We start from the raw sequence: 112,038 nt of genomic DNA on the forward strand, positions 1-112,038 counted from the left end.
GGTGGCACGGAGCTCCCAGTACGGCAGGGTGGCGGGGGTCAGGTCGATGACGGCCTGCGGGACCAGGCGGTTGTCGGCCATCGCGCGGAGGTACTCGCGGCGGGAGTGGATGTTGCACTCGAAGTGGGCGTTGATCTGCGAGACCCACTTGGAGGGCTGGCCGTAGACCGGGTTCCAGCAGCCGGTGATGGTCACGTAGCGGCCGTTCCGGGCGAGCACCCGGGCGTGCTCGGCGAACAGGTCGTCGAGGTCCACGTACATGCTGGACTCGTTGTTCCAGGAGGCGGCGGCCTGGCCGGTCTCGAACGGCATCTGGAGCATGTTGGCGACCCGGGAGCGGACGGCGTGGTCGATGCCGAGGTCGCGGGCGCGCTGGTTGCCGAAGTCGGCCTGCTTGGCGGAGAGGGTGACGCCCTCGACGGTGCAGTTGAAGCGCTGATGGGCCATCACCATCGAGCCGCCGCGCCCGCAACCCGCGTCGACCAGGGTGTCGTCGGCCCGGATCGGGCCGAGGTGGTCGAGCAGCACGTCGGTCTGGGCGGACTCCAGCCGGTGCAGCTCGGCGACCACCTTGTCCTCGCGCTCGGCGTCGGAGGCGGCGTCGATGGCGCTCCGGTCGACCTCGCCGATGCCGTAGTGGTGGTGGTAGAGGCCGTCGACGTCGCCGAGCCGCAGGTTGACCGGGCGGGCCTCGTGATCCCAGTACCGGGCGATGTCGCCCTGGTAGCTGGACGCGGGAGCGGGGATGGCGGCGCCGGGAACGGTGGTGGTCATGGGTTCTCCTCTTGGGTTACCAGAAGTCGGGCAGGGTGTAGCGGTAGGAGTTGGTGCGGTGCCAGTGGTGGTTGCCGTCGACCCAGGCCGCCACGCCGCGCAGGAAGCGGAGCAGGGTCGGGACGGGGCAGGCGGCGGCGAGGGCGGCGGACTCCGCCTCGAAGGCGTGCATCAGGTCGTTGTGGATCCGGACGGCCTTGAGGTACGCCTCGCGGTCGTCGAGGTCCTCCTGCCGCGCCACCACCACCGGTAGGTTCAGGTGCAGGCCGGGGCTGTCGAGTTCCTTGGTGTACGAGTAGAGGTCGTTCATCACCGTGGTCGCGTTGGACGCCAGGGCGATCACCCGTTGCAGGGCCGGCAGCGCGTGCAGGTCGGCGGCCAGCTCGTAACCCCCGACCGTGTCGGTGATGGTCGGGCAGGGCCGGAAGTTGTTGAACTGGCGCATCGTCAGGTACTCCCACACCTGCGGGACGTACTCGGCCTGCGCCCAGGCGGCCTCGGCGAGGTAGCCCAGGTGCAACCGGGCCATGTCGTGGCGGTAGCGGTCGGCCTGGGACGGGCCGGCGCCCTCGACGAAGTACCGCATCGCGGAGCGGTAGGCCCGCCGGGGGGCGTCGGCCCGCAGGGACTCCTCCCAGGCGGGCTGGTACTCGGAGGTGGTGTGGACGTCGTCGAGGGCGGTGTGCGCGAGCAACAGGCGCCCGCCGAGGCCGACCGGGGAACCGCCGTGGTCCTCGCAGTAGGTGTCGTCGAGGACGTTCTCGGCGGCCATCAGCCGGGTGGCGAGCATCAGGTGGTCGACGGTGGGCGCGTCGGGGTGACAGGCCGTCATGTAGCTGCCGAGCGCGAAGCCGTCGAACTGGTCCTCCCACTCCGGGGGGAACAGCTGGACCTCGTCCACGGCCCACGCCTTGATCCGTCGGCTGACCTCCTCGACCCGGGCGGGGTCGGGCTCGGTGACGGGGTGGTGGTAGAGACCGGGGACCGGGTCGCCGGGCGCCGGGGGGCCCGACCGGGTCGGCTCCGCAGTTGCCGGGGCGGGCAGCACCGGCGGTGGCGTCAGGAAGAGGCTCTGGGTGCCCAGGCCGCTGGGCCCGCGCAGGAGGCGCCGGAGGTCGGTGGGGTCGATCATGCCGCTGCTCCGATCTGGCAGTTCTCCAGCAGCCCGAGCGCGTCGGGGACCAGTACGGCGGCGGAGAAGTAGGCGGTGACCAGGTAGCGCATGACGGCCTGCTGGTTCGTCCCCATGAAGCGGACGTTCAGCCCGGACTCCACCTCTTCGGGCAGCTCCTGCGGCCGGAGGCCGATGACGCCCTGCGACTGCTCGCCGAACCGCATCGCCATGACGGTGGAGGTGTGGGTGTCGGAGACCGGGATCTTGGAGCAGGGGTAGATCGGCACGCCCCGCCAGGCCAGGACCTGGCGGCCGTCGACCTCGGCCGGATCGGGGTACAGGCCACGGCTGTTGCACTCGGCGAAGAACGCGGCGATCACCTTGGGATGGGCGAAGAACGCGTGGGTGGACCGGCGCATGGCGAGCAGCCGGTCGAGGTCGTCGGGGGTGGGCGGGCCGCTCCGGGTGGAGATCCGCTGCTCGTAGGCGGCGTTGTGGAGCAGGCCGAACTCCCGGTTGTTGACGATCTCGTACTCCTGCCGCTCGCGCAGCTCCGCCACGGTCAGCCGGAGCTGCTGCTGCAGCTGGTCCATCGGGTCGTTGTAGAGGTCGGCGACCCGGGTGTGGACCTGGAGCACGGTCTGAGCGAGCGACAGCTCGTACTCGCGGGGGGCGAGTTCGTAGTCGACGAAGGTGGTGGGCAGGACCGGCTCGCCCCGGTGGCCGGCGCTCACCGCGACCTCGGCCTCGCCCTTGCGGTTGACGGCGCGCCGCGCGCGGGCCCGGAAGGCGGCGACGTGCTCCTGGAGCGACGGGGTGCGGTCGAGCAGCTCCCGGTACCGGGCCCAGGGCAGGGCGAGCACGGTGCCGTCGGTGGCGGCCCGGAGGGTGGCCGACCAGGCCGGGTCGGAGGTGAGGTGCGCCTCGTCGCCCAGGTGGGCGCCGTCGGTGAGCACGCCCAGCAGCTGGGGCTCGCCGTACTTGCCGGCCACGATCCGTTCGAGCCGCCCGTGGGCGATCAGGAAGACCTCGTCGACCGGCTGCCCCTGCTCGGCGAGCAGGTCGCCGGACCTGACCTGCCGGGGCTCGAACCCGGCGGCGAGCTCGGCGAGGACATCCTGGTCGGGATAGTCGCGGAGCAGGGGGAGGGCGTCCAGCGAGGCGGGGACGACCCGGACCCGGTCGGCGCCCTCCTGGACGAAGAGCACCCGCCCGGCGCCGGTCCGCAGGGTCAGCCGCCGGTTGACCCGGTAGGTGCCGGCGGCGACGTCCACCCAGGGCATCGCCCGCAGCAGGTGGCGGGAGGTGATGCCCTGCATCTGGGGTTCGGACTTGGTGGTGGTGGCCAGTGTCCTGGCCGCCCGGGTGGACAGACTCGACTGCGGGACGGGTGGCGCGTCCAGGTCAGGCATGACTACTCCTCGAGGAATGGCGCCCGCGGGGCCTGCCGGGGCGCGAGTTCACCGCAAAGGCGCGCAGGACGGATCGGCCGGGCTCGACGGGGCGGGGCGTCGGTCGCTTCTTCGCGCGGGTCGTGCGTCAGTGCGGCGGGGCGGCCGGTCTCCGGAGTCTTCGGGAGGGCCTGCACCGGGTGCCGGGGCACGGTGGTGCGGCGATCGGCGCGACAGTCACTGACGGATCCCCCCGGATCGATTCACGGCTTCCGGGGATCATGGTTCCGGAGTCGGGCCTGGTGCCGGGGCAAAGGACCGCAAGCGACCGAATGTGACCGTTCCGCTTCGTAGCGTGCCGGAGTCGGGTCGTCGGGCTCGCCGGTCGGGGTGCGGCTCCGGGGCGTCCGGCAGCCGGACGTGTGCACGGCGAGTTACGGGCGGATGGCGGTGCCCGGTGGCGTCCGAGAGCCGGGCGCCCCGGGGCTGCCGGGGTGAGCGGGGTCGGCGCGGGGTGGCCGGGGTCGCCGGTGACGCCCGGTCAGGGGTGGGCTGACCAGCGGGGACGCGGCGGGTCTGCGTTCGGTGGCCGGTCGGGGCGGCGGGGCCGGGGCGGGCCGGATGTCGAGTTGGCCGTCGGAAGAACGGGGGATGGGGGTGATGTGACGGCCCGTGAACTTTGGGACGAGGTTTCGTGGTTGTTATTCGATATGACTAATATCCATCCGTCAACGTTCTTATCGGACAAGGTCGGTCCTCCGCGACCACCGCCGTCTCCAAGGAGAATGCCCTGCGCGCGCGTGCGTCTCGGCGGATCGCCTCAACGAATCAGGGGGCGGCGGCCGAGTCGTCGCCCCCCAAGGCAGCCCGACGGGGTGGCCGGTCCGGCCGCCGCCGGTCCCGGCTGTCCCTGAGGTCCGCACTGCTGACCCTGGCCATCGTCCCCGGTCTCGCGTTGGCCGCCCTCTGGGCGGTGACGACGGGAGAGACCTTCGTCAACTTCCAGCGGATGGCCGCCCAGGGGCAGTTGGCCCAGCAGGCCGGCCAGCCGTCCAACATCGTGTACTACAACCTGCAGGAGGAGCGCCGGCTCAGCGCCGAGTCGATCGCCAGGCCGGGCAGCGTCGCCGACCAGCTGCGCGAGCAGCGGCGGAAGACCGACGAGGCGATCACCACCTTCCAGAAGCTCTCCGACATCGCCACCGACGACGCCCCCGCCGAGGTGCGCGACGCGGTGGTCCAGGCCCGGCAGGCGATGGGGCAGCTGGACTCGCAGCGGGCCGCCGTGGACGAGGGCGGCTCGGCCGACCGGCAGGCGACCGTCTACCGCTACTACACCGACCTGATCGCGGTCGACCTGCGGCTGTTCGGCGCCCTCAGCCACGTCGACGACGGCAAGGTGACCACCATCTCCCAGCCGCTGGTCGCGCTGTTCTGGACCAAGGAGATGATCTCCCGCTCGGACGCGCTGCTGGCCCGGGGCTGGCCGGCCGGCCGGCTCTCGGTGCAGGACTACCAGCAGGTCCAGCAGGCGGTGAACGAGCAGCCGTTCCGCTACGGCACCGAGGTGGTCCCCTATCTGAAGCCGTCCGAGACGGCGATGTGGCAGGAGATCGTCAACAGCCCGGCCTGGCAGGCCAAGACCGAGGTCGAGCAGTCCCTGCTGAGGCCCACCGCCGCCGACGGGGCCGGCAACGTGCCGCTGGCCGCCAACCAGCAGAAGTGGCGTCAGGCGATGGACCAGCTGACGCCCAAGCTGGTGGCCCTGATGGAGAGCCGGACCAGCGGCGTGGTCGAGGTGGGCCTCGGCTCCATCACGCACCTGCTGCTGACCGTGGTGCTGACCAGCGTGATCGGGCTGTTCGCGGTCATCGCGGTCATCGTCACCACCTGGCGGCTGACCCGCTCGATGCGTCGGCGGATCACCGAACTCCAGGAGCAGGCCGAGCAGTTGGAGCGCAGCCTGCCCGAGGTGGTGGAGCGGCTGGCCCGCGGCGAGCAGATCGACGTGGCGGCCGAGGCGGCCGCCATCGAGCAGGAGTCGCAGGGCAACGGGGACGAGCTGGCCCGGCTCGGCGAGGCGCTCAACCTGGCCCGCGCCAGCGCGATCGCGGCCGCCGTCCGGCAGGCCGACCAGCACCGCGGCTTCGAGAAGCTGCTGCAGCGGATCGCCCGTCGCACCCAGCTGCTGATCGGTCAGCAGCTGCGCAAGTTGGACGAGCTGGAGCGGCGGCACGAGGACCCCGAGGTGCTGGAGGGCCTGTTCGACCTCGACCACCTCACCGCCCGACTGCGGCGCTACGAGGAGAACCTGGTGATCCTGGCCGGCGGCACCCCGCACCGGCGCTGGCGGAAGCCGGTGCCGCTGCTGGACGTGCTGCGCGCCGCCCAGGGCGAGGTGCAGGACTACACCCGGGTGGTGCTCGACCTGGACGGCAGCCCCTGGCTGGCCGAGCGGGCGGTCGGCCCGGTCGCCCACGTGGTCGCCGAACTGGTCGAGAACGCACTGAGCTTCTCGCCGCCGCCCACCCCGGTGGAGGTCCGGGCCGGCGCGGTCGGCCGGGGCCTGGCGATCGAGGTGGAGGACCGCGGGCTCGGCATGGACGACGAGCAGCTGGCCGCCGCCAACGACCTGATGAGCCGTCCGCCCCGGCTGGACGTGCTGGCCAGGACCGAGGACATCCGGCTGGGCTTCCACGTGATCGCCCGGCTGGCCTCCCAGCACGGCCTGCGGGTCGAGTTCCGGCAGTCCGCCTTCGGCGGCACCCGGGCGATCCTGCTGCTCCCGGACACCCTGCTGGTCGGGGCGCCCGGTCTGCACCCGGTGCCGGACGAGGTGTCCGCCGAGGTGCTGCCGACCCGCTCCCGGGGCGAGGCGCTGGCCCGGGCGACCGCTCCGGAGCTGCCCCCGGCCGGGCCGGTCGGCCCGGACCCGTACCGCCCGGTGGCCGAACTGCCGTACGGCGGGCCGGAGCAGCGGACGGACGGGCCGTACCGGCCTGAGCTGTACGGCGATCCCTTCCCGCAGCCGGACCCGTTCCCGGCGGGCGGCCGCTTCCCGGTCGCCGACCCGTTCCCGGCCCCCGCCCCGTTCCCGCCGGTGGAGCACGGCTACAGCGGCCTGCCGTACCAGCAGCCCCCGGCGCCCGGTGCGCCGGAGGCCGAGCCGCCGCTGCCGCGCCGGGTCCGCCAGGCCAGCCTGGTGGACGAGCTGCGGCTGGCCCCCGAGGAGCCGAACACCCGTCCGAAGCCGCCCCGTTGGGACGAGAACCCGCTGCTCCGACCGGCCCCCCGACGGGCCGGAGCAGCGATCGGAGCGTTCCAGCGGCGTTCCAGGGCCGCCCGGGAGAACCCGGCGGCGCCGCTCGACCATCCCGGGCAGGACCTGCCCACCCCTACGACGGAAGACCGGTCATGACGCGCACCACCGCCACCCACCAGGACCTCGACTGGCTGCTCGACGGCCTCGTGGACTCGGTGCCAGGGACCAGAAACGCCGTGTTGCTCTCCGACGACGGCCTGGTGGTCAGTCACTCCCGGACCATCGACCGCGCGGACGCCGAGCGGCTGGCCGCCGTGGCCACCGGCCAGCAGAGCCTGGCCCGCGGCGTCGGCCAGCTCTTCGACGGCGGCCCGGTGCACCAGGTCATCGTGGAGCTGGCCGAGCTGTGGCTGTTCATCATCACGGCCGGCCAGGGCACCCACCTGGCGGTGACCGCCTCCCAGGAGGTGGACGCCGAGCTGATGTCGCTGGCCATGCACAAGCTGGTGCAGCAGGTCGGCCAGAAGCTCAGCACGCCGGCGCGTGGCGACTTCGACGCGTTCGGGTCCCGTGGCGGTGGTCGGGGGTGACCTCGGCGCCGCGCTGGTACCAGGACCCGGCGGCCGAGGCCGAGGAGGACGCGGCGGACTCGATGGTCCGCCCGTACACCGTGACCCGGGGCCGGGTGGCCCCGGAGCGGGACGACTTCAGTCTGATCACGGTGCTGACCACGGTCCGGGAGCAGAACGACGAGTTCGGCACCCCGGTCCGGCCGTCGACGCGCGGGCTGCAGCCCGAGCACCGGGTGGTGCTGGAGCGCTGCCGGCGCTCCGCCGCGCTGGCCGAGGTGGCCGCCGAGCTGCGTCTGCCGGTCTCGCTGGCCAAGATCCTGGTCGCCGACCTGGTCGCCCAGGGGCTGCTGCTGGCCCGGGCGCCGCTGGCGGTCGCGGTCGGCGGCCGGGCCGACCTCGGGCTGCTCACCGCCGTCCGCGAGGGCCTGCGACGGCTCTGACCCTCTTTCACCTCCCGCCCCACCGACCGGCCGCCGGCCCCCGCCGCGCGGCGGTCCGAGACACCCCTGTGAGTGAGATGACAGACAGCCAGCCGGCCCAGGCCGCCGTGAAGATCCTGATCGCGGGCGGTTTCGGCGTCGGCAAGACCACCATGGTCGGCGCGGTCAGCGAGGTCGCCCCGCTGCGCACCGAGGAGTACCTGACCAGGGCCGGGGAGGGGGTGGACGACCTCTCCGGCGTCAGCCAGAAGGACACCACCACGGTGGCCCTGGACTTCGGCCGGATCACGGTCAGCCCCGAGCTGGTGGTCTACCTGTTCGGCACGCCGGGCCAGGAGCGGTTCTGGTTCATGTGGAACGACCTGGTCAACGGGGCGCTCGGCGGTGTGGTGATCGCCGACACCCGGCGGCTGGAGAGCAGCTTCGCCTCGATCGACTTCTTCGAGAGCCGGGGCATCCCGTTCGTGGTGGCGATGAACTGCTTCCACGGCCACAACACCCGGTCCGCGCAGGAGATCAGGGCCGCGCTCGACCTCGACCCGGAGATCCCGCTGCTGATCGGCGACGTCCGCGAGCGGGCGTTCGGCCGGGACGCGCTGCTGGCCCTGGTCGACCACCTGATGACCCGGCCGGAGCCCGCCCCCGTCGGCTGACCGGGGCCCCGCCCCGTACGACCCCGCCCGGCCCGCAGTCGCGTGGCCGGGCCCGCTACCTCCCCCGGAGAGACCTGACATGGCAACACCCCTGCGCGTCCTGATCCACGGCGGCGGAATCGGCGGCCTCACGCTGGCCACCGCGCTGGCCCGGAGCGGCCACCTGGTCCGGGTCGCCGAGCTGCGCGGCGAGCTGGACGCCCTCGGCGTCGGCATCATCCAGCCCTCCAACGCCCTGCACGTGATGGGCGAGATCGGCGTGCTCGCCGACTGCCTGGCGGCGGGCTTCGAGTGGGACACCCTGACCATCAGCGACCCGGTCGGCAACACCCTGGCCAAGATCCCGCAGCCCCGGATGGCCGACGCGCCGGCCTGCAACGGCATCCCGCGTCCGGCGCTGGCCCGGGTGCTCGGCGCGGCCGCCGCCGCGGCCGGGGCGGAGATCGTCTTCGGTACCACTATCTCCGAACTGGCCGACGACGGCGACGGGGTGGAGGTCACGCTGTCCGACGGCAGCACCGGCCGCTGGGACCTGGTGGTCGGCTTCGACGGCATCGGCTCCCCGCTCCGGCAGCGGCTGTACGGCGAGCGCTTCGCCCCCGAGTACACCGGTTTCGCCAACTGGCGGGTCACCGTGCCCCGGCAGAGCGAGGTGCGGGGCGTGGTGATGAGCACCGGCGACCGGGCCGCCAAGGCGCTGCTGACCCCGATCACCGAGGAACTGATGTACCTGGGCGCGGTGTTCGCCGAGGCCGAGGACTTCCGGCCGGACCCGGAGCGGGCGCACGAGCAGCTGGCCGAGCGGCTGGCCGCCTTCGGCGGGCCGGTCGCCGAGGCGCTCACCCAGGTCACCGACCCGGCCGCGGTGGTCTACTCGCGGATCTCCCAGGTGACGGTCGAGGAGCCCTGGCACGTGGGCCGGGTGGTGCTGGCCGGCGACGCGGCGCACGCCTCCACCCCGCACATCGCCCAGGGCGCGGCGATGGCCGTCGAGGACGCCCTGGTGCTGGCCCGGTCGCTGGACGAGGCCGAGGGCGACGTCCCGGCCGCGCTGGCCGTCTGGGAGGCCCGCCGCCGGCCGCGCGCGATGTGGGTGCAGAACATCTCGCGGGCGGTGCTCAAGCAGGAGACCGGCACCCCGACCACGCCGGAGGAGGACGAGCTGCTGAAGGTCGGCATCCCCGGCGCCGCGCACGTCCTGGTCAAGCCCTACTGACACGACGGCCCGGCCGGTCTGTCGCGGTGACGGTACCCGTGACAGGCCGGCGGGCCGAGGGACGCGGCAGGCCGGGCGGGCGGCGAACCGTGCCTGCCCGGCCACCCGGCGGATGACCGCAGGGGCAGCATGCCGGGGCGGTCCCGGGCACCGACGACGGCCCGGGGACGGCGCACCGGGGGACTGTGACATCGACGTTGCGTCCGTGGGCGGCTGGATGAACGTCTGCCCTCGCGAGGTGCACAGCATGCGAACGGCAGTGGCGGGCCAGGGGTCGGGAGTGTCGTCCGGCCGGGCCCCGGACCGAAGTTGGCGGACTGTTCAGCAGGCGATGACCTGCTGGTTCCCGTGCTGCACCGGGGTTCCGCTGCACTGATCACCGACCGTGGGTGCTCCGGTCGGCCGGCCGTCCACGCCTCGGGCACTGGTCCATTGGTCTATACCAATTGCGCTAGGGTGACCCCAGTCTGCTGTCAGAGACGCGGCTGTGGGGGCCTCATGACTGTGCATCACCTTCCTCAACCTCCTTCCGATCAGGAGCTCTACTGGTACTTCGGGCCACAGCGCCGCTGGGTGCTGATCTGCACCTCGCTCGCCTTCGTCTTCACCGCGGCGACCATGCTCACCTTCTCGCTGCGCACCCCGGCCCTCTGGGCCTTCCTGGCCGTCCTCGGCCTCAACCTGTTCGCCCTCGGGCTCTCCTCGGTCAACAGCCTGCGCCAGCGCCGGCTGACCAGGCAGTCCCACGAGGTGCTGGTGAGCGCCTGGAACCCGGCCCAACTGCCCACCGTGGACCTCTACCTGCCGACCTGCGGGGAGCCGCTGGACGTGCTGGAGAACGCCTACCGGGCGGTCGCCGCGGTCGACTGGCCGGACGCGCTGACCGTCTGGGTGCTGGACGACGGCGACCGGACCGAAGTGGCGTCCCTGGCAGCCGAGTTCGGCTACGAGTACGTGGTCCGGCCGAACCGCGGCCAGCTCAAGAAGGCCGGCAACCTGAACCACGCGCTCACCCTGAGCGGCGCGAAGTACATCGCCATCCTGGACGCCGACTTCGCGCCCCGGCCGGACTTCCTGCGCCACCTGGTGCCGTACTTCGCCGACCCCAGGATCGGCATCGTGCAGAGCCCGCAGTGCTTCGACACCGACGAGACGATGGGCTGGATCCAGCGCGCCGCCGGATCGGCGCAGGAGTGGTTCTTCCGCTGGATCCAGCCGTCCCGGGACGCCAGTGACGCCGCCATCTGCTGCGGCAGCAACGCCGTCTACCGGCGGACCGCGATCGACGCGGCCGACGGCTTCGCCAAGCTGGAGCACAGCGAGGACCTGTTCACCGGACTCGCCCTGTACGCCCAGGGGTTCCGCACCCTGTACGTCCCGGTGCTGGTCGCCAAGGGCACCTCGCCGGACAACCTGGCCTCCTTCGTCAACCAGCAGTACCGCTGGGCGATGGGGAACCTGCACCTGCTCAGCACGCCCGAGCTGAAGCGGATCCGCGCGCCGTGGCGGATGCGGCTGTGCTTCTACGAGGGCGTCGTCGGCTACCTGACCACCGCGGTGAACATCTTCGCGGCACCGCTGCCGCCACTGGTGATGATGTTCTGGTACCCGGACCAGATCCGGCCCTGGCACGTGCTGCCGCTGCTCGCGCCGCTCTGGCTCTGGCACGTGCTGCTGCCCCGGATCAGCCGGACCCGCTGGCGGGTCGAGGTGATCCGCTCCAACGTCCTGATGAGCGTGGCCGCAGGAGCCGCCTTCTGGCACACCCTGCGCGGTCGCAGCGCGGCCTGGGTGCCCACCGGCGCCGGCCGGGCGAAGCCGGGCGGGCTGGCCCGCCAGGTGGTTGTGGTGTCGCTGGTCTGGCTCTGCGCCTCGGTCGGCGCGGCCGCGGTCGGGCTGGCGCTGGCCGTCGCCCGGAACGGCGTCGCGCCCAACTGGGGCCTCGGCCTCTACCTCGCGGTGCAGGCCCAGATCGGCATCCCGCTGATCCGCGACCTGATCGGCGAGCTGCGGCCCGCCGACCAGGACCGGGTCGAGGCCAGGAACGCCGCCCGGGCCGCGAGCCGAATGCTGCCGCGCCGCTGGCCCGAGGCCATCGCCGCCACCGCCGTCCTCGTGCTCACCGCTCTGCTCGCCTCCGGCTGGGTCAGCCCGATGCTGCCCTGGCTGGGCTGAAAGGTCGTCACACCGATGTCCTCGACCGTGGTACCGGACCTTCGTCCGGAGACCTTCACCATTCCCGGTCCACCGTCCCGACCGGCCGCCGCCCCGAAGCGGCAGCCAGGACCCAAGGGATTCCGCCCCGACATCGAGGGCCTGCGCGCCGTGGCGGTGCTCGCGGTGCTCGCCTTCCACGCCTCCGTCCCCGGCCTGGCCGGCGGGTTCGTCGGGGTGGACGTCTTCTTCGTCATCTCCGGCTACCTGATCACCAGTCTGCTGGTGCGCGAGGCGATCACCACCGGCCGGATCCGGCTGGGGGAGTTCTTCTCCCGCCGGGCCCGCCGACTGCTGCCCTCGGCCGCCCTGGTGCTCGGCGCGGTCGCGCTGGCGGGTGCCTGGCTGACCGTCCCGCTGCGCCGCACCGACCTCGAGTTCGACGTGCTGGCCGCCGCCCTGTCGGTCGGCAACTGGCGCTTCGTCGCCCAGCAGACCGACTACCTGGCGGCCGGGCGGGAGCACAGCCCGCTGCTGCACTTCTGGTCGCTCGCGGTCGAGGAGCAGTTCTACCTCGGCTGGGCGCCACTGCTCGCCGCGATCGTGTTCTTCGCCGCCCGGGCCGCCCGGCGCGGCCGGGCGGTGCGCTCGACGGTGGCGCTGCTGGCCGGGGTGATGACGGTCGGCTCCTTCGGCCTCTCGCTGTACTGGACGCACAGCTCGGTCTCGCTGGCCTACCTCGGGACGCCGTCCCGGATCTGGCAGTTCGGGATCGGGGCGCTGCTCGCGCTGCTGCCCTGGCACAAGCTGCCGGGACCGCGTCCGCTCCGGGTGGTCTGCGGCTGGGCCGGACTGCTGGCGATCGGCTGGACCGCCGTGGCCTACGACGCGACCACCCCCTACCCCGGGTACGCGGCGCTGGTGCCGACCCTGGCCACCGCCGCCGTGATCCTGGCGGGCACCCCCGACCGGAGCGGCGTCACCCCGGTGCCCGCCACCCGGTACGGGGTGGACCGGCTGCTGTCGGCCCGGCTGCCGCGGGCGATCGGCCGGCTCTCGTACAACCTCTACCTCTGGCACTGGCCGGTGCTGGTGCTGGTCGAGGCCAGGTTCGGGGCGCTCGACTGGCCGGTGAAGGTGGCCCTGACGGCCGCCGCCGCGCTGCCCGCGATGGCCGCGCTGCACTGGATCGAGCAGCCGCTCCGGCGCAGTCACATCCTCTCCGAACTCCCCAGGCGCGGCCTGTCGTTGGGCCTGGCCGCAGTGGTCGTCCCGGTGGTGCTGGCGCTGGTGGTCGGCACCGGGACGCTCCGGCTGCTCGGCCCCGCCGCACCGGTGGACACCCTCGGCCTGCCGCCCGGCGCGGCCGACGGGACCTCGCTGCTGGCGAAGACCGGCGCACCGCTGAAGGGCGGTCCGGTGGTCCCGGACGCGGCCCAGGCGCGCAAGGACTTCCCGCCGGACGGCGAGTGCGAGGTCGCCCCGACCGCCGTCAGCAGCCCGGCCTGCCTGTTCGGCGTGACCACCAGCCCGGACCGGATCGTGCTGCTCGGCGACTCGCACGCCGGTCAGTGGTTCTCCCCGCTGCTGGCCATCGCGGCCGAACGGCAGTGGGCGCTGGAGGAGTTGGTCAAGCAGGGCTGCCCGTTGCCGGAACTCACGGTCACCAACCCGCAGTTGGGTCGGACCTACCGGGAGTGCGACAGCTGGCGGGCGGCCGCGCTGACCCGGCTGGAGCAGGGGCCCAAGCCCCGGCTGATCGTGGTCTCCTCGCTCAACCGCTACACCGACGACCAGCAACTGCTGCTGACCGCCTGGGAGAAGACCCTCACACCGCTGCGCGCGCTGGGCGTGCCGATCGTCTACCTGCAGGACACCCCGGTGCCCGGCACGGACATCCCGGCCTGCGTCTCCGGGCACACCGAGGACCCGGCCGCCTGCTCGTTCGGCCGTGACCAGTCCCAGTGGCCCGACCCGCTGGCCCAGGCGATCGCGGCGGGCCGGCTGCCGGGCGTGCAGTCGGTGGAGGTGAACTCGGTCATCTGCCCCGGCAAGGAGCGCAGTTGCCCCGCCGTGCTGGAGCGGATCCTGCTCTACCGGGACGACGCGCACCTGACCAACGTCGCGGCGGTCGTGCTGACGCCCCGGCTGGAGCGGCTGCTGACCGAGTCCGGGGCACTGCCCGCCCGCAGCACCCCCGGCACCGACGGCTGGACCCAGCTGCTCCGGGACGACTTCGACGGCCCGGCCGGCAGCCGTCCGTCGGCCGCCAACTGGCAGTACGACCTCGGCACTTGCTACCCCGGCTGCCCGGCCGCGCAGTGGGGCACGGGCGAGATCGAGACGATGACGGACTCCACCGCCAACGTCCGGCTGGACGGCAAGGGCGCGCTGGAGATCGTGCCCACGCTGGAGAACGGCCGGTGGAGCTCGGGCCGGATCGAGTCCCGCCGGTCCGACCTGGCACCGCCGCCCGGCGGGGTGATGCGGATCGAGGCCTCGATCGCGCTGCCCGACGTCACCGGACCGGCCGCGGCCGGGTACTGGCCCGCGTTCTGGACCCTCGGGGCCGGGCTGCGGGATGGCTACACCGGCTGGCCCGCGGTCGGTGAGCTGGACGTGATGGAGCACGTCAACGGCCGGGACACGGTGTTCGGCACGATGCACTGCGGCATCCTGGACGGCGGCCCCTGCCAGGAGCCGAAGGGCCTCGGCTCGGGCGACCAGTCGTGCGGCGACTGCCGGAAGTCCTTCCACACCTACGCGGTCGAGGTCGACTTCACCGCCGGTGCGGAGCAGGTCCGCTGGTACCTGGACGGCCGGCAGTTCCACCGGGTGACGGCGGCTCAGCTGGACCCGGCGACCTGGGACAAGGCGGTGCACCACGGCCTGTTCCTGATCCTGAACGTGGCGGTGGGCGGCAACCTGCCGACCGTGCTCGGCGGGGCGGTCACCCCGGCCACCGAGCCGGGGCACCCGATGCGGGTGCAGTACGTGGCGGTCTCCACCAAGGCGGCGGCCCGCTCCTGACCGGGCGCTTCGAAGGGCGGTGACCACCACGACGGTGGCCGCCGCCCTTCGGCGTGCGCGGGGTCAGCGCCGCAGCCGGTCGGCCAGCTCGGTGGTCAGGGCCTCGATCAGGGCGGGCCGGGGGCCCGGGCGGGTGGCGCAGTACCAGGTCCTGACGGTGGGTTCGACGCCGATCCGGACCAGGGCGAGCCGGTGCGAGCCGACGTACGGGGCGGCCACCCACTGCGGCAGGACGGTGACGCCCTGACCGCTGGCGACCATCTCGATCAGCAGGTCGGTGATCACCGGCATGGTGGTGATCCGGGCCGGCCGGGCGCCGTGCGGCACCGGGAGCGGCGTGCTGGGGACCCGGCCCGGGTCGTAGAGGTCGTACAGCACCAGGTGGGCGTCGTCGAAGTCCCGGGCCGTCAGGTACGGGAGGGCGGCCCAGGGGTGGCCGGCCGGGACCACCGCGACCATCTCGTCGTCGAACAGCGCGGTCAGCCGCAGCCGGTCCATCTGCGGGTCGGGCTTGGTGATCAACGCGACGTCGAGGCGGTCCTCCAGCAGCGCGGTGATCAGGGTGTCGGCGGGCAGCGACTCGATCCGCACCTCGGCGCCCGGGCACCGGGTGCGGAAGCCCTGGATCACCGGCGGCAGCCACTGGAAGGTGGTGCTGCACTGCACCGCCAGCCGGACCCGGCGGTCCCGGCCGTCCCGCAGCTCCCGGACGTCCCGGGTGGCGGCGTCGAGCTCGGCCAGGATCTGCCGGGCCGCCAGTAGCATCCGCTGACCGGCCGCGTTCGGCACCAGCCCGCGCCCCTGACGGTCGAACAGCTGGGAGCCGAGCCGGCCCTCCAGCCGGGTCAGCCGCTGGCTGAGCGCGGGCTGACTGACGTACAGCAGCTCGGCGGCGGCGGTCAGGGTGCCGGTGGTGGCCACGGTGTCGAGGAGTTCGAGGTCCCGCAGGTCGACGTCCATAATCACAGGTTATCGCTTGTTCCAGAATCGGTCGTGGAGTTATCGGGCCGCTCTTCGTACGGTTCTCGTATCACCCCAGCAGAACTGACGGAGGATCAACCATGTCCGGCAACAACACCGTCGTGGTCACCGGCTCGTCCAGCGGCATCGGTCTCGACATCGCCCGGCTCTTCCTGGCGGACGGGGCCAACGTGGTCCTGAACGGGCGGGACCCGGAGCGGCTGGCCAAGGCGGCCGCGCAGCTCGGCGCGGCGGAGCGGGTGGCCACCGTGAGCGGCGGGATCGGCGACGCGGCGACCGGCGAGGCGCTGGTGCGGACGGCGGTCGAGCGGTTCGGCCGGGTGGACGTGCTGGTCAACAACGCCGGGACGTTCGCGGCGAAGCCGTTCACCGAGGTCACCGAGGAGGAGCTGGACGGCTTCCTGGGCGGCAACCTCAAGGGCACCTACCTGACCACCCAGGCGGTGGTCAGGCAGCTGCGCCGACAGGGCGGTGGCGGCAGCGTGGTCAACATCGGCACCGTGCTGGTCGAGCACGCGCTGGCGGGCTTCCCGTGCTCGGCCCCGATCGTCAGCAAGGCCGGGGTGCACGCCCTGACGGTGAGCCTGGCCGCCGAGCTGGCCGCCGACGGCATCCGGGTCAACCTGGTCGCGCCCGGCATCGTCCGGACCCCGCTGCACGAGGGCGGCGAGGTGGACGACCTGGGCGGTCTGGCCCTGCTGAACCGGGTCGGCGAGGTCGGTGAGATCGCCGAGGCGGTCCGCTACCTGGCCACGGCGGGCTTCGTCACGGGGCACGTGCTGCGGGTGGACGGCGGCTTCGTGACCGGCCGGTCCTGACGGCCGGTCACGCCGGGGCGGGTCGGCCGTCCGCCGGTCAGTCCGCCTGCGGCGCCTCCTCCTGGACCACCGTCACGGCCGGTCCGTAGGCGGCGAGGAGTTCGGCCCGCACCGCGTTCGCCCGAGCCGAGCCCACCCTGATCCCGCTGCCGTCCGCCATCGTCGAGACGCTGGTGATCGTGCCGTCCAGGGACCGCCAGGGCAGGTCGGCCCTGATCCGCGCGGCGATCGGCTTCAGCTGGGCGGCGCTGTACTTCGCGTCGACGAACCGCAGGGTGAGCCCGGGGCGTTGGGCCTGCTGCCGGGCGGCGGTGTCGAAGTCGGAGCCCGGTACCCGGTACACGTAGAGGGTGTGCTCGGCGGAGTCGACGCAGACGCCGGCGAACTGCTCCGGGTAGTCGCGCGGGCCGAGTGCCGACACCGTCCCGGCCGCCGTCTGGACGACGGGGTCGTTGGCGGGCCCGGACGGACCCGGATCGGTCGGCGACTCCGAGGCGGGGGAACTCCCCGGGCACGCGAACGGGTCGGCCGGGGGTGCGGGGGCGGACGGCGCCCCGGACGAGGCGGCGGGGGAGGGCGAGGACGGGGACGCCACCGGTGAGGCCCCCGACACGGGACGCGGGGTGCCGGCCGACCGGAGCTGGAGCCCGAGCGAGAGACTGCCGGCCACCGCCAGGACCACCGCGGCCGTCTGCAGCCCTCGCCGCCGCCGCACCCGCCGCCGCCCGGCGGCCCGGAGCTCGGCCAGCGGCACCCCTGCGGGCAGCGCCGGCCCGGCCTGCGCGTCGGCCACCGCGGACAGCCGCTCGGACAGCGACCGGCCGAGCCGCTCGTCGTGCCGGTCCTGGTCAAATCCCATGGCGTTCCTCCTGCTGAGCGGGCGCCAGCTCGCGCCTGAGGGTCTTCATGGCCCGGGCCAGGTGGGTCTTGGCGGTCTCGGGCGAGCAGCCCAGTTCCCGTGCCACCTGGGCCATCGGGAGGTCGGTGTAGTACCGCAGCACCACCACCGCCCGCTGCCGGGGCGGCAGCGCCCGGAGCACCCGGGTCAACCGTTCGTCCGGGTCGGCCGGTTCGGCCGCCGGGAGGTCCGGGAGCCGGGGCGCCGGGATCTCGTGCCGGCTGCGCCGCCAGCGTGAGACGTGGGTCCGCACCATGGTCCGGCGGACGAACGCCTCGGTCGCCGCCACGTCCCGGATCGAGTGCCGCCGGACGTACACCCGGGCCAGCGTGTCGTGCAGCAGGTCCCGGGCGTCGTGCGGGTTCCCGGCGAGCAGGCACGCGCCACGGAGCAGCGCCTGGTACCGCGCCCCGACGAACTCGTCGAACGGATCACCATCCATCGTCATGCTCCTCTGACGCGGCGGAGCCCCGGATCGGGTGACATCCGGGAGAGAAAAATGGGACCGGCCCCGTCGGGGTCGGTCCCATCCTCCGCGAGGACGGCTCCTAGTGGAGCGGCTTGTCCAGTACCGCCTTGGTGTGGCTGAAGGTGTCGATCGAGTACTCGCCGTGGTAGCGGCCCATGCCGCTCTCGCCGACGCCGCCGAAGGGGAGTTCGGGGACGGCCAGGTGGGAGACCGGCAGGCCGAACACCAGGGCGCCGGAGGAGGTTTCGTCGCTGAGCCGCTGCTTGGTGCGCTCGGATTCGGTGAAGGCGTAGAGCGCGAGCGGCTTGTCCCGCCCGTTGACGAAGGCGATCGCCGCGTCCAGGTCGGGGACCGCGAGCACCGGCAGGACCGGGCCGAAGATCTCGGCCTGCATCACCGGTGCCTCGGGGGAGACGTCGGCCAGCACGGTCGGCGCCAGGTACCGGGTGTCGCGGTGGTGGGTGCCGCCAGTGACGGTGCGGCCGTCGCCGAGCAGGGCGGTCAGCCGGTCGAAGTGCCGGGAGTTGACGATCCGTCCGTACTCCGGGTCGGCCGACGGGTCGTCGCCGTAGGTCTCCCGCACCGCCGTGGCGAGCTCGGACTCCAGCGCGGCGGCGGTGCCGCCGACGGCGAGCACGTAGTCCGGGGCGACGCAGGTCTGACCGGCGTTCAGGAACTTGCCCCGGACCAGGCGTCGGGCGGTGACGGCGAGGTCGGCGTCGGTGTCGATGATCACCGGGCTCTTGCCGCCGAGCTCCAGGGTGACCGGGGTGAGGTGCTTGGCGGCGGCGGCCATCACGATCCGGCCGACGGCGCCGTTGCCGGTGTAGAAGATGTGGTCGAAGCGCTGCTCCAGCAGGGCGGTGGTCTCCGGCACCGCGCCCTCGACCACCGCGACGGCCTCCGGGTCGAGGTAGCGCGGCAGCAGCCGGGCGATCGCGGCCGAGGTGGCGGGGGCCAGCTCGCTCGGCTTCAGCAGCACGGTGTTGCCGGCCGCCAGCGCGCCCACCAGCGGGGCGAGCGCGAGCTGCAGCGGGTAGTTCCAGGGGGCGATCACCAGCACCACGCCGAGCGGCTCCCGGATCACCTTGGCCTCGGCCGGCTGGAACACGGCGGGCACGGCGGCGGCCTTCGGCTCCAGCCAGTGCGTCAGGTTCCGTACCGTGTGGTCGAGTTCGTGCAGGGTGAAGCCGATCTCGGTGCGGTACGCCTCGGCCGGGCCCTTGCCCAGGTCGGCGTGCAGGGCCTGCTGGAACGCCTCGCTCTGCTCGGTGAGCAGGGCGCGCAGCGCGGCGAGCTGGCCGAGCCGCCAGTCGACCGGCCTGGTCCGGCCGGTGGCGAAGGTGGCGCGCAGACCGGCCACCACGGTGGCGGCGGAGGGTGTGGTCATGGTGTTCGGGCTCCGGGAGGTCGGTGGATGCCGGGGCGGGCGGTGCGGCCCGCCCCGGCCGTCGGAGGGTCTCAGGCGACGGTGACGACGATCTTGCCGCGGGTGTGGCCCTCGGCGTTCAGGCGCTGGGCGTCGGCGGTCCGCTCCAGCGGGAAGGTGGCGGCCACCTCGACGGTCAGCAGGCCCTGGTCGGCGAGCTCGGCCAGTGCGGTGAGGTCGGCGGTGTCGGGGCGGACGAAGACGTACTTGCCGCCGAGGGCGAGCACGGCGCCGTCGGCGATCGAGGCCAGCCGGCCGCCCTCGGCGAGCAGGCCGGGGGAGACCTGGAGGGCGTCGCCGCCGACCAGGTCGAGCACGGCGTCCACGCCGTCGGGGGCGAGCGCGCGGACCCGGTCGGTCAGGCCCTCGCCGTAGGCGACCGGCTCGGCGCCCAGGCCGCGCAGGAAGTCGTGGTTGCGCTCGCTCGCGGTGCCGATCACCCGGGCGCCGAGCGCGGTGGCGACCTGGACCGCCAGCGAGCCGACGCCGCCGGCCGCCGCGTGCACCAGCACCGTCTCGCCGGGCTTGACCTCCAGCGCCTTGGTGAGCGCCTGGTAGGCGGTCAGCCCGGCCAGCGGCAGGCCGGCGGCGGCCTCGAAGGAGAGCGCGGCGGGCTTGTGCGCCAGGGTGCGGACCGGCGCCGCGACGTACTCGGCGAAGGTGCCCCGGCCGACCAGGTCCTCCCGGACGTAGCCGATCACCTCGTCACCGGGGGTGAACTCGGTGACGCTCACGCCGACCTGCTCCACCACGCCGGAGACGTCCCAGCCCGGGATGACCGGGAAGACCACGTCCAGTGCGCTGTCCAGGTAGCCGGCCTGGATCTTCCAGTCCACCGGGTTGACCGAGGCGGCCCGGACCTTGACCAGGACCGAGTCCGGGCCGAGCTTGGGCTGCGGGACCTCGCCGAACTCCAGGACGTCGGGGCTGCCGTAGGTGCGGTACGTGATGGCCTTCATGGTGGTGCTCCAGAGCAGAAAGATTTGATGAAGTAGATGGTTGAACTCATCAAGCAATAAATCGAAGGTAGACCTCGATGATTGAGGATGTCAAGTAATCGGGCCTAGACTGGAGCCATGAACCCGACCACCCCCACCACCGCGCCCGGCCCCGAGCTGCTCATGGAGCAGCTCGCGCACGCCGCCGCCTGCTACTACCGCAGCTTCGCCGTGGTGGCCGGCGGCCAGGGCCTCACCCTGATCCAGGGCAAGCTGCTCAGCCTGCTCGGGCGGCCGATGCCGATGCGGGCGCTGGCCGAGCTGCTCGGCTGCGACGCCTCCAACGTCACCGGCCTGGTCGACCGGCTGGAGGCACGCGGCCTGCTCCGCCGGGAGCCCGACCCGGCCGACCGCCGGGTCAAGACCGTGCTGCTGACCCCGGAAGGGGAGGCCGCCGTCCGGCGGATCAGGGCCGAGATCACCACCGGCCTGCCCGGCCTGGCGCAGCTCGACGACACCGGGCGCCGCAGTCTCTCCGAGCTGCTCGCCCGGGCCTTCCCACCGGGGCCCGGCGCCTGAGCGGCCGTCAGCTCCGGTCCGGGCCGACCAGCATGAAGAGGTGCTGGTCGGCCTCGGGCAGGCTCAGCACGGTGTACTCGAAGGTCCCGGGATCCTCGGCCGGGGCCGGGACGGACAGCCGCCCCCGGCGCGGCGGCCCGGCCCGGTGCTGCGCCCAGAGGGCGGCGAACGCCGGGCTCCAGCGCTCCAGTTGACCCACCAGGGCGGCCAGTGGCCGGTCGGCCGGACGGTCCGCGTGGTGCGCCCGCAGGCCCGCGACCAGGTCGGCCCCGATCCAGCCGTCCGGCGCGAGGTTGTCCGGGGCGGCCGCCGCGTACGGGCAGCAGAACACCTGCCAGAGCAGGTTGCGCTCGTGGACCGGCCGGGCCATCGGGGTGGCCAGCAGGGCGTCGGCGCGCGGGTTGCAGGCGAGCAGGTCGAAGCGCGGGCCGGTGACGAAGGCGGGCACCTCGGTCAGGGTGCCGAGCAGGGCCAGGGTGGCGGCGGGGACGGCCGCCGGCTCCGGTGCGTCCGGCGCGGGTGGCCGCTGGCGGTGCGCCAGCCGGTGCAGGTACGCCCGCTCGGGGGCGGCCAGCATCAGCGCCTCGGCCAGTCCGTCCAGCACCGGCCCGGTCGGCACCCGCTGGCGGCCCTGTTCGAGCCGGGCGTAGTAGTCGGCGGAGATGCCCGCCCGCACCGCCACCTCCTCCCGGCGCAGTCCGGGCGTACGGCGGCGCGTACCGGCCGTCCCGGCCTGGACGGGGGCGAGTCGGCGGCGGGCGCGCAGGAACGCGCCCAGCGGGGTCTCGGGCATCCGCCCACGCTGCCACAGCGGCCGGGGGTTGACCAGGACCTGGCTGTCCCTGGTTGCGCGGTACCCGGATACACCGGCCGCTGGTACCGGTGGGCGATGGGCCGCAGGCTCGCCGCATGGGACTTCTCGACGACAAGGTCACGATCGTCACCGGCGCGGGCCGGGGTATCGGCGCGGCCGCCGCCCGGCTGTTCGCCGCCGAGGGTGCGCTGCTGGTGCTGACCGCCCGGACCGGTCACCAGGTGGAGGCGCTGGCCGCCGAGCTGCGCGCGGACGGCGCGGCGGCGGTGGCCGTCGCGGCCGACATCAGTACGGCGGAGGGGGCCGAGCGCTCCGTCCAGGTCGCACTGGAGACGTACGGGCGGCTGGACGCCGCCTTCGGCAACGCCGGCTCGGGCCCGGTGCCGGCCCCGCTCGCCGAGCGGACCGAGGCGGACTGGGACGCGGTGCACGCGGTGAACCTGCGCGGCAGCTGGCTCGGCCTGCGGGCCCAGCTGCGGGCCCTGGTGGCGGGCGGCCGGGGCGGTTCGATCGTGCTGAACAGCGGGGTCGGTGCCCTGGTGGGCGGCTTCGGGGACGGCACCCAGCAGGCGGCCAAGCACGGCCTCTCCGGCCTGGTGCTGGCGGCCACCGCCGACTACGCCCGGTACGGCATCAGGGTCAACGCGGTCGCCCCCGGCGTGGTGCGGACCCCGGGCACCGAACCGTTCTTCGCGGCCGGCCCCGGCTTCGAGGCCCTGGTCTCCCGGGTCACCCCGCTGGCCCGGGTGGCCGTCCCGGTCGAGGTGGCCCAGGCGGCGGCCTGGCTGCTCAGCGACCGGGCCTCGTACGTGGCCGGGGTCACGCTGCCGGTGGACGGCGGGATCACGGCCACCCGGAGCTTCTCCTGACCGGACTTCCGGCGCCCTGCGCCGGATCGTGACCGGGCGTGTCGCCGATGGAACGGGGGGCGACACGCCCGCCCGGCTGTGGCATGGGTCACACCGGGCGAACCGGGCTGACGGACCGTCAGATCATCTGACGGTCCGTCAACTCCGGTCGTTTCACCTGTTGGTCACCCCTGACGGATCGTCAGTTGTCCGACGAATTGGGCCAGTCGGGTGAGTTGGGGCCCCGTCCGAGTGCCCCCGGGCCGGGCTACCATCGGTTGGGTTGTCCGCTTCGGCCTGGAGCGCGGCGTCCGATCGGGGCGTGCGGCGCAGTCCCCCCAGGGCCTGGCATCGGTCATGGACGGGGGAGACGGACAAGGGGCACGCAGCTGTGACGACACAGATCACCACCCGGCAGGACCAGGAACGGCAGGACGAGGCCGCAGGCCCGCTCGCGCTGTTCTCGGCCGGCCCGGCCCCGGCCACCCGCACCCTGCTGGACGTGCTGGAGACCACCGCCCGGGCACACCCCCAGGAGCCCGCCCTCGACGACGGCCACAGCACGCTGAGCTACCGGGCGCTGGCCGCCGAGGTGGAGACGGTGCGCCGCCGGCTGGCGGCCGCCGGGGTCGGCGCCGGGGACCGGGTCGGCGTCCGGGTGCCCTCGGGGAGCAACGACCTCTACATCTGCATCCTGGGCGTGCTCGCGGCCGGCGCCGCGTACGTCCCGGTGGATGCCGAGGACCCGGACGAGCGGGCCGAGCTGGTCTTCGGCGAGGCCGCCGTGGCCGCCGTCCTGGGCGCCGGTCGCGCGCTGACCGTGACCGGCCGGCCGACCACCGGCCGCCCCGGCGTCCGGCCCGCCCCCGCCGACGACGCCTGGATCATCTTCACCTCCGGCTCCACCGGCAAGCCCAAGGGCGTCGCCGTCACGCACGCCAACGCCGCCGCCTTCGTGGACGCCGAGGCCGCGATGTTCCTCCAGGAGGAGCCGATCGGCCCCGGCGACCGGGTGATGGCCGGTCTCTCGGTCGCCTTCGACGCCTCCTGCGAGGAGATGTGGCTGGCCTGGCGCTACGGCGCCTGCCTGGTGCCCGTCCCGCGCTCGCAGGTGCGCGGCGGGGCCGATCTGGGCCCCTGGCTGGCCGAGCAGGAGATCACCGTGGTCTCCACCGTGCCCACGCTGGCCGCGCTCTGGCCCGCCGAGGCGCTGATCGAGGTCCGGCTGCTGATCTTCGGCGGCGAGGCCTGCCCGCCCGAGCTGGTCCAGCGCCTGGTCACCGAGGGCCGCGAGGTGTGGAACACCTACGGCCCCACCGAGGCCACCGTGGTCGCCTGCGGCGCGCTGCTCACCGGCGAGGGCCCGGTCAGGATCGGCCTGCCGCTGGACGGCTGGGAGCTGGCCGTGGTGGACGAGGCCGGCCGGCCCGTCCCGATGGGCGGCACCGGCCAGCTGGTGATCGGCGGCGTCGGCCTGGCCCGCTACCTCGACCCGGCGAAGGACGCCGAGAAGTACGCCCCGCTGGAGTCGCTCGGCTGGGCCCGCGCCTACCGCAGCGGCGACCTGGTGCAGGCCGACCCGGCCGGCCTGGTCTTCCTCGGCCGGGGCGACGAGCAGATCAAGCTTGGCGGCCGCCGGATCGAGCTCGGCGAAGTGGACGCCGCCCTCCAGGCGCTGCCCGGGGTGGCCGGCGCGGCCGCCGCCGTCCGGACCGCCAAGAGCGGCAACCAGCTGCTGGTCGGCTACCTGGTCACCCAGGACGGCTGGGACCAGGCCGCCGCCGTCGAGCAACTGCGGGCCGAACTCCCGGCCGCCCTGGTGCCGCTGCTCGCCCCGGTGGAGAGCCTGCCGACCCGGACCTCCGGCAAGGTGGACCGCGACGCGCTGCCCTGGCCGCTGGCCGGGCTGACCACCGGCGGGCCCGGTGAGCAGCTGTACGGCACCGAAGCCTGGCTGGCCGAGCAGTGGAGCGAGATCCTCGGGGTCCAGGTCTCCGGCGCCCAGGACGACTTCTTCGCGATCGGCGGCGGCAGCCTGGCCGCCGCCCGGCTGACCACGCTGCTGCGCAGCCGCTACCCGGCCGCCGCCGTGCTCGACATCTACCAGCAGCCCACCCTGCGCAAGCTGGCCCGGCACCTGGAGCGCTCCGCCCAGGGCGACGGCTCGGCCCGCACCATCGCGCAGGTGCCGACCCGGGCCAAGGTGGTGCAGACGCTGTTGCTGCTGCCGCTGTTCACCCTGGTCGGCCTGCGCTGGACGGTCGGCCTGCTGGCCCTGGGCAACGCGCTGTCCTGGTTCGGCGACTACCCGTGGGCGCCCACCGCCTCCTGGTGGCTGGTCGGCGCGGGCGCGCTGCTGCTGTTCAGCCCGCCGGGACGGCTGGCGATCGCGGCCGGCGGTGCCCGGCTGCTGCTGCGCGGTCTGCGCCCCGGCAGCTACCCGCGCGGTGGCGGCCTGCACCTGCGGCTGTGGACCGCCGAGCGGCTGGCCGAGGTCTCCGGCGCCACCGAGCTGTCCGGTGCCTGGCTGGTCCGCTACGGCCGCGCGCTCGGCGCCCGGATCGGCCCCGAGGTCGACCTGCACTCGCTGCCGCCGGTGACCGGCCTGCTCCGGCTCGGCCGGGGCTGCGCGATCGAGGCCGAGGTCGACCTGTCCGGCTACTGGCTGGACGGCGACCGGCTGGAGATCGGCCAGGTCCGGGTCGGCTCCGGCGCGGTGATCGGCACCCGCAGCACCCTGCTGCCCGGCGCCCGGGTCGGCAAGCGGGCCCAGGTCGCGCCCGGCTCCGGCGTCACCGGCCAGATCCCCACCGGCCAGCGCTGGGCCGGCGCGCCCGCCGCCAAGCTCGGCAAGGCCGAGCGCAGCTGGCCCAAGCAGCGCCCGCCGCGCCGGGCCCGCTGGGCCGCGCTGTACGGCGCCAGCGGCCTCGGCCTGAGCCTGCTGCCGGTGCTCTCGGCACTCGCCGCGCTGCTCGTGGTCAGCCGCTTCGTGCACCCCGGCGACGGCCTCGGCGCCGCACTGACCGGCGCCCTGCTCGCGCTGGTCCCGGCCACCCTGGCCTACGGCCTGGTGTACGCGACCCTGCTGCTGGTCGCCGTCCGGCTGCTGAGCCTGGGTCTGCGGACGGGCAGTCACCCGCTGCACGGCCGGATCGGCTGGCAGGCCTGGACGGTCAGTCAGCTGATGGACCTGGCCCGGGGCACGCTCTTCCCGCTCTACGCGGGCCTGATCACCCCGTACTGGCTGCGGGCGCTCGGCATGAAGATCGGCAGCCGGGCCGAGGTCTCCACGGTGCTCGCGCTGCCCAGCCTGACCACGGTCGGGGACGGCGCCTTCCTGGCCGACGACACCCTGATCGCCCCGTACGAACTGGGCGGCGGCTGGCTGCGGCTCGGGGAGGCGGAGATCGGCGAGCGGGCCTTCCTCGGCAACTCGGGGATGACCGCGCTCGGCCGGGCGGTGCCCGACCGGGGCCTGGTGGGCGTGCTGTCGGCGACGCCGAAGAAGGCCAAGAAGGGCAGCTCCTACCTCGGCATGCCGCCGATGCGGCTGCCCCGTTCGGCCGACACCGCCGACCAGAGCCTGACCTACGACCCGCCGGCCCGGCTGCTCTGGGCCCGGGGCCTGGTGGAGATCTGCCGGCTGGTGCCGGTGTTCGCCTCCGCCGCGCTGGGCCTGCTGACCCTGGGCGTGCTGGCCCAGCTGGCGGCCACCGGCTCGGTGCTGCTCGCCGCGCTGCTCTCCGGTCTGGTGCTGCTGGCCGCCGGGCTGGCCGCCTGCCTGGTCTCGGTGGCCGCCAAGTGGCTGCTGGTGGGCCGGTTCCGGGCGGTCGAGCACCCGCTGTGGAGCGGCTTCGTCTGGCGCAACGAACTGGCCGACACCTTCGTCGAGGTGCTCGCGGTGCCCTGGCTGGTCGGTGCGGTGCCCGGCACACCGGTGCTCAACCTCTGGCTGCGCTCGCTCGGCGCGAAGGTCGGCCGGGGCGTCTGGTGCGAGACCTACTGGCTGCCCGAGGCGGACCTGGTCACGCTCGGGGACGGGGTCACCGTGAACCGGGGCTGCGTGCTGCAGACCCACCTCTTCCACGACCGGATCATGCGGATGGATACTGTGATCCTTCACGAGGGAGCCACCCTCGGCCCGGGCGGCATCGTGCTGCCCGGCAGCACCGTCGGCGCGCGCAGCACGCTGGGGCCCGCCTCGCTGGTGATGCGGGCGGAGTCCGTCCCGGCCGACACCCGCTGGCTGGGCAACCCGATCGAATCCTGGCAGTCCTGACGGACCGGCAGCACAGACGCAGGAGCGTACGACCCGTGAGTCCCAAGCAGGTGCCGCCCTCCGGCGTCGACCCCTACTTCCCGACCCACGGGGACGCCCGCTACCGGGTGCACCGCTACGAACTCGCGCTGGACTACCGGCCAGGGCCGAACCGCCTCGGTGGCTCGGCCCGGCTCAGCGCGGTGGCGGGCGGCGCGGCACTGGCCGAGTTCGCGCTCGACCTCGCGGAGTTCCGGATCGGCCGGGTGCTGGTGGACGGCAAGGCCGCGCACTACACCCACCGGGCGGGCAAGCTGCGGATCCGGCCGGCCAAGGCGCTCGCCGCCGGGGCCGCGTTCACCGTCGAGGTGCACTACACCGGCAACCCGAAGCCGGTCCGCAGCCAGTGGGGCGGCCTGGGCTGGGAGGAGCTGACGGACGGTGCCCTGGTGGCCAGTCAGCCGATCGGCGCCTCCTCCTGGTACCCGTGCAACGACCGCCCGGCGGACAAGGCGAGCTACCAGATCTCGATCACCACCCCGTCCCCGTACACCGTGGTGGCCAGCGGCCGGCTGCTCACCCGGACCACCCGGTCCTCCAGCACCACCTGGGTGTACGAGCAGTCCGCCCCCACCGCCAGCTACCTGGTGACGGTCTCGATCGGCCAGTACGAGACGGTCCGGCTGATCGAGGGCTCCCCGACGCCCTCGCCGAACCGGACGGTGCCGCAGACCGCCTACCTGCCGGCCCGGCTGCTGCCCGAGTTCACCATCGACTTCGCCCGGCAGGCCCGGATGATGCACCACTTCGAGGAGCTGTTCGGCCCGTACCCGTTCGGCGAGTACGCGGTGGTGGTGGCCGACGAGGAGCTGGACGTGCCGGTGGAGGCGCAGGGCCTGGCCACATTCGGCACCAACCACCTGGACGGCAGCCGGACCTCCGAGCGGCTGGTCGCGCACGAGCTGGCCCACCAGTGGTTCGGCAACAGCGTGACGATCGCCGACTGGCGGCACATCTGGCTGAACGAGGGCTTCGCCAAGTACGCCGAGTGGCTCTGGTCCGAGCACGCGGGCGGCCGCAGCGCGGTCGAGCACGCCGCCGCCGCGCACGCCCTGCTGGCGGGGCTGCCGCAGGACCTGCGGCTCGGCGACCCGGGCCGGAAGCTGATGTTCGACGACCGGCTCTACCAGCGCGGCGGGCTCACCGTGCACGCGCTGCGCTGCGAGCTGGGCGACGAGGCGTTCTTCCGGCTGGTGAAGGACTGGGCGGTGAGACACCGTCACGGGGTGGTCGGCACGGCCGACTTCACCGCGCACGCCGACCGCTACGCGACCGCGCCGCTGGACGGGCTGTTCCAGGACTGGCTGAACGACCCGCTGCTGCCGCCGCTCCCGGTCGGCGCACGCTAGAGCCCCGGGGCGGTGGTACCGCCCCGGGGCCCGTTGGGCTCAGCGCACCGCGTACGCGTCGGCGACGGTCTGGGTGACCGACACCCCGTCGGCCGCCGTCAGGGTGACCCGGAGGGCGACCTTGGTGCCGGCCGCCGCGCCGGTGTGGTCGACGGTGGCGGTCCACTGCCCGTGACTGCGGGTCAGGGCACCGGGCGTCCACGTGGTGCCGCCGTCGTAGGAGTACGACAGGGCGGCGGACTTGAGCGCCCCCGGGGTGTACCCCGCCTGGCCGGTGGCGGCGAGGCCGATCCGCAGCCGGCCGGCGGCCACCGTGTTGTCCGCGTCCACCGGGAGGTCGTAGGACGGGAAGAGCAGCGGCAGCGCCTGCGAGTAGACCGCCGGGTCGCCGTGCGAGCGGAACGAGAACTCGGTCCGCACCGCGCTGGAGCGCTGCCAGACGTCCTGGTGGTAGAACCGCTGCTGGGTGAGCCTCAGCAGGTACTGGGCGTCGCCGGCGGGCAGGTCCCAGACGTTGAACGGGCCGAACCAGGACTCGCCGAGCGACGTGCCGTCGGCCAGCAGCTCGACACCCGCACCGTCGCCGAAGTTCGACATGGTGCCGGTGTGGTCCGGGTCGGCGTCGCTCCACAGCGAGCGGGAGAAGTCCACCCCGATCCGGTCCGCCTGCCGCTCGCCGACCAGCCGGGCGGCCCCGTCGGTGCCGGTGCCGCCGGTCGGGCGCAGCACGCCCCGGTACCACTCCTCGCTGCGGCTCTCGCCCTTGCGGTAGGAGCGGTTGACGTCGGTGAGGTACTCGGCGAACGGCCAGCTGCTCTGCACCGCGTGGGCCCACTGCCCGTCGTCGGCGGTGTAGTACGCGGTCCTGGTCAGCGGCGCGGCGACCAGGCCCTGGAAGGCCGGGATCTGCGCGTACGGGTTCCACGGCCGCACCGCGTCGGCGTACTCGAACATGTGGGTCGCCGCGCCGAGCGAGTGCCAGGTCTCGGTGACGGTGGCGAGATCGCGGTCGCGGACGGTGTGCTGCTGGCTCGCCCGGACCTGCCGGTCGTCGTGGAAGGCCAGGTTGTAGACGTACGGGCTGTCGGGGGTGGAGGTCCAGGCCAGGGTCACGCCGCCCTTGCCGGCACCGAGCCGGGCGGTCAGCGCGGCGGCCTGGTCGGCGGTGATCTGGAAGACCGGGGCGTGCATGCTGATGTCGTTCTTCCGGAACGAGCCGGGGGTCGGACGGTACGTCAGCACCGCGACGGCGCCGGCCGCCTGCGCGTTGGCGCTCACCTCGTTGGCGTCGGTGCCGTCGTCCGGCACCAGCACCAGCCGTCCGGTGGCGCCGGCCGCCGCGAGGTCGGCGGCGGAGGCGCTGCGGGCGGCCACCAGTTTCGCCGAGCCGGTGCCGGGCAGGCGGGCCTCGGCGGCGTACGGCAGGTAGTTCGGCTCCAGGGTCACCCCGGCGCCGGTGAACACCACCGGTGCGGCGCCCATCCGCAGGTAGCTGCCGGCCTCGAAGCCGCCGGTGCTCGCCTTGCCGGAGCCCCAGCTGTACAGCTCGACCGGGGCGTTGCCGATCCGGGCGCCGATCGCGTCCACCCACTTCTCGCCCCACCAGCGGGAGAGTTCGAGGGTGGCGTCCAGGGTGCGCAGCTGGCGGTCGCCGCGGACCTCGACCCGGTCCGCCTTGCGGGCGTCCAGGGTGAGCACGGTGTCCTTGGTCAGCTTGAACTCGGGCATCGCCACCGCGGTCACCGAGCGCGGGGCCGCCTCGCCGGTGGCGTCCCGGTGGTCGGGGGTGACCACGAAGCCGGTGAGCGAGAAGACGCCGGGGCGCAGCCGCAGGGTGAGCTCGCCGTTGGCGTCGGGGGCGACCCGCTGCCCGGTGGACTGGCTGATGTCGATCAGGTCGACCGAGGTCCCGGTGTCGGCGGTGGCCGGCCGGCCGTCCCGGTCGGTCAGCTTCACCCGGACGGCCAGCGTCTCGGGCTCGACGTACGCGTTGAACGGGGTGGAGACGGTGCGTCCGGCCTCGTCGGTGGCCAGCACCCGGCCGGTGACGTCGCCGTACTGACCACCCGTCAGCCGGGCGGTCGGGTCCAGGGTGAGCGGCACCTGCACGGTGGCGCCCGCCGGGACGGTCACGCTGTCCCGGCCGAGCCGGACGATCTTCGAGCCGATCGCCGAGTCGTCGTCACCGTCGGTGCGCTGCACGGTCAGCCGCAGCTTCACCGGCGCGCTGCCGGTGTTGGTGTAGGGGAGCTGGACGGTGCGGGTGTCGGACTTCACCTGCGGCCAGGCGAACTGCCCGAAGCCGACGGCGGGGGAGCCCAGCACGGTCTGCTGGACGGCCTGGCCGACCCGCAGCCGGCCGCCGCCGATCTGCTGCACGTCGCCCGCGAGGGTCGGGTCGGCGGAGGAGACCAGCGCGGCCTTGAGCCGGTCGGCCGTCCAGTCGGGGTGGCGCTGCTTGAGCAGCGCGGCGGCCCCGGCCACCAGCGGGGTGGCCATCGAGGTGCCGGACATCGCGGTGTAGGCGTACACGCCCCGGCCGCCGGCGGCGGCCGCGGTGACGTCCACGCCGGGGGCGGCGATCTCGGGCTTGAGGGTGTGCACGCCGGTGACCGAACCCCGGCTGGAGAACGAGGCGGTGCGGTCGGCCGAGTCGACGGCGCCGACGGTCAGCACGTCCGGCGCGCAGCCGGGCGAGGAGACCGACTGGTACTGGCCGAGGTTGCCCGCCGCGACCACGAACAGGGTCTTCGAGCTCTTCGCCAGGCTCTGCGCGGCCACCGACATCGGGTCGGTGCAGTCGGTGGGTTCGGAGCTGCCGAGCGACATCGAGGCTACGTCGGCGCCGGAGTCGACGGCCCACTGCATGCCCGCGATGATCTGGGAGTCGGTGCCGGAGCCGGAGTCGTCCAGCACCTTGCCGACCAGCAGCTTTGCCCCGGTGGCGACGCCGCGCTGGGCGCCCTTGCCGGCGGCGCCGGTACCGGCGATCTCGGAGGCGACGAAGGTGCCGTGGCCGACCGCGTCGTGCACGTCCGCGTCGGGGGTCTCGGCGGTGAAGTTCCGGGCGTCCAGTACCTGTCCGGCCAGGTCGGGGTGGTCGGCGTCGATGCCGGTGTCCAGCACCGCGACCTTGACGCCCTGGCCGCCGAGGCCGAGCGCCCAGGCGGCGGGGGCGCCGATCTGCTTCGTCTCGGACTCCAGGCTGGCCTTGACCTTCTGGTCCAGCCAGAGCTTGGCCAGCCCGTCCCGGCCCTTGCCGTCGGGGCCCACCAGACTGTCCCAGGTCCCGTTCGCCGCACCCTTGTCGGCGCGGTACGCGACGCCGTGCACGGCCTTCAGCGACTTCACCCCGGTGGACCGGCTGCGGGCCGGGGCGCTGCTGTCGGCGGTCTGCTGGTCGCGGTAGACCGCGATCACCGGCAGCGCCTTGGTGCCCTGGTCGTCGTAGCCCTGGCGGACCAGGGCGCTGATGTTGAACAGCGCCCTGTCGACAGAGCCGGCCGCCAGCGCGGCGGCGGCCCGCTGCGGGAAGACGTACTGGTCGCCGTTGACCTGGCGGGTGAAGTGGACGGGTATCCGGCCCTGTTCGTCGGGCTGGAGCGAGACCCGGGAGCGGCCGGCCGCGTCGGTGGTCAGGTCGACCTTCTCGCCGGTGATCAGGGTGACGGTGTGCCGGGTGGCCGGTGCGCTCGCGCCGGTGAGGCCGGAGCCGGTCGCGGCGGCGGCCGGTGGAGCGGTCAGCGCGGTGCCACCGAGCAGACCGGCGACCGCAACTGCCAGCGCCCGGCGGGCGCGGGTCGGCAATGCCATGGACACTCCTCGGGGAGTCGGGGGATATGGCCGGTGAGCCTGGCAGAAAGCGGCTCTGACCGGTCATGATGTGCCTGGCGGATCACCGCCTGGGCAGGTACCCGCCAAGAAGCGCCGGCTGACGCCGGGTCATGGGGAGGGGCAGGTCGATGCTGGCCGCGATAGGGCTGGACGAGCGGGCCGAGCGGCTCTACAGCCGGCTGGTGGTGCACGGCCCGGCCACCGCCGAGGAGTTGGCGGTCCGGTGCGGAACCGGGGTGACCGAGGCGGAGCTGGCGCTGGTGCTGCTGCAGACCCGGGGGCTGATCGCCCCGGAGGCGGACGGCTCGGCCCGGTACGCGGCCGCGCCGCCGTCGGTGGCGCTGGAGGCGCTGCTCACCGGCCAGCGGCACGCGCTGCGCGAGGCGGAGCTGTCCGCCGCCTCGCTGGCCGAGGCGTACCGGGTGGCCGCCGCCGACCAGAGCCACCGGGACCTGGTCGAGGTGGTGACCGGCCACGCGGCGGTCGGCCACCGGGTGGCCCAGCTCCAACTGGGCGCCACCACCGAGCTGCTGGCCCTGGTGACCGGTCGGCACCAGGTGGTCAGGGCGGACGCCACCGGGGCCGAGACGGACGCGGTCACCCGGGGCGTCGCCTACCGGGTGGTGCTGGAGCGGCCGGCCCTGGACACCCCGGAGTCGGTGACGGCGCTGTTCGAGGCGCTGGACCGGGACCAGCAGGTCCGGGTGGTGGACCGGGTGCCGGGCAAGCTGATCGTGGCCGACCGGGCCCGGGCCCTGGTGCCGCTCTCCGAGGCCAGGGACGGCGCCGAGCCGGTGGTGCTCTCGGTGCGGGCCCCCGCCCTGGTCCAGCTGATGGTGACGCTGTTCGAGCAGACCTGGGAGTGGGCCCACCCGCTCGGCCGGGACCAGAACGGCGCCCTGCTGGTCGAGTCCGCGCCGGGCGGCGGCCCGGACGAACTCGACCGCCGCGTCCTGTCGTTGCTGCTGATCGGGGCGACCGACCAGGCCGTGGCCAAACAGCTCGGCCTGGGCCTGCGCACCGTCCAGCGCCGGATCAGCCGGCTGATGGCGCTGGCCCGCGCCGACACCCGGATCCAGCTCGGCTGGCAGGCCCACCGCCGGGGCTGGGTCGCGGACTGACCCGGCGGTGGGCTGTGGTTCCTAGCGGTGGCGGAACATGATCCGGCCCCGGGTCAGGTCGTACGGGCTGAGCTCCACCAGCACCTTGTCGTACGGCAGGATCTTGATGTGGTGCCGGCGGATCTTCCCGCTGATGTGGGCGAGCACGTGGTGCCCGTTCTGGAGCTCCACCTTGAAGGTGGCGTTGCGCAGGCACTCGACGACGGTGCCGTCGATCTCGATCCCCTTGGAAACTCTGGGCATGTGTTCTCCTCGACTTCGACTTCGTTCGGATGTGTTCGGACGTGTACTGAGCTGCTGGGTCGTCAGCGGCGGACGAGTTCCAGGTTGGTGCTGGTCAGGCGGGCGCCGATCCCCTCGAAGAGCTGCCGGGCGGCGTGGTTGGACTCGCTGACCTCGGCGGTCGCCGCGGCGACCCCGGCGCGGTGCAGGGCGTCCAGCGTGTCGGCCAGCAGGGCCCGTGCGACGCCCTGCCGCTGCCGGTCGGCCAGGACGGCGAGCAGGCCGATCCGGGGCTGCCGGGGAACCGGTGCCAGCCGGAGCATGCCCACGTACCGGCCGTCCTGCACGGCCACCGCGTACTTCGAGGGATCCGGTACGGTGACCCCGTCCGGGAGCGGGATGACCTCGGCCGGCATCGTCTGCCAACCGACCCCGGCCCCGACCTCGGCGCGGATCGCCCGGTCCAGCGCGCGGAGCGGGTCCGCCACCGCCCGACCGGCCGGCAGGACGGTCACGCCCGGCGGCGGCCGCAGGGCGTCGAGCCCCGTGACGCCCGGGTCGGTGGGCACGGTGTACTGCCACTCGCGGCGGTGGGTGGTGAAGCCGACCCGCTGCCAAGCGGCCTGCGAGTCGGGATCGTTCTGGTCGGCCAGGGTGTACAGCGGGGTCGGCAGCCGGTCCGCCAGGGTCTCGGCGAGCCGGTCGAAGACCGGGCCGTCCCAGGCGTCGACGCTGACGAAGGTGCGCCCGTCGGGCCGACGCCAGGCGTCGCCCCGGCCGACCACCCGGTCGTCCCGCACGGCGTGCCACTGGTGTTCGTCGACCTGGAGGACCGTCACGGGGTGCCCGGTCGGGCCGGGGGAGGGGTGTGTGGTGTTCATGGCTGTCTGCCTCTCGGGAGTGCTGTGTGCTCAGGCACTCCCGGCGACACCTGTGTCAGTCGCCCAACCGCGAAGAAATGGGGGAGCACCCATGGGTTACTGCGAACACGGGTCTCACCTCCTGGTTGCGGCTTCTCGGCTGCCCGGACGGTATCAGCTGCCCGCCGCCGTGCCCAATCCGTTTTTGCCGTGCGGTCGGCCCCGATCGGGTGACCCGCACGGCTTGATCCGCTCGGGTCGGGCTCACTAGCCTTCCGGTATGGCCGAGTTGACCGAGCAGGACCAGCAGACCCCGGGCCGCTCCGGCGCCTCCGCGACCGTGGAGGTCGAGGCCCACCAGGTGGGTCGGGTGCGCACCGAGTACGCGCCGGACCACGACGGCGACCCCGATCCCGGCGAGATCGTCTGGACCTGGGTGCCCTACGAGGAGCGGGACGGCCGGGGCAAGGACCGCCCGGTGCTGGTGGTGGCCAGGGAGCCGGGCGGCACGCTGCTCGCGGTGATGCTCTCCAGCAAGGGGCACGACCGGGACGCGGACTGGGTGCCGATCGGCGCGGGCCCCTGGGACCGCTCGGGGCGCGACTCCTGGGTGGCGTTGGACCGGGTGATGCGGGTGCACGACCGGGGCATGCGCCGGGAGGCGTGCGCGCTCGACCGGGCCAGGTTCGACCTGGTGGTCGACGCGTTGCGCCGCCGCTACCGCTGGAGTTGACGGCGGGGCGGGTGCCGGGCGCGAGGTGAGGCGTTCGGCCGGTGTACTGCGGGCAGACATGACAAGTCCGCCGGGACGTACCCCGCACACGCTTCCCTGGGGTCGCCCACTGCCCGCCCCTCACCCGCAGAGGTCAACTCACCCATGGCTGAACTCAACCGTCGCCGTTTCCTCCAGCTGGCGGGTGGCGCGTCCGCGCTCACCCTGCTCTCCGAGAGCATCGCCCGGGCCGCCGCCATCCCGGCCCAGGGCAGCACCGGCACCATCCAGGACGTCGAGCACATCGTCGTGCTGATGCAGGAGAACCGCTCCTTCGACCACTACTTCGGTGCGATGAAGGGCGTCCGCGGCTTCGGCGACCCCCGCCCGGTCACCCTGCCGAGCGGCAAGTCGGTCTGGAACCAGGCGAGCGGCGGCAAGGTCACCCTGCCGTTCCGGCCGCCGGGCGACGACCTCGGCATGGAGTTCCTGCAGGGCCTGAACCACGACTGGGCGGGCGGCCAACAGGCGTTCAACAAGGGCAAGTACGACCAGTGGGTGCCCGCGAAGACCGCCACCACGATGGCGTACCTGACCCGGGACGACATCCCGTTCCACTACGCGCTGGCCGACTCCTTCACGGTCTGCGACGCGTACCACTGCTCGTTCATCGGCTCGACCGACCCGAACCGCTACTACCTCTGGTCGGGCCACACCGGGAACGACGGCAAGGGCGGCGGCCCGGTGCTCAACAACGCCGAGGCCGGGTACGGCTGGACCACCTACCCGGAGCGGCTGGAGGCGGCCGGGGTCTCCTGGAAGATCTACCAGGACATCGGCGACGGTCTGAACGCGGCCGGCTCCTGGGGCTGGATCAACGACGCCTACCGGGGCAACTACGGCGACAACTCGCTGCTGTACTTCAACAGTTACCGCAACGCCCAGCCGGGCAACCCGCTGTTCGACAAGGCCCGGACGGGTACGGACGCCAAGGCGGGCGAGGGGTACTTCGACCGGCTGCGTGCGGACGTGCAGGGCGGACGACTGCCCAAGGTGTCCTGGATAGCCGCGCCGGAGGCGTTCTCCGAGCACGCCAACTGGCCGTCCAACTACGGCGCCTGGTACATCGCGCAGGTGCTGGACGCGCTGACCTCCGACCCGGACGTCTGGGCGAAGACCGCGCTGTTCATCACCTACGACGAGAACGACGGCTTCTTCGACCACGTGGTGCCGCCGTACGCGCCGTCCGGCAGCAGCCAGGGCCTGTCCACCGTCTCCACCGCGCTGGACCACTTCGGCGGCAAGACCGGCTACGTGGCCGGTCCGTACGGGCTCGGGCCCCGGGTGCCGATGCTGGTCGTCTCGCCCTGGAGCACCGGTGGGTACAGCTGCTCGGAGACCTTCGACCACACCTCGGTGATCCGGTTCATCGAGCGGCGCTTCGGGGTGACCGAGCCGAACATCTCGCCGTGGCGGCGGGCGGTCTGCGGTGACCTGACGGCGGCCTTCGACTTCACCCGCACCTCGGCCGCCCCGGTCGCGCTGCCGTCCACCGCCGGGTACTACCCGCCCGACCGTGACCGGCACCCCGACTTCAAGGCCCCGGCCCCGGCGGTCGGCACGATGCCGAAGCAGGAGCCGGGCAGCAGGCCGACCCGACCGCTCAAGTACGCGCCGTACGTGGACGGTTCGGCGGACACCAGCGGCGGCAAGTACCGGCTGACCTTCAGCGGCGGGGCGGCGGCCGGCGCCAACTTCTACGTCACCTCGGCCAACCGGACCGACGCGCCGTGGAGTTACACCACCGAGGCGGGCAAGTCGATCGCCGACACCTGGAACACCCAGTACTCCGGTGGCGTCACCGACCTGACGGTGCACGGCCCGAACGGCTTCCTCCGCCGGTTCCGCAACCCCGGCAGGACGGCGGGCCCCGAGGTGACGGCCCGCCACAACGCGGCCACCGGCAACCTCGACCTGACCCTCACCAACGCCGCCACCGCCGACGTCCGGCTCACCGTCAGCAACGCCTACGGCGGCACCCCGCAGACCTTCACGGTCCGCAAGGGCGCCACCGTCGCCGTCCCGGTGAACCTGAGCGGCTGCCGCAACTGGTACGACGTCACGGTCACCGCCGCCGGCACGGCCGACTTCGTCCGCCGACTGGCGGGGCACGTCGAGACCGGGGTCGCAGGGCTCTCCGACCCGGGCATCATCACCGCCTGACCCGGCTCCGCCGCGCGCCCGCCGTCCCGCTTCCCCCGGGACGGCGGGCGTGGTCCGCCCGACCGGTTCTTGCCCGGCGGGGCGGATTCGGGTGGAATGGCCGGTGTGGATCATGTCTCAGCACCCGGTGCCCTGACCGACGAGCAGGTGGCGGGCTACCTGGCCCGGATCGGCCTGCCGCGACCCGAACGCCCGGACCGGGAGGCGTTGGCCGCGCTCCAGCGGGCGCACCTGGGTGCCGTCCCGTTCGAGAACCTCAGTGTGCGGCTGGGGGAGCCGATCGTGCTGGAGCCCGGGGCGCTGGTGGAGAAGATCGTCGGGCGGCAGCGGGGCGGGTTCTGCTACGAACTCAACGGCGCCTTCGCGGAGTTGCTGCGAGCTCTCGGCTTCCGGGTCACCCTGCTGGCGGCCCGGGTGTTCGGGAAGGAGCGGGTCGGCCCACCGTTCGACCACATGGCGCTGCGGGTGGTGGCGGACGGCGAGGCGTGGCTGGTGGACGTGGGCTTCGGCCGGTTCAGCGAGCTGCCGTTGCGGTGGGACGAACGCGGCGAGCAGGCCGATCCCGGCGGGGTGTTCACGCTGGTGCCGCGCGGTGACGAGCTCGACGTGCGGCAGGACGGTGACCCGCAGTACCGGCTGGACCAACGAGCTTACGAACTGGCCGACTTCGTGCCGACCTGCTGGTGGCAGGCCACCTCGCCGGACTCGCACTTCCGGCGGGCGGCCACCTGCTCACGGCTGACGGCGGACGGCCGGATCACGATCAGCGGTACCCGCCTGATCCGGACCGCCGCCGACGGCTCGCGGACCGAGCAGGAGCTCGGCGAGGCCGGCACGCCGGCCGCGTACCGGACGCACTTCGGCATCATCCTGGACCGCCTGCCCTAGTCGACGGTCAGGTCGAGGCCGAGCGCGTCCCGGAAGGCCGTCCGGCCGGCCGGGGTGACCGTCAACGCGCGGCCGGAGCCGATCCGTTCGACCCAGCGGCGGTCCAGGGCGCTGGTACAGAGGGCGGCGCCCGCCGCACCCGCCAGGTGGTGGCGGCGTTCGGTCCAGTCCAGGCAGGTGCGCAGCAGCGGGCGGGAGCCGCGCGGGGCCGAGAGGTCGACGCCCAGCTCGGCGAACCAGCGGCGGCCCGGGTCGGTCAGCGCGAGCCCGGCCTCCTCGGTGACCAGGCCGCGGGCCAGGGCGGCGGCCGCGACCCGCACGCCGAGTTGCCCGGCGAGGTGGTCGTAGCAGGTACGGGCCCGGGCCTCGGCGCCGCGCCGGGTGGACTCGCGCAGGGTGGCCGGCGCGGCGGCGTCGGGGCTGAAGGCGGCCAGATTCTCGATCAGTTGGGCGGCCGCCGGGCCGGACAGCCGGACGTACCGGTGGCGGCCCTGGCGCTCCTCGACCAGCAGGCCGCCGGCGATCAGGCGGGACAGCTGCTCGCTCGCGGTCGAGGCGGAGACGCCCGCGTGCCGGGCCAGCTCCCCGGCGGTCCAGGCCCGCCCGTCGAACAGGGCGAGGCAGAAGGCGGCCCGGGTGCGGTCCGCGAGCAGGGCGGCGGTCTCGGCGAGCGACATGCCCCCATCATGCCCCGGGCACGGTTCGGCGGCGGCCGAAGTGTCCCGGGCCTAGCCTGCGAGCCATGAACACCACCGAGCACCGCTTCGACCGGTACACCGACGTCCGGGCCGCGCTGGCCGATCCGCACCTGGTCCCGCTGCCCGCCGAACCGGGCCCGGTCGGCACCATGGCCTGGCTGCGCGCGACGGTGGCCAGGTTCGGCAGCGGCCCCGAGCACGCCCGCCGACGGGCGCTGGTGGAGGCCGAGTTGGCGCGGCTGGACCCGGCGGAGCTGCGGCGCTCGGCCGCCGCCGGGCTGGACGGCGACGCCCGGGTGCGCGCGGTCCGGGCGCTGGCGGAGGTGCTGGGTTTGGCCGAGCCGGACGCCGTGGCGGCGGCGGTCGGCGCAGCGGCGGGGACGTACTTCGGCGGCACCGACCCGGCCGCCGACGCGGCGGTGGCCTGGCTGCTGCCCCGGGTCGGCGGCGCGGACCAGGAGGCGGCCGCCCAGCGGATCGGCCTGCTGCTGCAAGCCTTCGAGGCGACCGGCACGCTGGTCGACAACGCCCGGACGGCACCGGCCGGTTCGGCGGTGCGGGCGCGGCTGACCGAGACGCTGCGGTACGACCCGGCGGTCCGGGTGATGCGGCGGGTGGCGGCCCGGCCGACCGAGGTGGCCGGGGTGCCGATCGCCGAGGGCGACCTGGTGCTGCTCGATCTGGCCGCCGCCAACCGCGACCCCGAGGTCTTCGCCGAGCCGGACCGGTTCGACCCGCTCCGGTCGGGGCCGCCCGCCCTCACCTTCGGCAGCGAGCCCCGGCGCTGCCCCGGCCGGGAGCACGCGCTCGCGCTGGCCGCCGGCATCCTGGCCCCGGACCGGGCGGTCGAGCCGCCGAGCGCGTTCGCCGCGCTGCACCGGGCGGGGGCACCGCTGCTGCTGCCGAACGCCTGGGACCACGCCTCGGCGGCGCTGTTCGCGGCGCAGGGCTTCCCCGCGATCGGTACCACCAGCCTCGGGGTGGCGGCGGCGAGCGGGCTCCCGGACGGCGCCGGGGCGACCCGGGCCGAGACGCTGCGGCTGACCCGTCGGCTGGGCGGTGGGGCGTTCCTGCTGTCGGTGGACGTCGAGGGCGGTTTCAGCGAGGACCCGGACGAGGTGGCGGAGTTGGCCCGGGAGCTGGCCGCCGCCGGAGCGGTGGGCATCAACCTGGAGGACGGCCGGGCGGACGGCACGCTCGCCCCCGTCGGCCTGCACGCGGCCAAGATCGCGGCGGTGAGGGCCGCGGTGCCGGGGCTGTTCGTCAACGCCAGGACCGACACCCACTGGCTGGGCGGGCGGCAGGCCGAGACCGCACTCCGGCTGGACGCCTACCAACAGGCCGGTGCGGACGGTGTGTTCGTGCCGGGGCTGACCGACCCGGCGGAGATCGCGGCGGTGCTGGCGCGGCTCGACGTTCCGCTGAACGTGCTCCACTCGCCGACCGGCCCGACCCTGCCGCAGCTCGCCGACCTGGGCGTGAGCCGGGTCAGCCTGGGGTCGCTGCTGTACCGGGCGGCGCTGGGCGCGGCCCTCGGGGCACTGGAGGACATCCGGTCCGGCCGGCCGGTCCGGGGTGAGGTGCCCTCGTACGACCGGGTGGCCGGGCTGGCCGAGCTCGCCTGACGTCCCCCGGACGAGGCGCGGCCGCCGCCCCGGTCGGGACGGCGGCCGGTTCGCCCGGAGTGCCCGCGGGTCAGCTGACGGGCCGTCCGATCCGACGGACGGTCCAGGTGACCAGTGCGGCGGTGAGCAGCAGCAGGATGGCGGCCTCGACCAGCTGGATCGGCACCAGGTGCGAGACGGGGTGGTACTGGCCCCACCAGCCCACCACGCTCTCGCAGTCGGCGGTGTCGTGGCAGAAGAAGCTCACCTTGCTGCCGTCCGGGAGCACCCGGCCGTGCTCGACCAGCCAGGCGTTGGCGGGTTGCATGAACTGGTTGCCGATGCGGTCGATCGGCTGGACACCGCTCAGCACCGGGTACAGCGTCGGTCGGAGCAGTCGCATCACCCCCATGGCGACCAGGCCGAGCAGGCCGGTGAGCAGGATGGCGGATACGGTCCGGCGGCGCCAGAGGCCGATCGCCACGCCCAGGGCGAAGCCGAACAGCGACCAGCTGACCGGCATCAGGCCCAGCACCGGGTAGGTGAACCCCTGGAACGGCGGGTCGAACACCTGCGGCGAGTGGAGCATGTCGGTCCGCCACACCCAGCTGGACAGGACCGCCAGCACGCTGCTGGTCAGCGCGACGGCCGCCATCGGCACGGCGATCCGGGCGACCAGCCAGCGGGTCGGGGTGACCGACTGGGCCCAGACCAGGCGGTGCGTGCCGCGCTCGAACTCCTGGGCGAGCAGGGGGGCGCCGAGCAGCATCCCGATCAGCACGGGCAGGAAGGTGACGACCGGCTGGAACACGTCGAGGTACAGGGCGGCGAAGATCTCCATCCGGTGGGCCGCGGTGTAGCAGTTGGTCCCGTTCCAGGACCCGGCGAGGGTGCAGTTCGCCGAGCGCAGGGTGTCCGCCGGGTCGGTGACGGCCAGGTGCACGGTGAGCAGCAGGACCGTCAGGAGCAGCAGACCGACCGTCAGGGCGAGGACCGCCGGCCTGCTCTGCCGCCAGGCCAGCCAGACCGGGCCGGTCGGGCGCCAGGTGGATCGGGTGCGGCCGGTTCCGGTGCCGGTTCCGTCGAGGACAGTTGTGCTCATGCGGCGGCCTTGCTGTGCGTGGTGGTGTCGGCGTCGGTGGAGGGGGAGCGCAGATAGCCGAGCAGCAGGTCCTCCAGGCTCGGCCGGTCGCTCTCCCAGGCGTCGGTGACGGGGGCGCCGGTGCGGACCAGGGCGGTGGTCCGGCGGCCGGTGGAGCGGCTCTCCACCACGGTGTGGCCCGCCAGTTGGGCCAGGTCGCCGCCGCCGGTCAGCAGCCGGTGGTCGTCCAGGAGCTCGTCCGGGTCGCCCGCCAGCACGACCCGCCCCGACCGGACCAGCAGCAGGTGGTCGATCACCCCGTCCAGCTCGGCCAGCACGTGCGAGGAGAGCACCACGGTGGTGCCGTGCTCGGCCGCCGCCGCCATCAGGGCGCCCATCAGCTGGTGCCGGGCGAGCGGGTCGAGATCGGCCATCGGCTCGTCCAGCAACAGGAGTTCGGGCCGTTTGCCGAGCGCAAGGGCGAGCGCGACCCGGGTGCGCTGGCCGCCGGAGAGCGAGCCGATCCGCGCCTTGCCGCGCAACTCGCCCTGGTCGACGATCCGTTGGGCGAGGTCCTGGTCCCAGCGGGGATTGAGCTCACGGCCCAGCCGCAGGGTCTCGGCGACCGTGAAGCCCGGGTAGAGCGGCCGGTCCTGGGCCACGAAGCCGATCCGGGGGCGGAGTTCCGGCGTGTCCCCGGCCTCGCCCAGCACCCGCAGCTCGCCCTCGGTGGGGGTGAGCAGGCGGGCGCCGAGCGCGAGCAGGGTGCTCTTGCCCGCGCCGTTCGGCCCCACCACTCCGCAGACCCGTCCGACGGGGAGCTCGAAGTCGCAGTTCCGCAGGGCCCAACCGTCCCGGCGGCGCAGGCCCAGGCCCACTGCCGCCAGGGCCAGGCCCCCGTGGGCCGACTGACTGTCCGTCGGGTGGTTCACCCGGTCCTCCCGTTGTCGTCGTTCGGTACTGCTGCCGGGGTCACCCCGGTGTCGAACCGTTGCTCCAGTACGGAGGTCATCAGCGCGGCGATGTCCTCGCGCTCCAGGCCGGCGGCCCTGGCCTCGTCCACCCAGCCGACCAGCCCGGCGCGCAGCGGTCCGTCGGCCGCCGCCTCCGGCCGGGCCAGCGAGCGCCGGACGAAGGTGCCGAGCCCCGGCCGGGGCTCTACCAGCCCTTCGCGTTCCAGCTCGCGGTAGGCCTTGAGCACGGTGTTCGGATTGATCGCGGTCAGCTCGACCACCTCGCGGGCGGTCGGCAGCTTGTCCCCCGGCTGCAGCTGGCCCAGGCGGAGGGCCTGTTTGGTCTGCTGGACGATCTGCTGGTAGGTGGAGACGCCGCTGCGTCGCTCGATGCGGTACTCGATCAAGCGCCATCAGCCTTTCACTAGTGAAGTAGTGGAATAGTGGCGGACCGGTCCGCCGTGGTCAAGTCGGAGAGGGAGGGGGTCAGCCCCGGTGCAGCAGGACCAGCCCGTCCCGGTCCACCAGCCGGTGGTAGCCGCGCTGTTCGTACGTGGCGAGCATCCGGGTGGTGTCGGTGATCGCGCACGGGGCCTTGACGCTCGGGTCGGTCAGGTCGGCCACCACCCAGTCCGGCGCCGGGTCGTCGTCCCGGCAGACCAGGGTCACCGTGGCCCGGGCGGTCAGCTGCGCCGCCAGCCGGTTCGAGGCGGACACCCGGGCGCCGTCCGGTATCCGGTCCAGGACCGAGCGGATCGCCACCAGCCGGGGCGAGGTGCGCCAGGTCTCGGGCATCACGACCTCGTGCAGCGGATAGAGCGGCAGGGTGACGGCGGTGACCAGGGCGCTGACCGTGAGGGCACGTCGGGTGCGCTGCGGTCCGGCCCGGCGCAGGGCGTCCACCAGGGCGGCGGCCAGCAGCGGCATCAGGACCGCGCTGTAGTGGTAACTGACACCCCAGTAGTGGGAGTTGGCCGAGGCCAGCCGCCAGCCGAGGGTGGGCAGGCAGAGCAGTGCGAGCGGCGACCGCAGGCCGAGGAACCCGGCGGTGGCCGCGAGCAGGAGGAGCAGCAGCCACTTCACCGGCGGCCAGCCGAGGTGCAGCGCGGTCGACCAGAGCGGCCGGTCCCGGCCGGCGTCCGAGAGCTGGTGCCAGTAGTCGAAGCCGCCCTGCGGGTTGAAGGCCGGCAGCACCACCAGCACGGTCAGCAGCACGGCGACCACCCCGCCGACGGCGACCGCGATCCCCGGCCGGGCACTGCGGCCGGCCCGGCGGGCCTGGACCGCCACCAGTGCCCCGACGGCCGCCACGGTCAGCCCGAGATCCTCCTTGACCAGCACCAGTGGCAGCGTCCAGAGCAGCGCGGCCGCCCGGCGGCCCTGGCCGAGGGCGGTCGCCGCGAAGGCCAACAGCGGGACGGCGAAGGCTATTTCGTGGAAGTCGTCGGCGGCCGCGTTGACGATGCCCCAGGACGCCCCGACCCCGCACCCGATCACCAGCGCGGCCCGCCCGCCGCCGACCCGGTGCGCCCAGCGGGACGACGGCGAGGGCCATCAGCAGTGCCTGGGCGACCAGCAGGGTGACGGGGGTCGGGAACTCCCGGTAGGCCGGGGCGAGCACCGCGAGCAACGGGTGGAAGTGGTCACCGAGCAGGTGGTAGCCGGGCCCCTTGAGCGGCACGACGGGAGCCTGGCCGTGGGCGTACGCGCGGACGGCCTGCTCGAAGATGCCCAGGTCGTACGCCTGGGTGAGGCCACGGCGGTGGCGGTTGACGGCGACGCAGCTGTAGGCAGTGGCGAAGGCCGCCGCCAGCGTCCAGGCCAGCGCGGTCGGGCGGCGGAGAAGTGATGCTGGGCGCACGGCAGTAGTACCCTTTCACTATTGGAATAGTGAAAGGGTGGAGGAAGGGCCGAGTGATCGTCAAACCCCGGGCCCGGCGCGGTCCCAGCCGACCTGCGCCGACAGCACGGCGGCCTCGGCGCGCAGCAGCGCGGCCCGTTCGGCCGGGCCGGTGCGGTCGTACCCGGCGGCGGCGGCCTCGCGGTCGGCGATCTCGGCCCGGACGATCTGCTCGATCCGAGCCTCCGTCAGCACCCGGCGCTCGGCCTCGGCGGCGCCCAGGCCGACCGCGATCCGCTCGATCGCCAACGACGACCCGCTCGCGCCGGCCGGGACGTCGACCGCCTCGGCGTTCTCGATCGCGGCGAGGGCCGACCGGAGCGCGCTGGTCGCCACCTTGTCGCGGGCCTTCATCGCCGCCGGGAGCGCGGCCCGCAGTCGCTCGCGCAGCGGGGCGGCCGGGACAGGGGCAGGGGTGGGGAGGTCGGTCGGCATGGCCCGACCGTACGGACCCCGCCGGGCCCGGGCAACCGACTTCCCCGGGGGGTGGTGGCGGCGTCGGCGCAGGTCGGTGGTGCGGGCCGGGGAGGTGGCGTCGTCGGGCGCGGTGCGGGCTTCCTCTAGAGTGCTTCCGTCCCCCCTGTGCACGCGTGGGGCCCCGGCCCGGCGGCGCGTGCCGACCCCGCCCGTGCGGGCCCGACCGAGGAGCTACCGTGACCGACCTGGCGTCCACTTCCCTGCAGCAGGAGATCGCCCGGGATCTCCAGGTGAGCGAGTCCTTCGACGCGCAGCAGGAGATCGAGCGCCGGGTGGCCTTCCTGGCCGGGCAGTTGACCTCCTCCGGGCTGCGGTCGCTGGTGCTGGGCATCAGCGGCGGCGTCGACTCCACCACGGCGGGCCGGCTGTGCCAGCTGGCCGTCGAGCGGGTCCGGGCGGCCGGCCAGGAGGCGACCTTCTACGCGATGCGGCTGCCGTACGGCGCCCAGGCCGACGAGCAGGACGCCCAGCTGGCGCTGGAGTTCATCCGGCCCGACCAGGTCCTCACCGTCGACGTGAAGCCGGCCTGCGACGCCGCGCTGGACGCCGCCCTGGCCGGTGGCGTGGTGTTCCGGGACGCGCACCACCAGGACTTCGTGCACGGCAACATCAAGGCCAGGCAGCGGATGGTGGCGCAGTACGTGGTGGCGGGCGCCCGGGACGGCCTGGTGGTCGGCACCGACCACGCCGCCGAGGCGGTCTCCGGCTTCTTCACCAAGTTCGGCGACGGCGCGGCCGACGTGGTGCCGCTCACCGGTCTGACCAAGCGTCGGGTGCGGGCCGTGGCGGACGTGCTCGGCGCGCCTGCCACGCTGGTCCGGAAGGTCCCGACCGCCGACCTGGAGACCCTGAACCCGGGCCGCCCGGACGAGGAGGCGCTCGGCGTGACGTACGACGACATCGACGACTTCCTGGAGGGCAGGCCGGTCGACGAGGCGGCCGCCGGGGTCATCGTCCGGCGGTACCGCCTCACCGAGCACAAGCGTCAGCTGCCGATCGCCCCCTGAGCCCGGGGGCGCGGTCCGGTCAGCGGTAGTAGCCCTCGACCACGGCCCGGACCTCGTCCAGCAGGGCGGGGCCGTCCTGCTGGACGGGCGGGCGGCCGCTGCCGGGCCTGATGTCGAGGAGCTGGGCGCCGGACAGGGCGAACACCACCCGCCGTAGTCCGGCCTGCTGGATGACGGCCCCGCACATCCCGCACGGCTCGCAGCTGGTGTACATGGTGGTCTCCGCCGCCGTGGCCGGGTCCAGCTCGCGCGCGGCCCACCGGGCCAGTTTGAGCTCCGGGTGGGCGGTGATGTCGCGGTCGGTGCGGGTGGTGTTGCGCGCCTCGGCCAGCACGGTGCCGTCCGGGGCCGCCAGCAGTGACCCGAACGGCGGGTCACCGCCCTCGCGGGCCTCGGCCGCGAGGGCGATGGCCCGGCGGAGCAGGGTGTGGTCGTCAGTGGTCATCGGGAGCTCCGGTCTTCAGAGGTGTGGGCGGCCACCGTGGCCAGGGCCTGCCAGGCCGGCTGCGGGTGGCGGGTCGCGTGCGGGTCGCCGGGGTAGGGGTCGAGGACGACGGTCTCGGCGCCGAGCAGGCGCAGCCGGTCGAGGTCGGCCATGACCTGCTCGACGGTGCCCTCGCCCGCGAGCCGCTCCGGCCCGGTGACGGGTGCCGGGGTGAGCCGCAGCGCGATCCGGGGTGCGAAGGCGGGCACCGGCCGGTGCTCCGCCTCAGCCGTCGTCCGCAGCCGGACGGCCGCCTCGCTCAGCCACGGCAGGGTGCAGCGGAGCGGGTGCCAGGCGTCCCCGAGCCGGACGGCCCGGCGCAGCCCCGCGTCGCTGTTGCCGCCGACCCAGAGCGGGATCCGCCGCTCCCCGTAGGCGGCGGTGTCGGCCCAGGCGGCCCGGAGCTCCCGCAGGTGATCGTCCGTCAGGCGGCCGCGCCGCTCGAACGGGACGCCCAGCGCGGCGAACTCCTGCCGGGCCCAGCCGACTCCCACCCCGAGCACCAGCCGCCCGTCGCTGAACGCGTCCAGGTTGGCCGCCATCCGGGCGGTGAGCAGCGGGTGCCGGTACGGCGCGATGAGCACCGTGGTGCCGAGCCGGATCCGGGTGGTGAGGCCGGCCAGCCAGGAGAGCGTGGTGAACGGCTCGTAGAAGGGGGCCGGATAGCGCTCGGCGACGTCGGGGGTGACGGCGACGTGGTCCGACACCATCAGCAGGTCGAAGCCCAGGCCCTCCACCGTACGGGCCCAGTCGCGCAGCATGCCCGGGTCGGTGCCCGGGCCGAAATTGGGGACGTTCACGCCGATCTTCACAGCGTCGAGCCTAGCCAGCACGGGTCGGTGGCCAGAAGGGATTCCGCCCTGTTCAGCGGCGGTCCGACCGTGGATTCACCGGTAATCTGACCGGATGACCGAGAGTCTCGACGCGACCGACTGGGCGATCCTGACGGAAGTGCAGCAGGACGGCCGGATCGCCTTCACCGAGCTGGCCCGGCGGGTGAACCTGAGCCCGTCGGCCACCACCGAGCGGGTCCGCCGGCTGGAGGCGGCCCGGGTGATCACCGGTTACCGGGCGGAGGTCGACCTGGAGCGGACCGGGCACCCGGTGCTCGCGGTGATCCGGCTGAAGTACCCGGGCACCCGGCACGAGCCGCTGCGCCGGCTGCTCGGCGAGCGCCCGGAGATCCTGGAGTGCCTGCGCACCACCGGCGACGACTGCTACGTCCTGAAGGTGGCGGCCACCTCGATGTCCCACCTGGAGGAGCTCGTGGACGCGCTGGCCCAGTTCGGCAGCACCACCACCAACCTGGTGCTCAGCCGGACCCTGCCGTACCGCGGTCCGAGCGAGCCCCGGACGTCCTGGGGCTCGCCTCCTCGGTGAGGCCGGCGGCGGCCTTGAGGCGGTCGGGGTGGTGCGGGTCGGTGACCACCCGGAGGGCGGCGAACGGGGCGGTCAGGCCGAGCAGGCGCGGTACCTGGCGCAGTGTCAGGCGGTCGCCCGGGGCGAGCAGCCCGTCCAGGACGGCTTCGACCAGCACGTGGTTGAGGTGCACCAGGGCCTCGGCCAGCGTGCAGCCCTCGGTGGCCAGGTACAGGTCGCGGTGCCGGCCGGTCGGGGCGCCCGGGAGCTTGATCAGGGTGTCGGGGCGGGCCGGCAGGGCGGCCGGGGCGTCGAACAGCTTGAGCAGACGGCGGAGCGTGCCGACGCTCGGGCCGGGCGCCGGAGCGGTCCAGGCGGCGGTGGCGCCGGGGGTCACGTGGGCGAACCGGAAGCGCTCGCCTAGGTTGGCGGGGTTGCCCGCGAGGAAGAGGGTGCGGGTGAACGAACGACGCCAGCGGGCACCGTCGGCGGGGTCGATGCCGAAGGCGAACTCGCAGGTGGCGCGGGTCCATTCGGCCAGTTCGAGGTGGCGGATCACCGCCACCACCAGGGTCTCGCCGGTCGCTGCGGCGACGGACCGCTGGGCGTCCAGCAGACCGGCCAGGGTGCCGAGGTCGAAGTCCTCGGCCAGCTCGGGCCGGGCGGTCCGGACCCGCAGGCCCGCCCGGTCGAGCAACTGCTCCTGCAACGGGCTCACACGAACACCTCCGTGAGCAGCTCCCGGCTGGGCGCGGCGGCGCGCTTGCCGAGCAGCGAGCTGGTCAGCCGGTACGGGTCGATGTAGGTGTGGTCGCGACGGTGCCGGCCGAGCAGCCCGGCCAGCGCCGCCGGGTCGGCCTCGGCGCCGAACCCACCGCTGGACAGCAGCCGCCCGGCCCGGGTCAGACACTGGCGGAGCAGCTCGGGGCGGAAGGACTGCCCCTGCCCCGGCCCGAGCACGGCGATGAAGTAGAGCCGCATGCCGAGCCGGACGGTGGGCCCGTCGTGCTCCGCCAGCGCGGCGGCGAGCAGCGGGCCGGCGTGCTGGTGACCCCAGCCGCCGTGCCGGGCCGAGCGGATCGAGCCGTCGATCGGGACCCGGCCGACCGGCACCCGCCGGACGGTCGGCCCGAGGTCGGACAGCACCCGCTCCAGCAGCTGGTAGTCCGGGTCCAGCTCCGGGTCGTAGAGCAGCACGATCTCGTCGAACTCGGCGGCCAGCGGCACGAGTTCGCGCAGCGCGCAGGCGAGGTAGTTGGGCCGCCCGTCGGCGGTGACGATCTGCCGCAGCGGGAGCCCGTGCCGGGTCAGGTCGAGGTGTACCGGGCCGTCCAGCCGCCGGTGGTCCAGGCACAGGCCCCGGGCGGTCAACCCGGCCAGCATCTCCTCCAGCCCGTGGCCGGGCGGCTGGTGGGCGCGCAGGCCGGGGTCGTACAGGCCGAGCGCCCGGTACTGCCCGGCCCACAGGTCGAGGATGCGCGCACTGGCGGGGTGCACCCAGCCCTGGTCCACCGCGTCGGCGTACGGCCGGAGGGCCCGGGCGGAGGCCCGCTCACCGGCGGCGCGGAACGCCACGTAGTGGTCGCCGATCTGCTGTTCGGTGAGGTCCTGGTAGTCGGTGTCGCCCTGCGTCCGGTCGAGGAACTCCCAGAAGCCCAGGGTCTGTTCGGTGGGGTGGTAGGTGGTGTGGCTGTAGCGGTAGTGCACCTCCGCGAGCGGGCGGGTGGCCCGGTACATCACGTCCGTCCAGAGCAGTCCCTTGAGGTGACTGGGGGTCAGTGGCTTGGACGGGGTGATGGTGATCGGCGCCAGCAGCACCCGGCGGGGGCCGGCGGGGCCGGTCGCGGCCGGGGCGGTGGTGGGGCGGGGCGCGGCGAGGAGGTCGACGGTCACGGCCGCACCCCCCTCGCCGGGCCGGCCGGCCGGATCACGACGGTCGGCATGTCAGTTCCGCCTCCCGTGGACGAAGAACACCCGCCGCACGCCGCGCTCCCCGCGCGGCGGGACCGGGTCGGGCCAGCGGCCGAAGTCGGCGCCGGGCTCGCCGGGTTGGACCGCCTCGGCGGTGTACCCGAAGGAGCCGAACAGCGCCTCCGGCTCGTCGCTGCCGAACAGCCACGGGCAGCCCCAGTCCGCGAACACCGCGAGCAGCGCGGTCATCTGCGGTGCGGTCAGGGCGTCGGTGTTGACCAGGTCGGCGGCGATCCGGCTGCCGGGCGCGGAGATCGCGGCCACCCGGCGGAGGATGCGGTGGGTGTCGGCCTCGGGGAGGTAGTAGAGCAGCCCTTCGAGCAGCCAGGTGGACGGGACGGACGGGTCGTAGCCGGCCGCCAGCAGCCGGTCCTCCCAGTCGGGCGCGGTCAGGTCGACGGCCAGTGAACGGTGGTCGACCCGGGGGGCCGTCCCGGCGAGCTGCTGCTCCTTGTAGGCCAGCACGGCCGGCCGGTCCAGCTCGAACCAGCGCACCCGGGACGGCCAGTCGAAGCGCCAGGCCCGGGAGTCCATCCCGGCCGGTGCCAGCACGATCTGGGTGGTCGCCGGGTCGGCGGCCGCCGCCTGGAGGTAGTCGTCGAAGAACCGGGTGCGGATCGCGTTGTAGTCGGGCGTGCTCGGCACCGTCCGCGCACCGGCGGCCGGGAAGGTGGCGGCCCGGACCTCGGCCAGCAGCCCGAGGCCGGTCTCGCCCGCGAGGGCGGCGGCGTACGGGTCCTGGTAGAGGTGGTCGGCGCGCCCGCTCTCGATCGCCCGGAGGGCGGCGGTGAGCAGCGAGGTGCGCTCCACCGCGTCCAGGGCGGCGATGCCCGGTGCCGTGCGCTCCGGTGCCGTGCTGCTCGGTGACGTGGTGTCGGGCCGGGCGGCGTGCGGTGCGGTGGTCATGCGGGCTTCCCTTCGGTGGCCGGGCGGCCGGTGAGTCGGTGCCATTGCTCGGGGTCCTGCCGGAACAGCCGGTCCTTCACCTGGGTCGGCCGGATCCCGGTGCCGACGGTGTGCTGCCAGTCCCGCAGGAAGGCGTCCGGGTCGAGCCGCAGCACGGTCGGGTCGCCCAGCCGCCCGCCGGCCCTGGCGGCGCGGTAGTCGGCGGACTCGGCGTGCAGGCCCTGGTCCAGCAGGGTGGCGAACCTGCCGGTCTCCTCGGTGCTCCACGGGGTGCGCGGTGCGATCGCGAACTCGTAGGCGGGGGAAGGGTCCTGGGTCCTGACCCGGCAGGCGACGTTGCGCAGCTCCAGACCGGTGCGGTCGAGCGCGCCGGCCAGCGCCCGGGTGACCTGGCCGTCCCGGAGGCGCTCGCCGGCCACGTTCGAGCGGGTGCTGCGGCCGGTGTACTCGACCCGGGGCACCCCGTCGATCCGGTCGACCACCCGGACCACGTCGCCGACCGAGTAGCGGTACAGGCCGCCGACGTGGCTGAAGACCACGTGGTAGTCCCGGCCCACCTCCAGCTCCTGCGGGTCGAGGGTCGCGACGTCCGGTCCGAGGTCCTGGTCGGCGTCGACGAACTCGTGCACGGCGGCGGTCACCACCAGGCTGCCCGCGCTGCCGTGCCGGTCCAGGGCCACCCCAGTCGGCCCCTCGGAGGCGGCCACCGGCGCGGGCAGCGCGGTCACCCCGGCGCCGAACTCCTCGCGCAGCCTGGGCAGGTAGAGCGAGGCGAGCCCGGTGGTCCAGCAGAACAGCGCCCGCAGGTGCGGCCAGACGTCGGCCGGGCGGACGGTGCCGCGCCGGGCGGCCAGCCGCTCCAGCTCGGCGGCCCGGCGCGGGTTGGGCGTCCGGTGCGGCACGCCGCCGAGGGTGCCGTCGGCGACCTCCCGGACGATCCGGGGCCACCACAGGTTCAGCTGGTGGGGCAGGGCCGCGATCATCGCCGGGTTGATCCCGATCACGCAGCGCACGTCGCTCTCCACCGCGAGCCGCAGCCGCAGGTACATCCGCTCCAGGTGCGCCCCGGGCTCGACGTGCACCGGCAGGGTGGCCCAGGGGGCGCCGGTGCCGGGCTCCGCCGACAGCGGCTCGCCGAACCTGGCCCCGAAGTCGACCTGGCTGGCGCCGACATGGGGCCGGCCGTCGCCGGTGGTGGGCGGGGCGGAGAGCGGGTCGTGCTTCAGGTTGAGCACCGCGTCGGGCCGGTCCAGCACGTCGGGGAAGTGTTCGAGCAGCGGGGCCCAGGCGGCGTAGTAGAACGGGAAGAAGGTGGTCCGCATGAACCGCGGGGTGACCGGGATCTTCTTGTGCGCGCCGGTGGTGCCGCTGCTGGTGAAGTAGACGGCGGGCTGGTCGGCGGTCAGCAGGTTCGGCTCGCCGGCGGCGGCCCGTTCGATCCACGGGCCGAGCGTGCCGTAGTCCTGCACCGGGACGGCCTTGCGGAAGTCGTCCAGGGTGCGGATCCGGTCGAACCCGTGCTGCTTCCCGTACCGGGTACCGGAGTTGAACTCCAGCAGGTCGGCCAGCACCCGGCGGCGGTGGCCGTCGGCGTCGCCGAGCGCGGCGCGCAGCCGGGCCCGCTCCAGGAAGACGCGTTGACGGTAGCGGAGCAGGCGGTCCGGGTCCTGCCAGGCCTCAGCCGAGTTCATCTGCGAGCACCTTTCGTATCGACTCCGCGGTCCGGTCCGGGTCGTCCTGCTGCTCGACCACGGTGACCGGGAGGTGGGAGATCTCGTCGTGCATCGTCTTGCCGAGGTCGCTCTGGTAGCGGCGGAAGCCGTCCCAGCTGGGCCGGTCGCCGTAGTACTCCAGGCAGTTGAGCCCGGCGCCGGCCTTGCTGCGGCGCCAGGCGACCTCGGGCCGGACGTCGAGGTAGAGCACCCGGCGGGGCTGCGGGAAGGACCGCCACCAGCCGAGCAGCGGGCTGTCCGCGGCGCCGGCCAGCCGGGCCTTGGCGAGCAGCTTGTAGTAGTAGGAGTCCACCACGGTCGGCGTGGCCGGGTCCTCGGCCAGCCGGTCGCGCAGGTGCACGGCGGCGGTCTGCAGCATGGTGACCAGGAAGTCCGGGGACCAGGCCGCGGACCGTCCGGCCACCTCGCGGACCACGTCCCGCCGCAGCCGGGCGAGCAGCGCGTGCTCCGGGGCGAGCCGGTCGTCGTCGACCGAGAGGGTCCGCCAGGGCTGCCCGGATCTGCCGAGCCGGGAGAGCGCCGAGGACTTGCCTGCGTAGTCGGGGCCGACCAGGACGCAGAAGGCCGGGCTGGTTCCGGGCATGGCTCGGCGCTCCTTCACAGGGCGTGGGGGGACTGCGGGGTGAGGACTCGGCCGGGACGACGTGATCGAGGGGTGGGCTCCGGCCGTCGTTGCCGCGTGGTGATAGTCGACCATGCCAAGTGGCACACGATCAGGTCAACCAAAGGTGCCCCCTCACCGGTCGGCCCGGTGACCCCTGGGGTGCGGGTAGGGGTTGCGCACGGGCCCGGCGGCGGTTCGGTCCGGCGCGGCTGACGGCCCGTCCGCTCCGGCGCCCGGTGCACCTGGCCGACCGTCAGGCGGCGACCGCCGCGCGCAGGCGGGCCACCACCACGGCGGTGGCCTCCCGGGTGACCGGGTCGGGGTCGTCCAGGCGCTCGGTCAGCAGCTCGACCGCCGCCGCCACCACCGCCGCCGGGAGCACCACGTCACGCAGCCCGAGCATCTGGGCGGCCGCCCGCTGCCCGGCGCTGCCGTGGCCCTGGGACGGGAAGGTCATCGGGGCGCTCCTGGGACCACGCTCGCTGCTCACTGCTGCTGTACCTCCGTGCCGACTCGGCGCGGGGAACCGGTGCCCGCACTACCAGCACAACCGATCCCCGGGCCACGGGTTACGCCGGAGGACGGGCGAGTCGGCCCCCGGTGGGGACCGACCCGCCGGGTGTCAGCCGCGCGGGACGGCGATCGCGTCGTAGTCGGTGCCGGGCAGCGGCTCGGTGTCGAAGCGGGCGTTCGGCAGGTAGAGCCGGTTGCCGTGGGCCGCGACGGTGGTCGGGATCCGGAACCTCGGGTCGGTGATCCGGCGGGTCACCCGGCCGCTGCGGCCGGCCGGGTCGAGCCGCAGCACCGCGATCTCGTTGAACAGGTTGCGCACCGCGAAGAGCTCGCGGCCCTGCCGGAGCAGGCCGTCGCCCCGGGTCAGGCTCTCGCCGCCGAGGTCCGCCTTCCGGGCCACCCCGCTGCGCGGGTCGACCCGGTGGAGACTGCCGGTGGTCATGTTGACGACCAGCAGGGCGCGGCCGTCCGGCGTCGTCTCGATGCCGTTGGCGCCGAAGGAGCCCGGCTCCTGGTCGAACTCGCCGGTGAGCGGCAGGTGCCCGACCTGGTCCGGCCGGGGCAGCCGCCCGCCCGGGCCGAGCGGCAGGACGTGCAGCACCGGCCGGGCGGAGTCGGTGAACCAGGCCGCCTCGGGGGTGAGCACCACGTCGTTGACGAAGGTGTCCTCCCCGGTGACGAACCGGTACGAAGCGAGCACCGCGCCGGTCCTGGTGTCGAGCACCCGGGCGTCGCCACCCCCGCCACCGGCGACGAACAGCCGGTCCCGGCCGTCCACCTTCAGGCCGACCGAAGGGGTGCCGGCGGCGGGCCCGGCGCTGAAGGCCGTGCCCCGGCCGGTGGCCAGCTCGACCCGGTGGATCGCGCCGTCCGCGAGCGAGCCGAAGTAGGCCCGGCCCCGGGAGTCGATGGCGATGCCCTCGGGCTGGAAGCCGTCCGGCAGCGCGAAGCGGTCCGGCCAGTGGGCGCCGGAGCGGTCGGCCGCCTGCGCCGTGGAGCCCGGCAGAACCGAGCCGAGCAGGGCCGAGCCGCCGACGGCGGCGCCCAGCCCCAGCAGGTTGCGGCGTGAGATGTTTTCGGACATGCGGAGTTGTCCTTCCCCCGTGAAGTGATGGCGCCACTCCAGCACAGCGGGTGGTGGTCCGTACCTCTGTTCCATCGCTCTGCACAATCGGTGCAGGTGCGTCCGGATCGGGTCGCGGCGAGCATGGGGGCAGCGTGCCGTTCCGACGGACCGTCCGCAGCAGGGGAGATCCGAGATGTCCGAGCCCGCCGCCCGACCCGGGCGCTGCCTGGTGACCGGTGCCACCGGCTACCTCGGCGGCCGGCTGGTGCCCGAGCTGCTCGCCGCCGGGTACCGGGTGCGCTGTCTGGTCCGCGACCCCGGGCGGCTGCGCGACCACCCGTGGCGGGCCGAGGTCGAGGTGGTGGCCGGTGACGTGACCCGGCCGGAGAGCCTGCGGGGGGCGTTCGACGGCGTCCGGGTGGCCTACTACCTGGTGCACTCGCTCGGCACCGGGCCGGATTTCGAGGCGACCGACCGGGCGGCCGCGCTGGCCTTCGCCGGCGCCGCCGAGGCGGCGGGGGTGCGGCGGATCGTCTACCTGGGCGGGTTGGTGCCCGCCGGGGTGCCGAGCGCGGAGCTCTCGCCGCACCTGCGGTCCCGGGCCGAGGTGGGCGAGCTGTTGCGGGCCGGCGGGGTGGACACCGCCGAGCTGCGGGCGGCGGTGATCCTCGGCTCGGGCTCGGCCTCCTTCGAGATGCTCCGGTACCTGACCGAGCGGCTCCCGGCCATGGTGACCCCGAACTGGGTCGGCACCCGGATCCAGCCGATCGCGGTCCGGGACGTGCTGCGCTACCTGGTCGGCGCCGCCGAACTGCCCGCCGGCGTGAACCGGACCTTCGACCTCGGCGGCCCCGACGTGCTGACGTACCGCCAGATGATGGTGCGGTACGCCCGGGTGGCCGGGCTGCCCCGCCGGGTGATCGTGCCGGTGCCGGTGCTGACGCCCCGGCTCTCCAGCCACTGGGTCGGCCTGGTCACCCCGGTGCCCGGTGCGCTGGCCCGGCCGCTGGTCGAGTCGCTCCGGCACGAGGTGGTCTGCGGCGAGCACGACATCGCCGGGTACGTGCCGGACCCGCCGGACGGGCTGATCGGCTTCGACCGGGCGGTCCGGCTGGCGCTGCGCCGGATCAGGGACGACGAGGTGGCCACCCGGTGGTCCTCCGCCTCGCTCCCCGGTGCCCCGAGCGACCCGCTGCCCACCGACCCGGACTGGGCCGGCGGCAGCCTCTACCAGGACGTCAGGGAGCGGACGGTGGACGCCTCGCCGGCCGCGCTCTGGCGGGTGGTCGAGGGCATCGGCGGCGCGAACGGCTGGTACTCCTTCCCGCTCGCCTGGGCGCTGCGCGGCCGGCTGGACCGGCTGGTCGGCGGGGTCGGCTTGCGCCGGGGCCGCCGTGACCCCGGGCGGTTGCGGGTGGGCGACTCGCTGGACTTCTGGCGGGTGGAGGAGATCGAACCCGGCCGGCTGCTGCGCCTGCGGGCCGAGATGCGGCTGCCGGGACCGGCCTGGCTGGAGCTCTCGGTGGACCCGGCCCCGGACGGCGGGGCGGTCTACCGCCAGCGCGCGCTGTTCCAGCCGCACGGACTGGCCGGGCACGCGTACTGGTGGTCGGTGGCCCCCTTCCACGCCGTGGTCTTCGGCGGGATGGCCCGCAACATCACCGAGCGGGCCCGCACCGACGGCTGACGCGGGGTCAGCGGGGCCCCTGGTCAGGGATCGGCAGCCGCTCGGTACAGTCGGCGAAACGTTTCGGATCAAGGGGGAGAGATGACCGAGGAGAACGGGTCCGAGCGCCGGATCGCCGCCGTCCGGCAGGTGATCGAGGACGCCGGGACACACCAGAACGACCCGGCGCACTTCATCCCGCTGCACACCGCCGAGACCAGCGTCGTGAACTTCGGCGGCCGCCGGGTGCAGGGCCGGGAGACCCTCCGGGAGGCGATGACGGCCGCCCTGGCCTCGCCGCCGGCCGATGTGCTGACCCGGGTCGAGATCGAGGAGATCCGGTTCCTGCGGCCCGACGTGGCGCTGGTCGCCTGCGTCAAGCAGGTCTTCGACGGGCGGGCCGCCGGGCAGGCGGGCGCGTTGCCGGCCTCCTCCGGGCGGCTGATGTACGTGCTCACCGAAGAGGCGGACGGCTGGCGGATCGCCTCCGCGCAGACCACGCCGATCCTCGGCTGACCCCCACGGTTCCGAGCCGGAGACCGGGAAGCGCAGCGGCGGTCACCGGGTTGGCACCGTCGAACGTGGTTTCACTGTCGGGTACTGAGCGCGCCCGGCACCCTCACAGCGGCACTCGGTACGGAGAAGGAAACATGAGCACGCATTTCGATCTCGTCGTCCTCGGGGCGGGCCCCGGCGGTTACGTCGCGGCGATCCGGGCCGCCCAGCTCGGGCAGAGCGTGGCGGTCGTCGAGGAGAAGTACTGGGGCGGGGTCTGCCTGAACGTCGGCTGCATCCCCTCCAAGGCGCTGCTGCGCAACGCCGAGCTGGCGCACGTCTTCCAGCACGAGGCCGAGACCTTCGGGATCAAGGTCGAGGGCACGGTGACCTTCGACTACGGCGCCGCGTACCGCCGCAGCCGCAAGGTGGCCGACGGCCGGGCGGCCGGCGTGCACTACCTGATGAAGAAGAACGGCATCACCGAACTGAACGGCCGGGGCACCTTCCTGGACGACCACACGCTGTCGGTCGCGCTGACCGCCGGCGGCACCGAGACGGTGACCTTCGACCACTGCGTGATCGCCGCCGGGGCCACCACCCGGCTGCTGCCCGGCACCTCGCTGAGCGAGCGGGTGGTGACGTACGAGGAGCAGATCCTCAGCGACACGCTGCCGGAGAGCATCATCATCGCGGGCGCCGGTGCGATCGGCGTCGAGTTCGCGTACGTGCTGCACAACTTCGGCGTCAAGGTGACCGTCGTCGAGTTCCAGGACCGGCCGGTGCCGCTGGAGGACGTCGAGGTCTCCGCCGAACTGGCCAGGCGGTACCGCCGGCTGGGCATCCAGATCCTCACCTCCACCCGGGTGGACGGGATCGACGACGGCGACCCGGCGGGCAAGGTCAGGGTGACCGTCACGCGGAACGGGCAGCAGGAGGTGCTGGAGGCCGACAAGGTGCTCCAGGCGATCGGCTTCGCGCCCCGGGTGACCGGCTACGGCCTGGAGCGCACCGGGGTCGCGCTGACCGAGCGCGGGGCGATCGCGGTGGACGCCAGGGGCCGCACCAACGTGCCGCACATCTTCGCGATCGGCGACGTGACGGCCAAGCTGATGCTGGCTCACGCGGCCGAGGCGATGGGCGTGGTGGCGGCCGAGACCATCGCCGGTGCGGAGACCATGGAGCTGGACTTCGTGATGATCCCGCGCGCCACCTTCTGCCAGCCGCAGATCGCCAGCTTCGGCTGGACCGAGGCGCAGGCGCGCGAGCAGGGCTTCGACGTCAAGGTGGCGAAGTTCCCGTTCACCGCGAACGGCAAGGCGCACGGCCTGGGCGAGGCGGTCGGCTTCGTGAAGGTGATCAGCGACGGCCGGCACGGCGAACTGCTCGGCGCCCACCTGATCGGCCCCGAGGTCACCGAGCTGCTGCCGCAGCTGACGCTGGCCCAGCAGTGGGACCTGACGGTCCATGAGCTGGCGCGCAACGTGCACGCCCACCCGACGCTGGGCGAGGCGGTGAAGGAGGCGGTGCACGGCCTGGCCGGGCACATGATCAACTTCTGAGCCGCCCCGGGGTGGGCCGCCGTCGCGGCCCGCCCCGGCGACGTGCGTCATCGGACGGCGTAACCGTCGCATGATCGACTCGTTGGATGATGTGCGGCTCCGACCCGCCGCGACCGTCCCGGGGAGGCGTCCTGATGGTGCGACAGCTGCTCGGCACGTCGTCCCGTCACGAGGCGGCGCTGGTCCGGCACTACCCGAGGCTGGTCGGCCTGGCGTACCTGATCCTGCCGGTGGACCGGAAGCGGCACAGCCGGGTGCTCGCCGCCCACGCCACCGTCCAGCGGGCCCTGCCCGCCGGACTGCCCCGGCCCCGGGCGGCGGGGGACGGGAGCGGCGGGCAGGCGTACGAGGAGCTCCGGCTCCGGGTGCTGCGTGCCGCGCTGGCCCCGGTGCGGGGCCGACGGCCCGGGTTCGGCCCGCTGGTCTGGGGGCTCCGGCTGTTCACACCGAGCGGCGACCAGGAGGAACTGGCCCTGGACCGGGAGCTGGCCGGGCTGGCCCCGGCCGCCCGGGCGGCGTTCGCGCTCCGCACGGTGGAGGGCCTGACGGCCGGTCAGGCCGCCGAGCTGCTCGGCCGCGTGGAGGTGGCGGACCCGGCCGCCGCCGTCCGGGCCGCCGAGCCGGTGCTGGCACTGGCCGCCGCGACCGGCCGGGGTGCCGGGCTGTGGCCCGCCGTCGACGCCTGCCACGTCCGGGTCCAGCCGACCGACCTGCTGCGCCGGCGCCGGACCACGGCGGGCACCCTGGTGCTCGCCGGGCTGGGGATCGCGGCCCTGCTCACCCCGGCCCTGGCGGCCGGCCCGGTGCCGCCCGCCCCGGTCGCCCCCACGGCGGCGGCGCCCCGGCCCGGGCCGCGCACCGAGGCTCCGGACCGCTGGCGCAGCACCGCCCGGGTCGACTTCACCGCCTGGCCCGCCCGGGGCGACCGCCGCGCCGACGCCGCCCTGCTCGACCGGGCGCTGGCCGCCTGGGCCGGAGCCGGACCGGCCACCGAGGTCGAGGCGGGTACGGTGGCCGGTCCCCCGGTGGAGCAGCGGCCCCGGCTGCTGTTCGCCGGTGCCGTGGACGGCGTCCCGGTGGTGGTGCTGTACGACGGGCTGCGGATCGCCCGGTACACCGAGGGCCCGGGCGGTGGTCTGCTGCTCGGCGGCGCCGAGGACTCGGACGTGACCAGCGCGGCCGCCGTGGTGCTGCGCCGTTCCGGCGGGACGGTGCGCTACCTGCTCGCCCCGTGGATCGACACCGCCGAGACCCGCCGCCTGGACCGGCCGGACGCCCCCGCGAACCCGCTGGCCCGGCAGGACGGGGTGACCGACCCGGTGCCGGTCGGCGGCGGCGCGGGCTGTCCGGGTGACGTGCTGCTGCAACTGCGCTCCACCCCGGTGGTGGCGGAGAAGCACGCCTTCCTGCTCGCGGACGTGGGCGGGCTGCGCCCGGCCCGGCTCAGCTGGACCCCGCCGCCCGAGCAGGGCCCGGCCCGGTCGCCCCGGGAGGCGGTGAGCCCCGAGGCGCTGCGGGCCTGGGCCAGGGCCGCCTGCACCGTCCCGGACGCCTCGCCGGGGGTGCGACAGCTCAACCTGTGGGCCTTCGCCACCCAGCAACTGCCGGGCGGCGCGGGCCCGGTGAGCTGGTTCTGCCTGCGCAGCGACCGCTGGGGCGGCGAGGGCAGCGCCGCCACCGCCGTCCTGCTGCCCGGCCCGGCCGGTGCCGTCCGGACCGGCCGGGCCGACGGCCGGGCCTGCAGCCGGTACGAGCAGGACACCGTGGCCTGGGTCTGGTGGCGGTCCCCGCAGGGCGCCGAATTCCTGCTGGCGGCGGTCAGCCGCCGGGTGACCAGGCTCCAACTGCGCGGCCCGGACTGGTCGGTGGACCAGGCGGTGCCCGGCCGCACGCTCGCCGTTCAGCGTCCGGCCCGGAGCGCGGCCACCGTCGAGGCGGTCCAGGAGAACGGGACCAGGCTGCACCCCTTGGGCTGACCAGGCGAGTTGGGTACGGTATGGCCGTGCCGTTCACCTTCAGTCACCCCGCTGCCATCCTGCCTCTGCTGTCCCAGGGGCGGGGCCGAGGTCGACTGATCGCCTCCGGGCTGGTGGCCGGATCGGTCACGCCCGACCTGCCGTACTTCCTCGCCTCGCTCGCCCCCGGCCTGTACCGCTTCGGCGAGCAGACCCACGCCTGGTGGGGCGTGCCCACCCTGGACGTGCTGCTGGCCGCACTGCTGGTGCTGCTCTGGCACGGTCTGCTGCGGGCGCCGCTGGTCGCGCTGCTGCCGGTGCGCTGGGCCTGGGCGGCCGACCGGCTGACCGCCGCGCAGCGTCCCCGGGCCGAACTGCCCCGGCAGACCGGCTGGTTGCTGCTGTCGGGCGCGATCGGTGCGGCCACCCACGTGGGCTGGGACGCCTTCACCCACCACGACCGGGCGGGCGTGCGGCTGCTGCCGTTCCTGGCGGAGTGGCGGGTGGCCGGGCAGCCGCTGTTCACGGTGCTGCAGTACGGCTCCTCGGCCGTCGCGCTGGCCGGGCTGGGCTGGTACCTGGTGCGCGAGTTGCGGCTGATCGACACCGAGCGGGTGGCCCCGCTGCCCGCCCCGGCGTACAGCACGGCGACCCGGCTGGCGGTGCTCGGCGTGGTGACCGCCGGGGCGGTGGTCGGCGCGGCGCTGCGGATCGAGCGCTGGCACCACGCCTACCCCGGCTCCTCGGGCTGGGACCTGATCCCGACCACCGCCTTCGGGGTGGTGGCCGGGGTCGGGGCCGCGCTGGTGGCGCACGCCCTGGTGGCGCGGGCGGTGGCAGCCCGGGTGCGGACCTGGTGACCGCCGGGGCCGCTCGGGCCGGCCGGACGGTGCCGAGTCGGCCGAAGTGACAGATCGTCAGGCGGATATCGGTTCGTGTTGACCTGGATTCCGTGGCTAGGTTAGCCTTGCCTAACTATGAATCGAACGGTTGGCCGGGAGACCCGGGTCGGGACCTGCCCTCGGGCCGGACGGGAGGCGGTCCGGATGACCGGGCTGCTCGGCCTGACGACCTATCTGATGTCCAGTGCCGGCCGGAACGCCCGGGCCAGCCTGGCCGCCAGCGTGGCCCGGCGGGGCCTGCGGCTCTGGCACGTGGCCGTGCTGGAGGCCCTGGTCGCGGCGGGCTCGCTGGCCAAGGGCGAACTCGCCGCCCGGCTGGACATCAACCCCAGCGACATCGTCAAGGTGGTGGACGACCTGAGCGGCCAGGGCTACCTGGCCTGCACCCGGTCCGCCCGCGACCGGCGCCGGATCGACGTCTCGGTCACCCCCGCCGGCCGGGCCCTGCTGGCCGAGCTGTCCGAGGAGCTGGCGGCGGTCGAGGCGGACGTGCTGGCGCCGCTGAGTGACGGCGAACGGGCCCAGCTCGCCGAACTGCTGGGGCGGTTGACCGCTTCCTGACGAGCGGGCTCTCGACCGTCGTCGCGGAGCCCGGGCCCGGCCCGGGGGCGACCGCCGATGTTCTTCTGGCGGACATCCTCGGGCCGCTCGCAACCCGTTGGATGGAGCCGACGGTGAGCCGGTCGGTCCAGGTCGACATTGGGGGAGCTTTGAGCGGTCGCGCTGGCTTGCTGGAGCGGTTTCGCGGCAGCATCGTGGTGGTGAAGTTCGGTGGGAACGCCATGGTGGACGGTGGGTTGAAGGCGGCTTTCGCGGCTGATGTGGTCGAGTTGCGGCGGGCTGGTGTGTGTCCGGTGGTGGTGCATGGTGGTGGTCCGCAGATCAGTGCCCAGTTGGGCCGGTTGGGGTTGGAGTCGTCGTTCGCGGCGGGTCTGCGGGTGACCACGCCGGAGGTGATGGATGTGGTGCGGATGGTGCTGGCGGGTCAGGTGCAGCGTGAGCTGGTGGGTCTGGTCAATGCTTTCGGTCCGTTCGCGGTGGGGATGACGGGTGAGGATGCGCGCACCATGACGGCGGTGAAGCGGTATGCGGTGGTGGAGGGTCGTCGGGTGGACATCGGTCTGGTGGGTGATGTGGTCGGTGTCGAGGCGGGTGTGGTGCGGGCGTTGATCGCGGACGGGCGGATTCCGGTGATCTCCTCGATCGCGCGGGGTGTGGACGGTCAGGTGTACAACGTGAACGCGGACACGGCGGCTGCGGCGCTGGCGATCGAGTTGGGGGCGGCCCGGTTGCTGGTGCTGACCGATGTCGAGGGTCTGTATGCCGACTGGCCGGACTCCGGTTCTCTGATCGACCGTCTGACGGCAAGTGAACTCGATGCTCTGCTGCCGGTGTTGACGAGCGGGATGCTGCCGAAGATGGAGGGCTGCCTGCGGGCCGTCCGGGCGGGTGTCGGCAGCGCCCGGGTGCTGGACGGCCGGGTCCGACACGCCCTGCTCCACTCGTTCACCGCCGACCCCGGCGGGACGCTGGTGGTGCCGGACGCGGAGCTGGGCGCGCTCGCGCTACAGGTCTAGGCAGGGTTCAGGGTGCAGGGGTGGCTGAGGAAGCTGCCCAGCAGGCCGGTGGCGTCGCCGTTCTTGAAGGTGCGGGCGGCGCCGGTCAACCGGCCCTGGTCGAGGCGGAGTTCGAGGCCGAGTTCCGGTCCGGCGAGCCGGGCGTCGGCGGTCGGGAGCTGGAGCGGGAAGGTGGCCCGCAGGTCGTACGCCCGGGTCGCCGTGACCGGGGCGGTGGCCCGTTCGCCGCTGCTCAGGCGGAGTTCCGCCGTGTGGTCGGCCAGGAGCTCCAGGGTCAGCGGGAGTTGACCCTCGGGCGTGCTGACGGTGCCGGTCCAGCGGCCCGGCGGGAGGGCCGTCGGGCGGGCGGGGTCGTCGATCACCGGGGCGATCAGGTCACCGGTGAACTCTGGGACCAGGGCGGTCAGGATGTGCTGGACGACCGCGTCGCGGGCCGCCTTGGCGGTGGAGTTGGTCAGCACCGCCACCGAGAGCCGCTGCCCGGGGACGGTGGCGAGCATCGCCGCCACGCCGCCCATGCCGCCGCCGTGGCTCTGCACCACCGGACCGTCGCCGTTCGACACCACCCAGCCGAGGCCGTACCCCAGGCGGGTGTTGAGCGGCAGGGCCGCCCGCACGGCCGCCGCCGTCTCCGGCTTCAGCAGGCCCGGGTAGCCCTGGGCGAACCGCACCAGGTCGGTGGCGGTCGCCCAACCCTCGGTCGCGCCGGGGTGGTTGGTGGCGCAGCGCGCGGGATAGGCCCGGCCGTCGACGGTGTACTTCACCGCGACCGGGGCGGGCCCGGGATACGACGGTCCGAGGTGCCAGTCGGTCAGCCCGAGCGGCCCGCTCACCCGCTCCCGGACGAACTCCGCGAGCGATCGGCCGGTGACGGTCTCCAGCAGCTGCCCGAGCGCCCGGTAGCCGAGGTTGGCGTACTCGAAGGCCCCGCCGGGCTCGCGGAACGGCACGGCGTACGGCTCGGCGTCGATCGGGGGTTCGCCGTCGCCGTAGTGGAAGTCGTAGTGCGCCCCGAAGCCGCCCCGGTGCTGGAGCAGCTGACGCACCGTCGGTGCGGCCGGGCGGCGACCGTCGGGCACGGGTCCGTCGAGGTCCAGCAGCCCGCCGTCGGCGGCCAGGCAGACGGCGACGGCGGTGACCGCCTTGGTGACCGAGGCCAGCGCGTACGCGGTGCCGGGCGTCGCGGGAACCCCGGCAGCGACGTCCGCCAGTCCGTACGCCTCGGCGAGCACGACCTCGCCCCGCTCGGCCACCGCCACGGAGACCGAGGGGCAGTCGTGTTCGCGCAGTGCCTCGGCGCAGTACTCCGCCAGTCCGTCGAGCATGGGGCCGCCTTGTCCGCGCCGGATACGCCGTCAGGACCCAACCCTAGTGTCGTGCCCGGGGTGGTGGCTCAGCGGACGCCCGCCGCCGACAGGTACTCCGGAAGGAGGGGGCCGAGCAGGCGGTCGAGGTCGGCGGCGAGCAGGGCGCGGGCCGGCGCGGGAACGGCCAGCAGCGGGTGGTGGCCGGCCGCGATGCTCAGCCACTGTTCCAGGACGTCGCCGACCCGGGGTGGTTCGTCGCCGGGAGCGCGGAAGGGCCGGGCGGCGGTGGTCCGGCCGGGTGCGGCGGCCAGGCGGACCAGCCAGCCCTCCGGGGCGTCGGTGCGGTCGGCCCGGGCGATCGTGACGCCGTCGCGGTCGGCGAGGCGCCGGAGGAGTTCGGAGTGGCGGAACACGCCACCAGCCTGGCACCGGTCCGGCGGGGTGTCGACGGGCCCGGGTCAGAGGCCGAAGCGGCGGGTGGCCTCCTGTTCCTGGGCCAGGCGGCGGAGGTTGAGCAGGACCGGTTCGAACAGGACCGCCGAGGCGATGGCGGACTCGATCTGTTCGACGGCGGTGTGCAGCCGCTCCATCCGGTCGAGGTCGTGGACGGCGGTTCGTTCCATCTGCTCCGCGTACGGGACGAGGTCGTCCGCGTCGAGCGGGAAGCCGGCCCGGTGGAGCGAGGCCACCGAGGCGATCAGCTCGCGGTAGACGGGGGAGAGCGGGCCGAGATCGGCGGCGTCGGCCCAGCCGAGCCGGGTGAGCATCCGGTTGACCTCGCGGGTGGCGTCGACCACGGCCGGGTCCGCCGGCTCCGGCTCGGCGGCCCGGGGGAGGGACCAGAGCGCGGCGCCCAGCCGGATGGTGCGGCTCAGCGACTCGTCGTCGACCTGGGCCAGCACCTCGCGGACGGTGGCCACCGGGATCCGGCCGACCTGGACCATCGCCCGGACCAGCCGCAGCCGGCGCAGGTGCGCGTCGTCGTAGTCGGCCTGGGTGGCGTTCACCCGGTGCCCGGGCGCCAGCAGGCCCTCACGCAGGTAGTACTTGATCGTGGCGATCGAGACCTGGCTCTGCTCGCTCAGATCGGCCAGTCGCATCCCTTGTGCCCTTCCCTTGAACGGTGCCACCATCCCAGGTGTTGAATAGTCAGACTATCCAACCATGGGCGACTGAAACGGCGTCGCCCGGGTCACCAGGGGGGTGCCGTGTTCGCCAAGCCAAATCCCGGCCGTACCACTGCCGCCGCCGAGGGGGAGGTCGTCCTCTTCCTGCTCGGCATGCGGATCAACCACTTCTGGGCGGTGCACCGCTGGCTGCCCGTCGCGGTCTCGATGCCCGTGCTGCTGCGTGAGCTCTCCCGGGACAAGGAGAGCGGGCTGCTGGGCAGTCAACTGCTCAGCGGGTCGCCGCGCACCTACTACGTGGTCCAGTACTGGGAGTCGAAGGAGAAGCTGCTCGCCTACGCAGCCGCTCCCGAGCGGCTGCACCGCAAGGCCTGGGCGATGATCAACCGGTACGAGCAGACGTCCCGTCAGCACGTGGGGATCTGGCACGAGACGTACATCGTGCAGCCCGGCTCGTACGAGTCGATCTACGGGGACATGCCGCCGTACGGCCTGGCGGCCGCCACCGGGGTGCTGCCGATCGAGCGGCGCGGGGCCAGTGCCCGCGAGCGGCTGGCCAGGGCGGCGCGGAAGCGGGAGGAGTGAGCGAGCCTCAGGTCCGGAGGTAGACCCGGGAGTTGCGGGCCGGGTCGAGGGCGGCGGCCCAGGCGGGCGGGGCCAGCCGGGTCGGGATCTCGGTGAAGCCGTGGTGCAGGAACAGCCGGGCGGAGCCGGTGGTGGCGGTGTAGACGGGACGGCCGTCGGCCCGGCGGAGCACGGCGCCGAGCAGTTCGGAGCCCAGCCCGCCGCCCTGGCCGGCCCGGTGCACGCAGAAGTTGTAGAGCGCGGTGGCCCCGCCCGGCAGCGTGCGCAGCGCGACGCACCCCGCCAACCCGGCCGCCCCGGGGGAGACCAGGAAGTCGGCCGCCGCCGAACGGTAGTCGGCCAGGCTGCGAAGGCGCAGCGCCCCGGAGCGGACGAACGGGGCGGAGAGCGCGAACAGAGCCCGGGCGTCGTCGCCGGCCGCCGAGCGGATGGCACCTGCGGTGAGGGTGCCGGCCATCGGAAGGGGTGACATCCTGGCTCCTGTCATTAGGTTAGCCTAACCATATCTAAAGACTTCTGTGGTTGGACCGCCCGGAGGGAACGGCCCGGCGACACGCCCACGGTCGGCGCTCTCGGGTGGCTCCGGACGGCTTGGCGGCGATAGTGGGCCCCGCCGTTCACCTCCACCGGGGAGTCGCCGTGAAGTTCCGTCTTGCCCGCTGTGCCGCCGTCACCGGACTCTGCCTGCTCAGCCTCGGCAGTCCGATGGCCGGTCGGAGTACGGCGGCGGTCCGGGCGGTGACGGTGAGCGCGTGCGACCCCGACACCACCAGGCCCGGTGCCGTCCGCAGCGTCGACGTCGACGACGCCTGGCTCGCCGACGGCCGGATCGCGGCGGTGATGAACAACCCGGGCGCGGTCAACCCGGGCATCGGTGCCCCGCCACCGACCCCGGGGGCCTTCGGCGGCACGCCGCTGTGCGTGGTCGGGCCGGTGACCGACGGCACCCCGTTGCCGGCCCGGTGGATCTTCTGCCTGGACTACGGTGTGCCCGCCTGCGGTGAGGCGCCGCTGCGCGACTCCGGCCGTCAGGGCGGCCGCACCCCGCTGAGCGCGCTGCAGCGGGCCAGGATCGCGTATGTGCTGGGGCCGTTGGCGGACTACTCGACCTCCACCACCCGCAGCCTGATGGCCCAGTACATCTGGTGCGTGACCGAGAACAGCGCCCCCGGCGGCCCGCTGCCCGACCCCCGGCCGGGCGCGGTCTGCCCGGACTGGACGGCCGTCGACGGCACGCTCGCTCCCGAGCCCGCGCTCACCGTCACCCCCGTTCCCGCCGAGGCCGAGCCGGGCTCGCAGGTCCGGTTCACGGTCGACAGCACCGCCCCGGCACTGACCGTCGAGCGCACCGGACTGGACGGCCTGGAGCTCTGCCCCGGCCAGGGCGGGGCTACCCTGGCCGCCGATCTGCTGACGCTCGCCCCCGGCAGCTCCACCGTCGCCCTGTGTGCGGTCCGGAACACCGCCGGGCCGGGTCTGCTGAAGCTCGGCTCGGCCCAACCGGTCGAGCGCACCGAGTCGTTCATGGTGAGCAGCGGCACCGACGACAACTGCCAGGGCTTCGTGGACTCCCGCCGGACCAGCCGGACCCTGACCGCCACGGCCGACGCCACCTGGGCGGCCCGCGAGGTCACCGCCGTGACCTCGCCGTCGTCGCCGCGACCGGAGGCCGCTCCGCCGACCACCGACGCGTCGGCATCCGCGACGGCTCCGGCATCCGTGACCGCCCCGGCCGAGTCGCCGGAGCGACCCCAGGAACAGTCCGGGGAGCCCGGCAGGCCCGAACTCGCCGACACCGGAACGGCCGTGGCGCCGTGGGGAGCCGCCGCCGCGCTCGCACTGGTGACCGTCGGCGTCGCCGTTCGTCGGCGGCGTTCCTGAGACCGACCACCATCTGCCGGTCGGTCTACGGTCGGGTCGCCCGCTCCAGCTCCAGCAGCACCGAGTGGTACGGGCGGCCGGTGGCGTGCTCCAGGCCGAGCTCGCACATCCGGTTCGCCGAGAGGTGGGCCGAGAACTCACGGGCCGTCACCTCGGCGGCCTCCCTGGCGGTGGCCGACTCGGTCAGCTCCCGGTGCAGCATGCCCCGGTCGCCCGCGAAGGCGCAGCAGCCCGCGTCGTCCGGGACGACCACCTCGTCCGCGCAGGCCGCCGCGACCGCGCGGAGCTGCTCCTCGTCGCCGAGGTGGCGCATCGAGCAGGTCGGGTGCAGCACGGCCGAGCCGACCGTGCGCAGCACCGTCAGATCCGGCAGCAGCCCGGCCGCCCAGACCACCGAGTCCAGCACCGTGAGCCCGGCGTGCAGTTCGCGGTTGGGCGCGGTGAGGTACGGGACCACCTCGTGCGCGAGGCCGAGCGTGCAGGAGGAGGCGTCCACCACCAGCGGGAGCCGGCCGCCGCCGGTCCAGCCCCAGGCGGCCTCGACGATCCGGTTGGCCATCACGGCGTTGCCCCGGTCGTAGCCCTTGGAGTGCCAGATGGTGGCGCAGCACGTCCCGGTCAGGTCGGACGGGATCCAGACCGGCTTCCCGGCCCGGGCCGAGACCGCCACCAGCGCCTCGGGCAGGGTGGGCCCCTGATGGCCGGCCGGTTCGCCGAAGATCCGGTTCACGCAGGCGGGGTAGTAGACGGCGGCGGCGCCGGGGCGGGTGGTGGCGGGCATGGTGCGCTCGGCGGCGCCCGGGATCTCCGGCAGCCAGGCCGGCACCAGGTCGGGGCGGATCACCCGGCGGGCGGCGCCGGTCACCGACTCCAGCAGCCGGTCGCCGGTCCGCAGCCGGTCACCGATCCGTTCGGCCGCCCCGACGGCGAGCCGGGCGGAGCGCTCCACCGCCGAGAAGTGCTCGGCGAACAGTGCGGCGGTGCGCTCCTCGCGCGGCGAGTGCCGCTGGTGCCGGAACTGCTTCATCAGCGCGCCGGTGTCGATGCCGACCGGACAGGCCAGCTTGCAGGTGGAGTCGCCCGCGCAGGTGTCGACCGCGTCGTAGCCGTACGCGGCCAGCAGCTCGGCCCCGACCGGGGAGTCGGCCGGCTGGCGCATCAACTCGCGGCGCAGCACGATCCGTTGGCGCGGCGTGGTGGTCAGGTCGCCGCTCGGGCAGGTCGGCTCGCAGAAGCCGCACTCGATGCACGGGTCGGCGATCTGCTCCACCCGGGGGATGGTCTTCAGGCCGCGCAGGTGGGCCGCCGGGTCGCGGTCCAGCACCACCCGGGGTGCCAGGATCCCGTGCGGGTCGATCAGTTGCTTGAGCCGCCACATCAACTCGGTCGCCTGCGAACCCCATTCGAGCTCCAGGAACGGTGCGATGTTCCGGCCGGTGGCGTGCTCGGCCTTCAGTGAGCCGTCGAACCGGTGCACGGTCAGCTCGCAGAACGCGGTCATGAAGGCGGCGTACCGGTCCAGGTCGCCCTGGTCGGCCGGGTCGAAGGCGAGCAGGAAGTGCAGGTTGCCGTGCGCGGCGTGGCCGGCCACCGCGGCGTCGAAGCCGTGCTCGGCCTGCAGCGCGAGCAGCTCCTCGCAGGCGTCCGCCAGCCGGGACGGCGGGACGGCGAAGTCCTCGGTGATCAGCGTGGTGCCGGGCGGCCGGGCCGAGCCGATCGCGGTGACGAACGCCTTCCTGGCCTTCCAGTAGCCGCCGACGGTGGCCGGGTCGCGGGTGAAGGCGTTGGTCACCGAGGCGGCCGGGGTGATCAGCGGCAGCCCGGCGAGCAGCCCGGTGGCCAGCTGCTCGGCCGCCGCCAGCGCCGCCTCGTCCGGGGCGCGGAACTCCACCAGCAGGGCGGCGGTCTCCTTCGGCAGCCCGGCCCAGTCGGCCGGTACGCCCGGCACCGCCGCCGAGGCCCGCAGGGTGTTGCCGTCCATCAACTCCACGGCCAGCGCGCCGGCTTCGTTGAACGCCGGGACGGCGGCGGCCGCCGCGCGCAGCGAGGGGAAGAACAGCAGCGCGGCGGAGACCAGCCGGTGCAGCGGGAGGGTGTCGAAGACCGTCTCGGTGATGAACCCGAAGGTCCCCTCCGAGCCGACCATCAGCCCGCGCAGGATCGCGGCCGGGGTCGCGGCGTCCAGGAAGGCGTCCAGCCGGTAGCCGTTGGTGTTCTTGATCTCGTACTTGGCCCGGATCCGCCGCACCAGCGCGGGGTCGGCCTCGATCTCCGCCTTGAGGGCGGACAGACCGGCGCAGAGCACGGGTTCACGCTCCGTCAGCAGGGCGTCGGCGTCCGGGGCGGCGGTGTCCAGCACGGTACCCGAGGGCAGCACCACGGTGAGCGAGGCGAGCGTGCGGTAGGAGTTGCGGGTGGTCCCGGCGGTCATCCCGGAGGAGTTGTTCGCCACCACCCCGCCCAGCGTGCAGGCGATCGCACTGGCCGGGTCGGGGCCGAGCACCCGGCCGTGCCGGGCCAGTGTGGCGTTGGCCCGGGCCACCGTGGTGCCGGGGCGGATCCGGGCCCGCTCGCCCTCCACCGCGATCCCGGCCCAGTGCCGCCGGACGTCCAGCAGGATGTCCTCGCCCTGCGCCTGCCCGTTCAGGCTGGTGCCCGCTGCCCGGAGGACCACGTGCCGTCCGTGCCGGTGGGCGTAGCCGAACACCGCCGACACGTCCGCCACCGACTCGGCGACCACCACCACCTGCGGCACGAACCGGTACGGGCTGGCGTCCGAGGCGTACCGCACCAGGTCGGAGACCTTGCTCAGCACCTTGCCCGGGCCGAGCAGCGCGGTCAGCCCGTCGCGCAGCCCGGCCGGGGTGCCGGTGGACCGGGCCGCCTCGACCCGGTCGTGGGCGGGCGCCGCCAGGGTGGCGGGCCGCAGGGTCTCCGGGTCCGGCTCCAGCAGCGGCATGGCGGCGACCTCTCCTCGACTCCGGCGGGTCGGCTCCGCCGGGCAGCCTCCAGCTATACCGGACCGGCCGCGGTCCGCCCAGGACCCCGGCCCGTCTCGGCCGCCGGCGTCGGGGGCAGCAGCATCGCGTCGTACTCGGGGGACTCGGGGGCGTGCCTGATTCGCCCGCCGATCACCCGGTACCCCCACCTCGGGTAGGCGCTGCGGGCGGGCTCGTTGTCGAAGATGCAGGTCAGCACCGTCCAGGTCTCGTCCCGGCCGGCCACCATCTCGTCGTGCAGCCGTCGGCCGACCCCGTGCCCGGTGTGCTCGGGCAGCACCATCAGCTCCCGGAGCCAGAACACCCGGCCGGCCTCGGCGGCGGCCCGGGCGGCGGGCGGCCTGGCCTCGCCGAGGCTGCGCCACCAGGCCCGGTCGGCGGGCAGGGTGGCCCCGTGCACCAGGCCCAGCAGCTCGCCGGACCGGCGGGCGGTGACGGTCTCGAAACCCGTCATCTCCAGGGCGCCGTGCAGGCGTTCGGCGAACGAGTCGACCGAGAAGAACGGGTCCCCGGCGTACGGCGGGACGTCGTAGACCACCCGGTAGAGCGCCACCAGGTCGTCGAACACCTCCTTCGCCGCCGGGCCCGGGTAGCGGGTCAGCTCGAGGTCGGTCACGGGAGTCTCTCCTCGGGGTCGGACGGGTCTGCGGGCCGGTCAGGCCGTGTGCGCGGTCAACTGCTCGGCGGTGTGCCGGACTTCGGGGATCAGGTGGTGCGGTCCGAGGCCGTCCCGGACCAGCTCCAGCTGGCGGCGGTTCCTGGTGGAGGTCATCCCGCCCTGGATCAGCCGCAGCGACTCCTGGGCGGCGGCCACCGTACGGTCCAGGTCGCGGTCGCGCAGGGCCGCGTAGGACAGCCGGGCCAGGCACATCCCCCGGTTCCTGGAGTGCTCGATGTCCTGGAGCTCGGCGGAGCGCTCCAGCAGCCGGACCGAGCGCTTGAACTGGCCGAGGTCCAGCCGGCACATGCCCTCCAGGCAGGTCAGCTCGGCCTCGTTGAGGAAGGCCACCCAGTCCGGGTCGCGGTCGCCGGTGCCCTGGGCGAACAGCTGCCAGGCCCGCTTGACCGCCGTCGAGCAGGCCAGTTCGTTGCCCATCCGGGCGTAGCCCTGGGCCGCCCGGACCGCGAGCAGGGCGGACACCCGGGGCGGTGCCTGCCAGCGGGCGGCGTGGCCCTGGGCGACCCGGGCGAACCGGACCGCCTCCCTGGGCTTGCCCAGGTCGACGCTCTGCCGGGCCATGTTGGACAGCGTCCGGGTGGCCAGCACGTCGTTGCCCGCCAGCATGGCGGTGTTGAGGGCCTCGGAGAAGTACACCCTGGCCTCGGCCTGCTGGTCCGCGTCGTAGCAGAACCAGCCGAGCGAGGTGGTCAGTTCACCGGCCAGGCCCTGGAGCTCCAGGCCGACCTCGTCCGGGTAGCTGCCCTGGTCGATCAGGTGGTGCACCCAGGACAGGTGCGAGCGCGCCGAGCGCCACAGCCGGTCGCCGCCGAACCGCTGGTCGATCGCGTCCAGGTCCAGTGCGGTGGCCCGCAGACCCTCGATCTCCTCGTGGCCGACCCGGAGTCGGCGGCGACCGGAGTCGCCCGGGGCGAGCCAGGGCAGCCCGAGGGCGGCGGCGCCGGTGGCGAGTGCTTCGCGACGGTTCACAGGCGGGATCATGGCCGGTTCGGCGGCCGCCGGTCCACTCGGCCCGGCGCAGCGGCCGCCCGGCGGGCGGAATCCCAGGTACTCCGGGCCCCGGTCGAAGGCGGCCCGCAGGGCGGTGGCGTAGTCGGGCCGGGGCCAGGGCGGCGCCGGGGTCTCCCAGCGCCGGTACGTCCGGACGCTGACCGTGAAGGTGGTGTCCCGCAGCTCGGTGCGGCCGGCGCAGCTGATGCCCTCGGCCGCCCGTTCCTGGGAGAACCAGCCCTTGGACACCCGGGCGGCGTAGAGGTGTTCGTTGCCGGGCGCGCTCATGCATGACCCCCTGACGGTTCGTTACCGCGCCCACGCTAGGGGGATCACCGGGCGCGCCGCCCGGTTCCGCCGGAAAAGTCCACCTCGCAGGTGACCCGACCGGCCGTCCGATGGCCGCTGGATGGCCGCTCGGCGTCCTGGCCGGGCCGGTCCCGGGACGGAACCCTGAGCGGAGCACGCGCGAGACCCGCCGTCGATCCCGAGCCCCCGGAGCGAGACACATGATGGCCAGCACGCAGGCGGGGCGACAGCTCCGCGAGTGGGAGACGGTCTGGGCGGCCGCGCCGGCCTCGGTCGGCCCGGCCCGCCGTCAGGTCCGCGCCGTCCTGGCCGAACGGGGTTGGCCGGCCGACCGTCTGGACGATCTGCTGCTGATCTGCTCGGAGTTGGTGACCAACGCCGTCCGGCACGCCGGCGACCCCGGTGGGGAGGTGCGGATCCGGCTGCTGGAGACCGGGGACGCCTGCCGGATCGAGGTCACGGACACCCGGCCCGACCTCCCGCTGCCCGGTCTGCCGACGGTCCGGGACGAGGGCGGCCGGGGCCTGCTGCTGGTCCGCTCGCTGGCCGCCGACTTCGGTGTCGCCGGGCACCCGGGCCGGGGCAAGACGGTGTGGGCCGTGGTCCGCCGGAACCGGTGCCGGGCCCGGCCCTAGGCCCGCAGGTGCGCCAGCACGGACGCCATCGCCCGCTCCACCGCCAGGACCGACTCCGGGGTGTGGTCCAGGACTTCGAAGCCGTGCCGGCCGTTCGGCACGGACCTCGGCGCCCGCCGCCGTCAGATGCTCCGTCACGTCCTGCCACACCAGGCCGCCGGTGAAGCTCTCCGCCACCAGAATGAACGCCGTCATGACTGTCTCCTCGTACCGTTCGGTCCGCGCCCCGGGTCGGCTGCGCTGCTCCGCACGGTAGGAGCTCCCCCTGAGGGAGATTCAAGGGATGACATCCTGGGGGCATGTGGAGCATCGGAGAACTCGCCGAGCGCGCGGGGGCCACGGTCAAGACCGTTCGCTACTACTCGGACCAGGGGCTGCTGCCCGAGGCCGCGCGCAGCAGCGGCGGCCACCGCAGGTACGGGCCGGAGGCGCTGGACCGGCTCGGGCTGATCCGCTCGCTGCGCACCCTGGACCTGCCGGTCGCCGAGGTGACCCGGGTGCTGGAGCGGGAGGAGGTGCTGGAGGACGTGATCGCCGGGCAGCTCCGCGAGCTCGGCTCGCAGCTGACCGCGCTGCGCTGGCGGGAGGCCGCGCTCCAGCTGCTCCGGGACTGCGCCGGCGAGGAGCGGGCCGACCGGCTGCGGCTGATCGGTGCGATCGGCACCTCGCCGAACACCGAGGTGCTGGCCAGGTTCTGGCGCCGGCTGCTGCCGCTGCGGCTGCCGGCCGGGCTGGTCTCCTCGATCCTCGACGAGGCGGTCCCGCAGCCGCCGGCCGATCCGACCCCGGACCAGGTGCTGGCCTTCGCCCGGCTGCACGCGCTCGCCGACGAGTTCTGCCGGAACGACTGCCGCCCGGCGCCGCTGGCCGAGGAGGGCTACCGCCCGGCGGTGTTCTACCAGGGGCTCGGCGAGGCGTACGCGCTGGCCCGGACGGACCTGCTGGCGTTCCGGCCGCCGGGGGACGAGGCGCTGGACTGCTTCGTCGCAGCCCACGCCGACTCGCGCGGGCTGCGCGACACCCCCGCCTTCCGCCGGGAGCTCAGCGCCGGACTGGCGCAGGGCGCCGACCCGGTGATGGTCCGTTACTGGAAGCTGACCGCCGAGGTGTCCCGCGCACCGGAGCCGACCATGGGCGCCACCCACCACTGGCTGCAGACCGCCCTCGACCAGCGGCTCGGGCCGACCGGGGACGCCTGATCGCAGCAGTAGCGGTGGTCGGCTGTCAGTGCCCGGTGCCAGGCTCGGAACTGCTCGGCCGACCGGCTGGGCGACTGGCGGCACCGTACGGAAGAGAGCCCTGCTCCCATGGCAAAGATGATCTTCGTCAACCTCCCGGTCAAGAACCTCGACAAGTCGATCGAGTTCTTCGAGGCGGTCGGGTACTCGTTCAACCCGCAGTTCACCGACGAGACCGCCTCCTGCATGGTGATCAGCGACACCATCTTCGCGATGCTGCTCACCGAAGCCCGGTTCGCCGACTTCACCAAGAAGCCGATCGCCGACGCGACCGCCAGCACCGAGGTGATCACGGCGCTCAGCGCGGACAGCCGGGCCGAGGTGGACGAGCTGGTCGACAAGGCGATCGCGGCCGGCGCCGGGGCCGTCAACGACCCGATGGACCTGGGCTTCATGTACAGCCGCAGCTTCCAGGACCTGGACGGCCACCAGTGGGAGTACGTCTGGATGGACCAGGCGGCGATGGCGGAGCAGGCGCAGTCCTGACGGTCGCCGTCACCCGTCCTGCCGCCTGCGGTGGCGTCAGGTTCCGGTCCGGCCAAGGGTGGGGGTACCTGTACGCCGACTCGGGAGGCCCGGGAGCTTGTCCGCGACCGCAGTAGCCGACACATCCAAGGCGCCGCCCACCCTGAGCCGCCGTCAGACCAACGTGGTCTTCGCCACCATCGTGCTCGGCATGCTGATGGCCGCGCTGGACCAGACGATCGTCTCCACCGCGCTGCCGACCATCGTGGCCGACCTGGGCGGCGGCGGGCACATGGCCTGGGTGGTGACGGCCTACCTGCTGGCCGAGACGGTGGCCACCGTGCTGGTCGGCAAGTTCGGCGACCTGTTCGGCCGGAAGATCGTCTTCCAGCTGAGCGCGGTGATCTTCATCGTCGGCTCGGTCGTCTCCGGCGCCGCGAACGGGATGATGCTGCTGATCATCGGCCGCGCGGTGCAGGGCATCGGCGGCGGCGGGCTGATGGTCACCGCGATGGCCCTGATCGCGGACGTCATCCCGCTCCGCGAGCGGGGCAAGTACCAGGGCGCGCTCGGCGCGGTCTTCGGCGTCACCACGGTGGTCGGCCCGACCCTGGGCGGGCTGTTCACCGACCACGCGTCCTGGCGCTGGTGCTTCTACGTCAACGTGCCGATCGCGATCGTGATGGTGGCGATGGCGGCCTCGACCATCCCCGCCGTCAAGGCCGCCGTCCGGCCGGTGATCGACTACGCCGGCATCGTGCTGGTGGCGCTCGGTGCCTCCGGGCTGGTGCTCGGCCTGGAGTGGGGCGGCAACGAGTACGCCTGGGGCTCGCCGGTGATCATCGGGCTGTTCGTCGGCTCGGTGCTGCTGCTGGTGGGCTTCGTGGTGGTGGAGCTCCGGGCCAAGGAGCCGATGCTCCCGATGCACCTGTTCCGGAACTCGGTCTTCACGGTCTGCTCGATCCTCAGCTTCATCGTCGGCTTCGCGATGCTCGGCGCGATGACCTACCTGCCCACCTACCTGCAGTTCGTGGACGGGGTGTCGGCCACCATGTCCGGGGTGCGGACGCTGCCGATGGTGGTCGGGCTGCTCGGCACCTCGATGCTGTCCGGCATCGTGGTCAGCCGCACCGGCCGGTACCGGATCTTCCCGATCCTGGGCACCGGCGTGATGGCGGTCGGGCTCTGGCTGATGTCCACCATGGGCCCGGACACCGGTGTCTGGCTGGAGTCGCTGTACATGTTCGTGTTCGGCCTGGGCATCGGGCTGGCCATGCAGGTGCTCACCATCGCGGTGCAGAACACCGTGCCGTACCACGAACTGGGCACCGCCACCTCGGGCGTGACCTTCTTCCGGACGCTCGGCAGCTCGTTCGGCACCGCCGTGTTCGGCACCCTGTTCAGCAACCAGCTGACGCCCAGTCTGGCCAAGGCGGCGGCCGAGCAGCCGAGCGTGCCGCCCGGCGCGGCGGCCAGCCCGGCCGGGCTCGACGCGCTGACGCCCGATCAGGCCGCGCCGTTCATCACCGCGTACGCCGACACCGTCAACTACGTGTTCCAGTGGGTGGTCCCGGTGGCCGTGGTCGGCTTCCTGGTGGCCTGGTTCCTCAAGGAGGTGCCGCTGCGGGACAGTGCCCGGGCGGCCGCCTCCGACCTCGGTGAGGGCTTCGGCGCCCCGGACACCGCCGACGCGGACAAGCAGCTGGAGCGGGCGCTGGCGAACCTGCTGCGCAAGGCCAAGGGCCGGCCGGGGGTGGGCCGGCAGATCCTGGCCGACTCCGGCAGCGGCCTGCCGCCCGCCTCGGCCTGGGCGCTCGGCCAGATCTACTGGCGCGGCCGGTTCGCGGGCGGTGCGGACGTGGCGTCCATCGCCGTCGCCCACCACCTGCCGGGGGAGGTGCTGGAGCCGGCCTTCGACCGGGTGGTGCAGAGCGGCCACGCCACCACGGCGGACGGCCGGTTCGACCTCACCCCGGCCGGCCAGGCCGAGGTGGACCGGCTCTCCGAGGCCTGGCGACGCTGGCTCGGCCACCACCTGGACGACTGGGACGTCACCGACCCGGCCGACCGGGCCAGCCTGGACCGGGCGGTCGAGTCGATCGCCGCCCGGCTGTTCGAGGAGGAGCAGGAGCACGCCTCGGTCTGACCCCTGGGCCGGGGCCGCTCACTCGTAGCGGTACAGCAGCGCCTCGCGCTCGTTCTGCTCGATCATCTCGATGGTCAGCGAGGGGTCGCGCAGGTGGGAGAGGGTCACCTCGGCCGAGCTGGGGGCCGCGTCCGGGGCGAGCCACTGCTCGGGCTTCCAGGCCGCGCCGCGCAGGAACGCCTTCGGGCAGTGGCCGTAGACCTCCTCGACGCCGACGATCACCGCGCTGCGCGGCGGTTTGCCGACGGCGGTGAGCTGGGCGAGCAGCTGCGGGTCGGCGGAGACGCAGGCCCGGCCGTTGACCCGCAGGGTGCTGTCCCGGCCGGGGATCACGAAGAGCAGGCCGGCCCGCCCGGTGGCGATGATGTTGTGCAGGCTGTCCAGCCGCTTGTTGCCGGTGGCGTCGGGGATGGCCAGGGTGTGGTCGTCGAGCACCGAGACGAAGCCGGGCGGCCCGCCGCGCGGGGTGACGTCGCAGCTCCCGTCCGGCCCGGTGCTGGCCAGCAGGACCAGTGAGGAGCAGCCGATCAGGCGCCGGGCTGCCTCGTGCAGGTGGTCCACCTGCTTGCGCCGGGCGTGCTCGCCCGGCTGCTCGTACAGCTCGCGCAGCCGGTCGGGGTCGGTCAGGGCGTCGGTCCGCAGCGCCTCGAAGGCGGTTGGTGTGGTCACGTACCGGCACGCTAGCCGAAGATCCCGCCGGCCTGAAGGGCAGGCCCTAGGACGACGGCCAGCGCGGGCCGGTCTCGGGGTCGGTCGCCCAGACGTACTGGGTGTCCGGGGTGACGGTCATGCCGTAGTCGTAGACGCCGGGTCTCCCGTGCTGCTCCCAGGCGGTCCGGGCGGCCGTCAGTTCCCGGCCGAGCCGGCGTGGCCCGCCCTGGCTCAGCGTCCCGTCGGGGGTGACGGTGGCCCAGGAGTCGCGGTTGTCGTGCAGCCGCACCGTGACGCCGTCGGGGGCGGTGCCGATCCGGACGTCGGGGAGGGCCACCCGGAGGGCGAACAGCAGGTGCCAGTCGGTGCGCAGCGGTTCGACCTGCCGGAGCGGTTCGGGCTCGGCCGCCGACCGCCCGCCGGCCCGGATCTCCTCGAAGTCGCGTTCGGTGTGCGCCGGTTCGGCCCGGGAGGCCATGAACTTGGCCAGGCCCTGCATCCAGCCGGTGGCGGATCGGTGGTCCGCCGCGACCGTCAGCGCGACGTGGCCCAGCCGTCCCCAGGGGGTGACGATCCGGCCGCCGGGGCGGCACTGGGCGACCCAGGCCCAGGGCACCCGGTCCACCGCGTAGGTGGCGATCACCCGGTCGAAGGGGGCGGCGTCCGGCGCGCCCGCGGTGCCGTCACCGACCCGGACCTCCACCTGAGCCGCCGTCAGCCGTCTTCGGGCGGCCGCCGCGATGGCGTCGTCCCACTCGATGCTGACCACCCGCCCAGGGCCGACCCGTTCGGTGGTCAGGGCGGCGTTCCAGCCGGTGCCGGTGCCCAGCTCCAGCACCCGGTGGCCCGGTGCCAGCAGGGCGGAGTCCAGCATGTCGACCACCACCGCCTGGCAGGACAGGCTGGAGCTCGGCAGCCCGGCGGTCACCTGGGTCACCGCCGCCGCGTTCGGGTCGCCGTAGACCAGTTCGGCCCAGCCCCGGCGGTCCGCCGTCCCGTCCACCGGCCGGTACGCCCGTCCGTCCCACCGGTACAGCACCGTCGGGGCGAATCCCTCGCGCGGTACGGCAGCCACCGCCGCCCGCAGCCAGGGCGACCGCTCGGGCCAGGCGCCGGCCCGCTCCATCTGTGCGTCGAGCGAAGCCTGCGCCTCGCCAGGAACGACCGAAACCACGAGTTCCCGACCCTACTTCTTGTGCTTGCCGTCACCGGGCGGCGGCAGCGGTACCTGACCGTCCGAATTACCGGGCGGCGGTGTGCCCTCACCCGGGTCGGCCGGTGGCTTCTCGTGCTTCCCGTCACCCATGGTGCCCCCCAACCGATCGCCAACCGCCTTGTGCGGTTGGAGTGTTCATGATGCACCGGGCGGCCGGGCCCCGGTAGGGCGCATTCGGGTGGTGCGCCCGGAGCGTGGTTGACCCCCCACCTGAAGGAGTGAAAGCCCGGCCTCATTCCCCCCACCGGAGCAGGGTCGGCGGGAGCGGCGCCCGGCCGGCCGGTGCGGCCGCGGTGACCGGCCGCCGACCTTGAGAGCGCAGGGTGGCGCTGATAGTTTCCCGGCAAAGAAAGGGCCGAAAGCCGATGAAGCCGATCGACGACCGGGTCAGCGAGCTGGGCGAGGGGCCGGTCTGGGACGTCCGGACCGAGAGCCTGCGCTGGGTGGACATCCCCGGTGGGTTGGTGCACGACTCCGACGGCAGTTCGCAGCAGCTGACCGCGCCGGTGACCGCCGTACTGCCCACCACCACCGGCTGGGCGACCGTCCGGCAGGACCGGGTGGAGCAGGACGGCCACGCCGTCCCGGTGCCGCTCGGTGCGGCCGACCGGTGCAACGACGCCAAGACCGACCCGGCCGGCCGGATCTGGGTCGGGACCATGGCCAGGGGTGAAGTCACCCGCCGGGCGGGCCTGTTCAGGATCGACGGCGAGCGCGTCAGCGAGCAGGTGGCCGGCGCCTCGATCTCCAACGGCCTGGGCTGGAGCCCGGACGGCCGGCTGATGTACTGGGCCGACACCCCGACCGGCCGGATCGACGTGTTCGACTTCGACCCGGCCGACGGCAGCATCCGTGGCCGGCGCCGGTTCGCGGTCACCGAGCTGCCGGACGGGCTGACGGTGGACGCCGAGGGCGCGGTCTGGGTGGCCCGCTGGGGCAGCGGTGTACTCCACCGCTACACCCCCGACGGCACGCTGGACACCGTGCTGCCGGTGGGCGTCTCGCACCCGACCAGCTGCGCGTTCGGCGGCCCGGACCTGCGCACCCTGTACGTCACCACCGCCCGGAAGCCGACGGCGGACGGTCAGTTCTCCCGCCACGGCGGTCAGTTGCACGCCACCCGGCTGCCGGTGCCGGGTCTGCCGGCCACCCCGGCGGTATTCCCGGCAGCGACGACCTGACGGAGTGAACCAGGACACAGCGAGCACCCCTCCCGGCCCCCTTGCGTGCCGTGGCAGAATGACGGCAGTAGTAGTAGTGACGTTCAGCGCACTCCGGGGTCGGTGAAAATCCGAACCGGCGGTTACAGTCCGCGACCCGTCCGCAGCCAGCGGGCGGTTGACCAGGTGAAATTCCTGGACCGACGGTTAAAGTCCGGATGGGAGGCGTGCGCGGGCGAGTGGTTTCTCAGCGGTGCCACGGCTCTCCCCGAAGAGCCGTGAGTCGGGCGAGAGCTCTCTTTCGTGAGGGCTCCTCCTGGGCATCCGTCTGGTCGCCGTTCGTCGTGTCAGCTCCCATGCCGCCCCGGAGTCCGCGCTCTCAGCGCGAGGAGAACCCGGGTGTTCACCGGCATCATCGAAGAGCTCGGCGAGGTCGTCTCCATCGAGGAGATCGGCGACTCGTCGCGGATCCGCCTGCGTGGCCCCGTGGTCTGTTCCGACGCCGGCCACGGCGACTCCATCGCGGTCAACGGCGTCTGCCTGACCGTCGTCGACACCCCTGACCAACTGGCCTCCGCCACCGGCGAGTTCAGCGCCGACGTGATGGCCGAGACGCTGCACAGGTCCAGCCTGGGCGTGCTCGCCCCCGGCTCCCGGGTCAACCTGGAGCGGGCGATGGCGCTCGGCGCCCGGCTCGGCGGCCACCTGGTCCAGGGCCATGTGGACGCCACCGGGAAGCTGCTCTCCCGCGAGCCCGGCGACCTGGACGCGGACGGCCTGCCGCGCTGGGAGGTGCTGCGCTTCTCGCTCCCGCAGTCCATCACCCGGTACCTGGTGGAGAAGGGCTCGATCACGGTGGACGGCGTCAGCCTCACGGTGGTCGACGCCGCGATCGACAGCTTCAGCGTCAGCCTCATCCCGGCCACGCTGGCCCTCACCACCCTCGGCACCAAGACGATCGGCGACCCGGTCAACCTCGAGGTGGACGTGCTGGCCAAGTACGTCGAGCGGCTGCTCGACACCCGCACCCTGCCCGACACCCTCGGCAAGGACCTCTCGTGAACTGGCTCAACGAGACCGCGTTCTCGATATTCGGCCAGGCGGTCAAGTGGACCGACATGGTGGGCAACCTGCTCGGCCTGGCCGCGCTCGCGCTCGGCTGGCGCCGCTCGACGTGGAGCTGGCCGGTCCAGCTGCTGTCCGCCGTGGTGCTGATCGGCGCCTACCTGTCGGCCCACCTGACCGGGCTGATCGGCAAGCAGGGCATCGTGATCGTCGCCGCCGTCTGGGGCTGGACCCAGTGGCAGCGCGGCCGGCGCTCCACCGGTGAGATCGAGGTCCGGTTCGCCACCGCCCGGGAGCGGGCCGCGCTGATCGGCGGCACCGCGCTGGCCACCGTCGCGGTGGCCGGGATCTTCCTGGCCTACCCCTCGCTCTCCTGGAGCCCGTGGGCCGACGCCTACATCTTCGTCGGCACGCTGGCGGCGATGGTGGCCCAGGCCAGGGGCTGGGTCGAGTTCTGGTTCGCCTGGATCGCCGTCGACCTGGTCGGCGTCCCGCTCGCCTTCGCCGGCGGCTACACCTTCTCCGGTCTCACCTACGCCATCTACTTCGTGCTGGTGCTGCTCGGCCTGCGCGCCTGGTGGCTGCGCACCCGCACCCCTCGTCCCGCCAAGGCGGCCGTCCTGCAGGGAGTTTCGGCATGACCATCCAGCCCGAATCCGACATCCGTCAGCTGATCGACGACGCCTTCGCGCTCGACCCGGTCGAGCGGGCGATCGCCGACATCGCGCTCGGCCGCCCGGTCATCGTGGTGGACGACGAGGACCGCGAGAACGAGGGCGACATCATCTTCGCCGCCTCGGCCGCCACCCCGGAGCTGATGGCCTTCACCATCCGTTACACCTCCGGCGTGATCTGCGTGCCGATGACCGGCGAGGAGCTGGACCGGCTCAAGCTGCCCCCGATGACCGCCGTCAACGAGGACCGCAAGGGCACCGCCTACGCCGTCTCGGTGGACGCCAAGGACGGCGTGGACACCGGCATCTCGGCCGCCGACCGGGCCCGCACGGTCAAGCTGCTGGCCACCGCGGCCACCGAGCCGGGCGACCTGACCCGCCCCGGCCACGTCTTCCCGCTCCGCGCGGTGGAGGGCGGCGTGCTGGTCCGCCCCGGCCACACCGAGGCCGCCGTCGACCTGGCCCGGCTGGCCGGGCTGCCCGCGGCCGGCGCGATCGCCGAGGTGGTCAACGACGACGGCTCGATGGCCCGGCTGCCCGAGCTGGTCGCGTTCGCCCGCGAGCACCGGCTGGCGATCATCTCGATCGAGGACCTGATCGCCTACCGGCGCCGCACCGAGCTGCACGTGACCCGCGCCGCCGTCACCCGACTCCCCACCGTGCACGGCGAGTTCACCGCCGTCGGGTACCGGGGCACGCTGGACGGGGTGGAGCACCTCGCGCTGGTCGCGGGCGGCCTCGGCGCGGACGGCAAGCTGCCGTCCGGTGCGGACGTGCTGGTCCGGCTGCACTCCGAGTGCCTGACCGGCGACGTGTTCGGCTCGCAGCGCTGCGACTGCGGCCCGCAGCTGCAGACCGCGCTGGCCCAGGTCGCCGCGGCCGGCCGGGGCGTGGTGCTCTACCTGCGCGGCCACGAGGGCCGGGGCATCGGCCTGACCCACAAGCTGCGCGCGTACGAGCTCCAGGAGCAGGGCCGGGACACCGTGGACGCCAACCTGGAGCTCGGCCTGCCCGCCGACGCCCGGGACTACAGCATCGGCGCCCACATGCTCACCGACCTCGGGGTGCACACCCTCACGCTGCTCACCAACAACCCGGACAAGATCGCGGCGCTGACCGAGCACGGCATCAAGGTGACGGACCGTCGCCCGGTCGAGATCGAGCCCGGCGAGCACAACGCGGTCTACCTGCGCACCAAGCGCGACCGGATGGGCCACGAGCTCCCGTGGCTCGACCAGAACTCCTGACACCCTTTCCGTACGCACCTTTTCGACAGACAGGAAGAACGACGTGAGCGGCCACGGAGCCCCCGAGCTGACCCTGAAGAACTGCGCCGACCTGCGGGTCGCGGTGATCGCCGCGCAGTGGCACCAGCAGGTGATGGACGGCCTGCTGGACGGCGCGCACCGCGCACTCAAGGAGCTCGGGATCGAGGAGCCCACCATCGTCCGGGTGCCCGGCACCTTCGAGCTGCCGGTGGCCGCCAAGCAGCTCGCGGACCGGGGCTACGACGCGGTGGTGGCACTCGGCGTGGTGATCCGCGGTGGCACCCCGCACTTCGACTACGTCTGCCAGGGCGCCACCCTCGGCCTCACCCAGGTCAGCGTGGACACCGGGGTCCCGGTCGGCTTCGGCGTGCTGACCTGCGACAACGAGCAGCAGGCGCTGGACCGCGCGGGCCTGCCCGGCTCGGCCGAGGACAAGGGCCACGAGGCGGTCACCGCTGCCGTGGCCACCGCCGCCGCGCTCCGCTCGGTCTCCGAGCCCTGGCGCTAGGGGGCATCCGGTCCCGGATCGTGGTGTCCAAAGGACTGTCCACGGTCCGGGACCGTTTACCGTCGTGATGCCTGCAAGCCGTAAGGTGAGCCCATCATGGCTTCGAAGACATTCGAGGAGCTGTTCACCGAGCTCCAGCAGAAGGCCGCCACCGGCGACCCCTCGTCCTCCCGTACCGCGCAGCTCGTCCAGCAGGGCGTGCATGCCATCGGCAAGAAGGTCGTCGAGGAGGCCGCCGAGGTCTGGATGGCCGCCGAGTACCAGTCGGAGGAGGAGACGGCCGAGGAGATCTCCCAGCTCCTCTACCACCTCCAGGTGATGATGGTCGCTCGCGGGCTGACGCTCGACGACGTCTACAAGTACCTCTGAACACCACCCTCCCGCTCACCCTGTTCACCACCACAGCGAAGGATTCACCTCTCATGCTGCGCATCGCCGTCCCCAACAAGGGTTCGCTCTCGGGTCCCGCGGCGGAGATGCTCCATGAGGCCGGGTACCGGCAGCGCAAGGACCCCAAGGAACTGGTGCTGGTCGACCCGGAGAACCAGGTCGAGTTCTTCTTCCTGCGCCCGCGCGACATCGCGGTGTACGTCGGCTCCGGCCGGCTCGACATCGGGATCACCGGCCGCGACCTGCTGCTCGACTCGGCGTCCAACGCCGAGGAGGTGCTCGCGCTCGGCTTCGGCGGCTCGACCTTCCGGTTCGCCCGGCCGGTCGGCTTCGAGGTCGGGGACGTCGCGGGCCTGGAGGGGCTGCGGATCGCCACCTCCTACACCGGTCTGGTCGAGCAGCACCTGGCCGAGCAGGGCGTGAAGGCCACCGTCACCAAGCTGGACGGCGCGGTGGAGACCGCGGTGCAGCTCGGCGTGGCCGACGTGATCGCCGACGTGGTGGAGACCGGCACCAGCCTGCGGAACGCGGGCCTGGAGATCTTCGGCGAGCCGATCCTGGTCTCGGACGCGGTGGTGATCCGGCCCAAGGGCGCCGGCGAGGACGCCGGGGTCGAGCAGTTCCTGCGCCGGCTGCAGGGCGTGCTGGTGGCCCGCAGGTACGTGCTGATGGACTACGACATCCGCGCCGAGCACGTCTCCGCGGCGGTCGCCCTGACGCCCGGCCTGGAGTCGCCGACCGTCTCGCCGCTGCACACCGAGGGCTGGGTCGCGGTCCGCTCGATGGTGCTCCGCAAGGAGGCCCAGCGGATCATGGACGACCTCTGGAGCATCGGCGCCCGCGCCATCCTGGTCACCAACATCCACGCCTGCCGGCTCTGACGGGTCATCGGGGCGGGGCCGGTACCGCCGGCTCCGCCCCGCTTTCGCGTTCCTGAGACCCCGCCGTTCGGAGAGCCACCGTGTCCCACCCTGTCGAACTGCCCGTCACCTGGGCACCGCGCCGCAACCGTGCCGTGCTGGCCGGGATCTGCGGCCTGCTGCTGGTGCTGTTCACCGTGCTGGCGTTCGCGCTGCCGTCGAACTGGCAGGTCAACGACCGGGTGGCGATCTTCGTCAGCGGGTTGCTGTTCTCGGCGGTCGGCCTGCTGCTGGCCCGCCCCCGGGTGAGCGCCGACGCCGAGGGCGTCACGGTGGTCAACTTCGTCCGGCGGCACCGGCTGAGCTGGCCGCAGATCGTCCGGGTGAACTTCCGGCAGGGCGACCCCTGGGTGATGCTCGACCTCGCGGACGGCACCTCGCTGGCCGCCGTCGGCATCCAGCCGGCGGGCGGACGGGAGCAGGCCGTCCGGGCCGCCCGGGCGCTGCGCGACCTGGTCGAGGACCACAGTGTGGCGCAGAACTGAACGGCGTGGCGCGGAACCGGGGGCCCGAACACTTTCCTTATCCTCGTACGGATATCGTTTACGCTGGTAAAGCCGGGGCAAAGCCCCATCCCACTCACCCACGACCAGAGGAGTGACTCCCCACCTCGATGGACGATCCGTCCGGTAGTACCCGCGCCGCCTCGCATCCGGTCATCGGAAGGCAGGCGGCACTGTGATCACCGCCTGGCTGCTGCTGCTCGCGGCCGTGCTGCTCATCCTCGCCAACGGCCTCTTCGTGGCCGCGGAGTTCGCCCTCGTCACGGTGGACCGCGGAGCCGTCGAACGTGCCGTCGCCACCGGCGACCGCAAGGCCGAGAGCGTCCTGAAGGCGCTCCGCCAGCTCTCCTTCCAGCTCTCCGGCGCCCAGCTCGGCATCACCGTCACCTCCCTGGTGGTCGGCATGCTGGCCTCGCCGGCCCTCTCCGTGCTGCTCAGTCCGGTCTTCACCGCCGTCGGGGTGCCGGTCGCGGCCGCGCACGGCGTGTCGGTCGCCGTCGGCATGCTGCTGGCCACCGTGTTCCAGATGGTGGTCGGCGAGCTGGTGCCGAAGAACTGGGCGATCTCGCACCCGATCCAGGTCGCCTACGCGGTGGTCGGCCCGCAGCGGCTGTTCTCGGCCGCCTGCCGTCCGCTGATCAGCTTCCTGAACGGCTCGGCCGACCGGATGGTCCGGGCCTTCGGCATCGAGCCGCAGGAGGAGCTCGGCCACGCCCGCACCCCGGCCGAACTGGTCTCGCTGGCCCGGCACTCCGCGAAGGAGGGCGCGATAGACGAACAGTCCGCGACCCTCTTCGTGAAGACCCTCAGCCTGGCCGACCTGACCGCCGAGAGCGTGATGACCCCCCGGGTCGACGTGACCGCGCTGCAGCGGGACGCCACCGCCTCGGACGTGCTCAACCTGACCAGGGCCACCGGCTTCTCCCGGTTCCCGGTCTACGCCGACAACCTGGACGAGGTCACCGGCACGGTCACCCTCAAGGACGCCCTGGCGGTGCCGGCCGAGCGCCGCTCGCACACCAGGGTGGCCCAACTCGCCACCGCCGCGCTGCTGGTGCCCGAGACGCTGCCCGCCGAACTGCTGCTGGACCAGCTCCGCCGCGAACAGCCGATGGCGATCGTGGTGGACGAGTACGGCGGCACGGCCGGGGTGGTGACCATCGAGGACATCGTCGAGGAGATCGTCGGCGAGGTGCAGGACGAGCACGACCAGGCCGACGTCCCCGAACTGCGGCAGCTGCCGCCGAAGGACGGCCTGCCGGTCTGGGAGGCCGACGGTCGGGCCAGGACCGACCAGCTGGAGGCGATCGGCCTGCACACGCCGGACGGGCCGTACGAGACGCTCGGCGGCCTGCTCTCCGATCTGCTCGGCAAGCTGCCCGCACCGGGTGAGCAGGCGTCACTTCCGGGCTGGCGGTTCACCGTGCTCGGTGTCGAACGCCACCGGACCAGCCGGGTGCTGGTCGAGCGGGTCGACCGGCACACCCACACCGAGGACGAGGACCGATGACCGCGCTCCAACTGGCCGCCTCGCTGCTGCTGCTGCTCGGCAACGGCTTCTTCGTCGGCGCCGAGTTCGCGGTGATCTCGGTCCGGCGCAGCCAGATCGAGCCGCTCGCGGAGGCCGGCAACAAGCGGGCCCGCACGGTGCTGCATGCGCTCTCCAACGTCTCCGCGATGCTGGCGGCCGCCCAGCTCGGCATCACGGTCTGCTCGCTGCTGCTCGGCGCGCTGGCCGAACCGACCATCGCGCACCTGCTGGAGGGCCCGTTCGAGGCCCTCGGCGTGCCGGACCAGCTGGTCCACCCGATCGGCTACGTGCTGGCGCTGGCCCTGGTGGTCTTCCTGCACATGGTGGTCGGCGAGATGGTCCCGAAGAACATCGCGCTGGCCGGTCCCGAGAAGGCCGCGCTCTGGCTCGGCCCGCCGCTGGACCGGCTGGCCCGCTGGCTGAGCCCGGTGATCCGGTTCCTGAACGCCTTCGCCAACAGCCTGCTCCGGCTGGTCAAGGTGGAGCCCAAGGACGAGGTCGAGTCGGTCTTCACCACCGAGCAGCTGCTCTACCTGCTGACCGACTCCAAGGAGGCCGGTCTGCTCGACCAGGGCCGCCAGGAGCGGCTGGAGGACGCGTTGGAGCTGGGCGGCCGCCCGATCACCGACGTGCTGCTGCCCGCCGACCAGCTGGTCACGGTCGGCAGCAAGGTGACCGCCGCCGAGATCGAGGAGCTCGCGGTGCGGACCGGGTTCTCCCGGTTCCCGGTGGTTGACGGGGAGGGCGTGGTGCTGGGCTACCTGCACGTCAAGGACGTGCTGGACGTCGAGGACCGGGACGCCCCGATGCCGGCCAGGCTCTGGCGTCCGGTGACGGTGCTGCGCGGCAACCTTCCGCTGGACGACGCGCTGGGGGCGATGCGGCGGGCCGCCTCGCACCTGGCGGCCGTGGTGGACCAGGACGGCAAGCCGCTGGGCCTGGTCGCGCTGGAGGACGTCCTGGAGGAGCTGGTCGGCGAGATGCACGACCCGGACCACCGGCTGGTGTAGCCCGCCCGCCGGGCCCCGGTCAGGTCCTGCCGTCGATGAGCTCGCCGTACGCCTGGACCAGGTCGGGGAGCCGGAGGGTGGCCAGGTCCTCCCGGGACGGGGTGCCGGGGAGAGCCGACAGCCGCAGGTCGCGGTAGGCGCAGGACTTCTCGTACAGGGTGCGGATGAAGCGTCCGTTGCCGAGGTTGTCGATCCAGCCCTCGCGGACCACGTGGGCGCAGATGCTGGCCAGCTCGTCGGAGGCGTCCCGGTCCCAGTCGTCGCCGCCGCCGGTGGCCAGCGTGCGGCCGATCGCGGTCAGCTCGGAGGGGCGGTAGCTGGGGAAGTCCACCCGGGTGGTGAAACGGGAGTTGAGGCCGGGGTTGGTGGCCAGCAGCCGGTTCATCCCCTCGGGGTAGCCGGCCAGGATCACCACCAGCCGGTCCCGGTTGTCCTCGGCGCGCTTGAGCAGCACCTGGAGCGCCTCGTCGCCGTACGCGTCGCCCTTGCTGTAGCCGGAGTTGGAGAGGCTGTACGCCTCGTCGATGAACAGCACCCCGTCCAGCGCGGAGTCGATCAGCTCGTTCGCCTTGACCGCCGTCTGGCCGAGGAACTCGCCGACCAGGTCGGCCCGTTGGGCCTCCACCAGGTGGTCGCCGGAGAGCAGTCCGAGGGCGTGGAAGACCTGGCCGAGGATCCGGGCCACCGTGGTCTTGCCGGTACCGGAGGGGCCGGAGAAGACGAAGTGCCGCTTCGGCGGCTGCACCGGCAGCTCCTGGTCGGCCCGCAGCCGGGACATCCGTAACTGCGCCGACAGCGCCCGGACCTGACGCTTGACCGGCTCCAGGCCGACCATCTGCTCCAGCTCGGCGAGCGCGACGTCCAGGCTCTGCGGGCCGTGCCACCGGGGGCCGGTGCGGTCGGCCGGGCCGACGGTGGCCGGGGCCTCGGCCCGGACCGGCAGCGGGGTGCGCTCGGGGGCCTCCGCCGGGGGTGCGGCCGGGGTCTCCTCGGGTTCGAAGAACGGGACGAAGTCCTCGTCGGGCATCGGGAGTTCACCACCGCTGTCGTCCACCGGGACCAGCACGTCGAGCACCCCGTCCTCGGTGGCGATGGCGGCCAGCCGGGCGGCGGTGTCCATGAAGCCGGGGTCGGCGCGGTGCACCGCGCGGTAGAGCGGGAGGGCGGCGGCGCTGCGCCCGGAGCCCTCGTAGGCGCGGGCCAGCCAGTACCGCAGCTCCTTGCGCTGCGGCTGCTCGGACCGGCAGCGGGCCAGCGAGGCGGCCAGCGGGTGCTGGGCCTGGGCGCACATGTCGAGCCGGACCCGGGCCATCCCGGCGAACAGTCCGGCCTCGATGCCGAGCAGCTGGTCGTCGAGCAACTGGTCGGTGTCCCGGATGAGTTGCTCCCAGTCCTTGAGCAGATAGGAGCGGCAGGCGTGCAGGAAACGGACCGACGGGTCCTGCTCGGGGTCCGGGCAGCCGGCCAGCGCGGTGTCCAGCTCGGCCAGGTGCCGGCCGTCCAGCCAGTGCGAGGCGTGCGCCAGCGCGAGGTCGCGGCCGTCCTCCAGCACCGGCTGGACCCACCAGCCGAGCCAGAACCAGGAGCTCAGTGGCCTGCGGTGCCTGGCCCGCTGCTCGCCGAAACGTTTCTGGTGGCGGTGCATCGCGAGCAGGGCGCCCGAGGTGTCGCAGCGCAGCGCGTGCAGGCCGAGCCAGGCGTCGGCCATCCCCGGGTCGAGCTCGACCGCCGTGCGGAACTCCTCCTCCGCGCGGGCGTACGACCCGGCCGCGTAGGCGTCCATGCCGCGCAGCCAGGCACGGTCGGCCAGCCGCTCGGGTCCCGCCGTACCGGAACTGTCCACTGTCACTCAGCCCCCCCGCCGTGTGCACCGAAGGCACCCCCTGTCAGGAATCGTACCGGGGGTGAGCTGATCCGGAAGGGTGTCGCGCGGAGTCAAATCCGGCCGGGCGGGCGGTGGTTGGGGAACGAAGAACGGCACCTCCGGCTCACGGGGGAACAAGCCGGAGGTGCCGCGTCTAATGTTGCGCGATCAACTAATCTCGCGCTGAGCTGAACCTAAGTCCTGACGACTGCCCAGGTCAAGGGCGTCGCGCAGGCTCACCGAGGGTGCTTCGGACGATCCGCCCGGTGACTCCGTGCACCCGTAGATCGGCATACGGACGGCTCGGGTCGGCGGCGAAATGCGCCAGCTCGGCGCGGCTCCAGCCGGCCCAGAACTCGGCCAGTTCCGGCCCGTCCCGCCGCTCGCCCCGGGCCCGGGCGGCCGGCTGGTCCAGCTCCAGCCAGATCAACCGGGCCAGCAGCGGCCGGAGTTCGCGACGCCCGGCGCCCACCCCCTCGATCAGCACCACGGGCGCGGCGGGCACCCGTCGGCTGCCCGCGAAACGGCCCGACACCCAGTCGTAGACCTGGTGTTCGGCCGGCTCGCCGCGGCTCAGCGGGTCGAGCAGCTGGCGGCGCAGCCGCCCCGTCCAGCCGAACGGCTCACGGTGCGTGGCCAGGTCGTCCAGGTGCACCACCGGCGCCCCGCCGAGCGCCGTGGCGAGCCGGGTCGCGAAGGTGGTCTTCCCCGAGCCGGCGTGCCCGTCCACCCCGACCAGCCGCACCGGGCCGCAGGACGGCGGCAGTGCGCGCAGCTCGGCGGCCAGCGAAATCAGGTCGGATCGGGTCACCGCCCCACTTTACGGGCGGCCCGGGTCCGACGTGGTGGCAGCGGGGGTCCGGGTGATGTGCCGAACCGGACCGTGACGGCACGCCCCGCATCGGGCATACTCACATCGCCAAGCCCAGTGAACGGGCGTTCACCGCGATCCGGTGCCCGCCCGGGCCGACCCTGCCGTGCCGTACCCGAACCCCCAGGGACCGGCGCCCGACCGAGGAGGCGACGTACCGTCATGACCCCCGCCGCTGCCAAGCCCGTGGACCGCCAGCTTCCCAGCGAGGAGGCCCGGGAGCTGCTCGCCCTCACCAGGGACCTGGTGCGCAACGAGGTGGAGCCGCGCGCCGCCGAGGACGAGGCGGTCGGACGGTTCCCGCGCGAGGTGTTCGGCACCCTCGGCGAGGCCGGGCTGCTGTCGCTGCCGTACGACGAGCGGCACGGCGGCGGTGGGCAGCCGTACGAGGTCTACCTCCAGGTGCTGGAGGAGCTGGCGGCCGGCTGGCTGGCGGTCGGGCTCGGGGTCAGCGTGCACACGCTGTCCTGCCACGCGCTGGCCACCTTCGGCACCGACGCGCAGCGCGAGCGCTGGCTGCCCGGCATGCTGGGCGGCGAGCAGCTCGGCGCGTACTGCCTCTCCGAGCCGCAGTCCGGCTCCGACGCCGCCGCGCTGCGCACCCGGGCCGACCTGGACGGCGAGAGCTACGTGGTGAACGGCACCAAGGCGTGGATCACCCACGGCGGGCACGCCGACTTCTACAGCACGATGGCCCGCACCGGCGTGGACGGGCCGCGCGGGATCAGCTGCCTGCTGGTGCCCGGCGACAGCACCGGCCTGTCGGCCGCGCCGCCGGAGCACAAGATGGGTATGCGCAGCTCGCCCACCGCCCAGATCCACTTCGACGGCGTCCGGGTGGACCGGGACCGGCTGGTCGGCGAGGAGGGGCAGGGCTTCCAGATCGCGCTGTCCGCGCTGGACTCCGGCCGGCTCGGCATCGCCGCCTGCGCGATCGGTGTGGCCCAGGCCGCGCTCGACCTCGCGGTCGAGTACGCGGGCACCCGGCAGCAGTTCGGCCGCCCGATCGCCGAGTTCCAGGGCCTGTCCTTCATGCTGGCCGACATGGCCACCAAGGTGGAGGCCGGGCGCGCGCTCTACCTCGCGGCGGCCCGCCGCCGGGACGCCGGGATGGCGTTCTCCAAGGAGGCCGCGATGGCCAAGCTGTTCTGCACCGACGCCGGGATGGCGGTCACCACCGACGCGGTCCAGGTGCTCGGCGGGTACGGCTACACCCAGGACTACGCCGCCGAGCGGTACATGCGGGAGGCCAAGGTGCTGCAGATCGTCGAGGGCACCAACCAGATCCAGCGCCTGGTGATCGGCCGGCACCTGACCGGTCGCTGACCGCCGCTCCGGCGTCCGCCCGCGGGCGGGCGCCGGAGCCGGTCGGGATCAGTGCCGGACCAGGCCGGCCCGCGAGCGCTGGGCGGGGACCCGCGAGCGGCGCTCCAGCGGGCCCGAGCCCGGGGCGCTCGCGTGCGAGAACGGGCTGGTGCGCCAGTCGAACTCGGCGGGGGAGCTGCCCAGGGCCAGGCTCTCCACGGCGGCGTGCTCGATCGAGTCGCACTCCGTCAGGTCGTCGGTCGGGGCGCCGGTGCCGGGGCAGAGCGCGGGGGAGAACGGGTGCCAGGCGGTCGGCAGCACCGCGTGCTGCGGCAGCTGCTCCTCGTCGCCCAGCAGGGCGATCGGACGGTCGCACTCGGGGCAGTGCACCCGGAAGATGTCCCAGGTCTCCATCTCGCCCGGGTCCACCCCCGGGAAGTCGTCGAGGTCGAAGCGTTCCTCGTCCTCCGCAGCGGTGCGGGAAGGCTGTTCCACAGCAGGCATCTGATCCCCCTCGGATCGGGCCCGGCCGACGTCGGTCCTGGCCAAGAGCACCAATTCCCGCTGACGGGGCCTCATAACCCTGCGTCCGGACGCAGTGTGATGCACGCCATGTGGCGCTCGCCACATTCACGCGGCATGTGCCGGAGCGTGCGCCCCCCCGGACCCGTACCGGGCCCTGCCGACCCCCTGGTGTCGGCGGCAGGGGTTGCGGGGCAGTAGGTTTGCGCACTGTGGAGGATCTCGACCAACGCATCGTTCAGCTGCTCCTCGAGGACGGCCGGATGAGCTACACGGACCTGGGCAAGGCCACCGGCCTGTCCACCTCGGCGGTGCACCAACGCGTGCGCCGCCTCGAACAGCGTGGGGTGATCCGCGGCTACACGGCGATCATCGACCCGGACTCGGTCGATCTGGCGCTCACCGCCTTCATCTCCGTCAAGCCCTTCGACCCCAGCTCCCCGGACGACACCCCGGACCGGCTGGCCGGGCTGTCGGAGATCGAGGCCTGCCACAGCGTCGCGGGCGACGAGAACTACATCCTCAAGGTGCGGGTCGGCGCCCCCGGCGACCTGGAGGACCTGCTGGCCCGGATCCGCAGCGCGGCGGGGGTGTCGACCAGGACCACCGTGGTGCTGTCCACCCCGTACGAGGCGCGGCCGCCCAAGTTGTAGCCCGGGGACGGCGGGGTGGCCGTGCGGGTGCAGACTTGTGCCTCATGAGCGCATCCACCACCCCCCGGACCGTGCTGCTGCGCGGCGGTTCCGTCTACAGCCCCGCCGACCCGTTCGCCACCGCGATGCTGGTCGAGGGCGAACACATCGCCTGGGTCGGCAGCGAGGGCGCCGCCGATCCGTACGCGGCGACCGCCGACGAGGTGGTCGAGCTGGACGGCGCGCTGGTCACCCCGGCGTTCGTGGACGCCCACGTGCACGCCACCTCGGCCGGCCTCGCGCTGACCGGCCTCGACCTGACCGGCTGCCCCTCGCTGGGCGAGGCGCTGGCCGCCGTCGCGGCCTTCGCCGCCGCCGGTCCCGGTGTGCTGATCGGGCACGGCTGGGACGAGACCAGGTGGCCCGAGGGCCGGCCGCCGACGCTCGCCGAGCTGGACGCCGCCGCCGGTGGCGCCGCCCTCTACCTGTCCCGGACCGACGTGCACTCCGCGCTCGCCTCCAGCGCGCTGCGGGAGCTGACGACGGGTCTGGCCGACCGCGCCGGGTACCACCCCGACGGCCCGCTCAGCCGGGACGCCCACCACGCCGTGCGCCGCGCCGCGCTCACCCACCTGACGGCGGATCAGCGCCGGGCCGCCCAGCGGGCCGCGCTGACCCGGGCCGCCGAACTCGGCATCGGCGCCGTGCACGAGTGCGCGGGCCCCGACATCTCCTCGGAGCAGGACTTCACCGAGCTGCTCGCGCTGGCCGCCGAGGGCGCCGGCCCCGAGGTGTTCGGCTACTGGGGCGAGCTCGCCCCCGCCGGGGTGGAGACCGCCCGCCGGCTGGGCGCGCTGGGCGCGGCCGGGGACCTGTTCGCGGACGGCGCGCTCGGCTCGCACACCGCCTGCCTGCACGCCCCGTACACCGACGCCGAGCACACCGGGGCCGCCTACCTGACGGCCCGGCAGGTCGCCGACCACGTCGCCGCCTGCACCGAGGCGGGCCTGCAGGCCGGCTTCCACGCCATCGGGGACGCCGCGCTGGGCACCGTGCTGGAGGGGGTCAGGGCCGCCGCCGACCGGGTCGGCCTGGACCGGGTCCGGGCCCGGCGGCACCGGATCGAGCACGCCGAGGCGCTCGACCCGAAGGCCGTCGCGGCCTTTGCCGAGCTCGGCCTGACCGCCTCGGTGCAGCCCGCCTTCGACGCCGCCTGGGGCGGTCCGGACGGCATGTACGCCCAGCGCCTGGGCGCCGAGCGGGCCGCCGGGCTGAACCCGTTCGCCGGGCTGCTGCGGGCGGGCGTGCCGCTGGCCTTCGGCTCGGACGCCCCGGTCACCCCGCTGGACCCCTGGGGCACCGTCCGGGCCGCCGCCTTCCACCGGACCGCGGACCACCGGATCTCGGTCCGGGCCGCCTTCACCGCCCACACCCGGGGCGGCTGGCGGGCGATCGGCCGGGACCAGGACGGTGTGCTGGTCCCCGGCGCGGTGGCCAGCTTCGCCGTCTGGGCGGCCGCCGACCTGGTGGTCCAGGCCCCCGACTCCCGGGTGGCCGGCTGGTCCACCGACCCCCGCTCCGGCACCCCCGGCCTGCCCGACCTCAGCCCGGGCTCGCCGCTCCCGACCTGCCTGCGCACGGTGGTCCGGGGCCGCACGGTGTACGCCGTCTGACCGCCGACCGGGTCGGCCCGGACCCTGGGCGACCGGGTGTCGAGGATCCGGGGTACCGTCTTCCGATCAGGATGGACCTGCACAGACAGAGAGGTGGTGCGCGGATGGCACTGCCCGTCGAGCAGGAGCACCCCGTGGCCGCACCCGCACCGGAGCCCGCCGCCCCCCGACCGGGGCGGCCCGTCCGGCTGGTCGCCGGCCTGCCCCGGACGGGGCTGGCGGTGCTCTGCGGTCTGCTGCTGGCACTCGCCTTCCCGCCGTACAACGCCTGGCCGCTCTCGCTGGTCGGGGTGGCCGGGCTGTCGCTGCTGACCCGGGGGCGGACGGCGCGGCAGGGGGCCTGGACGGGCTTCGCGTTCGGGCTGCCGTTCTTCCTGCTGCTGCTCTGGTGGCTGCGGGTGATCGGCCTGGACGCGACCATCGGCCTGTCGGTGATCGAGGCGCTGTTCATGGCGGCGCTGGGCGCAGGGCTGGCCGCCACCTCGCGGCTGCCCGGCCGGCCGGTCTGGGCGGCCTGCCTCTGGGTCACCCAGGAGTGGGCCAGGGACCGGCTGCCGCTGGGCGGCTTCCCCTGGGGCCGGCTGGCCTTCGCCAACACCGACACCCCCTTCACCCCGCTGGCCGCCCTCGGCGGCGCGCCGCTGGTCACCTTCGCGGTCGCGCTCTGCGGCACCCTGCTGGCCTGGGCCGCGCTGCGGCTGCGCCGGGGCCCGCACCGCTCGCTGCCGACCGCGGCGCCGGCTCTGGCGGGTGCGGTGGCCGTCCTGCTGGCCGGGTACCTGGTGCCGGTCCCGACGGCCGCCGCCGAGACCGTCAAGGTCGCGGTGATCCAGGGCAACGTGCCCAACCCCGGGATGCACTTCCTCGGCACCCCGATGACCGTGCTGAAGAACCACGCCGCCGCCACCGAACAGCTCGCCGCCGAGGTCGCGGCCGGCCGGGCCGAGCGCCCCGACCTGGTGATCTGGCCGGAGAACTCCTCCGACTTCGACCCGTTCACCAGCGCCGAGGCGTACGGCCGGATCGACGCCGCCGTGAAGGCGATCGGCGTCCCCGTCCTGGTCGGCGCGCTGGTGAACGGCCCGGACGAGCAGCACGTGCTCAACCAGGGCATCGTCTGGGACCCCAGGACCGGCCCCGGCGCCTCGTACACCAAGCAGCACCCGGTGCCGTTCGGCGAGTACGTGCCGTTCCGGGACCAGCTGTCCAAGGTGATCACCCGGCTCCAGCAGGTCGCCCGGGACTTCTTCCCCGGCACCGGCAGCGGTGTGCTCCAGCTCGGGCCGGCCCGGATCGGCGACGTGATCTGCTTCGAGGTGGCCTACGACGAGATCGTCCGGGACACCGTCAACCAGGGTGGCCGGGTGCTGGTCGTGCAGACCAACAACGCCACCTACGCCAAGAGCGGCCAGCCCGACCAGCAGCTGGCGATGTCCCGGCTGCGGGCGGTCGAGCACGGCCGGGCCGCGCTGATCGCCGCCACCAGCGGGATCAGCGCGATCGTGGCGCCGGACGGCAGGGTGACCCACCAGACCGAGGAGCTGACGGCGGCCCAGCTGAGCGCGGTCGTCCCGCTCCGGGACGGCCGGACCCTGGCGGACCGGGTCGGTGCCGCCCCCGAGTGGGTGCTCGCGATGGCCGGGCTGCTGGCCTGCGGCCTGGTGGTGCTGGACGGGTTCCGCCGTCGGAGGGGTGCCGGAACACCGGCCGAGTCCTAGTCGTTGTGCCAGGTGGTGCCCGGTAGCCCGGCCGGAACAGCCGGTCGGGCGGTGGACCGGGCAGCACGATGGAGTGGATTCGTACCGTGAGCCAGCAAGTTCCCCAGGCCCCGTCGGCACCGCGCAGCCGGGTGCGGCGGGTCCTGCCGTTGTTGATCGCCGCCTGGCTGGTGCTGGAGATCTGGCTGCTGACCGTGGTCGCCTCGGCGACCAGCTGGTTCGCGGTCCTGTTGCTGCTGCTCGGCGGGGTGCTGCTGGGCGGCTGGCTGATCAAGCGGGCCGGGCTGAAGGCGATCTCGGCGGCGATCGAGCAGAGCAGGCAGCCGCAGTCCCAGCAGCCGCAGACCGGCACCAGCATGACGGTGCTGGCCGGCATGCTGCTGATGCTGCCCGGCTTCCTGTCGGACGTGCTCGGGCTCTCGCTGCTGTTCCCGCCGACCAGGGCGCTCTGGCGGGCACTGGGCCGCCGGTTCGCCAGTACGGCGCTGCGCTCCACCGCGCCGGTCGGCCACGACCCGCTGGCGGACGCGGTGCGGCTGCAGGAGCAGATCCGGATCCACCGCCCCGACGGCAAGGTGATCCAGGGCGAGGTGGTCGACCCGGCCCCGTCGGCCGGCGACCGGCCGGACACCGACCACCGGCCGCCGATCAGCGGCTGAGACCGACCGGTCGACGGGTACGCCCGACCGGCCGTACCGGAAAAGCCGAGGGGCCCGGGCTTCGGGAGAAGCTCGGGCCCCTTCGGGTTCGGGTCGCCGCTGGCGTGCGGCGCTGGGTCAGGCGCTCTTGCGGGTGTCGCGGGGGTGGACCGCGAGGTTCATCCCGCCGGAGCGGAGTACGGCCAGGCGCTCTGCCAGGACCTCCTCCAACTCCTCCCTCGTCCGACGCTCCATCAGCATGTCCCAATGGGTGCGCGTCGGCTTGGTCTTCTTCTCCTCCGGCTCATCACCGTCCAGCAGCATGGCCTCCTGGCCACAGAACCGGCATTCCCAAGCCGAGGGGATCTCCGCCTCAACGGAGAAAGGAACCTCGAATCGGTGTCCGTTCTGACATGCGTACTCAACGGTCTGGCGGGGAGCCAGATCAATTCCACGGTCGGTCTCGTAGCTAGTGGCCCCGAGTCGCGTGCCGCGGAGAGCTCGCTCGCTCATGAATCGTGCCTCCAGGGCTTATGGCCCACAGGACTAGTGGTCGCTGTCATCGTCGTTCGGTCAACGCTCGGCCGTCGACGAAGATTCCCGTCCGGGGACATGCGTCGCCTGTCGTACCGCCACTGTTTGTACCCATCGTCGCCCGTTTTGTCACATCTGAACGGATTTATCACCCAGCGTGTCATCAAATGTGCGGAGAGCGACCCGGCTACGGGTGGCGCGCCAGCTTACCGCTGTTGGGTCACCACACCGGACGCGGTCGGACCGCAGGGGGCTCTTTCGGCATTTCAGGGGTGCCGACCGGGGTGGCGGACCCGGCCTTGAGGTCGACCGCCGGGGCCTCGGTCCTGGTGTCCCGGTGCGGCAGCAGGGTGATCACCGCCTCCCGGTGGGCGGCCGGTGCCTCGTCGTCCAGCGGGTCCACGGTGACCGGCACCTGGAGCCGGACCGGGGCGCTCGCGCCGATCCGGGCGTAGCCGCGGCCGGGCGGGGTCCGGTTGGCCGGGGTGATGTCGAGCGGGCCGGTCAGCACGGCCTCGGCGCTGCCGGGAGTGGCCGGGCCGAGCATCACCCGGGCCCGGGTGGTGGCCCGGACGGTGGGGGAGATCCGGTCGTAGGCGGCCAGGTCGTCGGCGACCACCACGGTGACCCGGGCGGCCCGGCCGTGCCGGAGCGGGAGCTCCAGCAGCTCCTGCGGGTCGGGGCGGCCCTCGGCGTGGGCCAGCTCGGTGAGCTCGGTGGGGTGGTCGAGCAGCAGCCAGAGCGGACGGGTGACGTCCTCGGGGGCGGCCACGCCATGGTGGCGGGCGGCGTTCAGGGCGGTGAGCCGGCGTTCGGTCTCCTGGGCGGCCCACTCCAGGGCGGCCAGCGCGCCGTGCAGGCTGGTCTCCACGGTGTGCACGCCGGGCCGGTTGACCAGGCAGGCGTGCTCGCCGGTGCCGGCCCCGTCGATCACCATCAGGTCGCCGTGCCGGAGTGCCTGGAGCGCGATCGAGCGGATCAGGGTCGAGGTGCCCGAGCCCGCGCTGCCCAGCGCCAGCAGGTGCGGTTCGGAGGAGCGGGCGCCGGTACGCCAGACCACCGGCGGCTGCTGGACGGTGGCGCCGTTCAGGGTGACCGGGATGGTGCGGCGGCTGCCGTGGTCGTCGGTGAAGCCGAGCACGATCTCGCCGGGGGTGGTGACGAAGGTCTGGGCGGCGATGTCGGTGGCCAGCGGCGGGAGCGCGGTGACCCGCAGCCGGTTGGACTCCTCGTCCCAGTCGAAGCGGTACTCCCTGGACCGGCCCGCCTTGCCCTGGATCACCTGCTCGACCCGGGCCCGGGCGGCGGGCTCGGTGTCGGTGAAGTACGCGGGATAGCCGAGGTCGAGCAGGGCCAGCCGGCCCTGGTCGTCGAACTCCCAGCCGCTGAACGCGTCCTGGTAGCGGCCCTCCGGGCCGTAGAGCGGGCTGAGCTCCTCCGGCGCCGCCAGATAGGGGGTCAGGGCGGCGTAGAGCGCGGTGAGCTTGAGGTCGGCGGCGTCCGGCTCGGGGGCGGCGGGCGACGCCTTGGGGGAGCGGCCGACCCAGGCGGCACTGGCCATCAGGGCGACCAGGGCGAGCAGCGGGCCGTGCGGGAGCAGGAAGACGCCGAGTACCCCGGCGGCGGTCAGGAAGACCGTCGGGCCGCGCTTCTCCTTCGGGGTGGCGGCCCAGCGGGCCTTCAGCCACTCGGAGTGGTGCCGCAGGCCGCGGCCGATCACGGTGAGCGGGGCGAACATGTCGGAGGCGTGGTCGCCTGCGGTCCGGGCCAGGTCGCGGCCGCGGCTGAGATGGCGGGTCAGGGACATTCGGGACTTCTCCCCGGGCAGCTCGGGACGGGTTTTGGGGTGCGTACGGCCCGGGGCGGTTGGGCACCGCACCCGGGCCGGAGGGAAATCCGAGCCGCCGTCAGAACTTCAGGCCGCCGAGCAGGCTGGCCAGGCTCGCGCCGCCCGCCTGGATGCTGGGTGCGATCGAGGACCCCGCGATGTAGAAACCGAGCAGCGCGCACACCAGCGCGTGCGAGATCTTGAGGCCGTCTCGCCGGAAGAACAGGAAGGCGATGGTGCCGAACAGGACGATGCCGGAGATGGAGAGAATCACGCGACTGCTCCTCGATCTGGGGACGGCGGGGACGCATAAAAGGGAAAAAGGCGTAACCGAAAGTGCCCTAATCGTGACAAAAAGTAATAGATGATGGAACGTGGCAAACGGGTGGATCTCGCCGAAGTGCCTGGCTGGGGCGTACACGAGCGGCAAAATTCGCCCGAACGGCCGCTCGGCCCACCCCACCGCGTGTCGTCCGATACCGTGCGGTACGGCACTACCGACCCGATCCGAGAGGGCCCGTCATGGCCGACTCCGCACCCCAGACCCCGGACGCCGAGGTCATCGCACTCGCCGGCAAGCTCTTCGACGCGGCCCGCACGGGCGACGCCGCGCTGCTCACGGCCTACCTGGACGCCGGGGCGCCGGCCGACCTGGCCAACGACCGCGGCGACACCCTGGTGATGCTGGCGGCGTACCACGGCCACGCCGAGACGGTCCGGTCCCTGCTGGCGCACGGCGCCGACCCGGACCGGGTGAACGACCGGGGCCAGACCCCGCTGGCCGGTGCGGTCTTCAAGGGCGAGGCCGAGGTGATCACCGCCCTGCTGGAGGGGAACGCCGACCCGCGGGCCGGTGCGCCGACGGCGATCGAGACCGCCCGGATGTTCGGCAAGGACGACCTGGTGGCCCGGTTCGAACAGCGCTGAGCTGGGCCCTTAGGCTTGGCGACCATGGAGATTCGCACCACCGGTTACGGTCACCCCGACGCGGAGAAGCTCGCGGCCGAGGTTCAGCTTGAGTACGTCCAGCGGTACGGCGGGGCCGATGAGACGGTGATGCACCCCGATCACTTCGAGCCGCCCGCCGGGCTGTTCGTGGTCGGCTACCTGGACGACGTGCCGGTGGCCTGCGGCGGCTGGCGGGTCAAGCAGGCCGGGCCGGAGGACGTCCGGGACGGTGACGCCGAGCTGAAGCGGATGTACGTCTCCGCCAGCGCCCGGGGCCGGGGCCTGGCCCGGGCCGTGCTGCGGCACCTGGAGCAGGCCGCCGCCGAGGCCGGGCTGACCCGGCTGATCCTGGAGACCGGCACCGAGCAGCCGGAGGCGATCGCGCTGTACGGCTCCGAGGGCTACCTGCCGATCACCAAGTTCGGCTTCTACAAGGACTCCCCGGAGAGCCTCTGCTTCGGCAAGCAGCTCGGCTGACCCCCCCGTTCATCGCAGCCGGGCCCGTGATCCGTACGGGCCCGGCTGCGGCGTCCGCGGCCGGGCATAGCCTGGAAGCCGTGTGGAGGTGAACCGGATGCCGAACAGACGCCCACCGACCGGGGAGCTGCTGGCCGCCCGGATCGCCCGGCAGACCGTGGTGCTGGCCGCTCTGGAGCCGCTGGTCCGGGCCGACGGGCCGGACGCGGTGCACCGGATGCGGGTCGCCTGCCGACGGCTGCGGAGCGCGCTCCGGGAGTACGGCGGGCCGGAGACACCGGTGGCGGCCGGGCTGCGACGGCTCGGGCAGGCGCTCGGGGCGGCCAGGGACGCCGAGGTGCTCGGCGCGGCGCTGTCGGCCGAGGCCCGGGAACTGCCCGCCGAGTGCGAACCCGAGCTGGTCGCGGCCGAGCTGGAGCGGTGGGCCGGGCAGCGGGCGGCGGCCGCCCGCCCCGAGGTGCTGGCGGCGCTGGACAGCGCCTGGTACCGGTCACTGCTGGGCGGGCTCGGCGAGCTGGCGACCCGGCCACCGGACGGTAGCGGCCTGCCGCCCTACCGGAAGCTGGCCCGGCGGGCCGAGCGCCGGGTGGCCCGCCGGCTCGCCGCGACCCGGGGTCTCACGGGCGAGGCGCGCGACGTGGCGCTGCACGGGGCGCGGAAGGCCGCCAAGCGGGCCCGCTACCTCGGGGAGACGGCCGACGCGGCGGGGCTGACCCGGCGGATGAAGGCGGTGCAGGAGGAGCTGGGCACGCACCAGGACGCGGTGGTCGCCCGGCAAGCGCTGCGGGAACTGGCCCGGACGGCGCACCCGTTCGCGTACGGGGTGCTGTACGCCCGGCAGCTCGCGGTCGGGTGCGGTCCCGAGCGGGTCGAGCGGCTCCTCCGGCCGGGGTGACCGGTCAGAGGCCGGCCGAGTGGGCGGCCTCGGCGAGCAGGTCGCGGAGCATCGGGGTGGTGAGGCGGCCGGTGTAGGTGTTGCGCGGGCTGACGTGGTAGCAGCCGATCAGTTCGAGCGGGGCGCCGCCGTCGGTGGCGGCCAGGGTGACCCGGGCGCCGTGGCCGAAGGCCGGGCGGGGGCGGGGCAGCTGCCAACCGGCGGCGGCGAGCGCGGGGAGTACGGCCTGCCAGGCGAAACCGCCGAGGGCGACCACGGTCCGGACGGTGGGGCGAAGGAAGGTCAACTCCCGGGCGATCCAAGGGCGGCAGGTGTCCCGCTCCTCGGCGCTGGGCTTGTTCTCGGGCGGCGCGCAGCGCACCGGGTCGGTGATCCGGACGCCGTACAGCTCGAGGCCGTCGCCGTGCACCACCGAGCCGGGCCGGTTGGCCAGCCCGAGCTCGTACAGCGTGGCGTACAGCAGGTCGCCGGACGGGTCGCCGGTGAAGATCCGTCCGGTCCGGTTGGCGCCGTGCGCGGCGGGGGCCAGCCCGACCAGCAGCAGCGCGGCGTCCGGCGGCCCGAAGCCCGGGATCGGGCGGGCCCAGTAGTCCCAGTCCTGGTACGCGCGGCGCTTGACCCGGGCGGCCTCCTCGCGCCAGGCCACCAGGCGCGGGCAGGCCCGGCACCCGGTGACCTCCCGGTCCAGGGTGGCGAGGTCGGGGAGCAGGTGGGCCTGGGCGGGGTGCATGGCGTCGATCCTAGGGACGGCGGCGCCGGAGTAGCGTGGATGGCGGGTCCGTGCGGTCGGCGTTTCCCGAGGTGGCGTGATGATCGTTCTTGGCGCCGTGGTGGCGGTGCTCCTGCTGACGGCCGTACTGGCCGGGGCCGGGGTGCGGGTGGTGCAGCAGTTCCAGCGCGGGGTGGTGTTCCGGTTCGGCCGGGTGCGGGAGGAGATCCGGCAGCCGGGGCTGGCTTTCCTGGTCCCGGTGGCGGACCGGATGAAGCGGGTGAACATCCAGATCGTCACGATGCCGATCCCGGCCCAGGAGGGCATCACCCGGGACAACGTGACGGTCCGGGTCGACGCGGTGGTCTACTTCAAGGTGGTCGACCCGGTCCGGGCCTCGGTGGCCGTGCAGGACTACGAGTTCGCCATCTCCCAGGTCGCGCAGACCTCGCTGCGGTCGATCATCGGCAAGAGCGAGCTGGACGACCTGCTGGCCAACCGCGAACCGATCAACCAGGGGCTCGAACTGATGCTGGACAGCCCGGCGCTGGGCTGGGGCATCCAGATCGACCGGGTGGAGATCAAGGACGTCGCGCTGCCGGAGTCGATGAAGCGCTCGATGTCCCGGCAGGCCGAGGCGGAGCGGGAGCGGCGGGCCCGGATCATCACCGCGGACGGCGAGTTCCAGGCCTCCACCCGGCTGGCCGAGGCGGCCACCATCATGAGCCGGGCGCCGGCCGCGCTCCAACTGCGGCTGCTGCAGACCGTGGTGGAGGTGGCGGCGGAGAAGAACTCCACCCTGGTGCTGCCGTTCCCGGTCGAACTGCTGCGCTTCCTGGACAGCGCCACCCGCCGGGTGGAGGCCGCCGGGGCACCGGAGCCGAAGGCTGCGCGGGGCGTCGAGCAGCTCGAACTCCCCGACCTGGACGAGGTGCTGGCCCATCCGCTGCTGGGTGGCGGTGGTGGTGGCGGCGGTGCAGGGTGAAGGGTGAGGGTGCAGGGGAACCGAGGGACCGACGGCAGGAGGCGGGACGATGACCACTGCGGGTGACATCATGCACACCGGGGCCGAGTGCGTCGGGGAGCGGCAGACGCTGGCCGACGCGGCCCGGATCATGAAGGAACGGGACGTCGGCGCGCTGCCGATCTGCGGGGAGAACCAGAAGTTGCTGGGGATCCTGACCGACCGCGACATCGTGCTCAAGTGCGTGGCGGAGGGCCGGGACCCGGGCACCGTCACGGCGGGCGAACTCGCCCAGGGCAGGCCGATGGTGGTGGAAGCGGACGAGGACGTCGAGCAGGTGCTGCGGGTGATGGAGCAGCATCTGGTGCGGCGGCTGCCGGTGATCAACCACCCGGGCCACGAGCTGGTCGGGATGATCAGCGAGGCGGACATCGCGCGGGGGATGCCGCAGGAGCGGGTGGCCGAGTTCGTGACGACGATCTGCGCGGAGTAGGCCCCTTTTGGCAGGTGGCTCAGCACAGCAGGGGCTCGGGGAACTGCGACGCCGGCCTCTTGCAAGGTGATCGTCGCGTGGGTGGTCAGGCACTTTCGCAGTGACCCGAACGCCAGATCTCCTCGCAGTTCCCCGAGCCCCTGGGTAGTTGACGGCTGAGCGCCTGCCTACGGCGCAGCCCCGAGCCCCTGGGTAGTTGACGGCTGAGCGCCTGCCTACGGCGCAGCCCCGAGCCCCTCGGTAGTTGACGGCTGAGCACCTGCCGAGAGTGAAGCCCCCGAGCGCCTGTCAGCCCGGGAAGGCGTAGAGGGTGGTGGCGTGGGCGGCCGGGGATTCGGTGCCGTCGGCGGTGAGGGTGATGTCGAGGAAGGCGAGGCGGCGGCCGAGTTTGGTGAGGCGGGCGTCGATCAGGACGTCGGTGCCGAGGACCGGGCGTTGGAAGGTGATGGACTGCTGGACGGTGGTCATCGGGCCGTAGGCGCCGAGGGCGGCGGAGACGGCGATGACGCCGGCGGTGTCGGCGGCGGCGGTGAGGGCCTGACCGGAGAGTGCGCCGCCCTCGCGGGCGAGCTGGTCGGACCAGGGGAGCCGGAGGACCGCGTGGCGGTCGCCGGTCTCGGTGACGGAGAGGCCGAGGGCCTGGACCCAGGGGGCGAAGTTGTCGGCCAGGATCTGGTCCGCCTCGGCGGGGGTGAGAGTCACCGGGTCATTGTGGCGCCCGAGTTGGGCCGGGCGCCAGCAGGCGGGGCCGGCGGGTCAGGCGGCGGTGGTGGCGCCGGCCAGGGCGGACCAGACCACCTCGGGGTGGCGGATGTCGCTGTGGGCACCGGAGAACGGGGACTGGTCCTCGGCGATGATCTCGTCCCCGCGCAGCCGGTAGAAGTGCCCCGCCCGGAGGGGGTACGGCGTCCCCGCGGGCCGGAGGTCGAGCTGTTCGGTGCCGTCCTGCTGGAAGCCGTCGTGGCCCATGCCGCCCCAGCGGTAGGTGAGGTCGGAGGCGGCCTGGTCGTCCTCGTTGCTGAGCAGCGAGGCGGCCGGGTACCACCAGCCGACCGCGCGGTCGCCGAGCGAGAAGGTGGACTGGAGCGGGCCGGCCACCCGGTCGGAGAACGGGGCCAGGAATCCGTTGCGGCTGCGGTCGACCGGGATCGGGGCGGCGAAGCCGAAGTGCGAGAAGGCGCCCTGGATCAGCAGCAGCGAGGCGACCGGGCTGCCGACGCCGTCGGGCAAGCCGGGGAGGGCGAAGGAGACCAGCCGGGCGCCGAAGCTGTGGCCCAGCAGGTGCACCCGCAGGCCGTTGCCGGCGACCCGGCCGAGCAGCGGGCCGAGGCCGGTGCGGCCGATCACGCCGGCCCGGTTCTTCATCTCGTAGTAGCTGGCGGTGCGCAGCGCCTCCCGGGCGCCGTGCCAGAGCACCTTGAACGGGTTGGGGAAGCCCTGGGCGTCGCCCTGTTCGCTGGCCAGCCCGGCCAGCGCGCTGAACACCTCGCCGGTGGGCTTGGTCAGTACGGCCTCCTGGCCCCTGTCCTCGTCGGCCAGGGCGGGCGAGGTGACCAGCCCGGCCACCAGGCGGTGGGCGTTCGCCAACTGGGTCGGATCCTGCGGCTGTTGCTCCAGCAGGGCGGTGAGCTCGATGAGCTTGGCCCGCTCCGGTGCGGCGAAGGCCGGGGCGAGCGCGGCGGCGAGTTCGGCGGGGGTGGACGGGGTGGAGGGCGTGTCGGGGGCGTCCTCGGGGAACAGCAGCGAGGGCCAGAAGAGGCCGACCACCCCGGCCTGCCCCTGCCGGTCGGGCGCGAACTTGCCGATCTGGTGCGAGAGTTCGTCGAAGGTGTAGGCGTAGAGATTGCGGGCGCCGGCCTCCGAGTTGTTCCAGCCGTGCGAGAAGACGAACAGCTCGCGCACCCCGGTGCCGGGCAGTCCGGCCACCAGGCCGTCGTCGTCCAGCAGCTGTCCGTCCTGGTCGAAGCGGACCTCCCAGTACGGGAGCCCCGCGATCGGATCCGCCATGGTCAACTCACTCCTCGGTACTAGACGTTGGACATCACACGCATCAGGTCGAGCAGCCCGTGGCCCTCCAGGTAGCGGTCCCGGCCGAGTGAGGTGGCGTTGGCGCAGAACAGCTCCTTGACCTCGCGCGGGCGCCCGATGAACTCCTCCCGGACCGAGAGGAAGGCGGCGATCGCGCCGGAGACGTGCGGGGCGGCCATCGAGGTGCCGCTCTGCTCCACGTAGGTCGGCAGGCTCGCGGGATCGGCCCCGGCCGGGAACAGGGTGGCGAGTTGGGCCCGCAGCTCGCCGGTGGCGCAGGAGGTGATCCGTTCGCCGGGGGCCAGCAGGTCGGGCTTGAGCCGGCCGTCCAGGGTGGGGCCCTTGGAGGAGCTGTAGGTGACGCCGTACTCGTGCGGGCGGTCGCGGTGGGTGGAGCCGACGGTGATCGCGCCGTCGGCGTTGCCGGGGTCGGTGATGCTGGCCAGGACCGCGCGGTTGTCGCCGCCGCCCTCGCCCGGCAGCCGGCCGGCGAAGCCGCCGTTGCCCGCGCTGACCACGACCACCACGCCGCTGGCGGCCAGCAGGTTGACCTCGCGGCAGAGCGGGCTCTGGCCGCAGGCGTACTCCCGGGCGTCCCAGGCGCAGCCGAGGCTGAGGTTGACGCCGTGGATCAGCAGCAGCCGGCCGCCGGTGTTGACCTTCTCCCGGACGTAGTAGAGCGCCTCGATCACCGCGCTGGAGGAGGTGACCAGGCCGGGGGCGCGTTCGGCCAGCACCTTCAGGCTGACCAGACCGGTCTGCGGGGCGATGCCGGTCAGGGCGCGGCCCTCGCCGAGGGTGCGGGTGTGCCACTCGGGCAGTTCGCCGCCGGTCAGCCGGAGCTGGCCGATCAACGGTGGTACCTGCGTGGGCAGTCCGCCCGCGATGATGCCCGCGACATGGGTGCCGTGGCCGGCCGGGTCGGTCAGCGGGGACCTCGGCGGGGCGGGCTCCGGGCCGCCGGCCACCAGCCCGGTGAAGTCCCGGTGCAGGTGCTTGGTCGGGCCGGTCAGGTTGCCGCCCGCGAAGTGCGGGTGCCGCCGGTCGATGCCGCTGTCCAGCACCGCCCAGACGATGCCCCGGCCGCTGGCGGCGTACGCGCGGGACACCGCGTCGGCCTTGATGGTGGCGGCGGAGCGGTCGATGTGGGCGTCCAGGGTGTAGTCCGGCCAGACCCGGAAGACGGTCGGCCGGCCCGCCCGGTCGCGTTCCAGCAGGTGCCGGATCTCGGCCGGGCTGAGCAGGCAGCGGAGGTAGCTCGCGGCCACCGGGCGTGGCTTGGGCAGCTGGGGGAAGACGGTCCGGAAGAGGTTCAGGAAGGCGGTCCTGGTCGATCCGGTCTCCGCGTCCCGGGTCAGGTCGAGCTCGACCAGGACCGGGCTGCGGTTCTCGGCCAGCACCGGGACCACCGCGCTGCGCCGCTCCGGTGGCAGGTCGGCCCGGAGGGTCGGGGAGACCGCGTCCCGGGCGAGGCCGGCCCGGTCGGGGTCCGGTCCGGCCGCGCCGTCGGCGGCCGGTCCGCCGGGTCTGCCGGTCATCGCGGGGCCTCCTGTCAGCGCCGTACGCCCCCGTAACCCACGATCCGCCTGCCCGCCGGGCCTGTCATCCGCGCTGCTCGCGCAGGGCGTCCCGGAGCAGTTGGGCCAGGTGGACGGCCCGGCGGCCGTCGCCGAGCTGGCCGATCTGGGTGCGGCAGCTGAAGCCGTCGGCGAGCAGCACGGTGTCCTCGTCAGCGGCCCGGACGGCGGGGAGCAGGACGCGTTCGGCCAGTGCGACCGAGACCTCGTAGTGGCCGCGTTCGAAGCCGAAGTTCCCGGCCAGGCCGCAGCAGCCGGAGTCGAGTACCCGGTTGTCCAGGCCGGTCCGCCGGTCCAGACGGCGGTCGGCGGCGGTGCCGAGGACGGCGTGCTGGTGGCAGTGGGTCTGGGTGATCGCCCGGACGCCGTCCAGCCGGGGGAGTTCGACGCCCTCGCGGTCGAGGAACTCGGCCAGCGTGTGCACCCGGCCGGGGACGTCGCCGGCCGCCGGGCCGAGCAGCCGGGGGAGCTCCTCGCGCAGGGTGGCGGTGCAGCTCGGGTCCAGGCCGAGCACCGGCAGACCGGCCGGCAGGGCGGCCAGGCTGCGCCGCAACACCAGCCGGGCGACGCCGAGTTGGCCGGTGGAGTGCCAGGTAAGCCCGCAGCAGACCGGGCCCTCGGGCAGCCGGACGGTGTAGCCGAGCTGCTCCAGCAGCTCGACGGCGGCGCGGGCCGGGGCCGGGTCCAGGTGGTTGGTGAAGGTGTCCGGCCAGAGCAGCACCTCCCGGCCGCCGGGGGCGGCGGTCCGGCGGCGGAACCAGCGTTCGAAGGTCTCGGAGGCCGGCGGCGGCAGCTCGCGGCGGGGGTCGATCCCGCCGATCCGCTTGAGCAGGGCGGCGGCCGGGGAGCGGAACAGCCGGTTGAGCAGGCGGCGGGGGACGGGCAGCCGCAGGGTGAGCGGCAGCCAGCCCATCGAGTAGTGCCCGGCCGGGCGGAGCCGCCGCCGGTAGTGCTGGTGCAGGAACTCGCTGCGGTACGTCGCCATGTCGACCTGGGTCGGGCAGTCGCTCGCGCAGCCCTTGCAGCCCAGGCAGAGGTCGAGCGCCTCGCGCACCTCGGCCGAGCGCCAGCCGTCGGTGACCAGCTCGCCGCGGAGCATCTCGCCCAGCAGCCGGGCCCGGCCCCGGGTGGAGTGCCGCTCCTCCCCGGTGACCTGGTAGCTCGGGCACATCACCCCGCCGCCGTCGGTGGCGACGCACCGGCCTACCCCCACGCAGCGGTGCACGGCGGTGAGCAGGCTGCCGCCGTCGCGTTCGTACGGCAGGGCGAGCGGCAGCAGGTCCCGGCCGGGGAAGCGCAGGTCGGCGTCGAGCGGGCGGGGGTCGACCACGGTGCCGGGGTTGAGCAGGCCGGCCGGGTCCCAGATCCGCTTGAACCGGCCGAACAGGTCGATGATCTCCGGCGGGTACATCCGGGTCAGCAGCTCGCCCCTGGCCTGGCCGTCGCCGTGCTCGCCGGAGAGCGAGCCGCCGTGTGCCACCACCAGGTCGGCCGCCTGTTCCATGAACTCCCGGAACTCCGGCAGGCGCTGAGGATCGGTCAGCGGGAAGTCCAGCCGCAGGTGGATGCAGCCCTCGCCGAAGTGCCCGTACGGGATGCCGCGCAGCCGGTGTCGGCCGAGCAGGGCGCGCAGCGCGCGCAGGTAGTCGCCGAGGCGCTCGACCGGGACGGCGGAGTCCTCCCAGCCCGGCCACGCCTCGCCGCCGTCGGGCAGCCGGGTGACGATACCCGCCCCGGCCTCGCGGACGGCCCAGAGCCGGCGCTGCTCGCCGGGGTCGGTCACCACGGTGACGGTGGCCCGGGGCTCGCGGCGGACGGCGTCGGCCAGTTCGCGGGCGGCGGCCAGCGCGGCGGCGGGGGTGGCGCCGCCGGTCTCCAGGAAGAGCCAGCAGGCGCCGTCCGGCAGCCGGTCGAGGGCGGGCGGCCGCCGGCCGGCCGCGAGCAGCGCGGCGATCAGGTCGGCGGCCATCCCCTCGGCGGTGAGCGGGCGCAGCGGGAGCAGGGCGGGCACGGCGTCGGCGGCGGCCGTCTCGTCGGGGTAGCCCGCGACCACCAGGGCGGTCGCGGGTGGTGCCTCGACCAGCTCGACGGTGGCGCCGAGCAGGACCGCACAGGTGCCCTCGGTGCCGGTGACCGCCCGGGCCAGGTCGTAGCCGCGCTCGGGCAGCAGCGCGTCCAGGTCGTAGCCGGAGGCGCGGCGGGGCAGCGCGGGCATGCCCTGGCGGAGGGCGGGGAGGTGAGCGGCCGTCAGGTCCTGGAGGGCGCGGTGCAGCTCGCCCTCGCGGCCGGGTCGGTCCCGCAGCGCGGCCCGTTCGGCGGCCGAGCGGGGGCCGGTGACGGTCAGTTCGGTGCCGTCGGCGAGCAGCAGGTCGAGCGCGCGCAGGTTGTCGGCGGTGCGGCCCCAGGCGATCGAGTGCGAGCCGCAGGAGTCGTTGCCGATCATGCCGCCGAGCGTGCACCGGCCGTGGGTGGACGGGTCGGGCCCGAAGCGCAGCCCGTACGGGGCGGCGGCGGCCTGCAGCCGGTCGAGCACGGCGCCGGGCTCGACCCGGGCGGTGCGGGCGTCCGGGTCCACCGCGAGCACCTTGCCGAGGTGCCGGCGGAAGTCCAGCACCACGGCGCCGGGGCCGATCGCCTGGCCGCCGATGCTGGTGCCCGCGCCGCGTGGCACCAGCGGGACGCCGTACTCGCGGCAGAGCCGGACGGCGGCGCGGACGTCGTCGGTGTCGGCGGGCTTGACCACACCGAGCGGCGGGTGCCGGTAGTTGGAGGCGTCGTAGCCGTACACGGCGCGCTCGGCGGTGTCGAAGCGGACCTCGCCGCAGAGTTCGCGGCGGAGTTCCTCGTGCAGTGCGGGGGCCGGATCGCTGCTGGGCATGGGAGAGATGATCGCAGTGCGGCGGGCACCCCGGTGGGAGGTGACACCATGTCATATGGCACCCTCTGGGGGCATGAACGATGATCACGTCGAGCCGAGCCCGTACGTCGCCGGACTGCCGTTCGGCCGGGAGCTGCCGCTGCCGGAGTGCGTGGGGTGGCAGACCTTCCCGTTCGCGGGGGAGATGACGGTCCGCCCGCTGGAGCGGCCGGTGCTGCCCGAGCCGCCCCGGCACGGCGAGGACGGTCCGGAGAGCTGTGACATCTGCCGCCGAGCCGACGAGACCTACCTGTGGACCGACGAGTACTGGCGGCTGAGCGCGCTGGAGGAGCCCAGCGGACTGCCCGGCACGGTGCTGCTCTGGTCGCGCGAGCACCACGACCTGGCGGACCTGCCGGCCGAGCGGGCCGCCGAGATCGGCCCGATGCTCCAGCGGGCGGAGCGCGCGGTGTCCGCGCTGGGCGGGATAGCCCGGGTGCACATCAGCCGCTGGGGTGACGGCGCCGCGCACCTGCACTGGTGGCTGTTCGGCCGACCGGAGGGCATGCTCCAGCTGCGCGGCAGCGACATGCCACTGTGGGGCGACGCGCTGCCGGCGCTGTCGGCTGCCGACTGGCAGGCGAGCAACAAGCTGATCGCCGCCGCGATGGCCGAGGGCGGCGGCACCGCGCACGTCTGACGGGACGTCAGCGCCGCCCGGCCACGGCGGTGCGGGCGATCTGCCCCAGCTTGGCCACCTCGAAGGCCGGGTACGCCCCGCTCGCCAGCAGCGAGAACTTCACGCTCTCCCGGCCGTCTGGGCGCCGGTACCCCTCGGGCAGGAAGGCGCGGTAGTACTCGGTGGCGCGGTGGAAGAACTGGGGGCGCTCGGCCCGTGGCACGCACCCGGCCAGCTCCAGGACGAACAGCAGGTGCCGCACCATCCGGGTGAACAGGTACGGCCGCACCGGCGCCAGCTCCCGCCGGTCGTCCAGCAGCTCGAAGCTGCTCCGGTACTGCTCGAACAGGTCGAAGTGGCTGCTGCCGGGCGAGCCGGCCGGGTGCAGGGTGTGCCGGCGGCGGATCCGGACGCAGTCGCGGTCCAGCACCGCGATACGCTCGGCCGCCAGCATCGCCCGGTGCACCACCGGGACCTCCTCGTACCGGCCGTCCGGGAACTCCGGCGCCCCCGCGCGGCGCAGCAGCCGGTCCCAGACCAGCGGCGGCGCGCCGAGCAGTTCGGGGTGGTCGAGCGGACCGAACACCCCGCTGCCGACCCCCGCCAGCAGCTGCGCCGAGCCGCCGGGCCAGACCTTGCCGCCGTGCTCCCGGCTGTGGCCGAACAGCAGCACGTCCACCGGCCCGGTCCCGGCCAGCCGGTCCGCCATCGCGGTCAGCGCCCCGGGGTCGAGCAGGTGGTCGCTGTCCAGGAACAGCAGGTACTCGCCGGTGGCGTGCGCGGCCCCCGCGTTCCGGCTGCGGCCGATGCCGACGGCGGCGTTCAGCCGGAGCATCCGCACCCGGGGGTCGCGCAGCTCGTACGCCGCCGCGACCCGCTCGGGGGACTCCGGGGAGCGATCCACCACCAGGATCACCTCGAGCCCGGGGAGGGACTGCGCGAGCAGCGAGTCCAGACAGTCCGTCAGCTGCTGGTGCCGGTCGTGGACGGGGAGGACGACGGAGATCAGCGGGTTGTGCATGGCGGGGAGGCTAGGGGCGTGCACACGGTCAGGCAAAGGGGCGAAAGCGGGCGAAACAGCTGATCAGCGGACGGAACCGGAGCATCGTGCCCGATACCTTCACCGCACGCCCACCACCTGCGTGAACG

At 73.9% G+C, this 112,038-nt stretch carries 99 protein-coding genes, 2 pseudogenes and 1 riboswitch (1 of these 102 running past the window's edge); of the genes and pseudogenes, 53 read left to right on the forward strand and 48 right to left on the reverse strand.

Going from position 1 to position 112,038, the window contains the following annotated elements; translation table 11 throughout:
• The 3 genes and pseudogenes from OHV05_RS31180 to OHV05_RS31190 form a co-directional block, all read right to left on the reverse strand.
• A protein-coding gene (locus OHV05_RS31180) for a geranyl diphosphate 2-C-methyltransferase (RefSeq protein ID WP_405020653.1) crosses the window boundary here: on the reverse strand, window positions 1-774 show its 5' portion. The gene continues 93 nt to the left of window position 1, outside the view; the window shows 774 of its 867 coding nt (coding positions 1-774); the start codon lies at window positions 772-774; the stop codon falls past the left edge of the window.
• A gap of 16 nt (window positions 775-790) precedes the next feature.
• Window positions 791-1,885: pseudogene (locus tag OHV05_RS31185) on the reverse strand (family 2 encapsulin nanocompartment cargo protein terpene cyclase); the annotation flags it as partial.
• 17 nt (window positions 1,886-1,902) lie between these two features.
• The gene (locus tag OHV05_RS31190; RefSeq protein WP_405020654.1) at window positions 1,903-3,300 is read right to left on the reverse strand and encodes a family 2B encapsulin nanocompartment shell protein; all 1,398 of its coding nucleotides are present in this window, start codon (window positions 3,298-3,300) and stop codon (window positions 1,903-1,905) included.
• Between the two features lie 952 nt (window positions 3,301-4,252).
• Between OHV05_RS31190 and OHV05_RS31195 the strand changes: the two genes are divergently transcribed.
• From OHV05_RS31195 to OHV05_RS31225, 7 genes are all read left to right on the forward strand, one after another.
• Window positions 4,253-6,697 (forward strand): nitrate- and nitrite sensing domain-containing protein, encoded by a 2,445-nt coding sequence (locus tag OHV05_RS31195; protein WP_405020655.1) that lies wholly within the window; start codon window positions 4,253-4,255, stop codon window positions 6,695-6,697.
• The gene (locus OHV05_RS31200) at window positions 6,694-7,131 is read left to right on the forward strand and encodes a roadblock/LC7 domain-containing protein (RefSeq protein ID WP_403031042.1); all 438 of its coding nucleotides are present in this window, start codon (window positions 6,694-6,696) and stop codon (window positions 7,129-7,131) included. Before OHV05_RS31195 ends, OHV05_RS31200 begins: the two co-directional genes overlap by 4 nt.
• The gene (locus OHV05_RS31205; RefSeq protein WP_403031039.1) at window positions 7,128-7,553 is read left to right on the forward strand and encodes a DUF742 domain-containing protein; all 426 of its coding nucleotides are present in this window, start codon (window positions 7,128-7,130) and stop codon (window positions 7,551-7,553) included. Before OHV05_RS31200 ends, OHV05_RS31205 begins: the two co-directional genes overlap by 4 nt.
• A 77-nt stretch (window positions 7,554-7,630) precedes the next feature.
• Window positions 7,631-8,206 (forward strand): GTP-binding protein, encoded by a 576-nt coding sequence (locus tag OHV05_RS31210; RefSeq protein ID WP_405020656.1) that lies wholly within the window; start codon window positions 7,631-7,633, stop codon window positions 8,204-8,206.
• A gap of 79 nt (window positions 8,207-8,285) precedes the next feature.
• On the forward strand, window positions 8,286-9,422 hold the full coding sequence (locus OHV05_RS31215) for an FAD-dependent monooxygenase (RefSeq protein ID WP_405020657.1): 1,137 nt from the start codon (window positions 8,286-8,288) through the stop codon (window positions 9,420-9,422).
• 498 nt (window positions 9,423-9,920) lie between these two features.
• Complete coding sequence (locus tag OHV05_RS31220; RefSeq protein ID WP_405020658.1) at window positions 9,921-11,597, forward strand: glycosyltransferase family 2 protein; 1,677 nt, start codon at window positions 9,921-9,923, stop codon at window positions 11,595-11,597.
• 15 nt (window positions 11,598-11,612) lie between these two features.
• A complete protein-coding gene (locus OHV05_RS31225) occupies window positions 11,613-14,606 on the forward strand; it encodes an acyltransferase family protein (RefSeq protein WP_405020659.1) in 2,994 nt (997 codons plus the stop codon).
• 63 nt (window positions 14,607-14,669) lie between these two features.
• On the opposite strand, the gene OHV05_RS31230 is transcribed toward OHV05_RS31225, so the two are convergent.
• Window positions 14,670-15,566: a LysR family transcriptional regulator gene (locus OHV05_RS31230; protein ID WP_405020660.1), complete on the reverse strand. Its 897-nt coding sequence runs from the start codon at window positions 15,564-15,566 to the stop codon at window positions 14,670-14,672.
• Between the two features lie 101 nt (window positions 15,567-15,667).
• On the opposite strand from OHV05_RS31230, the gene OHV05_RS31235 reads away from it, so the two are divergent.
• Window positions 15,668-16,405: an SDR family NAD(P)-dependent oxidoreductase gene (locus OHV05_RS31235; RefSeq protein WP_405020661.1), complete on the forward strand. Its 738-nt coding sequence runs from the start codon at window positions 15,668-15,670 to the stop codon at window positions 16,403-16,405.
• Between the two features lie 37 nt (window positions 16,406-16,442).
• Here OHV05_RS31235 and OHV05_RS31240 read toward each other — a convergent pair whose 3' ends face one another.
• The 4 genes from OHV05_RS31240 to OHV05_RS31255 form a co-directional block, all read right to left on the reverse strand.
• Window positions 16,443-17,264: a hypothetical protein gene (locus tag OHV05_RS31240; protein WP_405020662.1), complete on the reverse strand. Its 822-nt coding sequence runs from the start codon at window positions 17,262-17,264 to the stop codon at window positions 16,443-16,445.
• A complete protein-coding gene (locus OHV05_RS31245) occupies window positions 17,254-17,745 on the reverse strand; it encodes a SigE family RNA polymerase sigma factor (protein WP_405020663.1) in 492 nt (163 codons plus the stop codon). The genes OHV05_RS31240 and OHV05_RS31245 overlap by 11 nt, the downstream gene beginning before the upstream one ends.
• Window positions 17,746-17,851: 106 nt before the next feature.
• Window positions 17,852-19,162, reverse strand: a complete 1,311-nt coding sequence (locus tag OHV05_RS31250; protein WP_405020664.1) for an aldehyde dehydrogenase family protein — start codon at window positions 19,160-19,162, stop codon at window positions 17,852-17,854.
• 71 nt (window positions 19,163-19,233) lie between these two features.
• The gene (locus OHV05_RS31255; protein WP_405020665.1) at window positions 19,234-20,160 is read right to left on the reverse strand and encodes an NADP-dependent oxidoreductase; all 927 of its coding nucleotides are present in this window, start codon (window positions 20,158-20,160) and stop codon (window positions 19,234-19,236) included.
• A gap of 117 nt (window positions 20,161-20,277) precedes the next feature.
• On the opposite strand from OHV05_RS31255, the gene OHV05_RS31260 reads away from it, so the two are divergent.
• A complete protein-coding gene (locus tag OHV05_RS31260) occupies window positions 20,278-20,718 on the forward strand; it encodes a MarR family winged helix-turn-helix transcriptional regulator (RefSeq protein WP_405020666.1) in 441 nt (146 codons plus the stop codon).
• Between the two features lie 7 nt (window positions 20,719-20,725).
• On the opposite strand, the gene OHV05_RS31265 is transcribed toward OHV05_RS31260, so the two are convergent.
• Window positions 20,726-21,511 carry a helix-turn-helix transcriptional regulator gene (locus OHV05_RS31265; RefSeq protein WP_405020667.1) on the reverse strand — a complete coding sequence of 262 codons (786 nt, stop codon included), beginning with the start codon at window positions 21,509-21,511 and terminating at the stop codon, window positions 20,726-20,728.
• A gap of 116 nt (window positions 21,512-21,627) precedes the next feature.
• Between OHV05_RS31265 and OHV05_RS31270 the strand changes: the two genes are divergently transcribed.
• The 3 genes from OHV05_RS31270 (at window position 21,628) to OHV05_RS31280 (ending at window position 28,047) form a co-directional block, all read left to right on the forward strand.
• A complete protein-coding gene (locus OHV05_RS31270) occupies window positions 21,628-22,401 on the forward strand; it encodes an SDR family NAD(P)-dependent oxidoreductase (protein WP_405020668.1) in 774 nt (257 codons plus the stop codon).
• A 370-nt stretch (window positions 22,402-22,771) separates the two neighbouring features.
• The gene (locus OHV05_RS31275) at window positions 22,772-26,659 is read left to right on the forward strand and encodes a Pls/PosA family non-ribosomal peptide synthetase (RefSeq protein ID WP_405020669.1); all 3,888 of its coding nucleotides are present in this window, start codon (window positions 22,772-22,774) and stop codon (window positions 26,657-26,659) included.
• 35 nt (window positions 26,660-26,694) lie between these two features.
• Window positions 26,695-28,047 carry a M1 family metallopeptidase gene (locus tag OHV05_RS31280; protein WP_405020670.1) on the forward strand — a complete coding sequence of 451 codons (1,353 nt, stop codon included), beginning with the start codon at window positions 26,695-26,697 and terminating at the stop codon, window positions 28,045-28,047.
• A gap of 39 nt (window positions 28,048-28,086) precedes the next feature.
• Here the strand turns inward: OHV05_RS31280 and OHV05_RS31285 are convergent, their stop codons facing one another.
• Window positions 28,087-31,860 carry a S8 family serine peptidase gene (locus OHV05_RS31285; protein WP_405020671.1) on the reverse strand — a complete coding sequence of 1,258 codons (3,774 nt, stop codon included), beginning with the start codon at window positions 31,858-31,860 and terminating at the stop codon, window positions 28,087-28,089.
• A 149-nt stretch (window positions 31,861-32,009) separates the two neighbouring features.
• Between OHV05_RS31285 and OHV05_RS31290 the strand changes: the two genes are divergently transcribed.
• Window positions 32,010-33,002, forward strand: coding sequence for a helix-turn-helix transcriptional regulator (locus tag OHV05_RS31290; protein ID WP_405020672.1), 993 nt, complete (start codon window positions 32,010-32,012; stop codon window positions 33,000-33,002).
• A 21-nt stretch (window positions 33,003-33,023) separates the two neighbouring features.
• On the opposite strand, the gene infA is transcribed toward OHV05_RS31290, so the two are convergent.
• Both infA and OHV05_RS31300 read right to left on the reverse strand, forming a co-directional pair.
• Complete coding sequence (infA, locus tag OHV05_RS31295) at window positions 33,024-33,245, reverse strand: translation initiation factor IF-1 (protein ID WP_405020673.1); 222 nt, start codon at window positions 33,243-33,245, stop codon at window positions 33,024-33,026.
• 62 nt (window positions 33,246-33,307) lie between these two features.
• Complete coding sequence (locus OHV05_RS31300) at window positions 33,308-34,105, reverse strand: GNAT family N-acetyltransferase (protein WP_405020674.1); 798 nt, start codon at window positions 34,103-34,105, stop codon at window positions 33,308-33,310.
• A gap of 259 nt (window positions 34,106-34,364) precedes the next feature.
• On the opposite strand from OHV05_RS31300, the gene OHV05_RS31305 reads away from it, so the two are divergent.
• The 3 genes from OHV05_RS31305 to OHV05_RS31315 all read left to right on the forward strand — a co-directional run bounded on the left by OHV05_RS31305 (window position 34,365) and on the right by OHV05_RS31315 (window position 37,907).
• Window positions 34,365-34,817 (forward strand): type II toxin-antitoxin system PemK/MazF family toxin, encoded by a 453-nt coding sequence (locus OHV05_RS31305; protein ID WP_403030993.1) that lies wholly within the window; start codon window positions 34,365-34,367, stop codon window positions 34,815-34,817.
• Window positions 34,818-34,961: 144 nt separating this feature from the next.
• Window positions 34,962-37,019: a phosphocholine-specific phospholipase C gene (locus OHV05_RS31310; protein ID WP_405020675.1), complete on the forward strand. Its 2,058-nt coding sequence runs from the start codon at window positions 34,962-34,964 to the stop codon at window positions 37,017-37,019.
• 96 nt (window positions 37,020-37,115) lie between these two features.
• Complete coding sequence (locus OHV05_RS31315; RefSeq protein ID WP_405020676.1) at window positions 37,116-37,907, forward strand: arylamine N-acetyltransferase; 792 nt, start codon at window positions 37,116-37,118, stop codon at window positions 37,905-37,907.
• Here OHV05_RS31315 and OHV05_RS31320 read toward each other — a convergent pair.
• Window positions 37,904-38,584 (reverse strand): ArsR/SmtB family transcription factor, encoded by a 681-nt coding sequence (locus OHV05_RS31320; protein WP_405020677.1) that lies wholly within the window; start codon window positions 38,582-38,584, stop codon window positions 37,904-37,906. The two genes, OHV05_RS31315 and OHV05_RS31320, sit on opposite strands and share 4 nt — an antisense overlap.
• A gap of 65 nt (window positions 38,585-38,649) precedes the next feature.
• Here OHV05_RS31320 and OHV05_RS31325 point away from each other — a divergent pair, with 65 nt between their 5' ends.
• Window positions 38,650-40,230 carry a cytochrome P450 gene (locus OHV05_RS31325; RefSeq protein WP_405020678.1) on the forward strand — a complete coding sequence of 527 codons (1,581 nt, stop codon included), beginning with the start codon at window positions 38,650-38,652 and terminating at the stop codon, window positions 40,228-40,230.
• A 70-nt stretch (window positions 40,231-40,300) separates the two neighbouring features.
• On the opposite strand, the gene OHV05_RS31330 is transcribed toward OHV05_RS31325, so the two are convergent.
• The 5 genes and pseudogenes from OHV05_RS31330 to OHV05_RS31350 form a co-directional block, all read right to left on the reverse strand.
• Window positions 40,301-41,311 carry a hypothetical protein gene (locus tag OHV05_RS31330; protein WP_405020679.1) on the reverse strand — a complete coding sequence of 337 codons (1,011 nt, stop codon included), beginning with the start codon at window positions 41,309-41,311 and terminating at the stop codon, window positions 40,301-40,303.
• Window positions 41,308-42,222: an ABC transporter ATP-binding protein gene (locus OHV05_RS31335; RefSeq protein WP_405020680.1), complete on the reverse strand. Its 915-nt coding sequence runs from the start codon at window positions 42,220-42,222 to the stop codon at window positions 41,308-41,310. Before OHV05_RS31335 ends, OHV05_RS31330 begins: the two co-directional genes overlap by 4 nt.
• Window positions 42,219-42,650: a GntR family transcriptional regulator gene (locus OHV05_RS31340; protein WP_405020681.1), complete on the reverse strand. Its 432-nt coding sequence runs from the start codon at window positions 42,648-42,650 to the stop codon at window positions 42,219-42,221. Before OHV05_RS31340 ends, OHV05_RS31335 begins: the two co-directional genes overlap by 4 nt.
• Window positions 42,651-42,729: 79 nt before the next feature.
• Window positions 42,730-44,104, reverse strand: a pseudogene (locus OHV05_RS31345) (DUF2079 domain-containing protein).
• A 60-nt stretch (window positions 44,105-44,164) separates the two neighbouring features.
• Window positions 44,165-44,578, reverse strand: a complete 414-nt coding sequence (locus OHV05_RS31350) for a hypothetical protein (RefSeq protein WP_405020682.1) — start codon at window positions 44,576-44,578, stop codon at window positions 44,165-44,167.
• 218 nt (window positions 44,579-44,796) lie between these two features.
• On the opposite strand from OHV05_RS31350, the gene nadE reads away from it, so the two are divergent.
• A complete protein-coding gene (nadE, locus tag OHV05_RS31355) occupies window positions 44,797-45,627 on the forward strand; it encodes an ammonia-dependent NAD(+) synthetase (RefSeq protein ID WP_405020683.1) in 831 nt (276 codons plus the stop codon).
• A 19-nt stretch (window positions 45,628-45,646) separates the two neighbouring features.
• On the opposite strand, the gene OHV05_RS31360 is transcribed toward nadE, so the two are convergent.
• Window positions 45,647-46,072, reverse strand: a complete 426-nt coding sequence (locus tag OHV05_RS31360; RefSeq protein WP_405020684.1) for a nucleoside deaminase — start codon at window positions 46,070-46,072, stop codon at window positions 45,647-45,649.
• Complete coding sequence (locus tag OHV05_RS31365; protein ID WP_405020685.1) at window positions 46,069-46,923, reverse strand: LLM class flavin-dependent oxidoreductase; 855 nt, start codon at window positions 46,921-46,923, stop codon at window positions 46,069-46,071. Before OHV05_RS31365 ends, OHV05_RS31360 begins: the two co-directional genes overlap by 4 nt.
• Before the next feature lie 94 nt (window positions 46,924-47,017).
• Between OHV05_RS31365 and OHV05_RS31370 the strand changes: the two genes are divergently transcribed.
• Window positions 47,018-47,491 (forward strand): Lrp/AsnC family transcriptional regulator, encoded by a 474-nt coding sequence (locus tag OHV05_RS31370; RefSeq protein WP_405020686.1) that lies wholly within the window; start codon window positions 47,018-47,020, stop codon window positions 47,489-47,491.
• Here OHV05_RS31370 and OHV05_RS31375 read toward each other — a convergent pair.
• The 7 genes from OHV05_RS31375 to OHV05_RS31405 form a co-directional block, all read right to left on the reverse strand.
• Complete coding sequence (locus OHV05_RS31375) at window positions 47,424-48,188, reverse strand: DUF6182 family protein (protein ID WP_405020687.1); 765 nt, start codon at window positions 48,186-48,188, stop codon at window positions 47,424-47,426. The two genes, OHV05_RS31370 and OHV05_RS31375, sit on opposite strands and share 68 nt — an antisense overlap.
• Window positions 48,185-49,363, reverse strand: a complete 1,179-nt coding sequence (locus OHV05_RS31380; RefSeq protein WP_405020688.1) for a hypothetical protein — start codon at window positions 49,361-49,363, stop codon at window positions 48,185-48,187. Before OHV05_RS31380 ends, OHV05_RS31375 begins: the two co-directional genes overlap by 4 nt.
• A gap of 51 nt (window positions 49,364-49,414) precedes the next feature.
• On the reverse strand, window positions 49,415-50,347 hold the full coding sequence (locus OHV05_RS31385; RefSeq protein WP_405020689.1) for a class I SAM-dependent methyltransferase: 933 nt from the start codon (window positions 50,345-50,347) through the stop codon (window positions 49,415-49,417).
• On the reverse strand, window positions 50,344-52,038 hold the full coding sequence (locus tag OHV05_RS31390; RefSeq protein WP_405020690.1) for a GH3 auxin-responsive promoter family protein: 1,695 nt from the start codon (window positions 52,036-52,038) through the stop codon (window positions 50,344-50,346). Before OHV05_RS31390 ends, OHV05_RS31385 begins: the two co-directional genes overlap by 4 nt.
• Window positions 52,025-52,663: a hypothetical protein gene (locus OHV05_RS31395; protein WP_405020691.1), complete on the reverse strand. Its 639-nt coding sequence runs from the start codon at window positions 52,661-52,663 to the stop codon at window positions 52,025-52,027. Before OHV05_RS31395 ends, OHV05_RS31390 begins: the two co-directional genes overlap by 14 nt.
• A gap of 274 nt (window positions 52,664-52,937) precedes the next feature.
• Window positions 52,938-53,141 (reverse strand): hypothetical protein, encoded by a 204-nt coding sequence (locus OHV05_RS31400; RefSeq protein WP_403030959.1) that lies wholly within the window; start codon window positions 53,139-53,141, stop codon window positions 52,938-52,940.
• A gap of 165 nt (window positions 53,142-53,306) precedes the next feature.
• Window positions 53,307-54,281, reverse strand: coding sequence for an SMP-30/gluconolactonase/LRE family protein (locus OHV05_RS31405; RefSeq protein ID WP_405020692.1), 975 nt, complete (start codon window positions 54,279-54,281; stop codon window positions 53,307-53,309).
• 175 nt (window positions 54,282-54,456) lie between these two features.
• Here OHV05_RS31405 and OHV05_RS31410 point away from each other — a divergent pair, with 175 nt between their 5' ends.
• The 7 genes from OHV05_RS31410 to argB all read left to right on the forward strand — a co-directional run bounded on the left by OHV05_RS31410 (window position 54,457) and on the right by argB (window position 62,420).
• Window positions 54,457-55,950 (forward strand): SDR family oxidoreductase, encoded by a 1,494-nt coding sequence (locus OHV05_RS31410; protein ID WP_405020693.1) that lies wholly within the window; start codon window positions 54,457-54,459, stop codon window positions 55,948-55,950.
• 81 nt (window positions 55,951-56,031) lie between these two features.
• Window positions 56,032-56,445 carry an SgcJ/EcaC family oxidoreductase gene (locus OHV05_RS31415; protein ID WP_405020694.1) on the forward strand — a complete coding sequence of 138 codons (414 nt, stop codon included), beginning with the start codon at window positions 56,032-56,034 and terminating at the stop codon, window positions 56,443-56,445.
• A 134-nt stretch (window positions 56,446-56,579) separates the two neighbouring features.
• Window positions 56,580-57,986 carry a dihydrolipoyl dehydrogenase gene (gene lpdA, locus OHV05_RS31420; protein WP_405020695.1) on the forward strand — a complete coding sequence of 469 codons (1,407 nt, stop codon included), beginning with the start codon at window positions 56,580-56,582 and terminating at the stop codon, window positions 57,984-57,986.
• A 134-nt stretch (window positions 57,987-58,120) separates the two neighbouring features.
• Window positions 58,121-59,962, forward strand: a complete 1,842-nt coding sequence (locus tag OHV05_RS31425; RefSeq protein ID WP_405020696.1) for a hypothetical protein — start codon at window positions 58,121-58,123, stop codon at window positions 59,960-59,962.
• A 26-nt stretch (window positions 59,963-59,988) separates the two neighbouring features.
• A complete protein-coding gene (locus OHV05_RS31430; RefSeq protein WP_405020697.1) occupies window positions 59,989-60,801 on the forward strand; it encodes a DUF4184 family protein in 813 nt (270 codons plus the stop codon).
• A gap of 186 nt (window positions 60,802-60,987) precedes the next feature.
• Window positions 60,988-61,404 carry a MarR family winged helix-turn-helix transcriptional regulator gene (locus OHV05_RS31435; RefSeq protein WP_405020698.1) on the forward strand — a complete coding sequence of 139 codons (417 nt, stop codon included), beginning with the start codon at window positions 60,988-60,990 and terminating at the stop codon, window positions 61,402-61,404.
• 167 nt (window positions 61,405-61,571) lie between these two features.
• Window positions 61,572-62,420, forward strand: a complete 849-nt coding sequence (gene argB, locus OHV05_RS31440) for an acetylglutamate kinase (protein ID WP_405020699.1) — start codon at window positions 61,572-61,574, stop codon at window positions 62,418-62,420.
• Here the strand turns inward: argB and OHV05_RS31445 are convergent.
• From OHV05_RS31445 to OHV05_RS31455, 3 genes are all read right to left on the reverse strand, one after another.
• A complete protein-coding gene (locus OHV05_RS31445; RefSeq protein WP_405020700.1) occupies window positions 62,417-63,745 on the reverse strand; it encodes a serine hydrolase domain-containing protein in 1,329 nt (442 codons plus the stop codon). The two genes, argB and OHV05_RS31445, sit on opposite strands and share 4 nt — an antisense overlap.
• A gap of 68 nt (window positions 63,746-63,813) precedes the next feature.
• On the reverse strand, window positions 63,814-64,140 hold the full coding sequence (locus OHV05_RS31450) for a hypothetical protein (protein ID WP_405020701.1): 327 nt from the start codon (window positions 64,138-64,140) through the stop codon (window positions 63,814-63,816).
• A 45-nt stretch (window positions 64,141-64,185) separates the two neighbouring features.
• Window positions 64,186-64,827 (reverse strand): MerR family transcriptional regulator, encoded by a 642-nt coding sequence (locus OHV05_RS31455; RefSeq protein WP_405020702.1) that lies wholly within the window; start codon window positions 64,825-64,827, stop codon window positions 64,186-64,188.
• A gap of 108 nt (window positions 64,828-64,935) precedes the next feature.
• On the opposite strand from OHV05_RS31455, the gene OHV05_RS31460 reads away from it, so the two are divergent.
• Window positions 64,936-65,439: a DUF4188 domain-containing protein gene (locus tag OHV05_RS31460; protein WP_405020703.1), complete on the forward strand. Its 504-nt coding sequence runs from the start codon at window positions 64,936-64,938 to the stop codon at window positions 65,437-65,439.
• A 7-nt stretch (window positions 65,440-65,446) separates the two neighbouring features.
• On the opposite strand, the gene OHV05_RS31465 is transcribed toward OHV05_RS31460, so the two are convergent.
• Window positions 65,447-65,911 (reverse strand): GNAT family N-acetyltransferase, encoded by a 465-nt coding sequence (locus tag OHV05_RS31465; RefSeq protein ID WP_405020704.1) that lies wholly within the window; start codon window positions 65,909-65,911, stop codon window positions 65,447-65,449.
• Window positions 65,912-66,078: 167 nt separating this feature from the next.
• Here OHV05_RS31465 and OHV05_RS31470 point away from each other — a divergent pair, with 167 nt between their 5' ends.
• Window positions 66,079-67,320, forward strand: coding sequence for a hypothetical protein (locus OHV05_RS31470; RefSeq protein ID WP_405020705.1), 1,242 nt, complete (start codon window positions 66,079-66,081; stop codon window positions 67,318-67,320).
• Between the two features lie 25 nt (window positions 67,321-67,345).
• On the opposite strand, the gene OHV05_RS31475 is transcribed toward OHV05_RS31470, so the two are convergent.
• From OHV05_RS31475 to OHV05_RS31485, 3 genes are read right to left on the reverse strand one after another with little or no spacing between them, the layout of a single operon-like run.
• Window positions 67,346-70,279, reverse strand: coding sequence for an FAD-binding and (Fe-S)-binding domain-containing protein (locus OHV05_RS31475; protein WP_405020706.1), 2,934 nt, complete (start codon window positions 70,277-70,279; stop codon window positions 67,346-67,348).
• Window positions 70,280-70,332: 53 nt separating this feature from the next.
• Entirely contained in the window at window positions 70,333-70,935 is a 603-nt protein-coding gene (locus OHV05_RS31480; RefSeq protein ID WP_405020707.1) for a GNAT family N-acetyltransferase, read from the reverse strand.
• A gap of 39 nt (window positions 70,936-70,974) precedes the next feature.
• Window positions 70,975-72,276, reverse strand: a complete 1,302-nt coding sequence (locus OHV05_RS31485; protein ID WP_405020708.1) for a hypothetical protein — start codon at window positions 72,274-72,276, stop codon at window positions 70,975-70,977.
• 221 nt (window positions 72,277-72,497) lie between these two features.
• On the opposite strand from OHV05_RS31485, the gene OHV05_RS31490 reads away from it, so the two are divergent.
• The 4 genes from OHV05_RS31490 to OHV05_RS31505 all read left to right on the forward strand — a co-directional run bounded on the left by OHV05_RS31490 (window position 72,498) and on the right by OHV05_RS31505 (window position 76,781).
• Complete coding sequence (locus OHV05_RS31490) at window positions 72,498-72,932, forward strand: ATP-binding protein (protein WP_405020709.1); 435 nt, start codon at window positions 72,498-72,500, stop codon at window positions 72,930-72,932.
• A 299-nt stretch (window positions 72,933-73,231) separates the two neighbouring features.
• Complete coding sequence (locus OHV05_RS31495) at window positions 73,232-74,131, forward strand: MerR family transcriptional regulator (RefSeq protein WP_405020710.1); 900 nt, start codon at window positions 73,232-73,234, stop codon at window positions 74,129-74,131.
• Between the two features lie 108 nt (window positions 74,132-74,239).
• On the forward strand, window positions 74,240-74,656 hold the full coding sequence (locus OHV05_RS31500; protein WP_405020711.1) for a VOC family protein: 417 nt from the start codon (window positions 74,240-74,242) through the stop codon (window positions 74,654-74,656).
• A 97-nt stretch (window positions 74,657-74,753) separates the two neighbouring features.
• Window positions 74,754-76,781, forward strand: coding sequence for an MDR family MFS transporter (locus tag OHV05_RS31505; protein ID WP_405020712.1), 2,028 nt, complete (start codon window positions 74,754-74,756; stop codon window positions 76,779-76,781).
• Between the two features lie 18 nt (window positions 76,782-76,799).
• On the opposite strand, the gene OHV05_RS31510 is transcribed toward OHV05_RS31505, so the two are convergent.
• Both OHV05_RS31510 and OHV05_RS31515 read right to left on the reverse strand, forming a co-directional pair.
• Complete coding sequence (locus OHV05_RS31510; protein WP_405020713.1) at window positions 76,800-77,450, reverse strand: MSMEG_1061 family FMN-dependent PPOX-type flavoprotein; 651 nt, start codon at window positions 77,448-77,450, stop codon at window positions 76,800-76,802.
• 46 nt (window positions 77,451-77,496) lie between these two features.
• Entirely contained in the window at window positions 77,497-78,606 is a 1,110-nt protein-coding gene (locus OHV05_RS31515; RefSeq protein WP_405020714.1) for a methyltransferase domain-containing protein, read from the reverse strand.
• Window positions 78,607-79,013: 407 nt separating this feature from the next.
• Here OHV05_RS31515 and OHV05_RS31520 point away from each other — a divergent pair, with 407 nt between their 5' ends.
• The 10 genes from OHV05_RS31520 (at window position 79,014) to OHV05_RS31565 (ending at window position 87,677) form a co-directional block, all read left to right on the forward strand.
• Window positions 79,014-79,829, forward strand: a complete 816-nt coding sequence (locus OHV05_RS31520; RefSeq protein WP_405020715.1) for an SMP-30/gluconolactonase/LRE family protein — start codon at window positions 79,014-79,016, stop codon at window positions 79,827-79,829.
• Window positions 79,830-79,914: 85 nt separating this feature from the next.
• A riboswitch (FMN riboswitch) is annotated at window positions 79,915-80,042 on the forward strand.
• 165 nt (window positions 80,043-80,207) lie between these two features.
• The gene (locus OHV05_RS31525) at window positions 80,208-80,870 is read left to right on the forward strand and encodes a riboflavin synthase (RefSeq protein WP_405020716.1); all 663 of its coding nucleotides are present in this window, start codon (window positions 80,208-80,210) and stop codon (window positions 80,868-80,870) included.
• Window positions 80,867-81,514 (forward strand): nicotinamide riboside transporter PnuC, encoded by a 648-nt coding sequence (locus tag OHV05_RS31530; RefSeq protein ID WP_405020717.1) that lies wholly within the window; start codon window positions 80,867-80,869, stop codon window positions 81,512-81,514. Before OHV05_RS31525 ends, OHV05_RS31530 begins: the two co-directional genes overlap by 4 nt.
• The gene (locus OHV05_RS31535; protein ID WP_405020718.1) at window positions 81,511-82,794 is read left to right on the forward strand and encodes a bifunctional 3,4-dihydroxy-2-butanone-4-phosphate synthase/GTP cyclohydrolase II; all 1,284 of its coding nucleotides are present in this window, start codon (window positions 81,511-81,513) and stop codon (window positions 82,792-82,794) included. The genes OHV05_RS31530 and OHV05_RS31535 overlap by 4 nt, the downstream gene beginning before the upstream one ends.
• A gap of 43 nt (window positions 82,795-82,837) precedes the next feature.
• Window positions 82,838-83,323, forward strand: coding sequence for a 6,7-dimethyl-8-ribityllumazine synthase (ribH, locus tag OHV05_RS31540; RefSeq protein WP_057238189.1), 486 nt, complete (start codon window positions 82,838-82,840; stop codon window positions 83,321-83,323).
• Window positions 83,324-83,419: 96 nt separating this feature from the next.
• Window positions 83,420-83,692: a phosphoribosyl-ATP diphosphatase gene (locus OHV05_RS31545; RefSeq protein ID WP_057238187.1), complete on the forward strand. Its 273-nt coding sequence runs from the start codon at window positions 83,420-83,422 to the stop codon at window positions 83,690-83,692.
• 53 nt (window positions 83,693-83,745) lie between these two features.
• Window positions 83,746-84,594: an ATP phosphoribosyltransferase gene (gene hisG, locus OHV05_RS31550; RefSeq protein WP_057238185.1), complete on the forward strand. Its 849-nt coding sequence runs from the start codon at window positions 83,746-83,748 to the stop codon at window positions 84,592-84,594.
• 80 nt (window positions 84,595-84,674) lie between these two features.
• The gene (locus OHV05_RS31555; RefSeq protein ID WP_405020719.1) at window positions 84,675-85,118 is read left to right on the forward strand and encodes a PH domain-containing protein; all 444 of its coding nucleotides are present in this window, start codon (window positions 84,675-84,677) and stop codon (window positions 85,116-85,118) included.
• 193 nt (window positions 85,119-85,311) lie between these two features.
• Window positions 85,312-86,646 carry a hemolysin family protein gene (locus OHV05_RS31560; RefSeq protein WP_405020720.1) on the forward strand — a complete coding sequence of 445 codons (1,335 nt, stop codon included), beginning with the start codon at window positions 85,312-85,314 and terminating at the stop codon, window positions 86,644-86,646.
• On the forward strand, window positions 86,643-87,677 hold the full coding sequence (locus OHV05_RS31565; protein ID WP_403030875.1) for a hemolysin family protein: 1,035 nt from the start codon (window positions 86,643-86,645) through the stop codon (window positions 87,675-87,677). The genes OHV05_RS31560 and OHV05_RS31565 overlap by 4 nt, the downstream gene beginning before the upstream one ends.
• Window positions 87,678-87,696: 19 nt before the next feature.
• Here OHV05_RS31565 and OHV05_RS31570 read toward each other — a convergent pair whose 3' ends face one another.
• On the reverse strand, window positions 87,697-89,460 hold the full coding sequence (locus OHV05_RS31570; protein ID WP_405021589.1) for an AAA family ATPase: 1,764 nt from the start codon (window positions 89,458-89,460) through the stop codon (window positions 87,697-87,699).
• Window positions 89,461-89,758: 298 nt separating this feature from the next.
• Window positions 89,759-90,352 carry a uridine kinase gene (locus OHV05_RS31575; RefSeq protein ID WP_405020721.1) on the reverse strand — a complete coding sequence of 198 codons (594 nt, stop codon included), beginning with the start codon at window positions 90,350-90,352 and terminating at the stop codon, window positions 89,759-89,761.
• A 222-nt stretch (window positions 90,353-90,574) separates the two neighbouring features.
• Here OHV05_RS31575 and OHV05_RS31580 point away from each other — a divergent pair, with 222 nt between their 5' ends.
• Window positions 90,575-91,738 (forward strand): acyl-CoA dehydrogenase family protein, encoded by a 1,164-nt coding sequence (locus OHV05_RS31580; RefSeq protein ID WP_405020722.1) that lies wholly within the window; start codon window positions 90,575-90,577, stop codon window positions 91,736-91,738.
• A 48-nt stretch (window positions 91,739-91,786) separates the two neighbouring features.
• Here the strand turns inward: OHV05_RS31580 and OHV05_RS31585 are convergent, their stop codons facing one another.
• A complete protein-coding gene (locus OHV05_RS31585; protein WP_405020723.1) occupies window positions 91,787-92,221 on the reverse strand; it encodes a hypothetical protein in 435 nt (144 codons plus the stop codon).
• A 230-nt stretch (window positions 92,222-92,451) separates the two neighbouring features.
• Between OHV05_RS31585 and OHV05_RS31590 the strand changes: the two genes are divergently transcribed.
• The 4 genes from OHV05_RS31590 (at window position 92,452) to fxsA (ending at window position 96,921) form a co-directional block, all read left to right on the forward strand.
• Window positions 92,452-92,892, forward strand: coding sequence for an Lrp/AsnC family transcriptional regulator (locus OHV05_RS31590; RefSeq protein WP_403030865.1), 441 nt, complete (start codon window positions 92,452-92,454; stop codon window positions 92,890-92,892).
• 44 nt (window positions 92,893-92,936) lie between these two features.
• A complete protein-coding gene (locus OHV05_RS31595; protein WP_405020724.1) occupies window positions 92,937-94,544 on the forward strand; it encodes an amidohydrolase in 1,608 nt (535 codons plus the stop codon).
• A gap of 104 nt (window positions 94,545-94,648) precedes the next feature.
• Window positions 94,649-96,262: an apolipoprotein N-acyltransferase gene (gene lnt / locus OHV05_RS31600; RefSeq protein ID WP_405020725.1), complete on the forward strand. Its 1,614-nt coding sequence runs from the start codon at window positions 94,649-94,651 to the stop codon at window positions 96,260-96,262.
• 86 nt (window positions 96,263-96,348) lie between these two features.
• Window positions 96,349-96,921: an FxsA family membrane protein gene (fxsA, locus tag OHV05_RS31605; protein WP_405020726.1), complete on the forward strand. Its 573-nt coding sequence runs from the start codon at window positions 96,349-96,351 to the stop codon at window positions 96,919-96,921.
• Window positions 96,922-97,038: 117 nt separating this feature from the next.
• Here the strand turns inward: fxsA and OHV05_RS31610 are convergent, their stop codons facing one another.
• The 3 genes from OHV05_RS31610 to OHV05_RS31620 form a co-directional block, all read right to left on the reverse strand.
• Window positions 97,039-97,413, reverse strand: coding sequence for an RNA polymerase-binding protein RbpA (locus OHV05_RS31610; protein WP_345286024.1), 375 nt, complete (start codon window positions 97,411-97,413; stop codon window positions 97,039-97,041).
• 241 nt (window positions 97,414-97,654) lie between these two features.
• Complete coding sequence (locus OHV05_RS31615; RefSeq protein WP_405020727.1) at window positions 97,655-99,241, reverse strand: FtsK/SpoIIIE domain-containing protein; 1,587 nt, start codon at window positions 99,239-99,241, stop codon at window positions 97,655-97,657.
• 100 nt (window positions 99,242-99,341) lie between these two features.
• On the reverse strand, window positions 99,342-99,536 hold the full coding sequence (locus tag OHV05_RS31620; RefSeq protein WP_057238163.1) for a hypothetical protein: 195 nt from the start codon (window positions 99,534-99,536) through the stop codon (window positions 99,342-99,344).
• Window positions 99,537-99,784: 248 nt separating this feature from the next.
• Between OHV05_RS31620 and OHV05_RS31625 the strand changes: the two genes are divergently transcribed.
• From OHV05_RS31625 to OHV05_RS31635, 3 genes are all read left to right on the forward strand, one after another.
• Window positions 99,785-100,189 (forward strand): ankyrin repeat domain-containing protein, encoded by a 405-nt coding sequence (locus tag OHV05_RS31625; protein WP_405020728.1) that lies wholly within the window; start codon window positions 99,785-99,787, stop codon window positions 100,187-100,189.
• Between the two features lie 24 nt (window positions 100,190-100,213).
• A complete protein-coding gene (locus OHV05_RS31630; protein ID WP_405020729.1) occupies window positions 100,214-100,687 on the forward strand; it encodes a GNAT family N-acetyltransferase in 474 nt (157 codons plus the stop codon).
• A 97-nt stretch (window positions 100,688-100,784) separates the two neighbouring features.
• On the forward strand, window positions 100,785-101,582 hold the full coding sequence (locus tag OHV05_RS31635) for a CHAD domain-containing protein (RefSeq protein ID WP_405020730.1): 798 nt from the start codon (window positions 100,785-100,787) through the stop codon (window positions 101,580-101,582).
• Window positions 101,583-101,586: 4 nt separating this feature from the next.
• On the opposite strand, the gene OHV05_RS31640 is transcribed toward OHV05_RS31635, so the two are convergent.
• The gene (locus OHV05_RS31640; RefSeq protein ID WP_405020731.1) at window positions 101,587-102,312 is read right to left on the reverse strand and encodes a uracil-DNA glycosylase; all 726 of its coding nucleotides are present in this window, start codon (window positions 102,310-102,312) and stop codon (window positions 101,587-101,589) included.
• Window positions 102,313-102,391: 79 nt separating this feature from the next.
• Between OHV05_RS31640 and OHV05_RS31645 the strand changes: the two genes are divergently transcribed.
• Both OHV05_RS31645 and OHV05_RS31650 read left to right on the forward strand, forming a co-directional pair.
• Window positions 102,392-103,276 carry a slipin family protein gene (locus OHV05_RS31645; RefSeq protein ID WP_405020732.1) on the forward strand — a complete coding sequence of 295 codons (885 nt, stop codon included), beginning with the start codon at window positions 102,392-102,394 and terminating at the stop codon, window positions 103,274-103,276.
• 49 nt (window positions 103,277-103,325) lie between these two features.
• Entirely contained in the window at window positions 103,326-103,748 is a 423-nt protein-coding gene (locus OHV05_RS31650; RefSeq protein WP_405020733.1) for a CBS domain-containing protein, read from the forward strand.
• Between the two features lie 288 nt (window positions 103,749-104,036).
• On the opposite strand, the gene OHV05_RS31655 is transcribed toward OHV05_RS31650, so the two are convergent.
• From OHV05_RS31655 to OHV05_RS31670, 4 genes are all read right to left on the reverse strand, one after another.
• On the reverse strand, window positions 104,037-104,450 hold the full coding sequence (locus OHV05_RS31655; RefSeq protein ID WP_405020734.1) for a PaaI family thioesterase: 414 nt from the start codon (window positions 104,448-104,450) through the stop codon (window positions 104,037-104,039).
• Between the two features lie 54 nt (window positions 104,451-104,504).
• Entirely contained in the window at window positions 104,505-105,755 is a 1,251-nt protein-coding gene (locus OHV05_RS31660) for a serine-threonine protein kinase (protein ID WP_405020735.1), read from the reverse strand.
• Window positions 105,756-105,775: 20 nt separating this feature from the next.
• Entirely contained in the window at window positions 105,776-107,314 is a 1,539-nt protein-coding gene (locus OHV05_RS31665) for a S8 family serine peptidase (protein WP_405020736.1), read from the reverse strand.
• Window positions 107,315-107,378: 64 nt separating this feature from the next.
• Window positions 107,379-110,231 (reverse strand): FAD-binding and (Fe-S)-binding domain-containing protein, encoded by a 2,853-nt coding sequence (locus OHV05_RS31670; RefSeq protein WP_405020737.1) that lies wholly within the window; start codon window positions 110,229-110,231, stop codon window positions 107,379-107,381.
• Between the two features lie 73 nt (window positions 110,232-110,304).
• Here OHV05_RS31670 and OHV05_RS31675 point away from each other — a divergent pair, with 73 nt between their 5' ends.
• Window positions 110,305-110,910 (forward strand): hypothetical protein, encoded by a 606-nt coding sequence (locus OHV05_RS31675; protein ID WP_405020738.1) that lies wholly within the window; start codon window positions 110,305-110,307, stop codon window positions 110,908-110,910.
• A 7-nt stretch (window positions 110,911-110,917) separates the two neighbouring features.
• On the opposite strand, the gene OHV05_RS31680 is transcribed toward OHV05_RS31675, so the two are convergent.
• Window positions 110,918-111,910, reverse strand: a complete 993-nt coding sequence (locus OHV05_RS31680) for a glycosyltransferase family 2 protein (protein WP_405020739.1) — start codon at window positions 111,908-111,910, stop codon at window positions 110,918-110,920.
• Window positions 111,911-112,038 lie beyond the last annotated feature (128 nt).

Source organism: Kitasatospora sp. NBC_00070 (genome assembly GCF_045041205.1).
Lineage (GTDB): Bacteria > Actinomycetota > Actinomycetes > Streptomycetales > Streptomycetaceae > Kitasatospora.

Excerpts from the sequence above, each read along its gene's own strand:
- OHV05_RS31190 (WP_405020654.1), bottom strand. The coding sequence starts at position 3,300 with ATGCCTGACCTGGACGCGCCACCCGTCCCGCAGTCGAGTCTGTCCACC.
- OHV05_RS31200 (WP_403031042.1), top strand. The coding sequence starts at position 6,694 with ATGACGCGCACCACCGCCACCCACCAGGACCTCGACTGGCTGCTCGAC.
- OHV05_RS31210 (WP_405020656.1), top strand. The coding sequence starts at position 7,631 with ATGACAGACAGCCAGCCGGCCCAGGCCGCCGTGAAGATCCTGATCGCG.
- OHV05_RS31215 (WP_405020657.1), top strand. The coding sequence starts at position 8,286 with ATGGCAACACCCCTGCGCGTCCTGATCCACGGCGGCGGAATCGGCGGC.
- OHV05_RS31220 (WP_405020658.1), top strand. The coding sequence starts at position 9,921 with ATGACTGTGCATCACCTTCCTCAACCTCCTTCCGATCAGGAGCTCTAC.
- OHV05_RS31225 (WP_405020659.1), top strand. The coding sequence starts at position 11,613 with ATGTCCTCGACCGTGGTACCGGACCTTCGTCCGGAGACCTTCACCATT.
- OHV05_RS31230 (WP_405020660.1), bottom strand. The coding sequence starts at position 15,566 with ATGGACGTCGACCTGCGGGACCTCGAACTCCTCGACACCGTGGCCACC.
- OHV05_RS31235 (WP_405020661.1), top strand. The coding sequence starts at position 15,668 with ATGTCCGGCAACAACACCGTCGTGGTCACCGGCTCGTCCAGCGGCATC.
- OHV05_RS31240 (WP_405020662.1), bottom strand. The coding sequence starts at position 17,264 with ATGGGATTTGACCAGGACCGGCACGACGAGCGGCTCGGCCGGTCGCTG.
- OHV05_RS31245 (WP_405020663.1), bottom strand. The coding sequence starts at position 17,745 with ATGGATGGTGATCCGTTCGACGAGTTCGTCGGGGCGCGGTACCAGGCG.
- OHV05_RS31250 (WP_405020664.1), bottom strand. The coding sequence starts at position 19,162 with ATGACCACACCCTCCGCCGCCACCGTGGTGGCCGGTCTGCGCGCCACC.
- OHV05_RS31255 (WP_405020665.1), bottom strand. The coding sequence starts at position 20,160 with ATGAAGGCCATCACGTACCGCACCTACGGCAGCCCCGACGTCCTGGAG.
- OHV05_RS31260 (WP_405020666.1), top strand. The coding sequence starts at position 20,278 with ATGAACCCGACCACCCCCACCACCGCGCCCGGCCCCGAGCTGCTCATG.
- OHV05_RS31265 (WP_405020667.1), bottom strand. The coding sequence starts at position 21,511 with ATGCCCGAGACCCCGCTGGGCGCGTTCCTGCGCGCCCGCCGCCGACTC.
- OHV05_RS31270 (WP_405020668.1), top strand. The coding sequence starts at position 21,628 with ATGGGACTTCTCGACGACAAGGTCACGATCGTCACCGGCGCGGGCCGG.
- OHV05_RS31285 (WP_405020671.1), bottom strand. The coding sequence starts at position 31,860 with ATGGCATTGCCGACCCGCGCCCGCCGGGCGCTGGCAGTTGCGGTCGCC.
- OHV05_RS31290 (WP_405020672.1), top strand. The coding sequence starts at position 32,010 with ATGCTGGCCGCGATAGGGCTGGACGAGCGGGCCGAGCGGCTCTACAGC.
- infA (WP_405020673.1), bottom strand. The coding sequence starts at position 33,245 with ATGCCCAGAGTTTCCAAGGGGATCGAGATCGACGGCACCGTCGTCGAG.
- OHV05_RS31300 (WP_405020674.1), bottom strand. The coding sequence starts at position 34,105 with ATGAACACCACACACCCCTCCCCCGGCCCGACCGGGCACCCCGTGACG.
- OHV05_RS31305 (WP_403030993.1), top strand. The coding sequence starts at position 34,365 with ATGGCCGAGTTGACCGAGCAGGACCAGCAGACCCCGGGCCGCTCCGGC.
- OHV05_RS31310 (WP_405020675.1), top strand. The coding sequence starts at position 34,962 with ATGGCTGAACTCAACCGTCGCCGTTTCCTCCAGCTGGCGGGTGGCGCG.
- OHV05_RS31315 (WP_405020676.1), top strand. The coding sequence starts at position 37,116 with ATGGCCGGTGTGGATCATGTCTCAGCACCCGGTGCCCTGACCGACGAG.
- OHV05_RS31320 (WP_405020677.1), bottom strand. The coding sequence starts at position 38,584 with ATGTCGCTCGCCGAGACCGCCGCCCTGCTCGCGGACCGCACCCGGGCC.
- OHV05_RS31325 (WP_405020678.1), top strand. The coding sequence starts at position 38,650 with ATGAACACCACCGAGCACCGCTTCGACCGGTACACCGACGTCCGGGCC.
- OHV05_RS31330 (WP_405020679.1), bottom strand. The coding sequence starts at position 41,311 with ATGAGCACAACTGTCCTCGACGGAACCGGCACCGGAACCGGCCGCACC.
- OHV05_RS31350 (WP_405020682.1), bottom strand. The coding sequence starts at position 44,578 with ATGCCGACCGACCTCCCCACCCCTGCCCCTGTCCCGGCCGCCCCGCTG.
- OHV05_RS31360 (WP_405020684.1), bottom strand. The coding sequence starts at position 46,072 with ATGACCACTGACGACCACACCCTGCTCCGCCGGGCCATCGCCCTCGCG.
- OHV05_RS31370 (WP_405020686.1), top strand. The coding sequence starts at position 47,018 with ATGACCGAGAGTCTCGACGCGACCGACTGGGCGATCCTGACGGAAGTG.
- OHV05_RS31385 (WP_405020689.1), bottom strand. The coding sequence starts at position 50,347 with ATGACCACCGCACCGCACGCCGCCCGGCCCGACACCACGTCACCGAGC.
- OHV05_RS31390 (WP_405020690.1), bottom strand. The coding sequence starts at position 52,038 with ATGAACTCGGCTGAGGCCTGGCAGGACCCGGACCGCCTGCTCCGCTAC.
- OHV05_RS31395 (WP_405020691.1), bottom strand. The coding sequence starts at position 52,663 with ATGCCCGGAACCAGCCCGGCCTTCTGCGTCCTGGTCGGCCCCGACTAC.
- OHV05_RS31400 (WP_403030959.1), bottom strand. The coding sequence starts at position 53,141 with ATGACCTTCCCGTCCCAGGGCCACGGCAGCGCCGGGCAGCGGGCGGCC.
- OHV05_RS31405 (WP_405020692.1), bottom strand. The coding sequence starts at position 54,281 with ATGTCCGAAAACATCTCACGCCGCAACCTGCTGGGGCTGGGCGCCGCC.
- OHV05_RS31410 (WP_405020693.1), top strand. The coding sequence starts at position 54,457 with ATGTCCGAGCCCGCCGCCCGACCCGGGCGCTGCCTGGTGACCGGTGCC.
- OHV05_RS31415 (WP_405020694.1), top strand. The coding sequence starts at position 56,032 with ATGACCGAGGAGAACGGGTCCGAGCGCCGGATCGCCGCCGTCCGGCAG.
- lpdA (WP_405020695.1), top strand. The coding sequence starts at position 56,580 with ATGAGCACGCATTTCGATCTCGTCGTCCTCGGGGCGGGCCCCGGCGGT.
- OHV05_RS31425 (WP_405020696.1), top strand. The coding sequence starts at position 58,121 with ATGGTGCGACAGCTGCTCGGCACGTCGTCCCGTCACGAGGCGGCGCTG.
- OHV05_RS31435 (WP_405020698.1), top strand. The coding sequence starts at position 60,988 with ATGACCGGGCTGCTCGGCCTGACGACCTATCTGATGTCCAGTGCCGGC.
- OHV05_RS31445 (WP_405020700.1), bottom strand. The coding sequence starts at position 63,745 with ATGCTCGACGGACTGGCGGAGTACTGCGCCGAGGCACTGCGCGAACAC.
- OHV05_RS31455 (WP_405020702.1), bottom strand. The coding sequence starts at position 64,827 with ATGCGACTGGCCGATCTGAGCGAGCAGAGCCAGGTCTCGATCGCCACG.
- OHV05_RS31465 (WP_405020704.1), bottom strand. The coding sequence starts at position 65,911 with ATGTCACCCCTTCCGATGGCCGGCACCCTCACCGCAGGTGCCATCCGC.
- OHV05_RS31475 (WP_405020706.1), bottom strand. The coding sequence starts at position 70,279 with ATGCCGCTGCTGGAGCCGGACCCGGAGACCCTGCGGCCCGCCACCCTG.
- OHV05_RS31485 (WP_405020708.1), bottom strand. The coding sequence starts at position 72,276 with ATGAGCGCGCCCGGCAACGAACACCTCTACGCCGCCCGGGTGTCCAAG.
- OHV05_RS31490 (WP_405020709.1), top strand. The coding sequence starts at position 72,498 with ATGATGGCCAGCACGCAGGCGGGGCGACAGCTCCGCGAGTGGGAGACG.
- OHV05_RS31495 (WP_405020710.1), top strand. The coding sequence starts at position 73,232 with ATGTGGAGCATCGGAGAACTCGCCGAGCGCGCGGGGGCCACGGTCAAG.
- OHV05_RS31500 (WP_405020711.1), top strand. The coding sequence starts at position 74,240 with ATGGCAAAGATGATCTTCGTCAACCTCCCGGTCAAGAACCTCGACAAG.
- OHV05_RS31520 (WP_405020715.1), top strand. The coding sequence starts at position 79,014 with ATGAAGCCGATCGACGACCGGGTCAGCGAGCTGGGCGAGGGGCCGGTC.
- OHV05_RS31535 (WP_405020718.1), top strand. The coding sequence starts at position 81,511 with ATGACCATCCAGCCCGAATCCGACATCCGTCAGCTGATCGACGACGCC.
- OHV05_RS31545 (WP_057238187.1), top strand. The coding sequence starts at position 83,420 with ATGGCTTCGAAGACATTCGAGGAGCTGTTCACCGAGCTCCAGCAGAAG.
- hisG (WP_057238185.1), top strand. The coding sequence starts at position 83,746 with ATGCTGCGCATCGCCGTCCCCAACAAGGGTTCGCTCTCGGGTCCCGCG.
- OHV05_RS31565 (WP_403030875.1), top strand. The coding sequence starts at position 86,643 with ATGACCGCGCTCCAACTGGCCGCCTCGCTGCTGCTGCTGCTCGGCAAC.
- OHV05_RS31570 (WP_405021589.1), bottom strand. The coding sequence starts at position 89,460 with ATGGACGCCTACGCGGCCGGGTCGTACGCCCGCGCGGAGGAGGAGTTC.
- OHV05_RS31580 (WP_405020722.1), top strand. The coding sequence starts at position 90,575 with ATGACCCCCGCCGCTGCCAAGCCCGTGGACCGCCAGCTTCCCAGCGAG.
- OHV05_RS31585 (WP_405020723.1), bottom strand. The coding sequence starts at position 92,221 with ATGCCTGCTGTGGAACAGCCTTCCCGCACCGCTGCGGAGGACGAGGAA.
- OHV05_RS31595 (WP_405020724.1), top strand. The coding sequence starts at position 92,937 with ATGAGCGCATCCACCACCCCCCGGACCGTGCTGCTGCGCGGCGGTTCC.
- lnt (WP_405020725.1), top strand. The coding sequence starts at position 94,649 with ATGGCACTGCCCGTCGAGCAGGAGCACCCCGTGGCCGCACCCGCACCG.
- OHV05_RS31610 (WP_345286024.1), bottom strand. The coding sequence starts at position 97,413 with ATGAGCGAGCGAGCTCTCCGCGGCACGCGACTCGGGGCCACTAGCTAC.
- OHV05_RS31615 (WP_405020727.1), bottom strand. The coding sequence starts at position 99,241 with ATGTCCCTGACCCGCCATCTCAGCCGCGGCCGCGACCTGGCCCGGACC.
- OHV05_RS31625 (WP_405020728.1), top strand. The coding sequence starts at position 99,785 with ATGGCCGACTCCGCACCCCAGACCCCGGACGCCGAGGTCATCGCACTC.
- OHV05_RS31630 (WP_405020729.1), top strand. The coding sequence starts at position 100,214 with ATGGAGATTCGCACCACCGGTTACGGTCACCCCGACGCGGAGAAGCTC.
- OHV05_RS31635 (WP_405020730.1), top strand. The coding sequence starts at position 100,785 with ATGCCGAACAGACGCCCACCGACCGGGGAGCTGCTGGCCGCCCGGATC.
- OHV05_RS31640 (WP_405020731.1), bottom strand. The coding sequence starts at position 102,312 with ATGCACCCCGCCCAGGCCCACCTGCTCCCCGACCTCGCCACCCTGGAC.
- OHV05_RS31645 (WP_405020732.1), top strand. The coding sequence starts at position 102,392 with ATGATCGTTCTTGGCGCCGTGGTGGCGGTGCTCCTGCTGACGGCCGTA.
- OHV05_RS31650 (WP_405020733.1), top strand. The coding sequence starts at position 103,326 with ATGACCACTGCGGGTGACATCATGCACACCGGGGCCGAGTGCGTCGGG.
- OHV05_RS31660 (WP_405020735.1), bottom strand. The coding sequence starts at position 105,755 with ATGGCGGATCCGATCGCGGGGCTCCCGTACTGGGAGGTCCGCTTCGAC.
- OHV05_RS31665 (WP_405020736.1), bottom strand. The coding sequence starts at position 107,314 with ATGACCGGCAGACCCGGCGGACCGGCCGCCGACGGCGCGGCCGGACCG.
- OHV05_RS31670 (WP_405020737.1), bottom strand. The coding sequence starts at position 110,231 with ATGCCCAGCAGCGATCCGGCCCCCGCACTGCACGAGGAACTCCGCCGC.
- OHV05_RS31675 (WP_405020738.1), top strand. The coding sequence starts at position 110,305 with ATGAACGATGATCACGTCGAGCCGAGCCCGTACGTCGCCGGACTGCCG.
- OHV05_RS31680 (WP_405020739.1), bottom strand. The coding sequence starts at position 111,910 with ATGCACAACCCGCTGATCTCCGTCGTCCTCCCCGTCCACGACCGGCAC.